Here is a 115,343-nt window from a genome sequence, read left to right on the forward strand (position 1 = left end):
CGCCGGGATTGGTGCCATAGGGACGGCTGAATTCATTGGCATAGCCGGCACGGCTTTGCGCATGGGCTGGCATAGCAGCAAGCATCGCAGCGACGCTCAAAGTTGCAGCCGACAATCCAAAAGCGGCGCGGGCAAAGCGAGAGCGATCAAGCTTCACGTCAAGCTTCACGTCAAGCTTCACTGGGCTAGTTGGATGAGCTTCCTTCATTTTCTTCGCTCCTTTAGGACGAACACTGCAATCGGGTTTGCAATCACGGCGCCAACCAAAACTGGCCTTCGCCCCCTCGATTCCGGTCCATTCTCGTGTTTGGCGAACCATTTCGCCTCAAACGGGCTTTCCCCTCTCAGGCGATAATTCGTCATTGTTTCATTTTGAGCCGGTTTCTCTTCGTAACCTGCCTGTGCTGAGATGCCCCTTACAAGTTCAACTTAACCAATAAATCGTGGACAATTCATGAATAATGAAATGTGTTGACTTGTATTTTTGCCGACAACGCCAGTTGATCAATTTATGGACTTGTTGCCAGTCATTCTGCTTTGCTTGACTAAGACTGGGTTGACCGACAAAATTTATGATCGGCCACTTCAAGGTTTCAAGCACAGCGACAGAAGGTTTGAGAGACAAAAGGCCAGGAACCGAATACGGATCCTGACCTCTGAGCTGGTTGTTAGCCTTGACGTTTAGCGATTGCCAACGCTGAACACGTTGCCGAGCGAGGTCGACGAACCAATCACCGAACCGCCAACATTGTTTGCGCTGATAAAGGTGGTGGTGTTGATCGGAGCAACCATGGTTTGCTGACCAACGATGTTCATGTTGCCGCCAGCCGACAAGGTCATCGAGTTACCAAAGCCGCGGGTGATGCCGGTCACGTCGCCTGTGATGTTCTGTGCGGTGAGGTTCACACTGCCATTCATGGCTGCGCCACCATATTGTTGCGCCGAGACGTTGAACGTCGCTGCGTTTGGTGCGGCAGCGTTCAGGACGTTGCCATTGGCTTGGGCCGTTGCGCTGACATTGCCGCCGATATTGAAGACATTGGCAGTGGTATAGGCAGTTGGGTCGATCCAGTTTTGCTGGACGCTATTGATGCTGACTTCATGTGCACCGGCGAACGAGCCCGTAGCATTGTTTGCAAAGGCAGCGGAGTCCAAAGCGACATTGCCACCGATGTTACCGACCTGACCAACGGTGATTGCTGTGGCATCGCCACGGAATCGTTGGTCATTGTTCCAAGAGACGCTGGAAGCAGTGCCGGTGACTTCAGCTAAGTTTGCGCCTGCAAGAGCCGAGAAGCCCACGTTGCAGCAAACGTCATGGGCAATACCCACGGTGGTTGCTGAAATGTTGCTGTTCATGAACTGAGAAACGTTGATGGCTTGTTGGGCAAATGCTTGACCGCCGATCGAGGTGACCAGTGCGATTGCCGAGATGATTGCTGCCTTCTTCATAATGTACTCCCACTGAATTGAAGCTCAAACCCTGTGTGGCTTCTGAGGATAGGGGAGCAATCTAGGGGCCAATTCATGATGTGGGCGAAATAAGGCAAAATAAGGCACAAGTAACTGATCGGAAATCCTTGAATTTTCAGATCAGTTCAAGAATGTTTATTTAATATTATATTCATCAAAACTATTATTGCCCTGTTATCGACAAATTAGTTAATGAAGAATTTTGCAATTATTTCGCTTTTCGTCTCAATTCAAGACAAGTTGTCGGTGTTTTCGGGGAGGTGGTTTGTTTGTGCTGTTCGAGCGGCGCGGCACGGCAACTGCGGCCCTCGTCAAGCTTAGCCGTTCGAGGGCCGAGGCTTTCGGGGGCTTAATTGTTGCGTTCTTTGCCTCTATTCAAATGTTTCTCATGGCGAGGGAAAACTGATAAGTAGCATTGGACTTGCACCATCAAGTTTTGAGAAAAAAGGTAAACACGAAATCATTTTCAGGTAGCGTATAAAAACTCAGAGAATTTCCAAAATATCTTGTAAGAACAGTATTTCATCACTCTGGTTATTGCTTGATGCCTTTTTACTGACAAATACCACAGATAATCATATTTTTGTGTGACTCTCAGGTAATATTAACCATGTTTTTCAATGAACCATTCAGAACTCAACGGTAATGTTACTGGGCGTTCACAGCGAGCGCGCCCCGCTCGTAGTGGGGGAGTACCTAGTAGGAAAAGGGCTAGAAATGCTCAGCGTTAACACCAATCAAGGTGCCATGGTGGCACTGCAAACATTGAATAAAACCAATTCAGACCTGGCGAAAACACAGAATGCGATTTCGACTGGCTTAAAGGTCGCGTCAGCCAAAGATAATGGCGCGATTTGGGCAATTGCCAATAAAATGACCTCCGATGTTGGCGCTTACGACCGGGTGCGTGAATCGACCGACCGGGCAGCTTCCATTCTTGATACTGGCATTGCAGCCGGCGAAAGCATCATGGAACTGCTCAATGAAATGAAGGGTAAGGCGCTTGCAGCCTCGCAAGCAGGCCTTTCGGCTTCCGCTCAAGCAGCTTTGGCTGCAGACTTTGCGCAATTACGCGACCAAGTCACCAGCATTGTTGCCAATGCTTCGTTTGACGGGGCCAATATGATCGGCGGCACACCAAACAACGCGGTGGCCTTGGGCGATTCTGCCGGTGGCAACACCATTACAGTCAACGGCGCAAGCTTAGCTTTGGGTGGTGCAACGGTTACCGTGACTGCTACCTCCGTTGTCGACAGTGCAACCAATGCGGCCACCGCTTTGGGTCTCGTCAATGCGTCTATCACCAATTTGGGCACCCAATTGGCGACTTGGGGTGCAGGCGCAAAGCGCTTGGAAGTGCACAAGACCTTCATCGGTAAGCTGCAGGATGCTCTGAACAATGGCATCGGTTCCATTGCTGACGCCGACCTCTCAAAGGAAAGCGCGAAGCTGCAAGCCTTGCAAACCAAGCAACAATTAGGCGTGCAGGCTTTGTCGATTGCCAATACTTCTTCGCAATCGGCGTTGTCGCTGTTCCGCTAAAACAAACCAAGAAGTCAACGTGCGTACCAACTTGGCCCAGGCAGAGATGCTTGGGCCATTTTCTTTATGAAGTGGGGCGCCAGATGGTCGGCCCACCAGAGCGCTCGTAAGGCCTCTGGTCTGGTTAGTCTGGAGGGGCTAAGGTTAGGCCATGATTACGCGACGCAAAACCATCTTTGTTCCCGTATTGGCTTTACCCGCCTTGGCAGCTGCCTGCAGCGATCAGCGCTTGGAATTACCCGGGCCGCAACGGGCGGCTGTGGCCGTTGAGCGGGCCACCCCAATGGTTACCGCACGCCTTAGGGCCCTAGGTGCCAGCCTAGGCGACCCCGTTTTCATCCGGGCGTTTAAGCAAGAAAAGCGATTGCACCTTTATGTGCAGCCGGGCGGCGCGGGCAGGTTTGTCGAATTCGCCAATTGGCCAATTTGTGCCGCCTCAGGTGTATTGGGCCCCAAAAAGGCCGAAGGCGACAAACAAGTCCCTGAGGGCGTCTATGGTGTGACCCCTGAGGCGATGAATAATGCCTCCTCCTATCATCTCTCCATGAATGTGGGTTATCCTAACGCGTTCGATCAGGCCGTTGGTCGAACCGGTAGCTTTATTATGATCCATGGACGCTGCGAGAGTGTTGGCTGTTTGGCGATGACTGACCCTGTTATCGAGGACATTTGGACACTGGTAAGTGCCGCCCATCGGGCCGGACAAACAAAGGTAGACGTGCATATCTTCCCATTTGTGTTGAGCGCCAAGGCCCTCGAAAGCCACACACAGAGTGAACATCTGGCGTTCTGGACCGACCTTATGGCGATCCAAAACGCATTTGATACAATTGGGCTGCCCCCCACAATTGCGATCCATGCGGGCCGCTATGGTGTCGCTGGTTGATACACGAGGCAATTGCGTCACCGCAATTGTAACTCACCAATGTCTTTGATTTAATGGTGGGCGCGACAGGGATTGAACCTGTGACCCCTACGATGTCAACGTATCCAGACGGTTTTTCAGGGCTTTTCAGAGCTTGTCATAGTTAGTATTTTCCAAATAAATACAGATAGTTGATCAAATTTTAGCTTGCAATGGTTCGCAAGATTATGCCATGATTTTCTCCCTGCCACGGACCATACACGGACCCAAAATGGCCTCTAAAGGTATGAAGATATGACGGAACTTGCCGAAACTCGTCTCACAAAACGTGTCATTGATGCCATTTTGCCCGTTTCAAGTCGAGCTTTTGTTGTTCGAGACGGTCGATTGGAAGGTCTCCGCCTGCGCGTCCGCTCAACAGGTCGCAAGACATTTGAGTATCGCTATCGTTTCGAAGGAAGGGACAAACTTTACGTCATCGGCGATTATGGCACCCTTACAACCGATGAAGCTTTAGAATTCGCTACCATTTTGGCTGGAGACGTGGCACGGGGTCTCGACCCCCAAACGCGAAAATCAGGGCAACGGGAAGAGGACAAAGCGGCACTCACATTTAAGGAGGCAGTCGTGCTCTATCTGGCTGAGGGCCCGAGAGAAAAGCCAGACAAGCGCGAGTCTTCATGGAAGTTGGACCGAGGGAACTTGGAGCGTCACGCAATCCCGCTCCTAGGGAGCAAATTGCTGAGAGCAATTACCGCTGACGACATATCAGAGTGGCAACAAGCCGTGATGGCCGGGAGGACCGCTACAACCGAGAAAACGCGTACACGAGGCTTGGCAAGGGTTCGTGGTGGGCGAGGGGCGGCTGCCCGCTCAACCGAGACGTTGGCGGCAATGCTCGCTTGGAGTGTTCGCCGCGGATTGCGCGCAGATAATCCTGCAACGCGCGTCCGACGTCTCCAATTGGCTGGGAAAGAGCGATACTTGGACGAACGTGAGGCTGGGGCGATCTGGAATGCAATAACTGCCCTCGAAGAAGCCGATGGCATAAGTAGCCAAGCAGCAAATTGCTTTCGGTTGCTTGCCTTAACTGGTGCACGTCGCAGCGAAATCGTCGAGTTAAAGTGGCGCGAAGTAGACCTATCTCGAGGGATCTTATTGCTTCCGCCTTTGCGGCACAAAAGTGGTGGCGGATCCCGCTCTAAAGCCATCCCATTACCCGGAGCTGGCGCTGAGATTTTGCGTCACATTGAGAAGCGTTGTGCTTGGGTTTTCCCAAAGGCAGACCTGTCCGGACCTATGGAGCCGCCCAAGCGTGCTTGGAATAGGGTGGTCGCCCATGCTGGGGTCCGCGACGCATCGTTGCACACATTGCGGCACACACTCGCCTCTTGGGCCGTGGCAGATGGTGCAAGCCTCGCGATAATCGGTAAGCTTCTTGGGCACACAAAACCTCAAACAACCGAGCGCTATGCACACTTGCGGCTTGATGCGGGCACAGACGTCGTCGAGGCGGTAGCCAAGCGCTATCTGTTATCCCGCGAGGCAAGCCTGTCCTGACTTGAGTCAGTGGTGCTAGAATTTGAGCGCCGACGGCGGAGTGCCTCTTATGCTAGGTCTGCTTTGCGCCAAACCTGGCCAATAACGGCCAACTCAACTGAACCCGAAAGCGGACATCGCTGACTCAGGTCCCTAGACCGAAGCGAAATCTAGGTCCGCAGCAGAAAAACACCTTTGAATCTCGGTGCCTTTAGGCCAACATAGGTCTCATGGCCCATACGCATAAAGACCCAGCCGCACTGCTTACCCGCCTTCGCCGTATTGAAGGGCAGGTGCGTGGCATACAGAAAATGTTGGAAGAAGATCGTGACTGTATGGATGTGGTCACCCAAGTCCAAGCAGCGCGTGCGGCGCTGACGAAGGTGGAAGCGGAAGTTCTGAAGCGACATATGGAAAGTTGCATCGAAGGCGCGATTGCAGCTGGCGACGCTGATGCACAACGCAAACTTTTGGGCGACCTCATGCAAGCGCTGACGAAATCGATCGACTAGGGAAAATTCGAGGCTTGCCATATACCCCCCTCCGGTATATTTATGTGACATGCAGCTGACTCGCGCCCTGTTTGCTTTTTTCCTCGCGTTGACGATGGCCTTTGCGCCAGTCGCGACGAGTGCGGCTAGTTGGCGGGCGACCTGCGAGAGCAATCCTCCCTGCTCTTCAGTGGAAGTCGATCACGTGAGCGCTACTGTTGAGGCCGCAGACTTCTGCGAGAAGATGCCGAAGCCAACCGAAGAAAAGTCGCAAAGCGGTCATTGTGGTGGCTGCTGCTTGGCCCATTCCAATGCGACACTGAGCGCTGCCGACACGCAAATTTCAAAGGTTGAGCTTTGGGTTGTTTCACTAAAGCCTGACGCCGAAGCACCCTTTGATTTGCCTCATCGCCTTTACGGCCTGAAACGACCGCCGCGAGCCTGATCCATCCGACTATTGCCTAGCAGACATCTTGTCCGCTGGGTCCACGGATCGTGATCAGGAGACCCATTTAATGAATTCCCAAAACTATGAGCGCCGACGGCGGAAGTCTGTCTTTGCGCCCTTGTCTCTCGCCTTTGCAGTTATGACGCCCCTTGCGGTGACAGGTGCCGCACAAGCACAAGAAATCAGTGGCGCGAATGAAGCCATGCCAACGCGCTGGTCAACGCTTCTTGATGCGGCTGTCGCACGTCGCGCGGCAGATGCGGACGCTGTTGCGCTGCGTGGATCAGCCGATGCGCGCCGCGCTCTCTCGGCCCGTCGGTTTGCTGGGCCGCCAGAAGCTGATGCAAGTGCACGGCAAGATCAAATTGGTTCCGGCACAGGTTATTTTGAAGTTGAGGGCGGGATCAGTGCCGCTCTGTGGCGACGGGGCGAGCGCGAAGCATTGCGCGGTGAGGCGGATGCCTTGGCAGCCCGTGCTGGGGCCGAACTTGACGTGGCTCGCCTCGAACTAGCTGGTGAATTGCGCACGGCTTGGTGGGAGTTGGCCGGAGCGGTTGCTGACGTTCGCGTTGGCCTCGAGCAAGTAGAATTTGCCCAAACTTTAGTTGCTAATACCAAGCGCTTGGAAGCCGCAGGGGAGCAGGCACGTCTTGATCTTCTGCAAGCCGAGGCAGCACTGGCAATGAGCGAGCAAGATTTGGCACAGGCCATGGGTCGGGAAAGGCAGGCCCGCGCTCAGATGACTGGCTTGGTAGGCTTTGTTCCAGCCCAACTGACTGCAGAGACTGTGGGCGCGGCGCAAATCGATGATCACCCGCTCGTGCGGGTGGCTTTGGCAGAAGCTGACCAACTTGCCCGCCAAGCCCGCTTTGCCCGGCTAAAGGCTGAGCCAGCTTGGCGCGTGGGGCTTGATTTGCGGTCTGAGCGCGATGGGCGCGGCTTGGACACACGGACTTCAACTGGCCTAAAGCTTTCACGAGCTTTAGGACGCGACCCGTCGGCAGGGGCAGAAGCAGCCAGTCTTGAAGCCGAAGCAACTGCGGCGCGTTCAAAGGCCGCAGCGGTCCGTTTCTCGCTTGAAACCTTGCAGGAGCAAGCAATTGCCAATCTCACAGCCGCGCGCGCGAGCCTTAAGGCCCAAGAAGCACGCCGGGCTATCAGTATCGAAGCCCTAGCCCTTACCGAGCGTGGCTGGCGCGAAGGCGAACTCCCCTTCTTAGAGCTCTTACGTGCCCGGGCTGCGGCTTCAGAAGCTTCACTTGCTGCCGCGCAAGCTCGTGTGGCCGTAGAGGCCGCAATCTCCTCTTTCAATCAGGCGCAAGGCCTGCTCCCTCAGGACCAAACATCATGATCAACCCAAGAAGCCTTAAAAGCCGCTTGTCTGCCCTCGGGCTAATGACAGCGATCACCTTGCCTGTCCCGCTATGGGCAGGTCCGGGCCATGACCATGGCACCGAAGCGGCCACAGCATCGGTTGCGGCACCGACTTCCCCTCGCTTTGAGGCGGTCTCGGACCGATTTGAAGTCGTTGGACGCCTTGATGGGGAAAACTTGCGTCTTTGGGTCGATGACTGGGCGACCAATGCACCGATCGAAGGTCCATCGGTAAATCTAACGATTGGGCCCCGTAAAGCTCTCGCAAAAGCTGACGTCGATGGCACCTATGTGCTTCCTTTCCCAGAGCATGACACGCCAGGCACTTATCCTGTGACAATCTCATTGCGCGGTGCGGGGGAGCCTGCACTTTTGGGCGCATCCCTAGTAATCGATGATAGTGCAGGGCACGCTCATGCTGAGGAAGGCCTGCCGCTTGGCCTGATGTTCGGCGGTGCAGCACTTCTTTTGGGTGTTGCGGGCGGTGCTTTATTTTTGGTGCGCCGCAAACGAGCGGGGTTGGCCCTTGTTGCCTTTGGATTGCTGGCTGGCAGCTGGACATTAGTGACTGGAACGCCGAGCGAGGTCGTAGCTGGTCCTGGTCATGGTGATGAAGGCCATACCGACGTGGCAGGTGATGTGCCGGATAATCGAGCCATGCGTCTTGCAGATGGCGATATCGTCGCGCCGAAACCGATGCAGCGCTTGATCGGGCTTCGAACCATTCTGGCTGGAAATTCGGCAGAGGGTTCTGCATTGCAATTAAACGGGGTGGTGATTGCAGACCCGAATGGCTCTGGTGTGGTGCAAGCGAGCAGTGTCGGCCGTGTCTCAGGCCAATTGCCAGCCCTTGGCCAAAGAGTTGTGAAGGGACAAGTTCTTGCCCTTGTCAGCCCTGCATTGGATGCGGATGTCTCCTTGATTACGGCACGTGGCGCGGCTGAAACAGCACTCGCCGAAGCAGAGCTCTCCGCCGGCCCAAGCGGGTTTGCGGCAGAAGCCGCCGAACTGGCCCAAGCGCGCAGTCGTTTGGATCGCTTAACCCGGCTTGAAGGGGTTGTACCTAACCGCGAGATTGCTGAAGCCAGAACGGCAGTGGATGCCGCTGCCGCGCGGCTAAATCTCGCAAAAGCCCAAGCCGCTGCCCGTCTGCGCACGGCACGCACTGAGGCGAGCCGCCTACGCCAAGCGGGCTCAAATGCGGAGGTGCTTCGTGCGCCGGTCTCTGGCGTGATCAGCGCTGTCTCTGTCGCGCAGGGCCAAGTGATCAATCCCGGCCAAACCGTCTTCACCATCACCAACCCAGACCAATTGCTCGTGGAGGCACGTGCACCATCAGGCAAGTCTATTCCCTTGGCGGCAACAGGCTCCGCCCGCACCAGTGACGGACGAAGTCTTCTGCTCCTCCGCCAAGGCGAAGGCTTGGCGATGGTCGATGGTGCTGCTCCGCTCCGCTTCAGAATAGATGGCCCAAGCAATCTGCGGGTGGGTGAGCCTGTGATGGTGTTCATAGCAGGAAGCGAACAAACCGCAGGTGTGGCTCTGCCGCGTGATGCTGTGGTGAAGGGTACGAATGGCCAGACCATGGTCTTTTTGAAACAAGCCGCAGAGCAGTTTCAGCCAACCCCGGTTACGGTGACTGACTTGGATGCAGACCGGGTCGTCGCCACATCCGGCATAAAGGCCGGCACACGCGTTGCGACCACGGGCGCGCCACTGCTTGAACAGGTGCGGTGAGCCATGTTTGATTTCCTTGTCGCTACCTCACTCCGCAATCGCGTGCTGGTGCTGTTCGCATCGCTCGCACTTATCCTATTTGGCATCCTCGCCACCATGCGACTGCCGGTCGACGTCTTGCCCGATCTCAACAAGCCAACGGTTACGATTATGACCGAAGCAGGCGGGATGGCCCCGCCCGAAGTCGAAGCCCAAATTACCCAGCCACTGGAGAACGCTATGAGTGGCATTCCAGGTGTGTCTCGCGTGAGATCGGTGACCGGTGTTGGCCTCTCGATGGTTTATGTTGAGTTTGGCTGGGATGCAGAAATTTTCCGGGCGCGCCAGCAGGTTTCCGAGCGGCTTGCCTTAGCAAAAGAAACAATGGCGGATCTCGATCATGCCCCGCAAATGGGCCCGGTTACCTCCATCATGGGCGAGATTTTGCTGGTAGCCATTCCTTATGGCGACGCTGACCCCATGGCCGCTCGCGAAGTGGCAGACTTCCAGATCCGACCACGCTTACTGACCATTCCAGGTGTCGCCCAAGTGATCCCAATTGGCGGGCAAGTGCGACAATTCCGTATTTCGCCTAACGCAGCCCGTATGGGTCAATTGGGTGTCAGTTTGGATGCGATCGAACGCGCCGCGCAGGGTTTTGCCTCAAATGCAGGTGGCGGCTTTATTGATCAGGGCGGGCGCGAATTTGTCGTGCGCGCATTATCGCGTACCACACGGGTTGAGGACCTCGGCTCCATTGCGGTTACTACGCGCAGTGGCGGGGTGGTTCGACTGGACCAAGTGGCTGAAGTTGAGTTTGCGGCGCGGTTCCGGAGGGGTGATGCGGGCTTTGCTGGCAAGCCTGCCGTTATCATCGGCATTCAAAAGCAACCAGGTGCCGATACCGTGGTCGTCACCAAGAGCGTCGAGGCGGCGCTGACTGAGTTAAACAAGACCCTGCCCAAGGGGGTGACCGCAACACAGGTTCAAATGCGTCAGGCGGACTTCATCGAAGCCTCGTTGGGTACTTTGCAGAAGGTGATCATTGAAGCCGGTCTCGTGGTTGCGGTGATCTTGTTTTTATTCCTACTCAATGTTCGCACAACAGCGATCAGTCTAGCGGCGCTGCCGATGTCGATCCTGATCACGGCCTTGGTGTTTTCTGCCTTCGGGCTGTCTATCAACACCATGACCTTGGGGGGCTTAGCCATCGCGGTCGGTGAACTGGTTGATGATGCCGTCGTGGGGGTAGAAAATGTCTACCGGCGCCTCAAAGAAAACCGCGCCCTGCCACAACCTTTACCAACAATGACCGTTATCGCGCGTGCTACGGGGGAGGTCCGCTCGGGCATTGTTTATGCGACGATCATCATCATTCTGGTGTTTTTGCCTTTATTCTTCTTGTCGGGAATTGAGGGGCGGCTGTTTCAACCCTTGGGCATGGCATATGTGGTTTCGATCCTTGCGAGCTTGCTGGTGTCGATCACACTTACACCCGTTTTGTGCTACTATTTGTTGCCAAAAGTGAAGGCGTTGCCTGCGGAGCATGATAGCTGGCTGGTTGTGCGTCTAAAGCGTGCCAATCAAAGCCTGCTCGAATGGGGGTTCCAGCATGTAAGGCCTATCCTAGTTGGGGCGACATTGGCCGGGCTTGTTGCCATTGGCGGCGCATTGATGTTGCCGCGTGCTTTCCTGCCAACCTTCAATGAGAACACCCTTCTTGTTGGTTTGACCTTACAGCCCGGCATTAGCCTTGCCGATAGTGCCCGCATGGGTGCAACGGCAGAGCGACTGATCAAGGAAATCGATGGGGTGAAAAGTGTTAGTCGCAGGACGGGCCGGGCTGAGTTGGATGAGCATACAGATGGCATTCATTCTAATGAAATTGACGTTCGCTTGAACCCTGGGCTATCAGCCAAAGAACGTGATGAAGTTGCAGCCAGAATCCGTAAAGCGCTTGCACCCTTGCCGGGAAGCTTTGGCGTGGGTGGGCCGTTGGCACACCGGATTGATCATATGCTGTCCGGCGTCAACGCGCCCATCGCGGTCAAAGTCTATGGCGAAGACATGGATGCAGCCCGCAATGCCGCAGACGCCTTGCAGGCGCGGATGGTTGGCATTGAAGGCTTGGTTGATGTCCGGGTCGAGAAGATCGTGCGTGTGCCGCAGCTTGAAGTGATCGTCGATTATCAACGCGCTGCCCTTTATGGGGCCAACCCCGCTGAAGTGACGCGCGCTGTAGAAGCTTTGTCGGGCGGTCAAACGGTCTCTAGGATCATTGATGGGGTACGCCGTTTTGACGTTGTGATCCGCTTGCCAGAAGGTGCTCGCACAACCCAAGCCTTGTCAGAGCTTTTGATCGAGACGCCGAGCGGGGCAATTCCGCTCTCCCAAATCGCGACGGTGCGTGAAACCGATGGTCCGAACCAGATCAATCGGGAAAACGGCAAGCGGCGGATCGTCGTGCAAGCCAATCTGGCACCAGGTGCGAATCTTTCGGCAATAACAAAAGAGATCCGTGCCACAATGGAGGCTGTGCCTGCGCCAACGGGTGGCTTTTACGCACTTGAAGGGCAGTTTGAGGCACAAGCTGAAGCCACCGCGACCATCGGGGGGCTGACACTGGTGTCCTTCACCCTCATCTTCGCCTTGTTATACAGCCGATACCGGTCGATCGCGCTGGCCATGATTGTGATGGGGGGTGTGCCAATGGCGATGATCGGCTCGGTCATCGCGCTTTGGCTCTTTGGCCTACCGCTCTCTGTTGCAAGTCTCATCGGCTTTGTTGCGCTAACCGGGATTGCCGCGCGCAATGGCATCCTCAAGATTAGCCATTATCTCAATCTGGTTGTCTATGAGGGCGAGACATTTGGCGATGCCATGATAATCCGCGGCACGTTAGAGCGCCTGACGCCTGTTCTCATGACGGCCCTATCCGCAGGCCTCGCTCTCATCCCGCTTATAATTGGGGCAGGCGAACCCGGAAAAGAGATCTTGCATCCTGTAGCAGTAACCATCTTCGGAGGGCTTATTTCTGCAACCCTGCTGGATGCGCTTGTCACACCCATTTTGTTCAAATTGTTCGGGAAAAAGCCGCTTGAACAATTGGTCTTGGCCCAAAAAGATGGGCAACTAAAGGAGACGTTCTAATGAAACAGACAGTAAAACTAACCGCTGGAATCTGTGCTTTGGCATTGCTGGCTGCTTGTGGCGGCGGCGGAGCAGACAAAGCAGAGCCCAAGCCTGATGTCTTGGCAGCGGCGAGCTCCGTAAGTGAAACCAAGGGTCAGCCAACCATGTCTGTTGCGGCGGCTTCAACTCCCGTACCGGGCCAGGCTGTGCGCCTGACTTTGACCCTAACAGGCGCGGATGGCAAACCCCTAGGCCCCGATGCCATCGCGACCCAGCACGAGCACAAAGTCCATGTCATGATCGTGGATAGCGCACTTGAAGATTATACCCATGTCCATGGTGAGCCAGGAGCGCAGCCCGGACAGTGGACGTTCAGCTTTACCCCGAAATATGCCCGTCAATATCGCGTTTGGGCGGATTTTAAGCCCGCAGGCAAAGAGCAAGCCGGGCACGCCCATGATCACGGCAAAAGTGGCCATGGTGATGAAGGCCACAGTCATGACAAAGCAGGCAAAGATCATGATGAAGGAGGCCATAACGATGCAGATGCTCATAACCAAACGCCTTCAGTCACCCTCAATGTAGGCGCAGAAAAAGGTCCAGAGGTTGCAGCGATCCAAACACTTTCCACCAAGGTCGACGGCTATAACCTAACCCTGTCGCTTGGCGGCGCGCTCACGGCTGACGCACACACGCCAGCCACTCTGACAGTTGCGGACGGAACCGGGGCTCCGCTTGCCTCGTTAGAGCCGCTCATGGGGGCCTATGCCCATTTGGTTGGCTTCTCGGCCGATGGCACGACGATGGTGCATGGTCATCCTGAAGGCGCAGAACCCAAGGATGCGACGGCACGCGGCGGGCCTGCCTTAGCTTTTGAATTGCACCCAAGCGTTGCCGGACCGCACCGTGTGTTCGTGCAAGTAAAGATCGGCGGCAAGGTGATTACCGCGCCGTTTACGTTGGTGGTCGCGAACTAGTTCGTACTTTTAATTCTGGTCGCAGGCGGCACAAAAAGGAATGAAATATGAGTAAGATCGAAGTAACTACTCAAACGTCCTCATTCGGGAAGGTGCCCGCTGTAACTTTCGGATTTTGGGTGATCAAGATACTTGCAACGACGCTTGGCGAAACCGGCGGCGATACAGCGAGTATGACACTTGGCCTCGGCTATTTGTCTGCGACTTTTGGCTTTCTTGTTCTCTTTGTCACCCTTGCCAGCGCTCAAATCAAGTCACGACGTTTTCTGCCTTGGCTGTACTGGGGCACGATCATCGCATCGACCATGGTTGGCACAACTTTGGCAGATTTCGCCACCCGTTCAATCGGGATTGGTTATCCAGGAGGCAGTCTTGTACTGGCGGCTATGGTAATTGCTAGTCTTACTGTTTGGCGCTTTGTTATGGGCAGCGTTAACGTCGATCACGTCCATGAACCGCGTGGCGAGACTTTCTATTGGATTACCATTACCGCCAGCCAGACCTTGGGAACCGCATTAGGCGATTGGACTGCTGATACGGCGGGACTTGGTTATGGCGGAGCAGCACTTGTGTTCTCTGCTTTACTTGCGTTTCTCGTCGGCCTGCACCTTTTCACAAACGCCAACAAAGTGGTCTTGTTCTGGGCAGCCTTCATTCTGACTCGCCCGCTTGGCGCAGCGGTAGGCGACTTGCTTGATAAGCCCATAGCGCAGGGTGGCTTCGACTTTAGTCGTCCAATGGCGTCGATTTTCCTTGGCGTGGCTATTTTGATCTTGATTGCGGTGCTGCCGCAGCGCGCGATCCAAGCGCGTGAACAGCCTAAGGAGCTATAGCATGATGTTTGGCCTCAAAATTATCGTTTCGGCATTGTTGATTGCGAGCATATCCGAGCTTGGACGACGCAACACATTGGCGGCGGCATTCTTCGCCTCTTTACCACTTATCTCAATCTTATCTGCTTGCTGGGTATATTGGGAAACGCGCGACAGTGCCCTAGTAGGTCGACAACTGGATACGACCTTCTGGCTTGTTCTGCCTTCGCTGCCCATGTTTTTGTCGGTGCCAGCAGCGATCCGTGCCGGTTTCAGTTTCCCTCTCGCTCTTTCTGGCGGCGTGGCCATGACAGCGATGCTTTACGGCATCTCGATCTGGCTTCTCGCTAGAATGGGTGCAGGCGCATGATCTGCCACGAGTATAAGAGTTCTTGCCCATGATGACCGATTCAGTCTTGACGATAGCATTAGCCTTAACATGGGCTTATCTCCTGACTTTTTTAGCTCTGACAATGAGGGGAACTCAGGTCGCGGGACGCGGCGTTGACTATTTTTCTAGGCCAGCGGGATCCCAACGTTGGACAGCACTTTTATTCAAGTTCGGCTTTATCGGAAGCGGTGCTTGGGGTCTTGTTGGGGTCCTTTATCCAAATTTGTGGCTACACTGGCCTAATAGCCTAGGATGGATTCCATGGTTAGGTCTGGGCTTCATGTTGGTTGGTGCTTTCATCGCCGTGGGAACTCAGCTCCAAATGGCTGGATCTTGGCGGATTGGTGCTGTCGAAGCAACACTTGCAGCCCTCGTAATCGGCGGATTTTTCGCGCTATCGCGCAATCCTGTGTTTGTCGGGCAAATGATCCTCTTTCTTGGACTTTCAATGTTTCAGCTGGACACGGTGCAGGTCATCTTATCCGCTTGTGTTTGGATCGCCGCGATTTGGCAGGTGCGCATTGAAGAACCTGTTTTGGTGAAAAGCCTTAGCCAAGCTTATCAAGCTTACGCTACCCGAATTCCGCGATGGCTCGGCTTTGTAAAGGGATCAAGGCGATGAGGGACGATCACAGCCATGAAAGTCATGCTGGTCACAATCACGGTGCGCATGGCCATGCCCATGGTCCTGCCAACTACGATGGGGCCTTCGCGTTTGGGATTGGCCTCAATGTCTGCTTCGTCTTGGTCGAGCTTGGCGTAGGAGTTTCGATTAATTCCCTCGCGCTCATTGCAGATGCTGGCCATAATGCGACCGATGTCTTGGGCCTCTTGCTGGCATGGGGCGCAACAGCGCTGGGACGACTGCCGCCGAAGGGACGTTTTACGTTCGGCTTTGGTCAGGCCACCATTCTGGCGTCTCTTGCCAACGCCTTGCTCATTTTGATTGCGGCGGGCGTCATTGGTTGGGAGGCGGTTCAACGGTTTGCTAATCCAATCCCACCTAACGGTGTCTTGGTGATGGCGGTCGCGGCCATTGGGGTAGTCATCAATCTCGGCACGGCCTGGCTGTTTGCGCGGGGCAGAAAGACCGACATCAATATTGAGGGTGCCTTCCTCCACATGTTGTGGGACGGTCTCGTCTCCTTATCAGTTATATTCGCCGGCGGGGCTATTTTGCTCACTGGACAGGCTTGGATCGATCCAGCGATCAGTCTTGTCATAGTCGCTGTCATGGTTGCGGGGACATGGCATTTGCTTTTGGCCTCATCCAGCCTCTCGCTGGGGGCAAGCCCTGCGGGCGTAGATCTAACGAAGGTAAAGGATTGGCTTGTGGCGCGCCCAGGGGTGGCCTCGGTTCATGATCTGCATGTCTGGCCACTTTCAACCACGCAAGCAGCTCTCTCGGCCCATCTTGTCATGCCTGAAGGTCACCCTGGGGATCTAACACTTGCCACTTTCGCGCAAGAACTCGACGAGAAATTCGGTCTTAGCCATGTCACCCTGCAAATCGAAATAGGCGACGGAACGAATTGTTCGCAGGCTTCCCATGGCCAATAAAAAGAAACAGGAACTCGATATTCCATGTGCCCTCGCGCTTCGGGCACCGCTGTGGCTGGAACAAACCAGTTTGGCGAGTTTCAATTTGCTTCTGCGAAAAACAAAAGGAGCTGTGCTCTTGTCTGCTTTCACACACGAAGGGAAAATCAAAATGTCAAAAATCCTCGTTTATAGTGCTATTTGGGCAATGCTGTTGGGACCACTTTCAGCTTGGGCAAGTCCACTTACTTCACCAAAGACAGATGAGACCATTGTGTCTGCGTCACAGGCTTCAGATCTTGCCAGTCAATGTCGAATTGAAGCCCGACAAAGGCACAATGTGGGTGTCTTCCCTCGGAAGCTATCAAGAAATAGTGCTGTTGTTCGACGGCACTCAATTGCACTAATTGAGTTTTGTGATGCCTTTGAAGGTAAGCCCAGCACTGAATTTTGGATAGTAATCTCAAGATCTAGCGCCCCAAGTGATCGCCAAAGTGAATTTTTAAGCGCTTGTCTATCGGAGGCGAATGGGGGGCGGCGGACTGTGTTTAAGCCGAGCCGACGACATGTTGAGGGTATGGCAGCTATTTGTAGAGAAATGTCAGAAAAACTGCCAAGTGAATGACTTGCGCCTCAGATTTGAATTGCGAGCGTAGAGCGAGCGATTGACGTCAGATTTTGCAGCCAATCAACTGAGCAGGGCGCTGGGTCACAGTTGCGCCACTATCATCCACGAATGGATGCGTTAGGGACGCTGTTGAAACTGTTTCGCTCTTTGCAACAGTCTCTTGTTTACAGAAGTGTGTTGGTCTGACCTCAGGTCAGCCTTCAAGTCTTGTTGCTAGTTCCTTTGCAAAATCATTGACCCTTGGGCCGTATCGTGGCTTACATTGAGGTCAATTTGGGGGGTGTATCGTTAGCAATTTCACGATACATGTTACGAATGGCATCAGCACAGCAACTCATAGGCCTAGTAAAAAGCCACGCAGAGGGAGACTCCGATCGCTTCTTCGATTTGGCAATGCAACTTTCTGCTGCAGAGGAGCAGAAGGGACATATCCGCTTGGCTGAGCAATTGCGTCAGTGGGCAAACGCTGGGCAGCTACCAAAGCGGGATAATTCGAGAACGCCGAGCCTGACAGCCATTGCCACCCCTCGGGGAGATCTGGCTCAGTTTTTGTTCGCATCTTATCCCAGCGAGCGGTTGAACAGCGTCATATTGCCTTCCTCCATTGTAGACGAGCTATCTCAAATAGTAGTTGAGACAAGGATGAGGGAGAAGCTGGAGGAAAAGGGTCTGACGCCTCGTAGGCGGGTTTTGTTGTCCGGTCCGCCTGGTACTGGCAAAACGATGACGGCTCACTGTCTCGCAGGCGAGCTGCAATTTCCACTCTTTTCGGTTATGCTACATGGCCTCATTACAAAATTTATGGGTGAAACCGCGCAGAAGTTGAAGTTGGTTTTTGATGCCATAAAGACAACTCGCGGGGTTTATCTGTTCGATGAGATTGACGCTTTGGCTGCGGCTAGAGGTGAGGGGAATGACGTAGGCGAAGCACGCCGGGTGCTAAACTCATTCTTGCAATTTTTAGACGAAGATACCGGTCCATCCATTGTAATTGCCACGACAAATCTCGCCGAAATACTTGATCGGGCTGTGTTAAGGCGGTTTGACCTAGTTCTTTCGTACGAACTCCCTGATGCAGCATCGATCCGGCAGGCTATCGAACGTCGCCTAATTGGGTTCTCTCATGGGAACCTGTCTTGGGCGAACGTGACAAATTGCGCCGTCGGCTTATCGACTGCGGATGTTGTGGCTGCCGCCGAGGACGCAGCGCGGCGAGCTGTTCTCGGCGACAGGGACAACATTACGACTCTTGATTTGATAAATTCATTAGAGCGCCGGCGGTCGCTGCAGGGAATAGGTAGAGGTGTGAATGCGAAGGAATTTAAAGCACTTTCTGCTAAACGATCTAGGAAGCGCGCAACCGTTTAAGGCTAAAAGCGGCGGCGGAGGCAAGTCACCTAGTGATGTGCTGGATCGTACAGGGCATGCACGATCACTTTTGCATGCACTAGACCAACTTCCCCCGATTGTGGCCCAAGAGTTACCTGGTGTTTACCTTCAGGTTAATGGTCGCCCAAATGAGCCTCTTGCTAAGGAGAGTCTTGGTTCAAGCGGCATTGAATTGTTGCGAGCAGACATTGAGACCCAAGCAGGCGTGAGAATTGAAAGGGCTACATTGTTTGCTACCGCCACTGGTGTTGAAAACCTGCGGAGGAAAGTTGAACAATTTGAGTCTGAGAACACCCCGGACCGCGTCAAAGACGGCCGAGTTATTCAGGGTCGCCCCAAAAATGCTAACCTAATTCAGAGTATAGCGGAGATTACTGAGGCGGGATTGAGGGCGCTTTGGCGCAGTCCGCAGGATAAGTTTCCAGTGGGCGAGGGCAAGATCAGCTGGGAAGTCTGGCTGGATCCGGAAGCGTCGGAGCAGTTTTTCGCCAATGCTATTGATTATGGTGTGGCAATTGGTCCTGATCGGCTCGAATTCCCCGAAGACATAGTTGTGATTTGTGATGCGACACATGATGAGATTGCTCTGGCAGTTAGAAGGCTGGGTGGCGTACGGGCACTCGCAACTCCGGCTTCCGCCGTCGATTTCTTCGATTCCATGGACGTTGTTGAGCAAACTGATTGGGTTCAGGACCTAGTCCAGCGGACTGAATATGTTGACGAGCCTGATGGAGGGTACATCACACTTCTGGATACTGGCGTTTCTCGTGCCCATCCACTAATTGCACCAGCTTTAGCTATTAGCGATCGACATGCAGCCGACCCTGCTTGGTCGTTGAACGACGTTAAAGGACACGGAACCGAACTTGCAGGCCTCGCTCTTTTTGGAGACTTAAGTGTTCCATTGCAATCAATGCAGGCTGTCAGAGTTGGGCATCGATTAGAGTCAGTAAAATTGTTGCCAGACGCTGGCTTTAACCCTCATTTTTTGCTCGGCATCAGGACGCGGCAGGCCGTAGATGTAGTTGAAACAACCGAGCGGAGACGCGTTTTCGCGATGGCTGTTACTACTTCCGATGATACGCCCCATGACGGCGCACCCACTTCTTGGTCCTCCGAGCTTGATCAGCTCGCTTGTGGCGCTTCCGGCGAGAATAGCAATTCTAGACTGTTTTTGGTATCTGCCGGTAACACGGATAATTTCAAGTTCGGCGCTGGCAATTACCTAGACATCTGTGACAGTCGGGACAGTGAACTAGAATCTCCTGCTCAGGCGTGGAACGTCATTAGCGTTGGTGCATTCACGCAGAAGACAGCCCTTCCAACCGGTCAAGGGCTAGTTGCTGCCGCTCCGTTGGGCGATTTGTCACCAAATTCTAGAACAGCGTCATGGTCGTCCACTTGGCCAATAAAGCCAGACATAGTTTTGGAGGGCGGGAATTGGGCTGTAGGCAACGCGCCTCCACCAATGGAGCACCATTGGCTCTCGTTGCTCACGACCCGTCATTCATATCCATTGCTGTCGTTTAGTCTCACAAACGCTACGAGTGCCGCAACCGCTTTGGCGGCGAAGCAGATTTCGGAATTATGGTCTGACTATCCATCGCTCTGGCCTGAAACGATTAGGGCGCTGTATGTTTCATCAGCCCGTTGGACACCTCAAATGCGGAGCCATCTTCCAGCAAATCCAACTAAGGCGAGCTATACACCACTCTTCAATCGCTATGGCTTTGGTGTGCCAAATCTGGATAGAGCACGGCGCAGTGCGTCCAACGCAGTTTCTCTGGTCATACAGGACACGATCATTCCCTATGGTTTGTCGGAAGCTGACAATGATGTCCATAAGGAAATGAAGATTTTTCAACTGCCTTGGCCAACTGAGACACTTCGTGGCCTAGGTAATTCAAACGTAACTCTCAGGGTTGCCCTCAGCTCCTTTATATCGCCAAATCCTGCAGAAGCCTCGCGCGGGTCGCGATATCGCTATGCTTCCCATAATCTTCGCTTCAAGTTGAACAGGGCTGGGGAAAATGAGCGACAATTCGTGTCGCGTATTGGTAGAGCCTTTGACCACGGGGATCCAATTGTCGAGGAAGATGATAATTGGGAATTTGGAAGTGTTCGCCGGGATGTTGGATCACTTCATATAGACCAGCTTACATGCAGAGCATCTGATTTGGCTCGGCGCAATTTCTTGGCAGTTCACCCAGTTGCTGGGTGGTGGAAGTCGAAGGCGAAACTAAATTTGGGCGAGCCCGTCGTCCGGTTTGCACTCATCGTGGAGATTGATACTCAAGATATTGAGGTTGATCTTTATGCCGAAGTGGAAGCGGCCGTTGTCAAAATCAACGCTCTGCAAGCGGTCGCCACATAAAGCCACAAGATATGTCCCGTTGCCCTTAGGCTTTTATGTTTGCGGTGCAATGGGGCGTATAGAGCGATTGTAGTGACCTCCGATACAATGTAAACGGCACGGCAGGAAGTTTGCCCTTGTGTGGAACTTGTCAGAATAGTCGCATTGACCTTGGTTGGGTGAATGGCGTCTGGTCCTCAGGCTTTTGATCAAGCGCCACCACCCAACTTACTATCAGATCAAACCTGAAGTTTGAGCAAATAGCCAAAGACCAATTGCCAAGAAGAGCGCAGCAGCAATTGACCTAACGATTTTGAGCGGAACACGCGCGAGCAATTCATGGCCCAAATAGACGGCGGGTACATTCGCGATCATCATGCCAAGCGTAGTGCCTATGGTAACTGGGATAACTTCATGAAAGCGAGCCCCCAACGCCACAGTCGCGATTTGTGTTTTATCACCCATTTCAACTAGGAAGAAGGCAATCATTGCTGTTGCGAAAGCACCAAAACGCGAAGGCTTATCTTCTAGGTCATCAATCTTATCAGGAACTAGCGTCCATACAGCCATGGCCACAAAAGAAGCTGCAATTGCATATCGAAACCATGGACCTTCAAGGAATGAGGCGACTTCGGATCCTAGCAACGCGGCGAGAAAGTGATTTGCGATCGTCGCGAAAAATATGCCCGCGATAATTGGCAACGGCTGCTTGAAGCGGGTGGCGAGGAGAATTGCTAGTAATTGGGTCTTATCGCCAATCTCGGCGAGCGCAACGACAGCAGTAGATGTTAAGAGGGCTTCCATGACATTCCTTGGGGCCAGGCGGCAAAGATTCCAACGACATCGCACCCCTCCGCCCGGCGAAAACGGAAGTGCAATGTCATTGGTCTCGCCCGAACGAAATTCGTCCCCTTTGCACCATGATCAGATGACCAAGTATGTTGACGCAAAGGCCCGCTTGTCAGGGCGGCTGGCTACTCCCCAAGTGACACTTTTCAGATAGCAGCCTGGGCGCAGGTCTACAATATTTGTTTGCACAGATCGAAGCGTGGGCGCGTAGGCTAATCCTCCAAACGGGCCCTGCAGAAGTTGATGTGATCCCTAGTTACTCGGCCAGAGAAAGCTTTAGATTTTCGCTCAAATCAATGTCTGCATGCTTTGTTTTTGAATACAAACCAGACCATCCGCTTTCGGCCAACTATTACCAAAATCAGACTGTCTTGAATTGGCATAGCGTCGTTGATTTTTGAGAGTTCAACCCAACAAGAACACCCTCATGACGCCTTTGGGGTGCAATCGCCAGCCAACTCATCTTGCAATCAGCAAGCGATTTGTTTGCACGACGTATGTATGTCTCATGTGAACATACTCCCTGGCTGTCTTGCCGGGACACTTGGCACTGCTGGCCAAGCAGATTGGCCATTTGCTTACACCGCTCTCTGTCCCAAGCAGACCATTCTCATGCCCATTAACAATTATCGGCCTCGACGGAGATTTTTTTAGCATCGGCGAATCGAAGGTCACCGAAGTTACCAGTCTTTATATTGTAGGCCACTAGCTTACTTAGGCCGACTCTGTTCTGTTCCCTCTGACAAAATATCGATTTTGTCAGAGGGAACAGAACAGAGTCCAAAGTGGGCACGCTATTTTTATGAGAGTCGTGTTTGTTGTGCACTACTACCCAACGATGGGTAGCAGTGCAGCGCCTACGAATTGGACACCCGATCCGGTGAGCGGGAACAGAGCTGTGGCAACTACCTTTGCCAATAGGGTGCTATTAGGCCGATGCGGCTGAAAGTCTGGTATGCGTCTTACTGAAGCGCAGACACGGGGCAAAGAGGCAGCTCGGCGTTGCCTACGTTGGTGCGTTGAGATCTTGCACCAAACTCTACCGATTACCCTTTGCTCTATTGTGAGTGACGCAGAGCATCTCACAATTTTCGGCAGTCGTGGCACCACCCTTGCTCCATGCTTGAACATGGTCGGCATCCATTTCGCTAAACGCCCAAATTTTCACTTTGTTCGGGGAATTGCCAATCGCGCAAAGAGGACAATTGGACACACCGTCCGCTACTGCCTTATTGGTCTGCTTGGCGTAAGCGGCTTGAGCCGTTGCCTTCTCGAACACGCGGATATCAAGAAGCTTGGTATCTTGCTGCCCACCGAGGATGAACTCGAAGATGCCCTTTCGGTTCTTCACACAGGGGTCACCGTAGAGCATCTTTAGGTCAGCAGAGATTTTCGCAGGATCGTAGGGGGTGTTGCGATGAGCCTCATAGAGCCTGCCCCACTCGATACCGGCCATCTCCTTTTCAACGTCCCGGAACACGGTAGTCACCCAGTCAACAACTGAATTAAAGTAGTTTTTGAGTTCGACGATACTGGCACTCTGGCGATGGCTGCTCATGTAATCGCCGATGTTGCCCTTGCTCACCCAGTCGAGAGCACACTCGAGGAAATCCTGCCGATTGGCACTGCCTTTGATAAACGCGCTCCACTTGGCGATGTTAGCGTTCTGACTGTTACTGAACTCTGCCTTCGCAGCGGTCACGAAGGGACCCGAGTAAATCGCATTGAGCAATTCCTGCTCATTCAGGGGGATGCCCGAAATGTTGATTGTTTGGAACCATTGTTTAATCTCAGTTTCCGTTCCCTCGCACTCATAGATGAGCAGAGGGGTCCGGAGGATCAAGTTTTGCTGATCCCTGGGCAGGCTATCAAAGTATTTGGGGTTTCCGCCGTCCATAATGGCGAACTTGTTTGTCACAAACCTACCAACGCTGGTGATGCGCTGCTGCCCATCTAGGACCTCGAATTTCTCCTCTGTTACCTTGTTGAAGTAGATGAGGCCAAGAGGGTATGACTTCAAAATTGAGGCGATCACTGCCTGCTCGGGCTTGCCCCCTTTTTCAGCATAGATGTAATTGCGCTGGTATTCAGGTTGGATCGTCAGCTTGCCAGACAAGCCATGAAGTCCTTTGCCCTCAAACTGATTAAAGACAAACCCATCGCAGACCTGCCCAATGGTAATGTCGGTTCGGAGACTCGTCTTCATTTTTATGTGCCCACACCTTGTTTCCTACGAATGAGAACTCGCTTAAACTTCTTGACGCCGTTTATGACACCTGAGGCATTCAGATCATAGACTCCGGGCTTTCCAAACCGCTCCAAATACGCAGCACGACATTCTGCCGATGAATACCATCGAGTGCGGTAAGGGTTGTGAGGGTTATTGGATTCTGTGGTCCCGACAATTTCGAACTGCTCAGGATTATGGTAGTCGAGAAAGGTGATAGGGACACCCATCACCCCATCATAATCGCTTGGGATCGCCTTGTAGGCCGGAACGTCAATGGCATCGTAGTTGTCGTATCGGGCGTAAGCCTCAGCGCCTTTTGCATCGGAGTTGAATCTCCGATTGTCTTCCATGGTCATGAGGTTGAGCGGCTCGTGGCGTCGGCCATGGTCAAGGTTGGTATACCACCTCACACCTTTGACCCGAATGAAGCGATTGCCATCTACATCCACTCTGAAGCCAGCGGCTTCCAAGGGGTAGTTGCCAGGAACCCGAAACTCACGGTCGCCACTGTGGATGCTTTCCCCCAACCAAATGCGGTTGGACATGATGTAGGGAAAGACCTCTTTGTAAGTCACCGCGTTGAAATTGCCGATGATGAGGAATTTCTTATTGTACTCAATCAGCTGTGCCATGTATTCCCGGAACAGGGAAAACGGCGGGTTGGTGACTACGATGTCAGCCTGCTTGAGAAGCTCCACACACTCAGGGCTTCTGAAGTCCCCGCTGCCCTTTAGGCGAAGCCGCTTATGGGGATTCGCCTCAAGGAAGAGCATTACATCCTGGATGTCGGTTGCCCCGTCATTGTTGAGGTCGGTGACCTCTTCAATCTCGATCGCGATAGTCTCAGCTTTGTGGGCAAACTTGTCTTGATCTTCAAAGGTCAGCTGTTGGCCCGCAATAGGCGAGCCATCATAGCTCGTAGAGATAAGCTTCTTCAGACCAAGGCGATTAAAGTTGGCAGCAAAGAATTTGAAGAAATTGCTCTCGAAGGGGTCATCACAGTTGCAGTAGACGATTTTCTCGCGAAACGTATCGGCATCATACTCCAGATACGCCTCAACTTCCTTCTGAATGTCGATATATTGAGTGTAGAACTCGTCCTTTTTGCCTGACTTTGCTGCACTTAGGCCTTCGTTCATTGATTTGCTCATTTTTCCGGCCAGTTCTTGCGCCAACCCGAGACTGGCTCGCACCGTGTGGTAACAGGAGTTTGGCTAGCAGCGTTCGGGAATGGGGCCAAGGGGTAGTGATAAGAGTGCGACGGGCCAGTGACGATAAAAAGCATCAGAGATGTCGCCAATTGGAAGAGATCCCCCATCTCGACAGATCCCTTCGCACCGTCAGATGTTTGCTCTAACTTGGACTTAATAAACGCGATGACCATCTCTAGCTTATGAGATAGCAGTGAGACCTTCGTGGCTCAAAGACCAATCGATATTTGCGTGTCCGGCCGTTCCAGGTTGGAAGGGCGCCCGGCAGACCTTTCTCATGAACTTCCAGCGGCAACCGACCAAAATTCGCCTTTAAGCGGGCGCGGCGTCAACGTCTGGGTGTGCCAGAACCGGTCTCTCGCAGAACGCCTTGCGGGAAGGTAGACGCCCCGCAATTTTGATGCAATGGGAGGAACGCCGAGTGGCATCCGGCATCGCTCCGGCGGTGACTCACTCGATCTATTGGGCGTATGGACCTTCAGGCTTCACGCCATTGGCGCGGGCGGCGATCACCATGTCCCTAATTTGTTTGACCGTAAACTCGGGCGCCTTCCCTGCAAGAAAGGTAGGTATGAAGCGCTGGATGAGCGCTTCATTCACTTTGATCAGGTTGTCTGCACTTTTGCGCAATCTCCTAAGATTTTGCCGGCTACGCGGAACACCATCATTGAAAGCCCGCGTCACCAACTCTTCCTTGCGCCTCTGCCGCTGCGGACCGAGTCCGAAATTGTTAATATATTTCGCCAGCACTATCGCCAGCATTTTCTCACAGTGGAAGAGGCGCAGGACCCCCGGAAACCAGCGCTCGTATGCCGTGACGACATCCTCCCTGTCGAGCACGTCACGATAAAAGCTGACGATGTTGGCCTCGATGTCACCGGCTGCAATCTCTTGCTCTGGCGCTAGGAGAATAAAGAAGGGGGATGTGTTGTTGATGTCGAGCTCACTCACCACTTGAAAGCTGAAGCAAGCGCCTGAGACGACGCATAGATTATTGCCTGTAATTCGGTTGATAATGCGGAGCTTCTCTGCAATCGCAGCCCAGCCGACATTCTCCCCTGACTGAACAATATGGATACCATCGTCCGACGAGCCGTGCGTGTCGAAATGGATGATGGGTAACATGCCGTGGCATGCTTGCACCGCGATTGCGTCGAGGGCGGCCAAGAGTTCGGGGGCGGTTGTCGGAGTGAATTGCTCGAAGGGGAGGTGCTGAGATTCGCAAAGTGGCTCGAGGTCATCAAGCACGCGGCGGGTTACACCGACCTCATTGGCCCGCAGCGACGTAATCCAGAAAAGCGAGTTTATCTTGGCAAGAGACGGGAACTGCATGCGCGTGGTCATAGCTATATCTCTAACCCTTGCCTCAGCCAGCGTTGACCTGACCGGTGTAGATTCTTAGTCAAGTGCGAAGTTCCGGCCCCTACCATCAGACAATCGCAAAACTTGGTCAAGAAGCGCTCTCGACCGTTAAAAGTCGAAAGCACTTTGATGGTCGCGATGTATCCCAAACACTTTTGGAGCGTGGGGTTCATTTTGTCAGCAATGGCATGGAACAGAGCATCGGTGACGGTCGCAAGATCAGTTTCGCGCGGTAAAAATCGCAGCATAGCACCATTGGTGTCCTCGTTAGTCCCCTTACGCTAGGCGGTTTGGTGGTTGCAAAAATACCCTTCAGCGCCAATCTGTCGCTCGCTCATGCTTACTACCGTCATAACGATCCCCCACGGCCTAATCGCCAAGGGGAGACGTGCAATCAGTGTGACATTTTAAATGAGCCAAACTGAGACATCTCCAATGGGCTGTAACAACAGAGATTCGCATAATGTTAATTATGGGACAAATTATGAAATCTTAGTAAGAGTTGGTGGCTTGTTGATACGGTCCGAACACTTCCGCTCCGTCACTTCGGAAAAACTAGAAACAAGCTACTAAGCGCCTAGACAATTCAACAAGATTTTAAACATGCATGGGCGAACCATCGCACGGCCAAGTGTGGTTTTGATGTCGAGCCGCTCAAGATCTAAGCACGGATGACCAACTTGATCCTGATACTGACACTGTCACGATTTCGAAAGCTGCACCATATTTCAATTCATGCCATGCGAGAAATAGGTTACAGTCCAGGTCAAACCGGGAGTAATCGAAGTGACTGATATAGCAGAATACAACGCTGTCACTCTCCTCATAGGCATTTGCGTCTGGACAATAGGACTGATGGTCGCGACCATTTGGGCTGCCATTAGCTCGAGGGAATAGGTCTTCATACAAACAAGAAGGACCACTATTCGGGTGGTCTTTTTTATGCCAAGTTGTCAATGGAGAGCCGAAGTATCTCACTCATTTTGTTGAGTGATCGAGCGCTCCCAGCGATTTTTGCGATGGCTGTTCGCCATTAAAGCGCTGGCTGCCTGCCAGCAAAACGCTGGCTGTCTGCTGGCACAATGCTGGCTGTCTGCTGGCACAATGCTGGCTGCTCGCCATCACATTGCTGGCTGTGTGCCAGCGATGCGCTGGCTGTCTGCCAGCTTCGGATATTTTTGGCGACCGGTATAAGAAACCTTTATTCCTTTCAGATACCTGCAAGGCCCTGCATGGAGTGCGTTAGGTACGACCACGAAGCCCAAAGGGCGCAGGGATTCTTATAGGGTGTCGACCCGACAAATTGGGTTTTTGCTGAGAAGATTTTTGGTCTCGTTACTGCTTTCTCGCTTTTCCATAACCTGCATCAACTTGTTCAAGTGCTTCTTGGCGAGTGCAATGGTTGGCATTGGCAAGATAATACTCCTCTCTATGGCTCCATTCGGATCCGGCAGGATGACGCAGTAACTTCTCCAGCTGGTAGATTATCGCCTTTGGAAGCCGATCCAGTCTTTAATGGAGCCCCCTGCCCGCTTGCATGGACCAGCTCGCGGGCGAGAGAGGCCCGGACAGAGCCGCCGTCACCTTTGAGGCGGCTTGGCAAGCGAGCCTGCGCCTCGGCCCCATGGCTTGCGAGGCGCAGGCTCAAGCGCTCCTGAAGCGTGAAAGCCTGCTCTGATCTGCTACCTCGATCACCCTGATCCTGACTGCCATACGCCATGGTCGGAACTCCCAGATGGCGGTCTGAATTGCCTACTAGACCAGCCATAGACACAGTAATTCATGGCAATTCAGGAAGGGCAACCAGATTCACCTATTTTGCGAACAATATCAGTAGGATAATGCAACAAATTCCTCCCTTTATCTTGCCTATCCCTCTCTCATATCTCCTCCGTTCCCCTTGTGGCCCCACTTAGAAACATATCGCCATAAACCGAAACAAATATAGGCCTTGAAAGCCTCATAATTCAGGTATGGGCACTCGAACGGCCTTTTGTCCTTTGGTGGACCAGACTGATTCAAGAAACCGACTAAGGCCCCTGCAATAAATCCAAGTCCGAGGGCCAGCATTGTTCCAAAAATTAGCGGGTGCTCAAAGAACCGAGCACTGATCGCCGATGCTGCTAATGTGGCCCGGACGGAGGCAAGGTTTATGGTGGTGACGGATGGAAAGCGCATTCGGCATTGGGCGCAGTGTTCTGAGGGCTGATCATTCAAGATTGCTAGAATGTGTCGGGTAGCTCAACTCTAGTGCTGCCGCTTGTTGGGTGGGTTTTGCCAAGAGCCCCCTGCCCGCGTCACTGTCCAAACTTCGAGGCCCAATCAAAACTGCGCCGCCAAAGGCGATTAGCGCCCGCCTCAATGCCCTTGCCGTTCTAATGGCTTCGGCTTTAGCCTTAGACTAAATAACGTTTCAGAGGTCATTTATGGGGCGCCGATTGCCTATGCGCGAGCCTACATTGCCAATAACTGCCTGAGCTATGGGCGCAGCTGATCATGCCAAACAACCGCGCTTGTATAGGTCTCCCCTCACTTGCTGGCCTTACTGGCTTTGTTTGAGAATAGGGCTGGCTTGATAATGGCGAGCCTTGAATGAGGCCCGAGGAATGTAAGTCGTTTTTTGCGTTGGGGGCAAGATAAAAGGACCCAAGTCGTCGGTTGGCTTATCCTATTGATTATATGTGATTTTAGGCAAGTTATCTTACACCCCCTATGACTTGCTTTAAGTCGTTCGTTTTCAAGCGAAGTAAGTCGTCGTAATTCGTCGGTTTAGAGGCCCGAACGGGGCATTTTTTGCTGGCTTTATGGCTAGCTCGGCGATGCTTTGCTGATCAGGAAACTTGCTGTTGTTTTGGCCGGGTTTGGCCGATTGCGGTTGGTCTGCTTTGGGCTTGGCGCTGTCGGTATGCTGCCATTTAATTGGGGTCTTGTACCATTTAAAACTCATCACGTCGAAACTGAACCGCTACAAGTCGACGCAAGACGGAGGCTTAAGAAGTAGACCATGGAAGGACCTAGGCCATAGACATGGCTAGCAGTTGCCAAGGCGGCGGATCACGTGCCCTTTGGCAAGAATTGCATTTACGATTGGCTGGCAAAAGGCGAGCTTGACAGGACCATGGTCGGCAATTGTTGAGTGATTAAACGGGCTAGGTTGGACGACTTGCTCCGGTCAAAGGCACAAAACACCCCAAGAAAATTGGGTAAGCCGATCGACTTAAAAGGCCAGAACAAATAGCTATAAACGGCAGTAGTATTGTAGAAAGCGATTTGGCCGTAGCTATCCAATATGGACTGGCACGCTTTGCAGCTAATCAAACGGCAACCGGAATGACTGGCTTGATTGCGACGCGATTCAGAACCTGAGTGTAGACCTCCATATCCCCTGGCATTTCAATCGTAGTCACGATGGCGAAATTGGCGGGCATGTCGCCATCGTCGGCTTCGCGCTGGACGTCGATGTCGAAGTACCCTGTCGCACCAATCGCTGCAGCTCTTTTGCCGTCCCATCGCCGATGGACAACAGTGCCTTTATGCGCCTGCTTCGGGTCCGGCTGAATGCCACTGGCCTTGATGCCCGCCTCTCCGAGTTGGGTGGGCTCGATTATCTTCATCCGAACGGCACGATAGGAGACCGCGCCGGGGCGCGGCGGTGAGAACCAAGCTATCGTCGCTGATAAGCCGTGCGGCTGCGCTTTGGCCGACATCGTCGCCGGCCAAGGAACACGGAAGCGTTGCCCCTGATCGGCGGCGAGCGACCCGACCGCCCAGAGTGTCGCGCGGTCATCGGCACAGTTGATGATACGCTCCGGGTCGTAAACACCGAACCCGAGATAGCGGCGGACATTATCCTTTTGGCGGTAGCTATATTTACCTTCGGGCGGCCCTAACACCTCGACCAATAGGTCACGAGCATCGGTCCAGCGAGCGCCATGAACAAGCAGCGCCTTGAGCAGACATGCCCGCTGTGCGCTCGGGATTGCCCCGAAATCAGGATAAGCCGCCTCTAAAGCCTCATGCGCGCGTGCTGCGACGCCTGTAGCGAGTGCAGCCGCTACGCTTGTGCCGATCGACCTTGCGATTACGTTGGGACCGAGTGAAGTAGCCGTTTGCGGTGCGGCAACTGCAATGCCGCCAAAGGCAGCGGCGTTCGTTGTCAGCGGCACTAGGCGATGATCATAGCCCTGTGGCTGGAGCCGGACGTGATGACGCCCTCCCGGGACAAGGATTTCAGGTTTGGTCGCGCCATTGTGCCCCGGACCTATGGCGCTCGAAACGCTGCAGAGGCCTGTATGCTCCCAGATGTTGTAATAATCTGCTGGCAACGCGAGTGGATAGGTGAACTGGTCAGCATGCAGGGCACCTACAGTAATCGCGTTCATGGATTCGGCCGGCGCCAGAATGCGCCGCATGGCCATTTGCGCGGCGCTGGCCTTCAGTGCCACTCGCACCTTCTCCGGGGGAAGCAGCGCTTCAAATTGCCCGGCAGTCATCGCGGCGGTCTCGAGCGGCGCATGATGATTGCCAGCACTGATGATAAAAAGAATGCCGTAGGTGCTGGCGAGGTGGTCGATAACACGCGCCCAGCCTGAAAGGCGGCCTGCGAAAGGCTTATTTGGATCGCCAAGCGACGCATTTATAATGATGACGTGGCGGGCGGTCGGGGCATTGCCCGCGCGCATTGCTAGAACCGCGCGCTCGAACATATCGGCAGGTAGCAAGTCGGGGAAACGCTCGGGTTGGTCAGCGTTGGCAGTCGCATAGAGCATGTTGACGAAATGAACGCGGCGCTCCAACGGACGATCCCAAACTCCATTAATGTCGCCGTGTATCACTGCAGAGGCCATAGCCGTCCCGTGTTTACGCGCTCCGACGGCAAGGCCGTCCAGATCGAAGATATCATCTATAGTTAGCGTGCCAGCGAGCTTGGGGTGTGCGGACAAGGGCACTGCGTCAAAGATCGCCGCGATAGGCTCACCGACTAAGGTCGGCGCACCGCCGCCCGGCAGGCCTGCAACCTCCTCAGAAGGTGTTATCTGGAAGATGCTCTGTGGCCGGATTTGGAGGATCGATTCAAGTCCGGCTAAGCCCGTCGGGCTGCGCTCTACGACAGCTTGCAAAGCTTTTGCGGGAATATCAACAAGCAACGCGTGATAACCGGCATCGGCGATGCGCGAACGTGAGACGATGACACCGCCAGCCTCAAGAATGCCTGCCTGCGCCTCAGCCTCGACAGGGTCGCCATTGCGTCGAAAGACCAGCTCGACCTCGACGCGCGTAGTTGGCGCGCCAACGCCAAGCTCGCCAGTCAACACTTCGAGATCCTCTTTGGTGACGCGATCCTGCGGCCCCCAAGGCCGGATATCGCGAAGCTGTGACAGCATTGACTTCCACACACTGAACCGTGGCGGAACGTTGCCCGTATTCTGCCAGCCCCGCCATAGCGTCACGATGCCTCGAAGAGCCGCCTCGCTAGGAACCATCAGATAGACCGCGGGGCTTTCGTCGTGCTCATCCTCCTCGAGATCCTCGGCACCAAGAAACTCTAGCCCAGGCACGAGGCGGACCGCTTCGGTGAACTTCATCACCCCGCCGGTTAATTCAAACACGAGCAGCCGCTCCGGGGCCAATGCAGCTGGATCGGCGCGGAGCTGAAGCAGTGGTGTGTTGGCATCCAGTTGGGCGGCAAGCCCCGTAAGTCTCTGGCCAGCAGCGGTTCGGGCCTGATCTCCCGGTTCGAATTTACGTGAGCGTCCGAATCCGCTTCCTGGCCTTCGTGGTATCACTCTGGGGGCGTCTATGCGCAGGAGGGGTTGTTTCGGGGGAAGTGCCATCGTTTTCCGATCTAATGCGAGTTTTCCAAAGACGAAGCTCTTGGGCAAGGACGCCCCTTAATGTCTCGGATCCTTGGGATAAAATGTGTCGTCGTCGAATATTCTGACAAAATTCATAAATGTCGGCGAAGCTTGATGGACCCATTTGGGTGGCAACCGCGGTAGCAGTCATCCCCGACGGCTCCGGCCACATCTCGAAAAACCGCTCGATCAGGACCGCAGCGGAATCTCGCGACGGCAGCGGCATGTCAATCCGCAATTGGAAGCGCCTCCATACGGCTCGGTCGAGCAGCTCCGCATGATTGGTCGCGGCGACCACTACGACATAGCTTGGTAACTGGTCGAGTTGCATGAGTAGAAACGAGACGACGCGTTTTATCTCACCGGTCTCGTGGATGTCGCCGCGCTCCTTGCCGACCGCGTCGAACTCATCGAAGAACAGCACGCAGGGCGTTGCCCGCACATATTCAAACAGCCGGGCGAGCCGCGCATTAGTCTCACCGAGATAGGCACCGACCAGCGCATCATAGCGGACTGTTAGCAAAGGCACCGCGATCGCCTCTGCCACCGCCTCGGCGAGTGAAGTCTTGCCGTTCCCGGGAGGACCCGAGAGCAGGATTCGATTGCGTGGTTGCATGCCTTGCGCGCGCAACAGGTCAGCGCGGTGCTGCTCCTCGATCAACTGACGGGTAAGCCGCTCGGCTGGGAGCGTTAGGATAAGGTTACTGAGTGTGACGCGCGGCTCTGATTCGATGACGAAGTCGCGCCCAGAGGCACCGGTGCGCCTCAGTTCGCTCGAAGCGGTGACAGGCACCGAAGCCAAGGCGCGATGAAGTCTATCCGCTAGGATATGGTGGCTTTTGGCGCGTTCGTCGGCGACAATAGCCTCGACAGTCGTAGTTAATGTGGAACGGTCACCAGAAGCTCCAGCCTTCACCAACGAAACAAGGAGATCACTTCTCGCCATTAGCTTACCACGCCACCCTTTCGCCTGAAGCCGAAATAGTAGCATGTTCTCGGCGGTCTGTGAATCCCCGCTGAACTCGAACTCGTGCTGAACAGTTAAGGGACATGGAATCGGGCTGCGTTGATTTATCCAATTGAATTATAGGATTTTTATGATTCGCTAGGCTGGAGCTCGCATATTCGCCGTTAACATGCTGTCATAAGCCTTATAGTGACGAGTCTTTTACCATGAAAAGCGGCCACCTCCAGCCCGTGTGTTCGTCACTTGTGCCAGTTGGCCGGTCACTAAATCTTTCACACAAATTACGATCACACTTGCCTTGAACTAATACTTTGGAGGTCGCCTGCTTATGGCAATAGCTGACCGAGAGCGGAATGGCGGGTTTCGATCACAAACCTCCGCTAAAATATCTCTGGCACAGGAGCGGAAGGCAAACGCTTGTGCACTAAATGAATACTGCTAAATCCTGCACTTCCAGTCCACCTCTGAATGCATGGCTTTACCTTATGGACGCATACGAAGGCACTTACAAAAGATTGGCAAAGAACAATCTCTCTGATCAAGAATTAGATGGACTATTAAATACTGCACAGATTGATTTTGATGCGGCTAGGCCTGAGCCATTGATTGAACTGCTCAGTAATCAAGATCGTTCGGTCAGACGTTTGGGGCTCAGCATATACGGGCGGCTAAGTGCGAAATCTTTTCCTGCCCTAAATGCTGCACTTGCGTTAATAGATGACGAGTCGGATTGGTCGAGGGGTTACATCCTAGATGGGGCGCTATGTTACCCAAAGGAACTAAGTTCAAAGCAAATTTCAATTGTACTGTCGATAGCTGCTGACCCCTCAATCGTTGTACGCCATAAGGTAGCGGTTGTAATTGGTTGTATTGATTGTGAGGCGCTTGAACCGGCAATCTCTTTGCTGTCCGCTCTCCCAAACTGGTCCGAGTATGAAAGAGGGCTTACACTAAACCGACTTGGTCCCGACTGGCTTTCTCTTTTGCTCAAGACTGCTTTCGCTGACAACGGTGTATCATCTACATTCGCATTAGGCGCGATCGACAGATTAGCTAGGTCTGGGCAAATCGACCAGCTACCAGTTTATGAAGATGAGAGCCTGCATGCGGACTTGCTGCTCGGGAACGCAAATCGCTTAATCAATCGAAGGAAACTGGTTAGACGGCCTGGCGCTCTGTCTTGATTAGCAATTCAGCTTTACAAGATCTGGACGCGCCCCACGCTCACGCTGCCACAGCATACAAGCAGCTGATTTACAGTCAAAACACTATCATTTTTCATGGTAGCAATGTCCGCTTAGAAGAAAGCTCTAGGCGACACGCAACGGCAACCTATGGCGCAAAGCAAACCACGGCCAATCTAAAAAATTGATGTTTGCAGATATGATGAGGTTTTCGGCGGTGTGAGATGTCGGCTGCGAACCGAGGGTGTAAGCAGGGTACATTTTTAAAAGATAGGGTTGGTTTTCTGGATCAGCCTATCGCCGCCAAAGCGCCAAACTGACCGCCTTTTGGCAATCGATGCGATAGTTGGTACCATATGACAATTGTGATGAATGGCAGAATAGTCTGGTGTTCGAAGCTGACGTCCCTCCCGCTGCCACCAAGTCAAGCTTTCGACTAGGGCTTAGAACGGTTTGCGGGTTACCTAGCCTGTTATCAGCAACCAAATAGTTCCTGATCTTCGTCTATTTATCAATTTTTATAAAATCGGTCATCGTTTAAATTTTAGGGTGGTGTTATATAAGTTAAGCGCTGTAAATGCACCATAAGATATTGTTTATTAGATAATAATTGTTTTCGAGGGTTCCTGTTGTGTCGTGAAATTGTTCGCGAAGTGTCGGCACTTTTGTTCTCGAAGGATCGCGTGATTGTTCCTGAAGTGTCGTTGGTCGGATCTATTCGTTCCTAAAGTGTCGACGGGTTGGGTGTGGGCTGGGTATTTTGAACGAGTTTGGGAGTCTGATTCGCATAATCCCTTCAAACGGGATGTTTGGACGCTTCGTTGAGTCGGTCGACACACTCTTGGTTCACGGCAAGTCGTCACTTCGAGAACGCGACAGCTATCTGCGTCCCAAGTATTCTCAAATTAAAGTGTGAACCGATTGCGTTGGTGGTATCGTTTCACATATCCGATGAAAGCCTTTTGGTAATTGGCCGGGGTTCGTGCCTCATCGTCTTTCAGCCAGGTCCTGAAGTCCTCGTGCAGGGCATGGAAGTCCCAGCCACGAAAATGGGCGCGAACATATGCAAGCGTTTCGTCCGTTATGTATCCCGCAGCTTCGCGATCTGTCATACCCTGTGAGAAGGGTTTTGGTTTCGTGTTAGCTTTGGCGTCTGTCGTCTTAGGGTCTGTTTTCAGCTGTATGCCCTGCGAGTCTGGCGTTGCTTGAGGCCGCTTGTCGACGATCCGTGTCATGCGGAGTAGTGGCTCTTTAGCATTCGCAGCATTCTCAAGAGCCAAGTTATAGCCGGGGATCTCATTGCGTTTAGCGATCACCGTAATTTCAAACTTGAAACGTCGATACGGCCCTTCCGCACCAGACTTCTCGAATAAAGTTGGCAGAGCTATTGCAAACCCCCCCTCCCCTGCTCCTCCAGCGTGCTTGCGCGCAACTTTATAAAGCCAGCGCTCGCGACCACCCGTGATATTGAAGTATGCACGGTCGATGGCAAGAACACCGCCATTCATCAGAACGCCATCATAGAACCAGCTAGAAAGAGCTAGTTGCATACCACGTGAGCGCTCGGTTCTTTCATCAACCAATTGGCTCCAGCTATCGAGCCAAGAAAATGTAGCTTCACGTCGTTGGTCAGCGCGGATATTGGTTTTGACAGTCGTTGATTGAAGGCGATCAAGAGACCCCGCCAGCAATTCGTATGCCCTTCCAGTGGTGGGTCTGCCGATAGCGCGCAACAAGTCATAAGGCATGATGTTTATGACGCGAGGAATATCATTAACTCCCCTGCCCTTCATGTCGTTTAACATACTCGCGCAGTATATTAGAATGTCAGCATCCCAGATTGTCGCCATTCCATAATCGGGGTTGGCTGAAACGTGTACCCAGATTTTGCCGTCTGGTGACGTGTAATCGATGGGCTTGATCCGCTTTGATTTGGCAAGACTAAAGAAGGGGCGTTCCATCATTTCGCGCTGATCGCGCAATGAAAGGTCTGACAAATACGGAAGAAATAGGTCGATTTGCTCTGGTGCCGCCGCGGGCTTTGCGCGTATCATTGGTAAGGCCCCAAAAGTATAGACGTGAAAGATTTCCCCGGGGAAAGACTGGTGTGGTCCCAGTTTCCACTAAGCTCTAATCGAACGATAATTTCCCCGGGGAAATTTTTTGTTCTGCCCATGTCTTCTATCTCACATTCATCGCCCAAGGCCCCTGCCCTTAGCTTCCAAGGCGGTAAGCGCCGCCTTCACCAAATCCAACACTTCGGCTTCACCTGCTCCCGATCCGCTATGCAGACGCAGCGTGATTCCGTTGCGATTGGAGGACAACACCGACAGCGCTTTTCGACCGTGCTTCGAGTCGGCCTCAAACAGCAATTCGCCTTGTTCAGCACCCTGCCCTGCAGACATCAGCGTCTTCACGACGTCGCTAGCTCCTATTGGCGGAAGGCCTCGCTCAACACGACTGGCTTGTTCTGCGCGAATTTCCCCAGCTGAAGCCCTAACTTTGGAAAGGTCACTTGTATCGCCTTGCTTATCCAACAGGTCCAGAAACTGGGCCAAAGGGTAAACAGTCTTTAGCTGGATATCCCCACGCCCAGAAAAGGCCGCTACAGCCCATTCAGGCAATGTTGCAACTTTCAACATTTTCGAGAGCCAGCCTTCAGAAACGCGCAATCGCTCAGCCATGCGCTTCTGCTTTCCGCCATAATAGCCAGAAAGTGCCTGAAGATAATTCTTTGCGCGTTCAAAATCTGACACATCCCGGCGCGCGCGGTTTTCGACGTCGGCAAGTCGAAACGCGCTCTCGTCATCGAGAACATGGACCTGCGCGAGGAACATCATATCCGGCCAAGAATTTCTACGAAGCCAAGAAATCGCCCAATGCCGCCGGGTGCCGGCGATCACCTCGTAGTCGTAGGTAGAATCTCCTTCGACACGGCGAACAATCGCTGGAACTTTCTGGCCGCCCTCTGATAAAATCGCGTCGATCAGATCCCGGCAATTTGCTTCATTGAGCCCCGCTTGATACCTCGCATTTCCAGACCACACCCGTACTCTGCATGGATCAAGCAACAGTTGCGTAATCTGGCGCACATCTCCAGAAGCGATTTTGGCCAGCGCGTTATCACGAGACAACAGAGTGCTGCCACGCTTGGCGCGCGGATGCTCAGGCGCCTCATCGACCGGTGCGTGTTCTAAATCAATGGGAGTACCATCCGCTGGCGTGCTTAGAAGCTCGTTGAGATAGTCAAGCTGACGTTTTGACATAGCGCTTATCCAAGTCTGAATTTAGGGGGGGAGGGGAGGCGGAAAGACAGGAACATTCCTTCGGCTAAAGGGCCCCTGTCTGATAAGGCTGAGCCATACCAACCACTACTACAGCCACTGGCACACGGCATGGTCCGGTAAAGCGAAGTAGTACAAAGTACGTCCATTATACTACCCCCATTAGTAGGGTAGGATTGCCTGCAGAAACGCGGCCCCAACGTCGCCTAATTAGCTGCTCAACTTGAGCAAATGCTTCATCCAGATTCTGGCGACATCGTTTGTGGGTCTTTGGCGTCCCGACCGGTCTTTCAAGTTCATAAACTGTCATCATCCGTAACGCAGCATGGCTAATTTCTGCCGATTCCAGTAAGGAAACCGGGAGTAGGGCAGGGCCAAACGCTTGCTCCATGACTTTTTGCACCATTGAATGGCTAGGGTCATTGGCATCAAACTTCGAACACATCAGGCGCACAAAATCATAATCAACTTCGATGCCGGCACCACTTAATTGCTCTAGGACTTGATCCATCATCGATAAAAACTGGACAGTAGAGCAAAAGTCGGGCGTGGTTGCCGCTAATGGTACCAGAAGCGCATTGGCTGCTTGCATAACCGCCAACGAAATCGTCCCGAGGGCAGGGGGTGGGTCAAGGATCACCACATCGTAGTTCCGCGCTAATTTAGCCAACCCTTCGCGCAGCTTGCGAAACCGGGCAGGTAGCACGCTACCACCACGGGATCCTGCAGCCGCGAGCTCATATTCAACGTCGAACAACTGCAGATTTGAGGGAATGAGATCAACATTAGGCCAGACAGTCCCTTTCACTGCATAGGCCAAATCATCCTCTGTCGGCTCCAATGCCAGATAAGGGTAGAGAGTTTCCTCTTGGCGGATCGCGAAATGGGGATTGAAGCCAAAAAGAGTGGTCGTTGTAGCTTGACTGTCACAATCCACAACCAACACTCGATAGCCTGCAATACCCAAGTAATGCGCCAAGTGGGTCGTTAGGGTGGACTTTCCAACACCGCCTTTAAAGTTTTGGACTGCGATGATTGCAGGTGGGTCCTGCTCGCGCCTACGTGGGGACGCACCTAAAACCTCGCGCATATTCAATAGTGCCGAAATATCATATCCCAATCTTCGCCCGGTCTCGCTTTCAGGTGCTGGCGGAAGTCGGCCATCCTGCTCAGCCATCCGGATACGATTTGTAGAACAACCCAAAAGTTCAGCCGCTTCGGCTATCCCAAAGCGAACTTGCAAGCCTTTCCTTGCGCCTGGAAGAAAGGCGGTACGCCGGAGCCGTTCAACCATTTCCTCGCCCGCTTGGGCTAATGCGCCGATCCGACTCGCTTCAGAGCCATAGTTATTCTGTACCACGTTTTCATCCTTTCGCAGTCGGCGAAGGTCAATTGAAGGAGTTTCAGCATATCTATGCTATGTTTCGTTCAATCTTGCAATTTTGCTTAACAAATCCTTAAATTTGGTGAGCAAAAAAGACTTCAAACACAAAAGTCCTTGAAAAATCCAAGCCTGAGGGTCCACACCCTATATTATGCACTGCGCCCCTTGGGCTTCGTGGTCGTACCTAACGCACTCCATGCAGGACCTTGCAGGCACCTGAAAAAACTCAAGTTTTAAGAGAGAAAGTTGCAAAACTATCGCCGCGCGCCACACCGTCGCTCAATTCGCGTCATACCGCCGCCTACATTGCATCATACCGCCGCCAATCTAGCGGCACACCGTCGTCACTTTCGCATCATACCGTCGGCAGGTTTGCGCCACATCGTGATCGCAAAAATCGATAGGAGCGTTCGACCACTCGACAAAATGGGTGGGATACTTCGGTACATCATGGGCAACTTGGCACAAAGATGGCGGCTTTAATGGTGGTCCTTCATGATAGGATGAACACCTATTCCCTCGAGCCAATAGCAGCCCAAATGGTCGCGACCATTAGTCCTATTGTCCAGACGCAAATGCCTACGAGGAGGGTGACCGCGTTGTAATCAGCTATACTAGTCACTTCGATTGCTCCCAGTTCCCCTACTTTCATAGCCCATTTCTCGCATGACATGAGTTGAAATATGGCGCATCTCTCCTGACCAAAAGGCGATAAACTGATACTCGACAGACTTTGGTGAGCTCACGCGGGATCCATCTGAGAACCTAACAGATCGCCTGAATGCAGGTCAGCGATTTTTGCCCCCAAAATGATTGCTGGCTCTTGTCTGAGGCGCGGCCTCGCCCTCGAAATCACGCTTCTGAGTGGGGCAGGACTCTTTCAAAACGGGTAGCTTGTGGTAGCGTGCGTTAGGGATCGCCACCCGAAGGGCCGAGACGGCGCAGCTGGCTCGGTGAGCGCCTCTGGCGCGAATAGAGCCCGACCCGGCTTTGACCGGGGACGCCCGCAAGAGCCCATGCGTAAGGCTAGATTTGGCTCAACGCATCTGGATTCTGCGAGCTTTATTGGACGATTCAGAGGCCAGAATGGCCTTGGGACTATTGGAGGATAGATTATTGGCTGAGCAAAAGTGGGTAATTGAGCGACTAGAGCGTGAATTCAATAAGTTCAACGAGCAACTTGCCCAGAGGGATCAAGCAGATTTAGCCTTACCCTTGGCCCCGATTTTACCCCAAAGCATGGCGGCGATCGCACAAAACTTTCCAACGATAGGGGAATTTTCAAGGCAAAAGGGCGAGGAGGTTTTCCAGTCGGAGATCTATCAACGCGTCGGCGGAGCCCGACTTGCGGGCTTGCCCAGATGGCTGCTGGAGCAGGTTCAAAACAAAACCTTTGGCCAGAGTATCTACAAGTTAAGACGCGGAAACGAGCCTGGCGAATGGCGGCCCAGAGACATGGAGTTTGCGTGGCACAGAGCCTGCGACGAGATTTTAAAAGAAGACGGCGTTCATAAATGGCTCGATGTACCGGTTCGTGCTTTTCGGATGAGTGAGCGGGCCAACAGGGCGTTTCAGGGGCATATCGAAGGCTTGATTACGCTGAGACAGATCCTTGGGATTTCCTACAGAGATCTGAAGAATGGAAGGGCAGTGGGGGCAGGCTGTCGAGGGGAGTTTTTGGAAGTTGTTCAGGCGTGCCGGGAAGTTTCACACCAGGCAAATGATTTTTGCCAGTGGCGTCATCCTTTAGTGCGGCCTGTATCGACGCACGTGGCGGTCATACAGGCGGTTTTGATGCGCCGGGAATATTGGGTACGCCAAACAATGTTCCGCAATCACATAGAGACGCTGTTTGAGTGGACATGTCGGGATCTTCAACACAATCACGGTCACTGGATCTACCAGCTCGAGCTGGTAAACGCTGCTAAGGAATTCAAACCCCTGTTTGACTTCTCGGACTTGTTTGAAGCAACCGGCAATCTCGGCGAGCTGACGCGCCAGAGCAATTATCAGGATAAGAAATTTGAGGGGGTTGGCCCTGCAGCTTTGCTTGATCTTACCGAGTTTTTGATCTGGTGCCGGGATACGCGCCAGCCGAGTACGGTAGCCTGCGCGGCCTAAAGCCTTCAGATAGGACGGGCGAGGGCTTCAAAACGTGGATGGCTATCGACAAGATCGGGCGCCCAGAGGAACCAGGTGCAATCCATGGCGGGATTTCGGCGCCCTCTAAAATCAAGACGAAATGACACGGGCAGAGTGTGAGTGGGCCGCGTTAGAGGGTTGCCACTCAGTTTCACGCCCGCGCGATTATGGAAGAATTGGGCTTTGAGCAGGAGCGCCATGAAGCGCGGTTGGTGCACAAGGAGACTATGCTCAATGAAGGCGGACGCCTGATCCCAAGGGGGATTGGTGATGATGGCGAGGGGCGAGAAGGGGGCCTCGGCCGCCGACGACGCCAGATAATCCGAGACGACATGATCGCCGCGATCGATCAGATCGTTTTCAAAGACCTCGCAGCCGTGGGCACGCAGGACGTTGGTGATATGATGATTTCCACAAGCGATTTCCCAGACCTGAGTGGGCAGGGCAGGGCCTAGCCAATTAACGAGCGCCAAGGTGGCCAGAGGCGGGGTTTCATAGAGATCATGATCGCTTCGGCCTTGGCTTGGATTGCCGCCGGCCATCGCGGCTCCGAGATGGGTTTCAGACATAGACTTGCTCCACACGAATGACGCCAACTAGTACAGCCTAATCCTTGGGATTCATGCCCAGTAACACCCCTTTCGGCGATTGAGACATTTTTCTTCGAAATCGCTTTAGCCGATGCTTTCAAAATCCACGGTTGATAGATATTTGGCCGTTTTGAGCGGCTGGCATTGCGGGTGGTTCTTTTTGTGAGTCGATCTTGTGTTGATGACTGCAATTGTCAGCATGTTATACAATCGGTTTTCATTTTAGCCGGAGCCGAAAAGATGCGGATTAAAGGGTTGGATAAACTTAAGCGATCGCTGGAGGACCTGGCAAGGGCTCTGTCCTCCTTAGACGGTGAGCTAGGTAAAGTGAGCTTTGACCCAAACGACCCGCAAAGCATAGAGTTAGCAATTCAGAATATGGAATCACTTGTTGATGAGCGTGTAGGCAGCTTTGGAAACAATGAAGCAGTTCAGAATCTTGTGGACACCTTCAAGGAAGCTAATCGTAGGGCCATCCTGGATTTCGCAGCTGAAGCACGCACGAATTTGGACGTCGAAGAGTGAGCATCGAGGCGGCGCTACGCGCGATAAAAGACGCGGTTCTTGATCTTCAAGCTGCTGATTACAACACTTATCAAAGACCTTTGGAACGCCTCTCTCTGGCTTTGGATAGGCCAGAACTGAGGGAAGTCGTTACTAAGCTACGGGCTGGCGCAGATTTTGAAGCCTTTTTGGCCGCGGCGGACCGCAACGAAGGTAGCCTGGGCAGCGGCCAGTTGAAGTGGCCGTCTGATGTCGAGCAGGAATTTGGCTTAGTTGTGCATTTGATAGATCGTGCGGCTCAAGATCCAAATTGGTTCCTCGATTTCGCGCATACATTTTTCTATAGTGGGCGAAAGATTGTTGGTGACATCAGAGCGATTACGAAGGCTGTCATTGTCCCGTTTAATCGCGACTTTGCTGCATACATTGAGGATTTAGCCCCGGTGATAGTAAGGTTGGATGAAAGCGGAGCCACTTCCATCGAGAATGATAAGGAAGAATTGCTCATGGCTCTTTTTAGGTTGAGTGGAGCTGATTTTCGGCGTGCTTCTGTCCACAGTGCCCATAGAAAGCTTTTGCCCGAGTGGGATGAAAATCGCCGTGATCGGGCAATGCAAGGCTTGTTAGATGCTGGCGACATTGTGAATGTAAGAGGGGCTACTTGTTATGTCGACATTTCGTCTGCTGCGCGAAGGCGCTTGGAGTACAAAGAAGCTAATTCTCAGAGTGGACCTGTCTTTAACATTGGCAATTTGACCAATTCGCCGCTGCAGGTGGTCGGTTCAGGAGGCCATGCAACGCAATCAACCACTTATTCAAATCAGAACCTCAGAGAACTTGTAACATTTTACCGCTCTAATATCGACGAACTCCAGCTTGATGGAAATTCGAGACGAAAGGCGGATGTTCAAATTGCCACGATCGAGGCCCAGTTGATGGATGAGCCAGATCCGACGATTATCAAGGCCGCCGGCAAGTCTTTGAAAACAATATTTGAGGGCGCTATTGGTGGCGCTTTGGGAACCGCGATCTCTACTGCACCAATGTGGACTTCCCTCTTCGCGGGCTTCTAATCAGTTATTGGTCGATTTCCTTTAAGAGGTTCAGAGACTACGCTTATTGTGGTTGACCGCCAGTTTGCGTGATTTATCACGCACGCAAACTGCGGCTTCGTTAAGAATGTTAGATTCATGTTAGAGAGTTAGCGGCGCTTAAAAGTCAGCATTATTTCAACTGTTTCAACTTGTTAAGCGAATGTGTTAGTGTGCGATATACCGATAAAGCGTGTGTGATCTACCGATCATAATGTGGGCGTTATACCGATATTTTGTGGGCGTTCTACCGATAAGAATGTGCGCGATATACCGTACAGGATTGCGCATTCTCACTTATTGTCGTGTGCGATATACCGTATCAGGGATGTATAATTTTCGTCTTTCTGACGAGATCGAGCCTCAGTTGATGCCATTGTGGGGCAGGGGGCCATTAGGTGCCTTTTTGGGGTCGTTAGTTGGAAGCAAAGGCGATAGTTATAGGCACATTGCGTGTGCGATATACCGATAAGAAAAAGGGCGTTTTCCTCGAACCTAGTCTTCGTTGTCTGCCTTAGCTTTTCGTGCCCTTTTCGGCTTGCCTATGCCAATTGGTTTACCGTCGCCTTGGTGCGAGGTCTCGAATTTCGGGGTAACGACCACCAAAATTCTGTCGTTTTTAAGATCGCTCATATCGATCCCTTGTTCTGCCATCGCAGCTTCAAGTTCGCCGTTTGGATCGCGCGTCATCGTGAAGGTGTAATCTGGGACACCGTCTTTGGCGATTATTGCCTTCAGGTCTCGCTTGAAGAAGCGCAGATCTTGAGCTGTTCCAACCTTTTCGGCCAAACGAACTAGGCCAATGCTCCAATTGGGCTGTCGGCCGCAATGTTTGCGGGCGAGTTGATAGAGGCGCCTTGCCAAGCCACTATGAAGGCGAAAATACTGAGGATTGATCGAAAGAACTCGCCGATCTTGCACAATCGCGCGGTACATCCAGTCACAGAGTTCGACTTCAACGCCTCTCATTCGGCGTGTGCCATCTGGTCGAGTATCTTCGATGACCCGCCAAGCCGAGATCCAAGTAAAGCCGCGTCTTTCTGTTGAGTCGCCTGCAGCGATCGTAGTTTTGACTGAGGTCGTGTTTAGCCTCTCTAAGGCATCTAGAAATAGGGTGTAGGCCTGAAGTCCTTTGCCACGACCAGTCAATTTGAGAAAGTCGTGAGCGGCAAACCGAATTTTGCGGTCCAGAGGCAGGCCACGTCCAAGCCGGTCGTTTAGGATGCTGGCGCAATAAATTAGAACGTCTCGATCCCATATTGTCGCAATCCCACGAGGTCCAGGGCTGACTTGGATCGAAATCGCACCGTGATCATAGATCATCGGCTCGCGCTGTGGGCGTTTGGTGAGACTAAAGAAGGGATGCTCGAGTGTGGCTTGCTCGTCGCGGAGAGGTGCATCGATCATGCTGTCCAAGAACAGGTCGATTTGCTCTGAGGCAGCCATGCTTTGTGTCCGATCTACCGAATCGTCGTTAGGGCTAGTGTGTGCGATATACCGTGCCCGTGTGCGATATACCGTGTCAACCGATTCTGCCGTATAGTTCACACAGATCAAAGGTATCGTTGGCCGCCACTTGATAGGCTATGCCAATTCGTGTTGGCGCCCGGGCCCGCTCTTTCAGCCATTGGCTGATTAGTTTCAAGCCTCTTTCTTTGGACGATACGATCAGCTCCTGATATTGTCCTTGGGTCCCAATTCGACCCCAATAGCGCCGTAAGACCCATGCGCCAAATAAGTCTTGCCCGAATTCAATTGCATATGCGCGGGCAATGTTTTGGTCGTTATCAATCGCTTGCAAGTCGACGATGCACGACATCATTGGGAGGGTGTCCTTTGTCTTTTGAATGCTCGAATTTCAAGGTGATCGTTGCACGATACTACGTCTGTTTCGGACGCAGACTCTGCTTTTTCGGGCACGCGATAGAGCTTTTACGACTGCCTGAGAATCAGATTGTCGTGATTGTCGAAAAATAGCTTGCAATAGTAACGTACCTATAATATTTATGGGTTATGAGTGATCCATTGCCAATGCGGCTGAACGACGCAAATGCAAGACGGCTGTTGCGAGAAATCGCGCAAGATAGCTCTAATGTGATCTTTACGGCACACGCTCGTAAGCGAATGAAAGAGAGAAAAATTACCAGCATGCAGGTTTTGGCTTGCTTGCAGGGGGGTGTCGTAACCGAGCCTGTGGCTTTGGACATTCACCAGTGCTGGAAACTGACCCTGACGCACCGCGTTGCGGGCAACAACATGGAGGTAGCGGTGGCGATAGATTTGCCGAAAAGAGCAATCATCATCACCGTGATTTAGGAGAAATATATGTATCATTATCAAGAGTGCGGGCTGCGGAATGTGTGGCTCGTAAACGGCTATGATATGCACACAACGCCGTACGGCGATGGTGTCTCAATACATGATATTGAGGGCCTACATCGTGCGATTGCTCGTGGCCTGGTCAATAAAGCGGCTAAGCTGACTGGCTCTGAGCTGCGCTTTTTGCGCAAGGAAATGGGTCTCAGCCAGGCTAAGCTGGCCTTGATACTTGGCAATGAGGATCAAACCGTTGCTCTGTGGGAAAAGCGAGGCACCCAACCCAAAATAGCTGATCGCTTTGTTCGTGCGCTTTATCGTGAGTTTGACGAAGGAAATGCGCACATTAGGGATATGATTGATTTGCTTGTGGATGCTGATCGCGAAGAACGAGAAGAGCGGATAAACTTTGTTCAGGGCAGTCAGGGTTGGAAGGTGGCCGCTTAAGCCCCTATCAGTGCCAAAAGTTCTGACGGCTGACCCCAATTCCCCCCCAATGGCGTCTTACTATCTATGTGCTGTACAAATCCTGCCTCGCGTACGCGCGCGCTTTATTTCGGTCGCCGTCGTTGGCCTGTAGGGAGACTATGTACAACTTTATCTGGAGTCCATCCTCTGCCCTCTGGGCGTTCAAACCTGGGCCGATGATTACACAGGCCTATGTATGTTTTGGGCGCAGGGTAGGATTTCTAGAAAATATCGTGTTGTTTCGCCTCTCTGGTCCGTCCTGCCGTAATCGTGCGAAAAAGATGGATTGTTCTCCGCAAATTTGAGCCTTGAAAAAACACCATTATGGTGGTATCGGGATTAATGTCTGAGAAGCGTAAGCCCACTTATGACATTGAAGCGGTCAAAGCTACGTTTTCGGCGGTTGATCGTCTAAACGTCACCGGTTCAGCGCTTAGAGGAGCTACATTACTTGGTTTTGTCAGAGCAGACATGGTTGCTATTATTCAGACGATTGAACGGCGTCACTTTTATAAGTCTATGACTTCACATCGCGATCATAGAGTATGGCAAGATGTGTATCATGTTCCGTCCCGTGAGGGGACATTGTACGTCAAGTTTACGGCTGATGCTGTGGCCGAGTTTTTGCTTTTGTCGTTCAAGGAGAAGGTCGATGAGTAACCCTACCTGTCCCGAAACGGGCTCTGTTATGTATCGTGACGTTCGGCCGATGACGATTATGTATAAGGGCCAACAAGTCGAGATACAGATGCCTGGCTGGTATTGTGATGAAAGTGACGAAAGTATTCATACCGGTGAGGATCTGAAGGTCTCAGACCGTGCTCTCAATAGGTTAAAGGCCGAAGTAGAAAATTTGTTAGTGCCCGAGAACGTGCGCCGTATCAGAAAGCGCTTGCGATTAACTCAAAAGGATGCTGGCCGATTAATTGGTGGTGGGCCTAACGCCTTTCAAAAATATGAGAGCGGTGAGGTTCTAGTCAGCCATGGGGTTACAAGTGCGCTATTGTTGCTTGAACGGGACCCGTCTGGGCTCACAGTTTTAAAAAAGCAGAAGCAGCGTGAGAACGCCGCATAGAGCAAGTTCTTTGGAATATCATCCACGGCCTCATCGATTTGGTATTTGATTTCTGTCGCTGCAGGAATGTTCATAAATTGACTAGGTGACAGTGCTATGGGGGCCTTCGTGCCCATAGGTGCCCATGATAAACTGCCCCCTGCCAATTGGAATTAATTGATTAAAATACGCGTCGAAGGTTGAGACTTGCAGATTTCTCTTGGCTTCCAATTGACCGCTCATAAGGTGTTCTAGCGCGCCAGGCCGCATTGGCTCGGACTGCTGAGGGAATTTGGCGCATCGCACAACTTGATGAAGGCTGAAGCTTATTTTGCTGCCAAGAATGTCGCCGATCTAGTCGGCATTAGGCGTGGCTTCGACGGTGATGGTAACTCATGTCTAGGCATACTAAAGGAGGCGGGTAATTATCTAGGATTAAAACAAAAGTTGATGTCCAAGTTTCTGCAGAGTCGGGCCTTTGAAATAATGCCTCTTTAGGTCAACATGAAACACATGGCACACGAACACAAAGACCCTGCCGCGCTTTTGACCCGCCTTCGCCGCATTGAAGGGCAGGTGCGAGGTATCCAGAAAATGTTGGAGGAGGACCGCGACTGTATGGATGTGGTAACTCAAATCCAAGCTGCACGTGCGGCTCTTGCAAAGGTGGAAACCGAAGTCTTGCGAAGGCACATGGAAAGTTGCATTGAGGGCGCGATTTCGGCTGGCGATGCCGATGCGCAACGAAAGCTCGTTACCGAGTTAATGACGGCCCTTACCAAATCAATTTAAGCTCTTGGTTATTCTATCTTGACACATACCCCCTGCTGGTATATGCATCGGCTAATGAAGGTAATTCACGCGTTCTTGGCTGGCCTCTTGTTAGTGAGTTTGGTTTTTATGCCACTCGCTGCGAGCGCAGTTTATTTGCCAAACGCGTGCGAAGAGATGCGCCCATGTGCTAGTGTTCAAACTGATCAAGCAAAGCTTGCTGTGGTTAACCTAGACCAATGCGATACAGTATCCGATTCCAAGCAAAAGAAATCACAAGAGGGCCATTGTGGTGCGTGTTGTCTGTCGCACACGGGCGTGAATATTGCTGAGAGTGACCAGTTCCTAACTAACATCGAAAACTGGGCAGTTTTGACAACGCCGCAAGCTGATGCGCCGATGGTTGTTACAACCAGAATTTACGGCCTGAAACGACCGCCGCGAGCCTGATCCATCCGACTATTGCCTGGCTGACATCCTGTCTGCTGGGTCCACGGATTGTGATCAGGAGACCTCTTCTATGAATTCCCTAAATTGTGTGCGTCGATGGCCTCGAGCTATTTTTGCACCTCTGTCTGTCGCCTTGGTGGCGCTGACGCCCCTTGCCGTGACGGGCACCGCTCAAGCGCAAGAAATGACAAGCACGGCCGAAACGTTGCAAACGCGCTGGTCGACGCTTCTCGATGCGGCCATTGAACGTCGCGCGGCGGATGCGGGAGCCGTCGCGCAGCGCGGAACAGCTGATGCACGTCGTGCCCTTGCAGCGCAGAGGTTTGCTGGCCCTCTAGAAGCCGATGTAAGTGTGCGCCAAGATCAAATCGGATCGGGCACGGGCTATCAAGAAGTCGAAGGCGGGATCAGCGCCCCCCTCTGGCGACGGGGGGAACGCGCGGCGCTACGCGGGGAGGCCGATGCGTTGGCAGCCCGTGCTGAGGCCGAACTTGCGCTTGTGCGCCTCGAATTAGCTGGTGAATTGCGCACAGCTTGGTGGGCACTAGCCAGTGCGGTCGCAGATGTGAGGGTTGCCCGCGAGCAAGTTGAATTTGCCCAAGCCTTGGTTGCCAATACCAAACGCCTAGAAGCAGCAGGCGAGCAGGCGCGACTTGATCTTCTACAAGCCGAGGCCGCACTGGCATTAAGCGAACATGAATTGGCGCAAGCCATTGGGCGCGAGGGGCAAGCCCGTGCTGAGGTGGTTGGACTGGTTGGATTTGCCCCAGCCCAGTTGGCTGCAGAGACTGTGCGCGCTGCGCAGATCGATGACCATCCTCTCGTGCGGGTAGCCTTGGCGGAAGCCGATCAGCTTGCTCGTCAATCACGACTTGCCCGTCTCAAAGCTCAGCCTGCTTGGCGTGTCGGACTCGATCTACGCTCCGAGCGCGACGGGCGCGACATAGATGCCCGGACCTCGACTGGCGTGCGCCTTTCGCGGGCACTCGGGCGCGACCCGTCGGCGGGTACGGAGGCTGCAAGCCTTGAAGCGCAAGGAATTGCGGTGCTCAAAAAGGCCGCGGCAATCCGTCTCTCGCTTGAAACCGCGCAAGCCCAATCGGTTGCTAGCCTTGCCGCCGCGCGCGCGGGCTTAAAGGCACAAGAAGTGCGTCTGGCTATCAGCATTGAAGCACTTACGCTTACCGAGCGCGGCTGGCGCGAGGGCGAACTTCCGTTCCTAGAACTTTTGCGCGCCCGGGCTGCGACTTCAGAAGCTGCCCGCGCGGCGGTCCAAGCTCGTGTGGCTGTAGATGCCGCAATCTCCTCTTTCAATCAGGCGCAAGGCCTGCTCCTTCAGGACCAAACATCATGATCAACCCAAGAACCCTCAAGAAGCGCTTTTGTGCATTTGGACTGCTGGTGGCAATGGCCATGCCCGTTTCGCTGCGGGCTGGACCCGGCCATGACCATGGTACAGAAGCGGCCGAAGCTACGGTTGCGGCACCCGCGTCACCGCGCTTTGAAGCGGTATCAGACCGGTTTGAAGTAGTCGGACGCCTTGACGGGGAGAACCTGCGCCTTTGGGTCGATGATTGGGCGACCAATGCGCCCATCGAAAATGCGTCGGTAAATGTAACGATTGGGCCTCGTAAAGCTCTCGCAAAAGCTGAAGCCAACGGCACCTATGTGCTTCCTTTCCCAGAGCATGACACGCCAGGCACCTATCCTGTGACAATCTCATTGCGTGGCGTGGGTGAGCCTGCGCTTTTGGGCGGATCGTTGGTAGTCGATGAAAGTGCAGTTCACGCTCATGCTGAAGAAGGCCTACCGCTTGGCCTGATGTTCGGTGGTTTAGCCCTTCTTTTAGGGGTTGCGGGCGGTGCTTTACTCTTGGTGCGCCGCAAACGAACCGGGCTGGCTCTTATCGCCTTTGGATTGTTGGCTGGCAGTTGGACCTTGGCGACTGGAACGCCGAGCGAAGTCGCAGCTGGACCTGGTCATGGTGATGAAGGCCATGCCGACGTAGCAGGTGGTGTCCCTGACAATCAAGCCAAGCGTTTAGCAGATGGCGATATCGTCGCGCCCAAACCGATGCAGCGCTTGATTGGGCTCAGAACAATTCTGGCAGGCAATTCGGCAGAGGGCTCGGCCTTGCAATTGAATGGGGTCGTCATTGCTGACCCAAATGCATCTGGTGTCGTCCAAGCCAGCTCTATTGGCCGGGTCTCGGGCCAATTGCCAGCACTTGGCCAACGGGTCGTAAAAGGACAAGTGTTGGCACTTGTCAGCCCCGCTCTAGATGCGGACGTATCCGTGATTACCGCGCGCGGCGCGGCTGAAACGGCGCTCGCCGAAGCAGAGCTCTCCGCAAGCTCAAGCGGGTTTGCAGCTGAGGCAGCCGAACTCACACAAGCACGTAGCCGCTTAGACAGATTGGCCCGGCTTGAAGGGGTTGTACCAAACCGCGAGATTGCTGAAGCCAGAACAGCGGTAGACGCCGCTGCGGCGCGACTAAATCTCGCAAAAGCCCAAGCAGCCGGCCGTCTGCGTGCTGCACGCACAGAAGCGAGCCGTCTACGCCAAGCAGGCTCAAGCGCCGAGGTCCTTCGCGCGCCTGTCTCCGGCGTAATTAGCGCTGTTTCAGTATCACAAGGCCAGGTGATCAATCCCGGCCAAACCGTTTTCACCATCACCAACCCAGACCAATTGCTCGTGGAGGCGCGTGCACCATCAGGCAAGTCTATTCCCTTGGCGGCAACAGGCTCCGCCCGCACCAGTGACGGACGAAGTCTTCTGCTCCTCCGCCAAGGCGAAGGCTTGGCGATGGTCGATGGTGCTGCTCCGCTCCGCTTCAGAATAGATGGCCCAAGCAATCTGCGGGTGGGTGAGCCTGTGATGGTGTTCATAGCAGGAAGCGAACAAACCGCAGGTGTGGCTCTGCCGCGTGATGCTGTGGTGAAGGGTACGAATGGCCAGACCATGGTCTTTTTGAAACAAGCCGCAGAGCAGTTTCAGCCAACCCCGGTTACGGTGACTGACTTGGATGCAGACCGGGTCGTCGCCACATCCGGCATAAAGGCCGGCACACGCGTTGCGACCACGGGCGCGCCACTGCTTGAACAGGTGCGGTGAGCCATGTTTGATTTCCTTGTCGCTACCTCACTCCGCAATCGCGTGCTGGTGCTGTTCGCATCGCTCGCACTTATCCTATTTGGCATCCTCGCCACCATGCGACTGCCGGTCGACGTCTTGCCCGATCTCAACAAGCCAACGGTTACGATTATGACCGAAGCAGGCGGGATGGCCCCGCCCGAAGTCGAAGCCCAAATTACCCAGCCACTGGAGAACGCTATGAGTGGCATTCCAGGTGTGTCTCGCGTGAGATCGGTGACCGGTGTTGGCCTCTCGATGGTTTATGTTGAGTTTGGCTGGGATGCAGAAATTTTCCGGGCGCGCCAGCAGGTTTCCGAGCGGCTTGCCTTAGCAAAAGAAACAATGGCGGATCTCGATCATGCCCCGCAAATGGGCCCGGTTACCTCCATCATGGGCGAGATTTTGCTGGTAGCCATTCCTTATGGCGACGCTGACCCCATGGCCGCTCGCGAAGTGGCAGACTTCCAGATCCGACCACGCTTACTGACCATTCCAGGTGTCGCCCAAGTGATCCCAATTGGCGGGCAAGTGCGACAATTCCGTATTTCGCCTAACGCAGCCCGTATGGGTCAATTGGGTGTCAGTTTGGATGCGATCGAACGCGCCGCGCAGGGTTTTGCCTCAAATGCAGGTGGCGGCTTTATTGATCAGGGCGGGCGCGAATTTGTCGTGCGCGCATTATCGCGTACCACACGGGTTGAGGACCTCGGCTCCATTGCGGTTACTACGCGCAGTGGCGGGGTGGTTCGACTGGACCAAGTGGCTGAAGTTGAGTTTGCGGCGCGGTTCCGGAGGGGTGATGCGGGCTTTGCTGGCAAGCCTGCCGTTATCATCGGCATTCAAAAGCAACCAGGTGCCGATACCGTGGTCGTCACCAAGAGCGTCGAGGCGGCGCTGACTGAGTTAAACAAGACCCTGCCCAAGGGGGTGACCGCAACACAGGTTCAAATGCGTCAGGCGGACTTCATCGAAGCCTCGTTGGGTACTTTGCAGAAGGTGATCATTGAAGCCGGTCTCGTGGTTGCGGTGATCTTGTTTTTATTCCTACTCAATGTTCGCACAACAGCGATCAGTCTAGCGGCGCTGCCGATGTCGATCCTGATCACGGCCTTGGTGTTTTCTGCCTTCGGGCTGTCTATCAACACCATGACCTTGGGGGGCTTAGCCATCGCGGTCGGTGAACTGGTTGATGATGCCGTCGTGGGGGTAGAAAATGTCTACCGGCGCCTCAAAGAAAACCGCGCCCTGCCACAACCTTTACCAACAATGACCGTTATCGCGCGTGCTACGGGGGAGGTCCGCTCGGGCATTGTTTATGCGACGATCATCATCATTCTGGTGTTTTTGCCTTTATTCTTCTTGTCGGGAATTGAGGGGCGGCTGTTTCAACCCTTGGGCATGGCATATGTGGTTTCGATCCTTGCGAGCTTGCTGGTGTCGATCACACTTACACCCGTTTTGTGCTACTATTTGTTGCCAAAAGTGAAGGCGTTGCCTGCGGAGCATGATAGCTGGCTGGTTGTGCGTCTAAAGCGTGCCAATCAAAGCCTGCTCGAATGGGGGTTCCAGCATGTAAGGCCTATCCTAGTTGGGGCGACATTGGCCGGGCTTGTTGCCATTGGCGGCGCATTGATGTTGCCGCGTGCTTTCCTGCCAACCTTCAATGAGAACACCCTTCTTGTTGGTTTGACCTTACAGCCCGGCATTAGCCTTGCCGATAGTGCCCGCATGGGTGCAACGGCAGAGCGACTGATCAAGGAAATCGATGGGGTGAAAAGTGTTAGTCGCAGGACGGGCCGGGCTGAGTTGGATGAGCATACAGATGGCATTCATTCTAATGAAATTGACGTTCGCTTGAACCCTGGGCTATCAGCCAAAGAACGTGATGAAGTTGCAGCCAGAATCCGTAAAGCGCTTGCACCCTTGCCGGGAAGCTTTGGCGTGGGTGGGCCGTTGGCACACCGGATTGATCATATGCTGTCCGGCGTCAACGCGCCCATCGCGGTCAAAGTCTATGGCGAAGACATGGATGCAGCCCGCAATGCCGCAGACGCCTTGCAGGCGCGGATGGTTGGCATTGAAGGCTTGGTTGATGTCCGGGTCGAGAAGATCGTGCGTGTGCCGCAGCTTGAAGTGATCGTCGATTATCAACGCGCTGCCCTTTATGGGGCCAACCCCGCTGAAGTGACGCGCGCTGTAGAAGCTTTGTCGGGCGGTCAAACGGTCTCTAGGATCATTGATGGGGTACGCCGTTTTGACGTTGTGATCCGCTTGCCAGAAGGTGCTCGCACAACCCAAGCCTTGTCAGAGCTTTTGATCGAGACGCCGAGCGGGGCAATTCCGCTCTCCCAAATCGCGACGGTGCGTGAAACCGATGGTCCGAACCAGATCAATCGGGAAAACGGCAAGCGGCGGATCGTCGTGCAAGCCAATCTGGCACCAGGTGCGAATCTTTCGGCAATAACAAAAGAGATCCGTGCCACAATGGAGGCTGTGCCTGCGCCAACGGGTGGCTTTTACGCACTTGAAGGGCAGTTTGAGGCACAAGCTGAAGCCACCGCGACCATCGGGGGGCTGACACTGGTGTCCTTCACCCTCATCTTCGCCTTGTTATACAGCCGATACCGGTCGATCGCGCTGGCCATGATTGTGATGGGGGGTGTGCCAATGGCGATGATCGGCTCGGTCATCGCGCTTTGGCTCTTTGGCCTACCGCTCTCTGTTGCAAGTCTCATCGGCTTTGTTGCGCTAACCGGGATTGCCGCGCGCAATGGCATCCTCAAGATTAGCCATTATCTCAATCTGGTTGTCTATGAGGGCGAGACATTTGGCGATGCCATGATAATCCGCGGCACGTTAGAGCGCCTGACGCCTGTTCTCATGACGGCCCTATCCGCAGGCCTCGCTCTCATCCCGCTTATAATTGGGGCAGGCGAACCCGGAAAAGAGATCTTGCATCCTGTAGCAGTAACCATCTTCGGGGGGCTTATTTCTGCAACCCTGCTGGATGCGCTTGTCACACCGATTTTGTTCAAATTGTTCGGGCAAAAGCCACTCGAACAATTGGTCTTGGCCCAAAAAGATGGGCAATTAAAGGAGGCGTTCTAATGAAACAGACAGTAAAACTAACCGCTGGAATCTGTGCTTTGGCCTTGCTGGCTGCTTGTGGCGGCGGCGGGGCAGACAAAGCTGAGTCCAAGTCTGATGTCTCTGCGACAGCGAGCTCTGTAAGTGAAACCAAGGGTCAGCCAACCATGTCTGTTGCGGCGGCTGCGACCCCTGTACCGGGCCAGGCAGTTCGCCTAACTTTGACCCTAACAGGCGCGGATGGCAAACCCCTCGGCCCCGATGACATCGCAACTCAGCACGAGCACAAGGTCCATGTCATGATCGTGGATAGCGCGCTGGAGGATTACACCCATGTCCATGGTGAGCCAGGCGCGCAGCCCGGACAGTGGACGGTCAGCTTTACCCCGAAATATCCCCGTCAATATCGCGTTTGGGCGGACTTTAAGCCCGCAGGCAAAGAGCAAGACGGGCACGCTCATGACCATGGCAAAAGTGACCATGGTGATGAAGGTCACAGTCATGACAAAGCAGGCCATGATCATGGTGAAGGAAGCCATGGCCAAGAAGATGCAGACGCCCATAACCTTACGCCTTCCGTCACCCTAAACGTGGGCGCAGACAAAGGTCCCGAGGTTGCAGCGACCCAAACACTTTCCACCAAGGTCGACGGCTATACCCTGACCCTGTCGCTTGGCGGCGCGCTCACGGCTGACGCACACACGCCAGCTACGCTGACAGTTGCCGATGGAACCGGGGCTCCGCTTGACTCGTTAGAACCGCTTATGGGGGCCTATGCCCATTTGGTTGGCTTCTCGGCCGATGGCACGACGATGGTGCATGGTCATCCTGAGGGTGCAGAACCAAAGGATGCGACGGCACGCGGCGGGCCTGCATTAGCTTTTGAATTGCACCCAAGCGTAGCCGGACCGCACCGAGTATTCGTGCAAGTAAAGATCGGCGGCAAGGTAATCACTGCGCCGTTTACGTTGGTGGTGGCAGACTGACATGGATTTACCGACGTCGATAACAACAGCCCTATTGTACGCCTATTTGGTTGGGTTTGTATTGCTTAGCAGACAAGCGAAAGAGTCTGCTGGACGCAATATTGACTCCTTCGCTAAGCCGGAGGGTACCCAAATTTGGACGGCACTCTTGTTCAAGATTGGATTTGTCGGCGCTGCCGCTTGGGGTCTATTCCGAGCAACTTTTCCAACTTGGGTGCCTCAATGGCCACCTATGTTCGATTGGCTTGTTTGGCCGGGATTCGTTGCTGTCTTCGTCGGGGCTTGCGTGGCTCTCGGGGCGCAATCGCAAATGGCGGGATCTTGGCGGATTGGTGCTGTAGAGGGCACTCTTGGAACACTCGTGACGCGGGGCTTTTTCGCCTTTTCGCGAAATCCGGTGTTCGTTGGCCAGCTGGCCCTTTTTGCCGGGCTTGCCCTTGTCAAACCTGATTTCGTCCAAGTGATCCTTTCGGCCTGTGTTTGGATTGCTGCTGTCTGGCAAGTCCGCATTGAAGAACCGATTTTGGCCAAAAGTCTTGGGCAAGGCTACCGCGACTATGCTGCCCGAACCCCGCGCTGGCTGGGCTTTTCAAAGGAATGAAATAGTGGGTCACGATCATGGCGACCATCAAGACAGCGGCCACAATCATGGTGCCCATGCCCATGTGCACGGTCCTTCCAGCTATGATGGGGCTTTCGCGCTTGGAATTAGTCTCAATGTCAGCTTTGTTCTGGTTGAGCTTGGAGTGGGGTGGTCAATCAATTCCCTCGCGCTCATCGCAGATGCGGGCCATAATGCAACCGATGTGCTAGGTCTCTTGCTTGCTTGGGGTGCAACGGCACTCGGGCGACTTCAGCCCCGAGGGCGGTTTACATTTGGATTTGGCCAAGCTTCCATTCTGGCGTCTCTTGCGAACGCCTTACTCATCCTCTTGGCCGCCGGAGTTATCGGTTGGGAGGCGATCCGCCGTTTTGCAAACCCCAGCCCGCCGGATGGCGCTTTGGTTATGGCGGTTGCAGCCGTTGGGGTGGTCATAAATCTTGGTACGGCGTGGTTGTTCTCGCGCGGCCGAAAGTCGGACATCAATATTGAAGGTGCCTTCCTCCATATGCTGTGGGATGGCCTTGTCTCTCTTTCAGTCATCTTGGCGGGTGCTGCCATCTTGCTGACCGGGCAGGCTTGGATTGATCCGGCGATCAGTCTTGTTGTCGTTGCCGTCATGGTTGCAGGGACGTGGCACTTACTTTTGGCCTCATCCAGACTGTCGCTGGGTGCAAGTCCTGCGGGCGTTGACTTGCCTTCTTTAAAGGAGTGGCTTGCAGCGCGCCCAGGCGTGGCGTCGGTGCATGACCTTCACGTTTGGCCCCTATCCACCACACAAGCCGCTTTGTCTGCCCACCTAGTCATGCCCGAAGGTCATCCCGGTGATGTAGTACTTGCCACTCTCGCGCATCAACTCGACGAGAAATACGGCCTCAGCCATGTCACGCTCCAGATCGAACTTGGCGATGGACCCACGTGTTCCCAGCATAGCCATGGACAGGTCATCACTAATGGCAAATAGATGATTTCCTAGCTCAACAAGATTTGAGGCGAGGCGCTAATTTATGAATGTTTCAGCGATACCAACCCATTTCCTTATCTATAGCCTCGCAGCTCTTTCCGAGATTGGGGGCTGCTATGCGGTCTGGGCGGTTCTCCGCAATGGGGCACCAAAGCCTTGGCTTTTGGTCGGTGTTTGCCTGCTTGTGATTTTTGCCTGGCTTTTGACGCTGATCCCCTCAGCCTCGGCAGGACGGGCATTTGCCGCCTATGGCGGCATTTATATTGTGGCCTCACTCGGGGCAATGTGGTTTGTTGAGCGGCACAATGCCCGCTGCTTGGGATATCAGCGGTGGTTTGGTTTGTTTGGCGGGGGCCGCCCTCATCCTTTTTGCGCCGCGGACAGCCTAGGGACAAATCAAATAGGCCTTCCGCTTCCAAACATTGGGACTCTTGGATGACTCATGAATCCCTAAGGTTATCAATGCTTCTTGAATGAAGAGATACTCAACTTTCGCCCTTACTAGGTTTACAAGCAAATTTTAGGTTTTCGGACAACCCTGACCTTAGAGAAAATGACTCGAGGCCTATTTGATCCGCTTCATGACAGGAGTACGCAAAAAAGTGGCGTACTCCTTAGTTGTCTTGCCAATAGTAACGGGAATTGACCTTTAGAATAAACGTCCGCTTTGGCCGCGCAGACTACGCAAACCAGACGTTCCGCTACCGGCCAATGCCCGCCGAAATGCCGTTGGTCACAAGTGCGCCAAGGTTGGCTGTTTGAGTGTCATGACAGGGTGCTCATAACCGGACATTTTGCAATTGTATCACTCCGGTTTCGACGCCAGAAATGCAGGGTATCGCTCCCCTTGAAAGGCGTCGACCGGCAGAGCTTCGGCAATAAGCTCTAGGTCAGTCATACTCAGGGCGAGCGTCGTCGAACCGATATTTTCTTCAAGCCGCTTAAGGGATCTAGTGCCAGGGATGGCGGCCATATGTGGCGCGCGATGCAACACCCAACTTATCGCGACTTGAGCTGAACTCGCACCTTTGCTGGCTGCAATTTTTCCAAGAGCATCCACCAAGGTTAGATTTGCTATTAGAGCGACCTCTTCAAAGCGGGGGAGCACAAAGCGGAAATCTAAACCTATGAGGTCTGCCTTACTTCGGTATGCGCCAGTCAGAAGCCCACGACTGAGGGGCGAGTAAGCAACAAATGCAGCCCCAATCTCACCGCAAAGGTCAATAACTGCTTCGACCTCACCACCCCGTGTTGCCAAGGAATACTCGCTTTGGACCGCAGAAACAGGAAACACTTCATGCGCCCTAAGCAAGCTTTTTGGGCTGACCTCCGACAAACCAACGGCGCGGATTTTACCGGCTTCATGAAGTCGCGATAGCTCTCCCATGCTGTCTTCAATCGGTGTAACGCCATCAAGACGATGCAGGTAGTAGAGGTCAATTGTATCGACTTTCAGGCGGCGCAAGGATGCTTCACAAGCCGCACGAATATAATTTGGCGACGTGTCACGTGACTGCTGGGCTGGTGTCTCACCCCGTACCAGACCGCATTTAGTTGCCAGAATGACTTGAGCGCGGTGGTTCTTGAGATACTGCGAGAGCAATTCTTCATTGCTGCCCCGTCCATACATATCGGCGGTATCGAGCAAATTCGCACCGAGTTCGACGCTGCGAGCCATAACGGACAATGACAACTCATCGTCGGTCGGTCCATAAAACTCCGACATGCCCATGCAGCCGAGCCCGATTGCTGGAAGGTCGAACGCTGCGTGCCTAAGCGCGATACGATTCATTGATCTATCCCCTTTGTGTCATCGATAAGATAGAGGTCTCCACGCTCGACCCCGCCCAATCCAGCTGGAGTGATGTAAAGACGGCCGTCGCGTTCTATTGCTGTACTCAAGGAGGGCATGTCTTTTGGGCCTTGGATACGGAAGGATTGGACCAACATCCCCGTGCTTGTCTCTGTCAGGCGGATGAGACAGTGAAACGGCGTTGGTTTCGGTCGCACGCTCTCTGGCAGCCAAACCAATAATCGTCTAGCCATGGGATTGCCTGCTAGCCTGTCAACCAAGCCATTGCGCGGTGACAACAATGTAAGCCAGTAACGCCCAGACTTATCAGACCGCCTTATATTTCCTGGGAAGCCCGGTAGGTTGCTAGCAACTTCTCCCTCCTTACCGCCATTAAATCCGAACCGACTGACTCGGTAGGCAGAGGATTCCGCAACCAAAACGGCATTGCCATCATGGCTCAGCGCAACTCCATTGGTCATTTCCAAAGCACTTTGTAGAGATTTAGTAGTCTGATCTTCCAAGTTTAGACGAATTAGAAGCCCCGAACCACTATGCTCCAATACTTCCTGATAAAACTCATCCAAGTTGCGCCGTTGCGAGGAGGTGGTCACAAAAAGTGTCCCATCTGGCGTGACGGCAACATCGTTTGTCCATTGAAGCGGCTTACCATTTAAAGAAGAAAGGATCTTCTGCCCTGAAATGGGCTTGGGCGCTATATTGGTCGGAGCCGATGGTGCAAAGGCATAGACGGCACCTCCAACTTCGTCAGTTGCATAGACAGTTCCGTCGCCACCTATGGATAAACCAGTTAACCGCGCACGTGGCACCGTGCCGAACTGAGTGAACAGGCCGGTCTGTGGATCGATGGCGACGACTTTACCAGTGCTCAATGCCGCGTAAAGCTTGCCGTCTTTTCCAAAGTCTAGACCATCGGGTGTGCCAGCTAGCTTGCTGGTCAACAGGCTCGCGTGAAGAACAGGTCCATTCTCACACCTGCTTGGACTCTGCTTTGCGTCAGGTGGTGACCACGATACTGGGTTGATCGGAGCGAATGCAACTAGCCCCCCCAAACCGAGAGCCACCAAGAATACAAACCCCGCTCCAAACTTCAACATGGATCGTAGCATCGTCAACGATCCCCAATCACTGTTGGTCCTAGCCCAATGTCCAACATCAATGCTAAGCGGTCGAAATAGATGCGTTGCTTGATGATCTTCCCCTCGCGGAAATGCAGTAGCACCGCGTAGTCGCCGTTTATCCTGCGGCCGGTCGGCGGAATCGTCATCTCGCCTGTCAGGAATGGGCCAGTATGGGTGCCCGTCATGGTGCTTTCCATCAGGACAAAGTCCTGACCAACAAAGTGACTGCGGACGTGGATGTGTGCATCTGGGAACGCATCAAACCAGACCTGCTCTGCCAGTCGTCGGGCGTCCTTGCCAATCAGGGAAGCACCTGGCGCAACGTAATCAATTTCGTCATCCCAATAGGTCGCAATGCCTTCGATGTCTCGGGCATGAAACGCCCGATCTATTGTTTGCGCGATATCCCAAAGATCGTAGCTCATGTTAGTATCCCTTCTGCGCTTCAGGGGATGTCGATACAAACCCATTGGCCTTAAACCATGCGATCTCATCGCGCAGCGTGTCTTCGATTGGTCGAAACTCAAGACCCAATTCCCGTCTTGACTTGTTATGATCAAACCGAGTTCGCTCTGCTTCCCGAAGCATCAGCTTGACGGTCGCCTGACTTAAAAGAACCGGCTTTTTGCTGACCCTCGCGCCAAGCTCGCTGAAACTGGCGACGATCTGAAGCAGCCAAGTTGGAAGTTTTGCCTTTGGCGCTGGAACGCCGGAAACATGCTCATAGATGGCAAAGAGATCTGCCATCGCCATATGACGGCCTGCCGCAAGATATCGCTCACCCCGCCGACCCCTTGTTGCAGCCGAAATCGCCGCCTCGGCGACATCGCGGGCATCCACGACCGAAAAGGTCCCAGGGGTTATGCCGGGTAGTTTTTGATGCAGGAAATCAAGCGTGACTTGTCCCGCAGACGTCGGGCCCCGATCGCCCGGGCCATGCATCCAGCCAGGTAGGACGAGGCTGGCATGAAAGTCCGGTTTGGATTCTAAAAACGCCAGAACGACCTCATCAGTATCAATTTTGCTACTGTAATAGGGATCCGCATTTTTACGGGCGCGCACCATAGTCTCGTCAATCCACGCCCCTCTTGGCCCGTCAAGGACAGCGATAGAGCTGATGTGAACCATCTTACGAATACCGGCTTTATAGGCTGCCTCCAACAAATTCTTTGTACCAGTAACGTTTGTATCGTGAAGCGCACTGGCGTGATCGCCACCGCCGTAGGAGTCACGAAAATAGGCCGCAGTATGGAACAAGATGTCGCTTCCGGCGAGCTTGTCTGCAAAGCCGGCAGTGTCTGCCATGTCACCGGAAACGATTTCGACCTCAGCAACGTCGCCAAGCTGAAGGCGCGCCTTCTCGGCCGAGCGCACAAGGGCGCGCACGGCAACACCTTTTGCGGCCAGTGAGCGCACTAAATTATTGCCGAGCAAGCCAGTCGCACCAGTTACGAATGCGGTTTGCACATCGATTCTCCATTTAGCATAGCAATTCCTATTCAGATATCATACGCTATTTAAAATGATCTCTTCTCATTTCAAATGTCAAGTGCTATCTGAATTGGATGATGGAAAAGCCAGTAAGAACCCGCCTGACGAGAGGTGAATCACAAGCCCAGACGCGCCTCCGGTTACTAGAGGCTGCTCGTCACGAGGTTGCGCGGCAGGGCGCTAGCGCTTCGGTGCGCGATATCGCTGAGACCGCTGGTTTCACCCAAGGTGCCCTCTACGCGCATTTTGATAGCAAAGAACTGCTTTTGTTAGAGATATTGCGCGAGCATATGAGCTCGGAGATTGAGGCACTTGAAACACTTCTGATCACAAGTAGAGAACAGGCTGGTGGAATTCGAGCCGCCCTAAATCTGTGGCTTGATGCACTGAACTCCGATGAGGATTGGGCGCTTCTGGCTGTCGAGCTTCAAATGCATGCTCGACGAGATGCCAGCTTTGCCCATCACTATGATCAGCTATTTGACGGTCATAATCAGGCACTTGGAAAACTGGTAGAGCGCCTAGCAATCGAAGTTGGGGCTACACTCTCTATGCCAGCAAGAGATATAGCGGCAATTTTGACCGCACTTGCGCATGGCATGGCCATCCAAAGACGACCCACAAAGCGTGGAACACCTGATCCGGCCGGTTCCATGATCAAAGTCGTACTAAACCGGCTTCTAGAACTACCTGACGAGTGAATTGGGAGCCGATTTGCGGTTGGTCGCAAGCCGCACGGTCCAACCAAAACTAGCCGCGCCCCTATTCGGAAAACATCGGCGCGTTGGCGATAAGATCAGTAAAGCCAAGACGGCTGTTCATGAATGCAATTCGGCAACACGGTCGCTGCGCCTCTTCGAGACCTAAGACTGGTACGATTGATGTTTTGAAATTTAGGCGTGGGTGCTTCGTGCAAACTGCGTTGATCTGATCTTGCTCCAGAACATCGAGACCTAATCCGGCAACATCGCCACCTGAGCCTGCCCGAACCATTTCGGCTTCGCGCCCATGCTTTGGATCGACAATCACGTTCAGGTGCAACGTAATTGCATTAGCGGCTAGGGCCGTGCGTCGATCGTTCCATTGATGCTTCGCGCCAAGCTCTTCGGCCATGCGTGCGCCGACGACAGTGAAGCATTGCTCGTCAGACCCCTGAAGTCGGTGTGCATCAGTCAGGCCCATGTCGTGTAACATGATTGCAGTGAAGACTGCCTCGTCGTCGAAGGGTTTTGATCCATCATCGAGAAGTCGCGCCCAGAAATAAGCACGAAGGCTGTGGTTAAACAGGAAGGGCGCACTCGCCGCTTCACACATCGCCATCGCTTCGCGGGCAATGGCGCTGTCAGGCGGTAGGATGTCGTCGACCTCACGGTGCCGGAACTTGACACTTGCCCCCATGCGTTTGCGCGTCGCGGCTCTTGCTTTGACCCCCTGCGCAACTAGTGCCAGCTTGTCGCGCAGTCCAAGCCGACCATGCGTTTGTTCGAGCCATTGCAGAGTACCCAGTTGTTTCATTGCAATCCCCGTCATCCTGCTTGTGCGAACAATGCGCGTACGCGTGCCTCAAGCTCTGGTCCCGCTCCCTCTGGCGATCCGGCGCCGAAAGGTGGGGAGGGATTGTATTCGACGAAAAGCTGGATCTCCTTTGCTACGTCTTCTCCAGCCAATTCTGCAGCCATGGTCAGACCAAAATCAATTCCCGCAGTAACCCCACCCCCCGACAAGCGATTGCGGTCGCGCACGACCCGCTCGGCTACAGGTTCGGCACCAAACATCGGCAATGCCTCGCGGAAGGCCCAGTGACATGCGGAGCGATATCCCGTCAGCAAGCCTGCTGCGCCTAACAACAGTGAGCCGCTGCAAACCGACGTCACATAACGCGCCTGCTCACCTTGTCGCTTTAAAAAGGCCAAGACATCGGTATCGCTCATCAACGGCCGTTGTCCGATGCCACCTGGCACGCAAATGACGTCGAGGTCCGGGCAGTTTGTAAAGTCATCTGTGGGATTGATCGAAAACCCAGCATCTGTTGGCACGGGGTCGCACGTCTTCCAGATCATATGGATCACCGCGCCGGGAACGCGACTGAGGATTTGCGCGGGGCCAGTCGCATCAAGTTGAGTGACGCCTGGGTATATGAGGAACCCAATATGGATAGGTTTGGTCATTGCTGTTCTCCTGCCACATTGATATCAAGAATGTGCTTGGCATAAATGACAATAATCAGCTAAATCATGCCATGATCGAGTTCCGCAGCATTATCTTCGTGACGTATGCCGGTGCAGAATTGCTGGACCTTGCCGGGCCGTCCGCGGTTTTCTCGACCGCCAATCGGGTTGCGGGCAAAACACTTTACAAAATTGTCGTGGCAACTCCCAGAAGCGGCCAAGTCTCGCATAGCTGTGGCATCGCGCTCTCTGCCGTGCCCTTTGGCGAAATTGACTTGGGGGCTCATGACACAGTTCTGATCGTCGGCGCTGACGCGAGGCCCCTAGCAGTTGCAATGGCAGACGCCGAGCTCAGAAGCTTTCTAAGGTCCGCAATCCTCAAAGCCGAACGTTTGGGTTCGATCTGTACAGGGGCCTTTATCCTTGCGGCAGCAGGCCTTCTAGATGGTAAGACCGTTGCGACACATTGGTCTGCCACCGCGCAGCTTGGCGAGATGTTTCCAAGCGTCCATTGTGATGTTGACGCATTATACGTGTCTGACGGACAGCTTTGGACATCAGCGGGTGTGTCAACCGGAATCGATATGGCGCTTGCAATAGTTGGGTCCGATCATGGGTCAGCACTCAAGGCGGAGGTTGCGCGTCAGTTGGTCGTCTATTCACATCGGCCGGGCCATCAATCACAATTTAGCAACTTGCTAGCCGCCCAAGCTAAGGAGGACGAGCGATTTGTTGGTTTAACGACTTGGCTGCGTGAATCGACCGAAAGTCTCATTTCTGTCGAACAGATGGCCGATCATGTCGGCATGTCCCCGCGCACATTCCACCGACGCTTTGTGGAAAGCTTCAAGCAGACACCCGCAAAATTCTTCGAAGCGGTTCGGCTCGATGCTGCACGTAATCTGTTAGAGGCACGGCAGTCGGTAGCAAACGTCGCAAGAAAAGCTGGATTTCAATCAGAGTCAGCTTTTCGTGCCTCGTTCAAAGCGCGCTTTGGCGTAACTCCGCAGCTTTATCGCGAAACATGGCATCGACGATAAAGCTGCACACCAAGAAAAACTGCTCCGAGATGGTAACACTTAGTCTCAAAGCTGTGCCAACAACGACTTGGCTTGGAGTTCCTTGCACTGGACCAAAGAATGAAGGTCTATTTGAAACCAAATCCCAAAGCCGCCAGTCCGTTTTCGGCCAACATCAGTCGTTTAAGCGCGTTCTTTGGAGCGACTTTGGCTCGCTGCCCGCCGCTCACAATAGCTGGCCTAAAACTTGCTCCGTTCCCAATCCGAACGCGGAGATGTCTAATGGGAAGACGGCTCAGAGCAGATGTGGATCAGCGCCAGCTTGGTTTGTTTGGCGAGAGTTTGGCGCTCGGCCAGAAGCCAAGGGCGGTGAAAGCGTTGCCCGCTGCGGCTGCCCAGCTTTCCAAATCTGATGACTCATCGAAGCATCCTCCCGCGCCGGTCAAAGTAGAACCGCCGCCGCGCAAGAGCCTCGGGACCCTTCCCCCTGAAGTCGTGCGGCCAGTCGAAGCCGCGTCGCTATTGTCGGTCTCACTCAGCCTTTTGAAAAAATGGCGTATGCGCGGAGATGGGCCACGATTTGTGCGATTAGGCGGCAGAGCCATTGGCTATAGAAGGACCGATCTGTCTGAATGGATTGCTGAAAGAATAACTTAGGTAGCTCGATTGATTAAGACAGTTCCGTTTCATGCGGGAATAGACGGGCTATGATTCCGGATTAGACGCACTTTCATTCCGTATTGGACGGTAGTATAGACTTGTCCCTTCAAGAATCAGCGCACTCTAGCGACCGCCCTGGACATCAAGCTTATGACAAGCCAACTTCTCTCTCGCCACGCTGCCAACCTAGTGGACCTCGCGCTTTCTGATACACGTGTTGTCGCACTTGTGGGGCCACGACAATCGGGCAAAACAACACTAGCTAAGGCGATAGCCAAACGCGAAGGTCTGGAGTTTCTGACCCTCGACGATAACCAAACCCGCGCATTTGCGAACTCAGACCCAACCGGCTTTATCCGTCGCCTAGATCGGGCCGTGATCGACGAAATTCAACGAGCTCCCGATTTAGTTTTGGCAATCAAACAAACGGTTGATGAAGATCAGCGCTTCGGCAGGTTTCTGATCACGGGATCGGCCGATCTATTTGGCTCAAGCGTTACGCCTGACTCGTTGGCTGGCCGAGTCGAGACCATTGAACTGTTGCCGTTGTCGCAGAGCGAGCTTGCCCAATCAGGACCATCTCAGTTTCTGGATAATGCCTTTGAAGGACTCATCACGCGTCAAACTCCGAAGTTCGCCACTAGCAATCTAGCCGAGATTGTCCTTGCCGGAGGTTATCCAGAGGCGCTTGCTCGCGCCAATGCCAAGCGTCGTTCAGACTGGCTCTTGTCGTATGCTCAATCACTTGCTTTGCGGGATGTGGGCGAGTTGGCGCTTATCACGAAGCCCGATCAGATGTTGGCACTGGTCAACAATCTGGCTGTGCGAGCAAGCCAATTGCTAAACCTTTCAGCATTGGGGAGTACTATTGGGGTAGACGCAAAATCTATCGAAAGATGGCTTGGCCTATTGGAGCGCCTTTTCCTGATAACTCGAGTTCCAGCATGGCATTCTAATGCCCTGAAGCGGCTTGTGCGCGCGCCCAAGGTACACTTCTTCGATTCTGGTTTGGTTGCAGCGTTGCAAAATATTGATCATGCGAAACTTGAACGCGACAGACAGCTCTTTGGCCCATTGTTGGAGACCTTCGTCTTTGGTGAATTGCGCAAAGCTGCGAGCTTAACTGCCCGCCACACCTCTATCAGTCATTATCGGGACAAGGACCAAGTGGAAGTGGACTTTGTACTAGAGCGGTCTCCAGGCCATCTGATTGGGATTGAAGTCAAAGCGAGCGCAACAATCAGACCTGCAGACATCAGAGGTCTGACAAAACTACGCGATACAGCTCAAAACCATTTTAAGCTTGGCATTGTTCTTCATGACGGTGATTGCGTCCAAGAGGTAAGCGAACGTATTTTCACAGCACCCGTCAGCATTTTATGGTCCTAGCCAAGCTTTTTTGCAGTCAGACCGTCGAAATATTACTTCTGACGCCTCTAATCTAGCCCGTTGCACCCCCAATTTCCCCTCTGAGGCGTATTGTGGCTATGGGGCATGGAGGGTCACAATTGGCTAAGCTGGTACGTGCTGGAACCCTTCGAAACAGATCGATCCATCTGTGGATATCAGGTGGATAAGTCCTCTTTTTGGGCTTCCCGATTTTGGTGAACATGCTGGATTAGTATGGTTTTTCTGAGTTCTCTTAGTCTTGCGAGATCGCTGTTCCGCGATGCTTGTCGAGCCTGATAGAGGATGAGACCCATGAATACCGACACACTTCTGACCGTTGAAGATGCCGCCGCCCATTTGAAGATTTCCAAGCACACGCTGAACCGCTGGCGCGTCACCGGTGAAGGCCCTCCCTTCATCAAATATGGCCCCCGCTTGGTTCGTTATCTCGTAACCACGCTTGATGTGTGGGCGCAGGAGCGCATGTTCGCCAATACCAGCCAATATGGGCGGTAAGCTCTTACATTGCCAATCTTCACCAAATGCCAGAGCGTTCAGGCGCGTCAAGGTAACCTTCTTGAAGGGGGCTCTGCCCACCTTGACCCGCCTATCACGCTCTGGCGCACTTCCAAGTGTCGGGACGCGGGGCGCGTCCCGTCATCACCCCCTCGACCTCGCCTCTGGCAGGTCGAACACGGGGCTTGGACTAAAGGAATTTGGGATTTCTGTTTTATCGGCAAAATATGAGATTTGCCGATAATGCCAGTTTTGGCGACAGTTCCGATTGCTCTGCAGACGCTTTGCGCGGAGTTACTCTGCTAAGGCAGCGAAAACAGAAGCAACTCCAGTCTCTTCGGCATGGCTACGCAGATTATCTAAGGCAGTTCGCAATTTGATGTCGTAGGTGGAGACACCTGACTGTATGGATGTCATGCGCCCGCCTAGAAAGTGCACCAAGCGGATAGCCGCCCGGTTCTCGGACAGTACCTGAACTTCAAGGATTTTGATCCCGTGGCGCGCGCACTCAACCAAGGCTGCAGCCAACAACATTCTCACAAGCCCCAACCCATGACAGGCATCGGCGATCACGAACGATAGCTCGCCTGAGCTGCCTTCAGTTTTGTCCCTGAACACATGTACCGAGCCAATGGCCGGGCTGCCGTGTTCATTCGCCAATGTAGCACCCCATGCAATGTGCTTGTGACCGTCGACAGCCAGCAACTGGTGTATCACCGTGTCCGGCGGCACCGGCATGGACGAGAAAAACCGCCAGTAGCGTGACTGGGGCGAAAGCGCATCAATGGCTTCGCGCATCAGGGTTTCATCGTCTGGACTGATAGGTCTGATCCAGATTGGTGTTCCATCCAGTAATGCGGCTTCGATTAGCACGGAGATCGTGCTGCTTCCGCTTCCAAGGCCAAGATCGTGTTGTCTTCGACCTGCAGGACCTTTCCCAAAGGCACTTGGGTGAAGTGTTCAACCGTGGTTCGTTGCTTGCGCTTGCAAGCGGGCCCATCGATGGAGCCTTCGGTGAGATATATGTGAGGAAGGGAATGCGGCATCACATTGCAACGATTGTTGAATAAGGTGGTTCCATCTCACAGTAAGACCGAGCGTCAATGAATTGACCGCCACGCTAGGTCAGAGCGAGGGCCTAAGACAAGGGCACGAGCTCAATGGAACAGTGACCCACCCGCTAACAATCCAACCGAGGGTTTGCTGGATATTCAGAGGCGCATGGCACAATATCCCGCACCGTAAATGTCCGCGTTCGGGGATCGCTAGATTGCTCTCAATTGACCACCTTTGGCCCAAAGCAGACACGTCGCTTTGGTTTAGAATGGGCGGCTGATGCATTCTGTTCGCTGAAAACGACTTACTCCTTTGGATCTAGAGTCAGGCAAGTCGGCTAAGTCAGAGTGCGCCAGAGTGAGTTGGATTTGGGGCGGAATTGCAAGATATAAGAGGGCGACTTGCCGATGCTTACAGCACTATGTTTTAATTGATGTTTTCGTAAGTCATCTTGAAGGGGCCATGACTTGCAGTGTGTCGTGGCATGTAAGTCGTCGTAAGTCGCCGGTTTAGAGGCCCGAACGGGGGGTTTTTTGGTAGCTCTATAGTTGGCCTGGTTTGGCCGAGAGCAGACTAATGGGTTTCGTGGGCTTCGACCAAGAGAGCCGACATTGTTTAGCTCAACAGGGCTCTAATCAAGATTATGGGAATCACGGGAGCTAAGGTCAGACGGACCAGGTATCCGTGTCTTTTGTTGCTAGGTAACTGAGTGGTCGTGCGTTGGGCGTCGCGCTGCAAGTCCAACATTGAACTCGCGCAAGATATCTAGGTATTCTTCTATGTTGATGCCGCCTTTCTCCGCTGCGCGATAGCGATAGCTCCAGTAAGAGACAATATGAGAGACCATGCCCATCATGTGGCCCAATTCGACAAACAAAAGTGGCGCGTCAAGAAGAAATTTTCTGAATGCGGCCGTATGGCCTCGATGAACAAGATCCCGAAATGCATCATCGTAAAGGGCTAAAACCCGAGAGCAGTTAAGGGCTGTCGTGCGAATATTGTCTCTAATTGATTTCTTCAAAACAGCCGCCAATTCCTTGCTGGTTCGATCCGGCCGCCCCTTCAGTTTAATCGTCTCCATCTCCAAGCCAATCTTACTCAGCGAGCTCATGCTCTCACTGAACTGCCACTTATAGAAGATAAACCCCTTCCAACTAAATATCCCGTCACGGAATTGAGCCCCCTCTAGACCCAGCGTTAGGCGTAAAGGATCGAGACGCGCATCCGCATTGGTTGACAAAAGTGCGTTCGCTAGACGTCCAACCAGATCTGGGTTGATGTCAGAGTTTCCCTCCGCGAAAGCAAGTTTAATCAATGGGAACATTTCCACCTCTGTGAAGGTCAGCATCCTTGCCGTATCAGCAGCCGAGATTGAGAAATAACAATCTGCAGGCGTTCGATGGTGCCTTCGTAATTGCTCTCGGATCAAGAATGGATCAAGCGAAGGAAGCGAATTGAGAAGCCTTAGAGTCTCAAGATCATAGTCAAAATCAATTCCTTTGTTTCCAATGATAACAGCCAAAGAATCTTTGTAGCCCACCTCATTCACAAAGATGTAGCGGCCGCCAACTCGAAGGTCGCTTCGATCCAAGGGGAAGATGATTTTCGTTCCAACTGGACCGCCATTTGGCACCAAGTAGGATTCGTCACTTCGGAAACGATGCTTCACTACCACTGCTTGATTGAGCACGCTGTCTCGAAAGAATGGGTCTTGGTTATACTCTGGGTCGTCCCCATACTCCTCGGCGACATTATGGAGATTCAGAACCCGACTGGTTGATGCAGAAGCGCGTAGCGCGGAGAGACTGCGAACCCCTGACATGCAACCCTCGTGTAGATGCGGTTCTGCGGCCGCAACCTAAATTTTTGGCTCGCCTTTCGGTCCAATTTGACCGGGTCGAGCATTTTCACGCTTTCGCGCTCCCAAGCCAGCGCCATAAGAAGATGGCGCTGGCGCGTTTGCTTCGATACCTAAGTTTATAGGGGAAGCTTATTCCTTTGGTGCGGTCATCGAGGCCGCCCGCTTGAGCAACGGCTCGTAAATAGCGGTCATAGTTGTGAACATGGCTTGAGACATCTTGGCCATTTCTGCCATGCCAATTGCAAACTCGCCCATCGCATAGTCGCGCTGAAACACCAGAAAATCGGACACCGATTGAACTTGCGTCATGGCTTGGGCAGCTGCGGCTGCACGTTGCAGGCTATTTTTGGAATATTCCGCGGTTTCTTGAGTCATGGTTTGGAAAGCAGCAGAGGCGATCTTCGTCGATTCCAGCATGGCTTCGACATTGCCTTTTGAAACCTCTGTCAACGTGTCAACCGTCTTCAGGTTTCGCTCCATCGCTTCGCGAGAATGCACTGCCATTTTCTCAAGGTTGGATTTGGTCATGGCAATCATTTGTTCTGTTTGGGCCGTCATGGTGGTTCCCAAGGCGGTCGCCGCATCACCTAGGGCATTGGCTGTCTTCTTGGCTTTCTCTGTCATAATGTTGCTCCTTCTACTGATGGACCCCACACATTAGGGGTTGGTCTGGATTGAGAATTGGCTGAATCAATAGCGGCTTAAGCCGCTGGCACGTCGAGGATTTGGCCACCGAGAGCTTCGTGTAGAACAAAACCTTCCAGTGGATCGGAAGGTGCCCGCCAAGGGGCTTGCTCCAACATTTGAACGGTATGGGAGTACCCAGCCTCCCAGCGCTCACGAATTCCGCGGGGGCTGAAGTCGATGTCCTTGGTGTGATCTTCATGATCTAGTTGCGGTGCCAAAAGCCGGACAACATGGATTTTGGTCTCGCAACCGTAACTTCTAAGATTGGCTAGGTTTTCTGGCGTTGATGCGCCGTCTGGCACCAGCATCGACAATTGCTGTACGACGTGCCGCAATCGGTGCAGCTGGCGCTGACGTTTGATATGGGCGTGCGCGCGACTGGAGTATTGAATATCCTTCTGGCGGTTAGCGACCTCCCAGATTGACTTGGGCTCCGCACCATGTGGGTTCCAAAGATGCACAGCAAACACCATCGAGTTTTGGCGTGGGCTATCGTCAAACACCGCCTCAACAGGGGTATTGGAAACGATGCCGCCATCCCAATAGAGTTCACCATCAATGCGCACAGCCGGGAAGGCGGGCGGCAAGGCACCAGATGCCAAAATGTGGCGCACGTCCAATTCGGTTTGCTGCGAGTCAAAATAAACCATTTCACTGGTTCGGACATTTGCCGCCCCGACGGTGAGGCGCATATCGCCCTGCTGGATGCGACCAAAATCAGTTAGCTCCATCAAGGTTCGACGGAGCGGATCGACCGAGTAATAGCCTGCGGCCTCTGGACCAAGTGGAACCTTCTGACCCATAAATGCCAAAGGATTGGGAGCAAAAAAGGAAGGGATGCCATTCATGATTGCGCTCATGGTGCGCATTGGGCTCAGCAGATGACCTAAGGGCCCCTCAAAAATTTTGCCATGCTCCACCCGCCCCCAGAATTCCGATAGCTTTTCCAGACGTTGCTCGGCAGGATTACCTGCTATCAAGGCGGCATTAATGGCACCGATGGACGTTCCAATCACCCAATCGGGTTCAACGCCAAATTCATGTAGGGCTTGATAAACACCCACTTGATAGGCCCCAAGGGCACCGCCTCCTTGGAAAACCAGCACGATCTGGCCAAGGCTCTTCAGTTCGCTCTTGAGGGTGGATTTCATGATAGCATCCTTATGATTGAATCGGTTTTGCAGGGCGGGTCTATATTGTGAGGGAAAGATGCCACCCCCTCGCTAGTGGTTTCCCCTGTGATCAGACGTGCACTTCGCGTGAAGGTCAGATAGCTCCAGAGCCAGTTCGCACCGACCGTGATCCGATTGCGATGTCCGGTAAGAAACCAGATGTGAATGACGCACCACATCAGCCAGGCGAGATGGCCAGAAATCTTGAGCTTTCCGAAATCGGCAACGGCTCGATTGCGGCCAATGGTGGCTAAGTTGCCGTAATTTCGATAGGCAAAAGGCTTGGCCGCTGTCAGTTCGAACGGCCTTGATTCAAGACCAGACAAGATCATCCGTGCCACATAAGCGCCCTGTTGCTTCGCAACTGGTGCAACCCCTGGCAAGGGTAAACCTTCCTCGTCGAGGCAACAGGCCGTATCGCCAATTACAAAAACAGCTGGATCACCAGCAATGCGCAGGTCCGGACCAACCGGCACCCGGCCTGTTCTATCCGGTGTAATCTTCAGCCAACGCGAAGCGCCTGATGCCTGCACTCCGGCCGCCCAAACAGTTGTGTAAGCTCGGATATAGCCTGTCTTGGTTGCAACGCCATCGCTTTGAATGGCCTCAACCTGTGTGCCCAACTGCACCTCCACGCCCAATTGCTCAAGAGAGACCTTGGCCTTGAGTGAGAGATCTTCAGGAAAGCTTTGTAGAAGCCGAGGCCCGGCCTCAATCAAAATCACACGGGAGCAATGTGGCGTAATCGACCGGAAATCGCGTCTCACAGAGCATCTGGCAAGCTCAGCGATCGCGCCAGCCATTTCGACACCCGTTGGACCGCCGCCAACCACAACATAGGTCAATAACGCTTTGCGCTGTTGTGGATCAGTGGCAATTTCGGCACGTTCTAACGACAGCAGGACTTTGCGGCGCAGCGCCGTGGCGTCGTCAATCGTTTTGAGCCCTGGTGCAAAAGCCGCCCACTCATCATGTCCGAAATAGCTGTGACGCGCACCAGTAGCGATTACGAGATAATCGTATTTGACGGTATGTCCGGACTGCAGCACCACATACTTGGCATCTTGATCTACCCCTGACACGCGATCGAGCATGACGCGGACATTTGGGAAGTGCCGAACGATGGATCGGATCGGCGCTGCAATGTCAGCCGGAGATAACCCAGCCGTTGCCACTTGGTATAAGAGGGGTTGGAAAAGATGGTGGTTTTGTCGATCTATCAAAGTGACATCGACGTCGCGTTTGCCAAGCCCTTTAGCAACCGCAAGGCCACCAAAGCCCGCTCCTACAATAACGATATGGTGACGCTTCGACATCCCTATTGACCCGTCCACCCGCCGTCGACAGGTATGGCGGTGCCGGTGATGGAACGAGCACCTTCTGTACACAGAAAGGCGACTAGCGCTCCAAGCTCCTCCACAGTGACAAAGCGCTTGCTAGGTTGAGCCGCAAGCAGGACCGTTTCAATAACTTCTTCGCGGCTGATGCCTCTAGCCTTGGCCGTATCGGCGATCTGGCCTTCGACTAATGGTGTCCAGACATAGCCTGGGCAAACAGCGTTACAGGTTACGCCATATTGCGCGCCTTCTAACGCGACCGTCTTGGTCAAGCCGATCAGGCCATGCTTGGCTGCCACATAAGCGCTCTTAAAGGGGGAGGCGATCAGACCATGAACACTCGCCAAATTGATAATGCGGCCCCAGCCAGCCTCTTTCATGGCGGCAAATGCAGGTCGGATCGTAAAAAAGCTGGCAGAGAGGTTGAGCTCTTGGATCGTGCGCCATTTGTCGTCCGGAAAGCTTTCAATCGGGCTGACAAATTGAACCCCAGCATTATTTACGAGGATATCAACTTTGCCGAAGGCTGCGATGGTGTCTGTAACCAGCGCCGCCGCCTCTCGCGCATCGAGTAAATTGGCACCGTGGTAAGTAATTCTGGTGCCAGCTGATTGGGCGAGCTCATCGCGCGTCGCTTCGATTTCTGCACGGTTGCCAAGCCCATTCAGCACCACATCGGCACCCAACATGGCAAGCGCACGGGCGATGCCAAGTCCAATGCCACTCGTCGAGCCTGTGACGACGGCCGTGCGACCATTCAAGCGCCCGCTTTGACCAATGGGAAGCTGTTCTTGTGCTGTGTTCATCTCATCCTCGCCAACTAGTCCCTCACCATGGGACTTTCTAATCGCGAACGAAAATGCCGTTTCTGCATTGAAATCATGCCGAAATTGAAATGGAGGAGCTGCTGCTGCCTGCTTAGTGCTGGCGTGCCGGCGATAGCTTTGGTGTCAAACAGCCAATCTGGTCTGTGACCAAAGGTGCGCCAGCGGAGGTTGCTAATCCGATGTGGATCGGGAGGAGTTTAGGATGAATAAGACTATGATTGCCATCACTGCCTTGGCTTGTGCCACTGTCAGTGCACCTGCTTTTGCGGGCACCTGCCCAGCTGGTAAAGCAGGCGCGAATCCCTTGGCGAATGCCGCGACAATGCCCAGCGCCGTGACCGATACGGTTGTTGGTGCTGTTGATCTGGGCCCCTATATCAATGTTCCAAACCGCAGCCTGCGTTTGCGTCGTTTGGTCATTCAGCCAGGCGGCATCGTCCCCTTGCATAGCCATTCTGACCGTCCAGCCGTCATCATGGTCGCCAGTGGCGAAGTCACGGAATACTCGTCAATCTGCATGGTGCCCATCGTACATCGCGCAGGGGAAACCATTCCTGAAGAGAAGACGGTCAGCCACTGGTGGAAGAATACAGGCCGTCAGGTCGCGATTTTGTACTCGTCTGACGTGCACAACGATTCCAAGTGATCCAATCGTTGCGGCCGTCGATTCCCACTTGATGTCCGCAACGATTGGAAAAAGGGCGGAAAAAGGATCCCGACGCCCTAAGCTTGGAAGGTACCTCGTTTCTCCAAACAGGTACCAAGCACCCTGCGCTCACTGGGCGCGGGGTGCTTTTTTGCGTAATGATTGGAGGAGTTATAACGCGACAGAGATGGATGGTCAGCGACCTTTAAGTCGGAAGCAGAGCCAAATCGTTGAACACATCGCTGCCATCGCCACCCATGCATGGGGAAGAAAGAATGGCATTCCGATCAAAATCAGGCCATCGTTGCTGCCGGGAATGAGAAGGCTGCCCCAGCCCATCAGCATCCCACCCAAGAAACAACGTCCGAGCAATAAGGGCTCGGGTCGGTGCCAACGCAATCGACCGATGCTCGCCCCTCCAGCCGTTGCCCCTAGGATCAAGGCAAGAAACAAAAAGCCTTTCCAGCCAGAACCTTGGGCCATTGCGCGCGCGGTTTGTTCAAGAAATTCGGTGTAGCTCCAAGAGCCAACCACGATGAGCATCAGGGTAAAAGTCACACCGATTACGAGGGTAGCCTGATGTGGTCCCCATAGAGTTTGGCGATCCCAACGCGCTTCCACAGCGAGCAAGATCAGGCCGAAGACCCGAGTGACAAGATAGAGCGTTGCCACCACCATAAGCCAGCGCAAGAGCTCAGGATTGGCTACAAGGAGGGTATTCTGCGTCGGCATCATGGCTCGAAGTGCCGCAGGAAAGGTGAGCGCGCCCACAAAATAACCCACAGGCGTCAAAGCATAAGCCCAGTTCCCGGACCCTAAATTCGCGATCGCACCAAAGACGCAAGCGCGGTTCACATAGGCACCAAGCCCTAAAACGGCACCGCCAAAGACGGTCCAGACCGTAACATCATAGCCTTTAGGCAAAGCAGGAAAGAAGCCGAGGCTTTGGGCCAACAAGATGCCGCTAGATACCCAAAACGCGGCTTCAGCCAAAGCTACAAGCTTGGTGTATTTTCCCGATTGCGCGATTTCGCCAACTGCGGCAACGGCGCAAGTCGCGCCGCGTTGAATGGCAAACCCCATCAACGCGGCGCAAACCGTCGCTACCGCGAAGGCTAAACCGAAGATTTCGACAGTCACTGGGTCGTCGACGAAGCAATCGATGCAGCAACTGCACTCGCCATCGCAAACTGAGCGCTGCGATCCGTGATTTGGTAGCGATTGGCGAGATAGGCAAAATCAGTCCAAGCCACGCTAATGCTGCCATCCGCCTCTTCCAAAATCAGCATACGAACAGGCCAATCTAGTCCTGAATATGGATTTGAACTCAAAAATTGAACGCCCAGCGGCGGATTGCCAAACAAGATTAAGCGCGAAGGCCGAATAGGGATATTGGCCGCTGCACCCAAATGAGACTGGTCAATTTCGGTAAAAAACTGAATGCCCTTTGAGGCTATGTCCGCGCGCAGACGGCGAACCGTTTCGTCCATGCCGTAACGGCTCTTGACCCGCACGACGCCAGCGGCTGGTGCAGTTGGAGCCAATGTAGCAGCCCCAGCAGAGTTAACGTCAGCGGCTGAAGCAGCCATCGGTGCGACAGAAAGAGCAAAGCAAAGTGCAGTAAGTAAGGTTTTCATAGTCGGTTCCTGCTTCCGGCCCAATGGCCAAGTAGCCCCACAAAGACGGGGCATGGCAGCAAGGATTGACATGTAGAGGAGCAAGGCTGAAGTTGTTTTCAGGCATGAAAATCATAACGTTATGGCATTTTGGTTTAATGCGGACCTGTGGTGGTTTGTGGCGATTGGGTTGTGAGCCTTGATCACCTCGAACCCCGTTTGATTTGATTTTTAAGAGAGGTCGCCGCCATGGATCAGTCGATGAGCGCGGTAATGGGACAGCTCGTGGAAACGGCTAGTTCGCTTCAGGGGTCACTTGCAGAGCAATTGGCCTATATTGCTGATCAAATCCGCGCCATGAACCCGAGTTTCAGCGATGCTGTTGACGCATTTGTTGATCGACTGGCGCATGCTCAGGCGGGGGAACAGGCACCAAATGTTGGCGATGCAATGCCCAGTTTTCTTTTGCCAGACGATCGGGGCCGATTGGTTAGCCTGGCTAAGTTGTTAGAAACGGCACCTGTTGTGGTCGCTTTTCACCGCGGTCATTGGTGTCCATATTGCCGAACGAATATGATCGGTTTAGCGACCTTAGACGCAGAGGTGAAACCCGTCCAAATCGTTGCAATTTCGGCAGAAGTCCAAGCCTATAGTCGCCGATTAAAAGCCGAATCCAAAGCAAATTTCCCGTTCCTGACCGACATCGGCAACGGCTATGCTTTATCGCTCAACCTTGCGATCTGGGTCGATGACGAGATGGCCGCTTTGATTCAGGCCGCAGATAATGACATCCCTAAATTTCAGGGCCAAGACGGATGGCTCTTGCCGATCCCATCGGTCTTTGTCGTAGGCCAAGATGGCTTGATCAAAGCACGCCATATTGACCCGGACTATCGACGGAGGCTCGAGTTCGCTGATCTCAAGGCGTTTGCCCTTGAAGCCCTGGCTAAGCAATAGGACCCTAAAGTTTCGGGAAGCGAGTTTAGGCCGGTATCTGCTCGTCCAGATCGACAGTCTCAGATGCCTCCCAATCCTTCATCCGTAGCAAGCTTAACAGCGCACTGGCTTCTGGAATGCGGTGCCTTCCTGATACGACGCAGACCGCCACGGCTTGCTTGAGCTGAAGCGACGGAATGCTGAGATGTTGCACATTGGGTTCTTGCAACACATGGGCTGGGGCAAGTGCTAGCCCGATGCCCGCGGTTAGCAGCGACTTCATATCTTCAATGGATGCCACTTCATGTGCGCTGGCCAGATTAATGCCAACCGATCGCAGATTTTCCTGTTCCTGCGTGGTCAATTCCAAGCCGCTCATAATTGTGAATTGGTTGTCCCGCACGGCTTGAATTGCAAGTTCAGGTGACATGGTTTCAGCCAACTCGTGGTCTGCCCAAACGATAACTTCAAACGGCTCGTTAAAAAGCGGCCATATTTCGAGCCGATCCCAACTTAGCGCCAGTGGGCTTGAGATAGCTACATCGGCCTTCCCGGCCTTTAGCAGCTCACCAAGCTCGCCGGCAGGCCCGCGCTTGAGTTTGATTTGGATCCCCGGGAAAGCTGAGCGCAATTCTCGCAGAGCATCAATGAATAGAGACAAGTCCACGCTGTGGGAAACTGCGACAACCAAGGTCGACAGCTCGCCCTTTCGCACGGCGGTTGCCAATGTTTTAGCCGCCAACGCGGCTTCATGGCACCGGCAGAGAATAGGCAACATTTTATTGCCCAATTCGGTCAAATGCGTGTTGCGCCCTTCTCGTCGGATTAGATCCCCGCCTAACTCTTGCTCCAAAAGTTTAATTGCGCGCGTTAAAGCTGGCTGGGTAACGTTGCACTCTTCTGCCGCCCTCGTGAAATTCAGCCATTTGGCAACCGAGATAAAATACCGAACTTGCTGCATTTCCATTGTATCCCCCTATCTTTGTTTTTCGAAGGCGTTCATCCGCCCCCTGACGGATAACCACCTGGACGGCGCACCCTTGGACAATGCCTATGCGCTGCGATTGCTCTTTAGTGCCTCCAGACTTGCTCACGCGCTTGAGCGATCTGGTAAAGCCCCAATCGTAATCTTACTTAGGCAATAACCGACTTCCTTTCGGGCGACGCTGTGCTACCCAACCTCATTACTGGGATACGACACTCGATATGCTTGGGTTACTCATCAAGTGTAAGTCGAACATTTGGGATGCAGCAATCAAGGCCTTTGCGATAAAGCATAAGAGCCTCAACTCCTTTGAGATCTTTCGGATCAATGGCACCAAACCTAGCCCTCCAGGGATCACGCCGCAGCGCGATTAGAACGCCCAACCCCCAGATTAAAAGGCAGCCTGGCTCTTGTATTCCAGCGTGTAGAATAAGGCTCCATTCTGGAGCAAGGCAGCGAACTCAAACGAAGCTTTCGCTCCTCGCTGCTGTGCAAGGGCAAGCTGAAGTATCCTGTCGCCGTTTGCTGTTCTTTGTGCCAGCCCATGCGGATTATTCAATGCAACTTAGATGGAAATGCGGCGTGCCGAACCCGAACTTGCCAAGAATCTCCATAAATGGCGATGAGACTTCCGTATTGGCGGAGCTCATAAAACTATCCACAACTCGCTACAGCTTGCCGTAAATTGTCTGTTTTCCACGGACCATACACGGACCCAAAACCAAAATTGCTCCGTATTCGGAGCAAAAAATCAGCTAAATCTTTGATTTAATGGTGGGCGCGACAGGGATTGAACCTGTGACCCCTACGATGTCAACGTAGTGCTCTCCCGCTGAGCTACGCGCCCGCCGTTATGGCGTTCAGACCACTTTGGGGAGCGGTCCGTCAGGAAGGCGGGTTCATAGCGGACGGGTGGCGGGCCTGCAAGGGGCAGCGGCAGGCGCGTTGCAGGGGCAAGGCTGCTTGGCGCCAAGGCTCGGTTCGGTTCATATGTCGGGCTGGCAGGTTGCGCGGTGACAGAGGGCCCAAGAGATGATTTCTGCGTTAGATATTTTCCGCATCGGCATCGGCCCCTCCAGTTCGCACACGGTCGGCCCGATGCGGATCGCCGCCCGCTTTCTAGCTGATCTAGATCGAGTAGGCGTGTTAGGCCAAGTCGCGCGTCTGTCGGTTTCCTTGCAAGGATCGCTAGCCTTTACAGGCACCGGCCATCGGACGCCGGAAGCTGTTTATTTGGGGCTTCTGGGATTTAAGCCTGAGACAACAGACCCTGAAGAGGCTGAGGTGGCCTTGAAAGCTTTACTTGCGACCTCTGAATTACGGCTCTCCTCCGGCCAAAGCATCGCCTTTGATCCAGTCGTGGACTTGATCTTTGATTATGAGACGCCACCGAAACTGCATCCAAATGGTATGGCGTTGCGGGCCTTTAATGGTGCGGGCCAGCTTCTTTCCGACCAAACCTATTACTCAACTGGCGGTGGCTTTATCGCCAGCCAACGGCAATTGGAAACACCTTTAGCCAATGATCTGGTCGGCGGTGGCCCGGAAGGGCCGTTTGCCTTTACGTCAGCGGCACAGCTTTTGGAATTATGCGAAGAACACGGCCTATCCGTTGCAGAAGTCCTGCTTGCCTGTGAGGATCGCAAGCGTGATCGAGGCGAGACCTTGGCCGCCCTCGACGCGATTGCGGAAGCCATGGCGGCGTGCATCGCGCGTGGCTTGTTCCAAAAAGGTATTTTGCCAGGTGGCCTGCAGGTGCGCCGCAGAGCACCTGATCTCTATGAGAAGCTGACAAGCTCACCTCAGTCCAATGAGCGCGAAGCCTTGTTCGACTGGCTCAATGTCTATGCCATGGCGGTGAATGAGGAAAATGCGGCGGGTGGCCGGGTGGTGACGGCCCCAACGAATGGTGCTGCCGGGATTATTCCAGCGATCTTGCGCTTTTACTTGCTCGACGCAAAGGCCCCACCTTCTGCGGTCCATACCTATTTATTGACGGCGGCAGCTATCGGCATCCTTTATAAACAACGCGCCTCTATCTCGGGGGCAGAGATGGGCTGTCAGGGTGAGGTGGGGGTGGCTTGCTCGATGGCGGCAGGTGGGCTGGCTGCTCTGTGGGGCGGCAGTCCATCGCAAGTGGCCAACGCCGCTGAAATCGGGATGGAACATAATCTGGGTCTAACCTGTGACCCGGTAGGCGGCTTGGTGCAAATTCCCTGTATCGAGCGCAATGCGCTTGCAGCCGTGAAAGCCGCCAACGCTGCCCGTCTAGCGCTGCAGACAGATCAACCGGCGCGCGTCACCTTGGATCAGGTGATTGAGACGATGCGACAAACCGGACTGGATATGTCCTCGAAATACAAAGAGACCAGTCTGGGTGGGCTTGCCGTGAATGTCGTTGAATGTTGACTTGCTGCTCTGGTCGGGCCTGAGTAGCGGGAAAACGACAGGCAGGACAACGCAATGAATTTGGATCTACCAGACGGCATGAAGCGGGCAGAGGCTGCGGATTGGCAGCAATTAGGTGCCATCACGGCTGAAGCTTTTTATGAAGACCCGGTCAATCGCTGGATATTTGGAACACCAAAGACCTTAGACGCCGTTTTTCCACTCTTGGCGCGAAACCATTATCTTAAGCATGGCTTTTGTCACATGATTGGGGACGGTGGAGCCGCGATGTGGTTGCCGTCGGGCGCGCCGTCAGAACTGTCTGTCTCGGCCATTGTTCAGGTTGCTTGGGCCTTGTTGGCGACAGGATCGCCCGGCGCAATTGCCCGCGCTTTGGATGCCGGAGACCGCATGCAGGCCCATCACCCTAAAGAGCCACATCTTTACCTATTTACTTTGGGCACGCGGCTCGCCAATCGCGGCAAAGGCCTTGGTAAGGCACTATTTGCGCCGGTTTTGGCCGAATGTGATCGGACGGGGACGGCTGTTTATTTGGAGAATTCTAATCCGAATAATGAGGGCTTTTATCGATCTCATGGCTTTGAGTCACAAGGATATTTTCCGTGCGGCCAAGATCGAGGCGGCCAAAAGGCACCCCTCTTACAAATGATGTGGCGGGCACCGCGCACGCCCTCAGCTTGAGGAAACCGGTGGCAGTGACGTTTTGACTCTGAAGGGCGCTTACCGGTCGGAAGCGTTAACGCTTTTGTGATCAAAACGTTTGGCAAGATATATCATTTTAATTTGAAACGGGCGGGATTTCTGTCAAAAGCAACCTAACGGCGTCGGGTGCTGCTCTGCGGTAGCACACCCACGATTAAGCGCCTTTGCACGGCCCCATTAGGGGCCGTTTTCGTGAGAAACGGGGGTATTCGAGTACATGCTTAGAAATAATCACAAACTAGCCCTTGCCGTAACGGCAAGCACCATCGCGTTGATCATTGGTGCGCCAAGCTTGGCCTTTGCGCAGACGCCAGCCACTGCGACGGATGAAGCCCCCCGGGTTGAAACCATCATCGTAACTGGGTCGCGCATCCAGACGGCTGCAAACCGGGCCATTTCCCCTGTTCGCGTGATTGATTCAGAATCGATCCGTGCGACCGGTCTGATCGATATCGATGAAGTATTGAAGCAACAGAACCAATTCTTGCCGTCAAACGGTGCGACCACCAACCCAACCCTGTTGGAATCCCATGGCGCCTCCACACTCGACATGCGTGGTTTGGGCCAAAACCGCACGCTCGTGTTGGTCAATGGTCAACGCGTGACGCCAAATGGCTTCCGTAACTCTGCAGACGTCAACTCCATTCCTTCGGCTTTGATCTCGCGCATTGAAACCCTGACGGGCGGCGCAGCTGCCGTTTACGGCGCAGACGCGGTTGCGGGTGTGACAAATTATATTCTGCGCGACAATTATGAAGGCCTTGAAGTCGCCCTGAATGGCGGCATCTCTGAGCAAGGTGACGCAGAGAGCTATAGCATTGGCATCACCGGCGGGATGAACTTCTTTGAAGATCGCGCCAATATCGTCTTGCACGCCAGCTATGCCGATCGTGGTGACTTGAAGCGCGAAGATCGTGCTTGGGCGCTGCCCGAACTGAATGACGCAGGTCAGTTCATCCAGACATTCCCGACCGCAGGCGGCGCGTTCACGCGTTGGACTAACGCCACCACCGCGCCAGCCGGGACCGCTGCCCCGACGTTTGCTTATGCGGCAGATGGCACCTTGGGCACCACGGCTGGCACCCAAGCCTTCTCGCAATTTGAAGCGTTCCAGAACCCAAATGACCGCACCAATGCGGCCATCTTCGGCACATTCAAGTTGGCCAAATGGGCTGAATTCTATGGCCGTGGCACCTATTCGCTGATCAATAACACCAGCCAACAAGTTCCCGTCCGCTCGAACGGCAACACGGCAGGTGTCCTGCCTGCAGTGGCTGGTGGCGCCAACATCGTCACGCAAGGCGATGTGTTGATCCAACGCACCAACCCATTCCTGACCCCGCAGATCCTATCGATCCTGAACCCAGCTGGCGGTACGTCATTGTTCAATTTGAACGCGGCTGGCACGGGTCCAGGAACTGACGCCGCCCGCTTCCGCGTGTCGAAGACTTTGTTGGAACTCGGACCGCTGATTGATGAGACAGAGCGGACCAGCCACCAAGTCGTCGTCGGCGTCCGCGGTGAGCTGACCGACAATATCAAATACGACCTGTCCTATGTGACCGGCAAAAGCATTGAAGAAGTCCAGCGCATTGGCTGGGGTTCGTGGAGCCGATTCCAACAAGCAACCAATGTCACCAGCGTTGGCGGCCAAGCGGCTTGCGTCAATTCAGCTAATGGCTGCGTGCCCTACAATCTGTTTGGCCCATCGGCTGCTAGCGCTGCGGCGGTGGCTTGGATCAATGGCGACACCAGCGAATTGTTCAACAAACGCAACCGTCACCAAGACATTCTGTCCTTGAACATTTCAGGTGACACCACCGGCTTGTTCAGCTTGCCCGGCGGCCCTGTCGGCTGGGCTTTGGGTGCAGAGCGTCGCGAAGAGTTTGGTAACTCCGTCTTCGGACCACGCGCCTTCACCCGCGACACATTGCATGGTCAAGGCGCGCGCGCCAATTTGATCGCTGACTTTGAACTCACCGAATATTACGGCGAATTGCGTCTGCCACTTCTGGCCGACAAGCCCTATTTCAAGCAGTTCGACGTCGAAGCCGCCGGCCGCTGGAGCGACCATTCCCGTTCGGGTGACTATGACACCTGGAAGCTGGGTGTGAACTGGGCCGTTAATGACACCATCCGTCTGCGCGGTTCGAAGCAAACGGTTGTGCGTGGTCCAAACATTGGTGAATTCTTCGGTGCCGCCGTGGAAGCGCCAATCACGGGTACTGGTCGCCCAACTGATTATTGCTCTGATCCCGTGCGCTTCAATGTGCCCGCGGCTCTTTGTACCGCGCTCGGCGCACCCTCGACCCCGGGCTATATCCCCGTCGTCGGCACCGCTTTGCCATTGATCGACAATGCGGTAGCGGTTCAAGGTGGTGGTGAGGCCATTAAGCCAGAGTCCGGTGAGACTTTCACCTATGGCTTTGTGTTCACGCCACAATTCATCCCAGGCCTCTCGGTCGTGGTTGATTATTACAACATCCAAATTGACGATGCGATCGGTGGGATCCTGCCAATCCAATTGATGGATAGCTGCTATTTGGTGCTGCAAGACCCTAATAGCGCGCTGTGTAAGAAGATTACCCGCGATTCCAGCGGTCGGGTTGTGAAATTCGACCAACGTGACACCAACTTGACCTTGCTCAAAACCTCTGGGGTCGACTTCTCCATCTATTACAATGCGAAACTGCCAGAAGCTTTGCCGGGCGACCGGATCAACATCAGCTTCCAAGGCGGTACCGTGGACAGCTTCATCCGTCTCTTGTTCCCATCCGACAATCTGTTTGATTGCGCGGGCGACTTTGGCGGTGGGGCATGCTCTGATGCCGGTACCGGTATCCGCGCCATCCCAGCCTTCCGCTCCAACCTTGCAGTCGCATGGATGGATGGTCCTTTGACCATTCGCGGTGCTTGGCGCTACCAAGGTCAGGTCGATGCTTTGATCAAGCGGGTACCAGAGCCACAGTGGCGCAACGTGGCGGCCAACTTGAACAATGTCCAGCACATTGACGCCTGGGACTATTTCGACTTGGGCTTCTCTTACAAGATCAACGACAATCTGCGCGTTGGCGGCACGATCAGCAATCTGTTCGATAAAGAACCACCAATTTTGGGCTCGGCACAGCAAGACGCCAACACGCTTCCAAACCAATATGACATCATTGGTCGTCGCTATGCGATCAATCTGGTCTGGAAAATGTAGTCCAGTCGCAGGAGACACGCGCGAAATGCGGCCCGCCCTTGTGGCGGGCCGTTGACGTTTAAGGGGCGTGGATGCCAAACAAACGACAGACAAAAGGAATGATGATGAGACGGCTCGGAACCTATGCATTGCGCGGCTTTCTGGCCGTCGCGCTCGTTTTGGCCTTGGCGATTGGCTGGTCGAGTTGGTTGGGCAAGCAGCGCGCAGGCTGGACGGAGACGACTTGGCAGCTACCGGCAAAGGACATGGACCTTGGCTCGTCGCTGCAAGCCGAACTCAATCGCGAAACAAAGGCCAATCCCAATATTCCCGGCCAATTACTGTATGTCAGGGCACCCAGTCTCGGGCTCGATCAAACCTTTGCTTCTGGTCCTGACCTGCGGACAGATGACGATGTTCGTGTGGCTTCCAATACCAAGACCTTTGTCTCCGCCATGGCTTTGCAATTGGTTGAGGCAGGGAAGCTGCAAGTGGATGGCCCGATTGGCCCGGCACTGTCCCCAGCCGTTAGAACAATGATGGAGAAGAATGGCTATCAACTTGATACCATCACTCTGCGCCATTTGCTTAACCACACCTCGGGTATCCCGGATTATGTCTCCGTGCCTGCATTTCGGATCCTCGCGCTGGGACCAACTGCTTATGGTTGGTCCCCGCATTGGACTGCTGAGTCAGAGATTTGGTTCGCCGTGACTTTCGGCCGACGAGATGCCGTCGGCGGCGACTTCAACTACACCGATACGAATTATTTGATTGCTGCAGATATGATCAAGCAAGCAACAAAGTCGGCCACCATCGGGGCCGCTGCTCGGCAGATGTTGGATTGGCCTAAGCTGGGGGCTGACGAAACCTATTGGGAAGCGATGGAGCCCACGCCGGCAGGCACACGCCGCGTTGCCCAATATCGTGGAGCCATTCGCGATTCCGAACTGGACGTCTCTTTCGATCAATATGGCGGTGGCGGATTGGTCATGAGCATGGACGACCTGGGACGCGCCACGCGGGCGGTAGTCCGTGGCGAGGTCTTCGCCAATCCAGTTGCGACCCGTATCCTCATGCAAACATCTGGTCCGGATGGGGCTGGGGAAGGATATGCGCTTGGCATTGAACCAACCAAGCTGAATGGCGAGGTCTGCTGGGGCCATGGTGGCTTCTGGGGCACCTCGGCATTTCATTGTCCAAGGCTGGATATCACCGTGGCCCGCTCCACAGGCCAGTCTAATAGCATGCAAGGCTACCGAGAGGGCTTCGGGCCATTGTCAGCCTTAATCCTTGCGGCTCAGGCGGCAGAACGTGATCGCGCTAAAGCCACAAGCGACTGAAGTGCTTTCTCAGTTTCCCTGTGATTGCCGCACCGCAGAACTAAGCCGCCTTGTTCCTTGATCTGCTCGCTTAAGGCAACATAGCGGGGGCGGCGCGCATGATGGGTAGCTAAAGCCCAGCGGATTGGGTGCTCAGCCTCCAGCAGTCTGGGCCAATCCTCGCGGCAACCCGGAAAGACATCGGCTCCTGAGCTTGCGCGCTGCAACGACCGGCGGATCACTTGCGTCATTACTTGCCACAAAGGCAGGTCCAGCCAGACCATATGGGTCAGGCGAGGCAAAACAGTTGGACGCGTCATCGCATAATTTCCAGCAAGCACCCAATTCGAGGCAGAGGTCGCCGCGGCCACATCGGCTAAGAAAGCCTCTGGTTCTTCAATCGAGCGGTCATACCAGCCGGGCCGCCAATTCATCTGATCAAGCTCAAGATGGTCGATGCGCGCTGCCCGTGCGAGCTTCTCCGCAAAGGTCGATTTGCCCGAGCCACTGGTACCGACCACAAGGACGCGGAGACCAGGGAGGAGTTGGGTGGATGCGGTCATTTTTAGTTTATTGGCTTGGGGAAAAGAGTGGGATTTGCGGCTTAGCCCAAAAGCCAAAGGATTACACCTGCGTGAGTGGCCAAATTGCCGATCCTGAAAAAACTTCACACTTGTGTGATCGCATTTTCACAAAACTGACGCCTGAACGACGTCAGTCTGTCACGCCGCGGCTTTAATCGCCGCCGCGGAAACGGGTGCTGTGTGCCCGAACAGGGGATTCCTATGACAGTTCACGTAACGCGAGCCGCCTTGATGGGCGCTGTTGGTTCTTTTGCTTTGCTGATCGCTACCGATGCTGCAGCCCAAAATGCCGCAGCCAGCACCGAGTCTGCGCCTCAGGCCGCTGAGACTATTGTTGTGCGCGGCAGCCGCCCAATTTTTGAGTCAGACCGCGCCGCTTTGCAGGTCCAGCGCAACGCCCCTGCTCTCGTCAGCGTTCTGTCTGCCGATGAAGCCGGCCGCTTGGCCGACCAAAACATTGCGGATGCCGTCAGCCGTCTTCCCGGTGTCGCCGTCGAGAAGGATCAGGGTCAAAGCCGCTATGTGAATTTGCGTGGCCAGCCGCGTCGTTGGGTGACGTATTCGATCGACGGCATGAGCGTGGTATCCCCAGAAGGGCGCGATACGCGCTTTGATAACGTCCCTACCGCGATCGCCAGCCAGGTTTCGGTCAATAAGGCCATCACGCCAGATATGTCGGGCGATACGGTTGCAGGCAATATCAATATCCGCACCCGCTCTGCCTTTGATTATCGTGGGCGTCGGATCACGGGCGGTCTTTCGCTCGGCCAAGTTGAGTTGGGCGGTGGACGCGAAATTGATGCGTCGCTGGTAGTTGCTGATCGCTTCTTCGACGGCAAGCTAGGACTTTTGGCGCAGGCCTCCTTCTATGAGCGTGAAATGGTCACCGATAATTGGGAGACCGACCCTTACTTGCGCCCCGGCAGCACCACATCCGGGATTGATCGTCGTCCGGGTTCTGAGACTCGCCGTTGGGCCCGCGAATATGAAAACAAACCTTACCGCCTAACCCGCGGCAATATTTCCGGCTCGGTCCGCGCTGATTGGCGACCGACAGAGCAAGATAGTTTCTTCGCTCAATCCGTATACAGCCAGTTTACCGATATTGAGCTGCGCAACAATTACATTTTCCGGTTCGACAATGGCGCAACCAATACACCCAATACAGCCTGCTCAGGCACTGTAACCCCCATTACAACCAGCGCTGCCAATGATTTTTGTGCCGGCAACTTGCCCAATAAGGGGACAGTTTATGGCGTGCAGATGAACTGGAACTTCCGCACGGGTGACATCAAAGAATACATTTTCACCAATACGATCGGCGGAAAGCATGCGCGCTTTGGCTGGGATATCGATTGGCGTTTGAACTTCACTGAGACCGAGGATGGACAAGACCTAACCGGGACACCGACATTTCAGAGTCCGACGACAGTCACATCGCGCCCAACCGTCGATTATGATTTTACTGATGTTCGCAACAATACGGTGCGATTGTTCAACACAGTCTTGACGGGCACAACCCGCTCGAAAGGAGCCGCGGTCAGCAGCGTTGAGGCCTTCCCCATGCTGTTTACCGACATCATTGATGCCGAGGGTGGCGATCTGACTGCGGCGTGGACGGGTAAGTTCGATGCGAGCCGCGACATTAGTCTGTTTGGTGCGGAAGCGACATTGAAGCTTGGTGGTCTGTATACGACGCGCGACAAGAAGCGTCGCTTGACTCAATATCGCGCCCGGCCGGCTGACTTTACGGCTGCAGGCGTTGCCTTGCCGACTTATAATGATTTTGCCATCGATACGGCATTCAAAGGCGAATACGCGCTTGGCTACACATTCCGCTACTACTCCGGCGATAAGGTTAGGGACTTTGTCCAAAGCTTGAAAGATCGCCGTATTGGCTCTTATCAGGATGGCTCCGGCGAATATTTTGAAGTGACCGAAGATATCGCTGCAGCCTATGCGATGGCGACCGTCAAGCAGGACTGGGGCAGTGTCATTTTCGGCGGCCGTGTCGAACGCACCGAAAATACGTCAAAGGCCCTGCCAATCATCGGCGGCGTGCGCGTTCTCACCCAGCTCAAAAGCGATGACACGCTCTTTTATCCCAGCGTCCATGTGAATTATGACCTGAATGAAGAGATGAAGGTCCGCCTCAGCCTGAATAGTGGTGCTGCGCGTCCTGACTTTGACGATTTGGCTGCCAACTTCTCCATTGATGATGCGCCAGGCACCATCACGGGCGGCAATCCTGAGGCTAAGCCTGAAAAGTCGGTTGGCTTTGACGCTTATTTCGAATGGTATATGAAGTCACAGGGCTATTTCCAAATCGGCTTCTATTACAAGGATATCAAGGATGCCTTGTTCACCCAAAGCGGCACATTTGGCAGTACCATCCTGAATACGCCTGACCGCGATCGTTCTGGCTACAATTTCACCACCGTGCGCAACGGCGGCGATGGCAAGCTGATGGGCGTTGAAGTCGCTTTCAACCATACGATTGAAGAATTGGTTGAATCCATGAACGGGCCGGATTGGCTCGAAGGGTTTGGCATTCGCCTGTCCGCCAATTTCAATGATAGCGAGATTAATGTGCCAGCCGTTGGCACGGCACCTTTGCGGGTTGTTGATCTGCCAGGGGCGTCAGACGTCGTGACCAATGTCGGCCTGACCTATGAAAAGTATGGCTTGTCGGCCCGCATCGCTTATCAATATCGCACCAAATGGCTGCAATCGGTTGGCGGTTATACAACGGTCAATGGCGTCTTGGTGCCCGATGGCAATGGCGACATTTACTGGAACGATTCTGAAAGCTTGTCGGTCTCGGCACGCTATGAGTTGAACGACAACATTGAGTTGACGTTCGACGGCGTGAATTTAGCCGACAGCCCAGGCCGCCGCTTTGCTGACAGCGAACTTAATCCGATTGAGTATGAGACCTTCGGCCCTCGCTACATGGTCGGGGTTCGCTTTAAGTACTAAGCCCCAGCGCCCGCTCTATGAGACGCACATAGGGCGGGTCTGCCGTTTCCCGAGTTTGAAAACGCCGATCCGCCCCTGACTTGGTGAGAATAGGCATCTGATTGTTAGGACTGTCGTTCGTTGGGGGGCCTGCCGGTTTGATCCGGCAGGCCCCTTTCTTTTTGATAATTGCACGAAGGCAAAGGCAATTAGGCTCACACAAATCGGCTGTAGGTTGGGTTGGTGGCGTTTCCTTTCGTCGCGCCACTGACATGATTTTCAGGCATGAAGGCCGGATAGATCGTGGGGGTAAAGCAGGTGCAGAAATCAACCTGGCTCAAATCGCTTTGCTTCGTGCTTTGTCTGTCAGGGCTTTCCGCCTGTGGCTCTGACAAGCCCGACACCAAACTCACGGGCTGGCAGAAAGAAGTTGGCCAATTGCGTATTGGTGCAACAGCAGGCGAGGATAGCCCTACGACTTTGGCCCGTTGGACGGCCTATCAAGAATATCTCAACCGCATCACTGGGTTGAAAGTCGAAGTCTTCCAGGCCGCAGACTATAATGGCATTATTCAAGCAATGGCCTCAGGCCAGCTTGAGCTCGCCCAAATGGGGGGTGCAGCCTATGCGAATGCCCGCGAGCAGATGGGCGAGAAGGTAACACCCTTCTTGGCATCCCGAACGGCTGAAGGTTTTTCGGGCTATTATTCAGCGCTTATCGTGAAAGCAGACAGCCCGTATCGAACGATAGAGGACTTGCGCGGAAAGTCCTTGGGCTATGTCGATTTCAATTCGACTTCTGGCTATTTGTTCCCGCGCTGGGCGATGCGCCAGCAAGGAAAAAATCCTGACACTTTCTTCGGCAAGACCGCCATGAGCGGTGGCCACACGCAGTCGGTTTTGGCTCTGGCGAACGGTCAATTTGACGCAATCTTTCTGATCGCTAGTGGCGGCACGCCAGAGACCGGCTTTACCACAGGCTCACTCTACACCTTGGCTCGGAAGGGCGCGGTGAAGATATCGGACTATCGCATCATCTGGACGGCAGGTCCGATGCCTAACTCGCCCTATGTGATCCGCACAGACCGCCCGCAAGCCTTTCAAGACGTCACCCGCGGGGCGATGGCCGCGCTGGCTTACGAGGATCCACAATTATGGGTGGATATCGGGCTTCAAGAGGGATCCGATATGCAACCCATGACGGCTGCTGACTATCAGGCCGTGGTCGAAATGCGACGCGCAGAGATCGCCGAACGCCGTGCTGCCCCGGCTCAGAAACCATCCACTGGGAGCGCTAAGCCATGATCCGCGCTTTAGGTTTCTTCCTTATTCTGCTCGCCTTGATGCAGCCTGCTACGGCGCAGACACCGCCAGCTGGCTTTCGGGTTGGGATAGCGGGCCTGGCAGAAACAGGTTGCGCCGCCGCGCCAAGTGACGGGGCAGCTGCAGCTTATCGGAAACATCTTGAAGGACGACTAGGAAAGCCGGTGGTTCTCTGTGGCTACGAAGACGGCAAAGCCGTGGCAACAGCCTTGCAAGATGGTCAGTTAGACTTGGCCGTTTTGGATCAGCCATCTTTTGAGGCTGTCAGCAAGATCGCCCGCCCAATTCTGGCACCGCGGGCTGACGCCATTACCGGTCGCGTTCTCGCCGTGGCGTTAGCTTTAAAGTCGTCTGGACGAGATACGCCAGCCAAGCTTGCTGGTAGTCGGCCGATCTTCATTTCTAAGCTGGCAGCTAGCCATAGCGTGCCCTTGCAGGGCTTGGCGGATTATGGCGCAGATACCAAGAGCTTTAAGCCAGAACAATTTGTCTTGGACGAGCATGCTGGTCTTGCAGCCTTGCGCGCCGGACAGGGCGATGCGTTGATTATCACAGCAGGTGCGCGCCAAAGGCTCTGCCGTGGCGATGACCCCAAAATCGTGTTGTGTGGCGATGTGGTTGAGGCTTGGCGCGGCCGCCCCACGGCGCAGACGGGTCTTGTCGTCAGAAATGACCTGCCGGAGGCGGATCGCTATCAATTGGTTGGCATCCATGTGGCTCTGCATCAAGAGCGCCCCGAAGCCATGACCTTTTTGGCGACCAAGCTAGGCGGTGGGATCGCCCTAGATCCAACTGAGGCGACTGCTATGCAAAAGGGTGCTCGCTAACGTGCCCCAGCAAGAAGCGATTAAGGCGCAAGTTATTCGGGAATTTGAAGCGCAGCGGCGAGTGACCCTGCTGCGCCAGCGCACCCAGCAAGTAGTCGTTTTGATTGGCTTCAGTGCGCTGATTGCCGTGTGCTTCCATGTCAGTGGGTTCTTCTCTGGCAGCCAAGGTAGCGACCCTTGGGGGCGGATTGCCAATCTCCTCAACATCATGATCCCAGACCTCAAGCCAGAGGCGCTGTTTGAGGATCGTGGGACTGCTGGCTCGCTCTCCTCTTGGTTTTATGACATGCCAACCTGGCTGAGCCTGTTGTGGGAAACAGTTCAGATCGCCGTCGTTGCGACATTGTTTGGCATTTTCTGCGGGTTTTGGGCCTCACTCTTGGCATCAAAAAATCTTTCGCCCTCGCCCGTCATTTATTGGTTCACCCGGCGCTTGCTCGAAGTGATCCGTACACTGCCAGATCTGATCGTCGCGCTCATTCTGGTTGCAGCCTTTGGCGTTGGTCCATTGCCGGGTGTGATCGCTATTGCTCTGGGGACCATGGCCAGCCTCGGAAAGCTCTATTCTGAAGCCAATGAAGCGGCAGATATGCGGCCGGTGGAGGCGGTGAGGGCGGTTGGTGGCTCTTGGTGGGCGCAGGTGCGCTTTGGCGTGCTGCCACAAGTCCTGCCCCATTATGCGTCCTACGGATTACTGCGCTTGGAGATCAATGTTGGTGCCGCCGCCGCTTTAGGCGTTGTCGGGGCTGGTGGGATTGGGATCGAGCTTTCTCGCGCCATCACCTACACCGAGTTTGACACCTATTTCGCACTTTTAATCCTGATCATTGGTCTGATCATCCTGATCGATCTCGTGTCAGAAGCAATCCGCCACCGCCTAATCGGCTTGGAGGCATCCGCATGACCACAAGCGCTACCCTAGCCGCACCGCCTCAGGTCACCGCCCATCAGATGCAAGTGGCGCGCGCGATTGCGCCGCATCTGGTGGACACGCCTTTGGCTGTCCAAATACGCCGTCTTGCCCTTTGGATTGGATTGAGTGTGATTTTTGTTGCCCTGTGTATCGGGGTTGATATGACGCCTGCTACATTTGCTAAGGGCCTTTCCAAGCTGGCCGACTTCATGGCCAATATGTTTCCCCCGAACGCGGCTGGCGGGGAAGTTCGGATCTTGCAAGCTTTGGCTGCGACGTTTGCTATGGCGGTAGCGGGCACTTTCTTGGGTGTTCTGGGTGCCTTACTTTTGGGGCTAGTCGGGGCGAAAACCTTTGTCGCGAACCCCGCACTCCATTTCCTCATCCGGCGCAGCTTCGACGTGTTTCGCGCCATTCCCGCCCTTGTCTGGGCGCTCATTCTCATTGTTGCCTTCGGGCTTGGACCTTTTGGGGGCGTGATCGCCTTGGCACTGACCGACATCCCGCGCTTGGCCAAACTCTATGCCGAAGCGATTGAGAATTGTGATCCTCGCCCGCAAGAGGGCATTCGCGCGACGGGTGGACAGCGCCGAGCCGCCATTCGCTTTGGCCTGTTGCCAGAGGTTTTGCCGGTGATGGCCAGCCAGTCGCTCTATATGTTGGAGTCCAATTTCCGCAACGCCGCCATCTTAGGCATCGTAGGGGCAGGCGGCATCGGTTTTGAGTTGGAAGAGCGCATCCGCATTTTCGCCTTTGATCAGGTCGCTTGGATCGTCATTGCCTATGTGCTCTGCGTCATGGCGCTGGACCTCGTGTCTGAGAAGATTCGCTCAAGACTGGTCCATGGCTGAGAAATCAACCGCGGATCCAACAAATCAGCGCCCTAAACGGAAGAGTCGGGTCAGATCGTCACATAGGTTTCACGCGCTCGCTTTAGCCTCACCCCAGCGATAGGAGGCATACGTGCTCGAACTCAAGTCCGTGACAAAGCGCTTTGGCTCCACCCAAGCAGTGCATGATGTTTCCCTTCAAATCCCAGCCGGCTCGATGGTCGGCATTATCGGACGGTCCGGTGCTGGTAAGTCCACATTGCTGCGCTTGATCAATCGCCTTTGCGACACCAATGAAGGCGCGATCACGTGGCATGGTAAGCCAGTGACCGAATTGCGCGGCAAAGCGCTCAGCCAGTGGCGCGCCACCTGCGGCATGGTTTTTCAGCAGTTTAATCTCTCGCCACGTCTCGATGTCTTGACCAATGTTCTAATCGGTAGTCTGGCCCGACAACGTGGGGTGGCCCCCATGCTCAAGCTATTTCCAGCAGAAGAGCGGGCGCGCGCGATATTGGAATTGCATGCTTTGGGCATGTCGCACACCGCGTTGCAGCGGTGCTGCACCTTGTCCGGTGGCCAGCAACAACGTGTCGCTATTGCACGGACTCTGATGCAATTGCCTGAAATCATATTAGCGGACGAGCCCATCGCTTCCCTCGATCCAGCCAATGCCCAGACAGTTATGGAGACTCTGTCCACGATTAATCGAGAGCGGAACATTACCGTTCTGGTCAATCTGCATGCGCTCGATATTGCTCGCCGCTTCTGTCCACGGATCATCGGTATGGCGGATGGCCAGATTGTCTTTGATGGCACACCCGATGACCTCAACGCCTCGGTGGTCGACGCGATCTATGGCCGTCATGTCATCGAAGGGTCAGGTGCGCGCGATGAAGCCCAAGAGCTTCTGGATGCGGTTGCGTGACCGGCAAGCTATCAGGGCGCATCTTGCCGCCAGACTATCGCTATTTTGAGCATTGGAGGCACGATCCAACGGCGGAACAGCCTGCAGAATCTGAGCCGGGAATCTCACCTGAGGCTCATGTCCGCGACAGTATCCTAGGTCCTTGGACCCGGGTTGGTGCCCGTACATCTTTGATGGAAACAGAGATGGGTGCTTATAGCTACATTGTGACGGATTCCAGCGCTGCCTACTCAACGATTGGCAAATTCTGTTCGATTGCGCGCGACACCCGGCTTAATCCCGGCAACCACCCCACTTGGAAGGCAGCCCTACACCACTTCACCTATCGCTCAGTTTCTTATCAATTGAGTGATCAAGACGACGACGCTTTTTTTGACTGGCGACGCGCCGATCATGTGACCATCGGACATGATGTCTGGATTGGGCATGGCGCAACCATCCTTGCAGGCGTCAGTGTTGGAACCGGTGCTGTTGTCGGCGCTGGGGCAGTTGTGTCAAAAGACGTAGCCCCTTTTTCGATTGTCGGCGGGGTACCATCGAAGCCCATCCGCGAGCGGTTTCCCAAGGCAGTTCAAGATGGGCTTCTCGCCCTAGCTTGGTGGGATTGGCAACATGATAAGTTGGCTGAAGCGCTGCAGGATTTTAGAGATTTGGATGCCGATGCCTTTGTTGAGAAACATTCCTAAGCTGCGTCGCTCGCTATGACCGGAACCTTGTTCTTAATCGTTGGCCCGTCAGGTGTCGGCAAGGATTCGCTGATTGAAGGCGCCAAAGCCCAATTGTCGGCCGTTCCCACCTATTATTTTCCTCAACGCTTTATCACCCGGCCACAGGACGCCGGTGGGGAAGATCATTTTGCCGTTGAGCCTTCTGAATTTGAAACAAAGCGCGAGAGAGGTGATTTTGCGCTTTTCTGGAATGCCCACGGTCTATCGTACGGCGTACCGGCGGACATCTCGGCCCGGCTCAAGCGGGGTCAACATGTGGTGGTCAATGTCTCGCGCGCGATTTTGGACGAGGCGCGTCAGAGGTTTTCGCCATTGGTCGTTGTTTCGATTACTGCGCCCAGCAAGGTCATTGAGCAGCGCTTGACGGCCCGTGGCCGTGAAACAGCCCCCGAGATTGCTGACCGCATCGCGCGTGCCGCCGCTTATGATGTGACGGGCCCAGGCGTTATTTTCTTGAACAATGATGCGAGTTTGGATGCTGGTGTTTCAAAGTTGGTTGAAATCCTGGAGGCGTCATAATGGGTGTGTTTGAAGCATTTCTGGAAGACCCTGTTCAAGACGCAGGTCTCTACCTGTTCCCAGTCGCCCCCGACACGTGGGAGCAAAAGATTACGGGCGTCACATTTGAAGGCGCAGAACCGCAGGCGATAGTGCAAGACATACAAGGACGGATTGCTGCTTATCAATTCGCTTTGAAAGTTGGCGATCAACCCATGGTCAAAATAGCCTTTGACGAGCCCGGCCCCGGGTTAAGCGACGAGGCTTTCATTCCCGGTCTCAACGCCTTTGAGAGACCGTCGCAGGCTTTGACGGATCAAATCGCGGAAGAAGTGGCGGAGGCACCTATACAAATCCGTGTGCCCGCCCTCATCCAATATGTTGGGGACCACTTTACCTATGGTGCACGCGACACGCATCTGGGGACGGGTGAAGACGCCATGCCCGCGTTAGAATGCGGTCTGACACCCGGCACCTGTGTGGATATGCATACGTTAGCTGTGGCGGCTTTGCGGGCGATTGGGGTACCCGCAGCCTACATTATGGGTGTGCACATTGCCGAAGCGCGTGAGCAGTGGTCCACTGGTCATTGTTGGCTTAATCTGAAGTGCGAAGGCGTGCCACATCATTGGGATATCTCGCATCACGTCCAATATGGCGTGCGAGAAATAACGCCAAAACTCAATCCAAAGCCTGGGCGACGCTTCGCGCTCAGCATTGGGCGTGGACTCGAATTTGATGGGCCAGACGGCAAAGTCACCTACCCATCCTTGTCGGGCTTTCATGCTTTGACTGGGCCAAGTGCCGGCCAAAAGCTGCGCACATTGGCCCGAATTCGGGACTAAAACCGACCCTTAGCCAATCAAGTGCTCTTCTGCGTGGACGGCATGGAGGCGGGCATAAGCACCTTCTGGGATAGCCAAGAGGGCTTGGTGATGGCCTTGCTCGATGATCTTGCCGCGCTCAAACACCAAAATCCGATCCACATCCTTGATGGTCGAGAGGCGGTGCGCCACGATGATTGTGGTGCGATCAACCATGAGATCAGCCATAGCCGCTTGGATCAATCGCTCGGTCACGGTGTCGAGGCTGGAGGTTGCTTCGTCGAAGATAACAATGTTGGCGTCGACCAAAAAGGCGCGGGCTATGGCAACCCGCTGACGCTCACCGCCAGAAAGCTTCACGCCGCGCTCTCCGACCAAGGTCTGATAGCCCTCTGGCAAAGCTACAATGAAGTCATGGGCGTAAGCGCGCTTGGCCGCCGCCACAATGGCTTCCATCGGCGCGTCGGGGTGCGCATAGGCGATATTGTCGGCGAGGCTGCGATGAAACAGGATCGGCTCTTGCGGCACAATCGAAATTGCTCGCCGCAAGCTGGCTTGTCGGACTTGGGCAATGTCTTGGGCGTCGATCCAAATGGTTCCGGACTTCAGGTCATAGAGGCGTTGGATCAGCTTAACGAAGGTAGATTTGCCAGAGCCAGATGGGCCGACAAGCGCAATCTTTTCACCCGGCGCGATCCGAAGGTCCAAATTCTGGTAGAGGGACGCTTTGCCGGTCTCCGTGCCGGGATACTTGAATTGCACTTGGTCGAAGATGATCTCGCCCAAACCGGGCTGAAAGTCTGGGGCTTGATCGACATCTTCAACGCCAAGCGGTGCACGGTCAAATTCGATGATATCGGCCAGCTCTGCGCTCGCACGTTGCAGCATCCGGATATGATCGCCGACTTTGCGTAGGCTGCCGCCCAATTGGAAATTGGCGGTAATGACAAAGGCGACGTCACCCGGCGTGGCCTGCCCTCGCGTGGAGAGGCCGATCAACAAAACCAACATGGCGGCCTGCAAGGTCAGCCACAAGAAGTGTTGAACTAGGCCCATGTCCAAGGCCTTGCGCCACGAGACGACGGCGAGGGATCGCCACTTGCCAGTGACCTTTTCAAAGCGCTCGGTTTCGCGCACTTCTGCTCCAAACGCTTTGACAGCATTGTTGTTAGAGACGGCGTCGGCGACCGCAGCGCCAATGCGTGAGTCTGCTGCTGCGGCTAAAACATTGGCTGGGCGCACATAGTGGATGGCGATCACGAATGAGGCCACCACATAGATTGCCACCATCACGAGAAACACGATCCCCACGACGGGAAAGCGAACCAACATTACGCCAGCAAGACCCAAGATCACCAAGCCTAGGGGCAGAAATTGTTGCCACAGAATGTCGGAAATATGCTCGTATGACCAGCGGCCGCGCGTGAGCTTGTGGACAGTCGCGCCGGCAAAGGTATTCGCGTGCCAATCTGAAGAGAAGTGCTGAATTCGCGCGAACCCGTCTTCAATGACTTTGGCCATACAGCGTGCGGCAGCCCGATGATAAACGCGGGTCGAAACATTGCCCAGCACATAATAGAGGGCGGAAATCCCGGTCATAATCGCGACAGCTCTGAGTGCGGCGTGCCCAGCGTTTTGGTCGGTCAGTCCTCCCGCAGCAGCCTTGGTGAGCGTGTCAACTAAATGGCCAGCGGAGAGGGGGATACAAACTTCTGCAACCACCATCGCGAGGGTTAGCACGATGACAACCGATAACAATGGTCTCTCTTGCCGCCAATATCGGGCACAGAATCCAATGGTTTCGCGCCATGAGTGGCGCGCCTGATTATTTTGTTGGGACATGGGGCTTGCTTATGGGGCTTGCGCGACACGCCCATGACATGACCAAGTAAAATCACTCCCTAACCGAGGGATTTGTGGCAGAGCTTTTTTAGGGCGACGGGTGCGAAACTGTATCAGCCGACCCGCACACCCCCGGTCCAGACACCGCGCACAAGGGCGTGGCCATCTACCACTTTCACTCGGACGACATCGGCACGTTTTCCGACTTCCAGTGTTCCGCGGTCATTTAGGCCAACGGCTCGGGCAGGCAGTCCGGTTACCGTATCTACCGCTCGTTCGATCGGCCATTGCCACGGGCCAGCTGCCAAGGCAAAAGCGCATTCAATTAAGCTTCGGGGAACATAATCAGAGGCAAAACCAATCGGCAGACCTGCGGCGATCAAGTCTTTGGCGGGCACATTGCCGGAGTAAGAGCCACCCCGGATCAGATTGGGCCCGCCCATCACAATATGCATCCCACGGGCTTGGGCCGCTTGAGCGGCTTCCATCGTTACGGGGAATTCTGCAATGGTCGCGCCAAGATCTGCCGCCTCATCAATATGGGCCACCGATTCATCGTCATGGCTGGCGATCGGTACGCCACGAGCTTTGGCGACTTCTACCACAAGACGCCGGTTCGCGGCATCATGACGGGCGACATTAGCCCGACGCTCGGCCAACCTGTCTTCGATCGCAGCTTCGGTTAGCCCTTCACGTCGCCACATATCCAGGAATTTATCGATGTTGCGATATTGGCGCTGGCCCGGTGTGTGATCCATCAAGGAGAACAAGCCGGTCAAAGGGGCATCGGCAAAGTCAGGAAGCCATTCAGCCATCACATCTGATGGCGCTTCACAGCGCCAATGCAGGCGGTGGGTTGCTTTCAAAAGTCGTTTGTCATGCGCTTCATGTAACGCATCAGTCAGGCGGATCAAATTGTCGGGCGTACGGGCTGACCCAGCGCCAAAAGAGCCTATCGATAGGGAATCAAAAACGGTCGTCACGCCGACGCTAATGCATAGGCCGTCGTGGACCACAGCGGCGGAAACTGGGTTCCAATCAATGTTGGCCCGCGGGAAGAAGTGACGCTCCAAATTGTCGGTATGAATATCAATAATGCCAGGAATCAACCAATCCCCATCACAATCCTCGCCATGCTGGCTTGGACCTTCCACGATGTCTGCGATTTCCGTGCCTTTAAAAGAAAGGCTTCCTTGGACTACCCCAGTGGGCGTTACGATTTTGGCTTGAGAAAGTTGGATGGTCACAGTCAGCTCACTACAGTTAGGGGTGGGGGAGGAAATTTGTGAGTGTTTAGTCGAAGGCAGGGAGCCGTTCGTTTTCGATGGTGATTTCAACCCGATCAGAGGCCATTCTGGCTTCGCCATATTCGAGAGGGCGGCCCAGACCATCTACATTCCAAGCATGGGTCACCAGCAATGGAATGTGTCGCGGAACATTGAGGAGCTGGGTTTCTTGCGTGGTCGGTAAGCGCGAACTGATCTTGGTGCGCAGGCGCGTATAATCGGGCACACCGCAATCAATCAGGGTTTGCGTAATCGACTTTGATCGCGCGTAAAACACTGCAAATGTCGGGAAGCGTTCAAAGGCGAACCAATGTCTGGCGACCGAAATGACTTGCCCATTGGCAAACCCTACACGTTCAAGAAAGATCGTCGGTGAGCCACCTTTAAGTCCAAGTGCTGCTGCAACATGGGGTTCGGCTGGGCGAGTGTCCAAGGTCAATGTCTTGGTTTCTGGGTTGGCGGCTTGTTCTTGCAATCCTGCAGAAAAACGCGTTCGCTTTCCGATTCCGTAGATCAAAGTTGGTCGCCGTACAAAACTTCCTCGCCCTTGGGTCGATTCGACCAAGCCTTTCGATTGCAGATGCGCCAGCGCGCGTCGAGTCGTGTGACGATTTGTCGAAAACCGTTCACAAATCTGCAGCTCAGTTGGCAATTTGTCGCCCGGCACCAACCGACGCTCGGAAATTTCTACTTCGAGCCATTGGACAATTGCACGCCAATTTGTTGTCGTTTGGCCCTTTTCATCAATAACAATTGACATTTTACTGCCTTTTTACATTGAGTACAACAAATTTATATTACGTCACAGCAATGACACAATAAATCTGTTGAATTTATACTAGTATAACGATAGCATAATGCAAGTCCTAATTCAATCAATTCAAAAGTTGTTCGCTATGACCCAATCGTACACAGACGAATTTGTTGACAATTCCCAGTTGGCCGGCACGCCCCGTCAAGGCTGGTTGTCGACTTTGGCAAAGGCCCCAGCGTCAGAGGTTTTAAGGCTTTGGGAGGGCTTGGTTGCGCCAGAAAGCCAAATTCTTCGCCCCGCTGAAACCGGCATGGTGATGGTGCGTGGTCGCACAGGCGGCGCAGGCAATCCGTTTAACCTTGGCGAGATGACGGTCACGCGCTGTGCGATCCGTTTGGCTACCGGGGAAACCGGCATCGGCTATGTGGCCGGTCGAGATAAGGCGCATGCCTATGTCGCAGCCGTTGCTGACGCGATGATGCAATCCTCCGTCTGGCACGACCAAGTTCGCGACGGTCTGATTGAACCCTTGCAGCAGGCCTCTGATGCACGACGCGATGTCCTAAGCCGGAAGGCAAAGGCCACGCAGGTTGAGTTTTTCACCATGGTTCGAGACCGGAAGGCCTAGATATGAATGCCCCTCTAAATCTTGCTGAATTGCGCCCCGGCTTTTTTGAGCCCGTCCGTGACAGCCAAAGTGTTTTTCGTGCGCTCCTGACCGCCACAGCCCAACCCGGGACCCAGGTAGAGCTTGGCAAAGCTTTGACGCCACCGGTCGGTCTCAATCAGACAGCGGCAGCCGTGCTGTTAACTTTGGCGGATCAAGATACCTTGGTTTGGCTAGAGCCAAGCTTGCGCGGTGGTGCGGTCGAGAGTTGGCTTCGGTTCCACGCATCTTGTCCATTGACCGAGCGAGCAGAAGAAGCTGCTTTTGCCGTCGTGTCTGATACAGCGCTTGCGCCGCAACTTCTGTCAGCTTTCAATCAAGGCGACGCCAAATATCCAGACTTGGCGACCACAGTGCTTGTGATGGTCCAAAATCTTGAGACAGGCGGGAAATTGGTTCTCGAGGGACCCGGGATTGAGACGGTCGCAGAAATCGCCCCGCAAGGCGTCCCAGATTTCTTTTGGTCAGAGCGCGCCGAATTAGTGGCTCACTTTCAATTTGGGATCGACGTGATGCTGTGTGCTGAGGCTACGCTTGTATCGATCCCGCGTACCACCCGCATTCAGATTAAAGGGGAATAAGCATGGCTTATGTGGCTGTTAAGGGCGGCGAGCGCGCGATCACCAACGCGCACGCCTGGCTGGGCGAAGTGCGTCGTGGCGATGTCGCTGTTCCTGAGTTGAGCGTCGCACAAATTCGCGAACAAATGGGTTTGGCGGTTGATCGTGTGATGGCCGAAGGCTCTTGCTACGATCCTGATCTGGCCGCTTTGGCCATCAAGCAAGCGCGCGGCGATCTCCCGGAAGCTATTTTCTTGCTGCGGGCTTATCGCACAACTCTGCCACGTTTTGGCGCGTCGACCCCGATTGAGACGGCGGACATGGCCGTGCAGCGCCGGGTATCTGCGGCATTCAAGGACATTCCAGGTGGGCAGGTCCTAGGGCCAACGTTTGATTATACCCACCGTCTGTTGGACTTTAAGCTGGCGGCTGATGGCGGCCATGACGTCCCGCCGGCACAAGTTGCCGAAGAGCTCATGCCAACGCAATTGGCGACAATTGCGCAAGTCTTTGCGCATGAAGGCCTGTTAGAGGCCGATCCAGTCGCGGAGACCGACACGCCGCCCTATGATCTGACCCGCGAGCCGATGGCCTTTCCAGCCGAACGCGATCAACGCCTGCAGGCCCTTGCACGCGGCGATGAAGGTTTCCTCTTGAGCCTTGCTTACTCCAGCCAACGTGGCTGGGGTTCAACCCACCCCCTGTGCGGCGAGATCCGGATGGGTGAAGTCAGTGTCGGCTTTACGCCTGATGAGCTGGGCTTTGAAATTGAGCTGGCCGATTTGCCGATGACGGAGTGCATCATGCTGTCAGGGTTTGCAGGCTCTGCCGAGCAAGCACCGCAATACACGCGCGGCTATGGTCTCACTTTTGGCCACAACGAACGCAAAGCGATGAGCATGTCGATTGTCGACCGCGCGCTTCGCGGCCGTGAGTTGGGCGAAGAGGGCCAAGCGCCCTGTCAGGATGAAGAGTTTGTGCTCTATCACTCCGACGTGGTGGAAGCTTCGGGCTTTGTTCAACACCTCAAGCTGCCACATTACGTCGACTTCCAGGCTGACCTTCAATTCCTGCGTCGTCTACGTCGGGAGTTCTTTGACGCCAAAGCAAAGGCTTTGGCAGAGCAGGCAGAGCACATGAAGGAGGCCGCAGAATGACCGCCACCGAAGCATATTCGCTCCCCAACGCGGCACCAGAAGACCGCTATTACACCTATGCTTATCTGGATGAGCAGACCAAGCGGATGATCCGCCGTGCCATCTTGAAGGCCTTGGCAATCCCTGGCTATCAAGTCCCCTTCGGCTCGCGCGAGATGCCCGTCCCCTACGGTTGGGGTACGGGCGGCATTCAGCTGACTGCAGCCATTATTGGCCCAGAAGACGTTTATAAGTGCATCGACCAAGGGGCTGATGATACCACCAATGCGGTCTCTATTCGTCGGTTCTTTGCCACTGTGGCCGATGTTGCCACAACCGAAGACACCCGCGAAGCGACGATCATTCAGTCGCGCCACCGGATTCCCGAGCAGCCCTTGGCCGAAGGCCAAATCATGGTGTTCCAAGTTCCCCAGCCAGAGCCTCTGCGCGGCCTAGAACCACGAGAAACCGAGACGCGCGCCATGCATGCCTATGGTGAGTATGGCCTGCAATATGTCTCACTCTATGAGAATATATCCGCCTACGGACGGATTGCTGCAACGGCAGGTTATCCTGTGATGATTGATGAGCGCTATTTGATGAGCCCTTCACCCATTCCCAAGTTTGACAATCCCAAAATGCACATGAACCCAGCGATCCTATTGTTTGGCGCGGGTCGTGAGAAGCGGATTTACGCGGTCCCACCATTCACACGGGTGCGCAGTTTGGACTTTGAAGATTATCCGTTTGAGACACAAAGTTGGGACGAAGTTTGTGCCCTATGCGGCGCCAATGATTCCTATCTGGACGAGGTGGTTCTCGACGATCAGGGACAGCACATGTTCGTCTGTTCCGACAGCCACTATTGCGCAGACCGCCGTGCCAAAGGCCATGCAGGTCCCATGGCAGGACACGCGCTTGCCCACATTGAGACCGAAATCGCGGCAGAGGAAGCATAGCCATGACTGACATCTTGGATCGGCCCGCTTCTACAAATTCTGATGGTCGTGCAGAGCCTCTGCTGCGCGTCTCTCATTTGACCAAATATTATGGTCATGTCGCTGGGTGCCTCGACATTAGCTTTGAGATGAGACCTGGGGAAGTTCTTGGCATTGTTGGCGAGAGCGGTTCGGGTAAAACGACTCTTCTCAATTGCATATCCGGCAAGCTGGCCCCCACTTCAGGGTCCATTGCCTTCAACTCGCGTCGTCATGGCTTGGTGGACATCTATGATTTGTCAGAGCCAGATCGACGCCGCATGCAGCGCGAAGATTGGGGCTTTGTGCACCAGAATCCTCGTGACGGCCTCAGAATGCGTGTTTCGGGTGGTGCCAATGTCGCTGAGCCATTGATGAACCTCGGTCGCCGCCATTATGGCGACATGCGGCAAGCAACCATGGACTGGTTGAGCCGCGTTGAACTTGATTTGGGTCGCGTTGACGATAAGCCGCGGAACTTTTCTGGCGGCATGCAACAACGCATTCAGATTGCCCGCAATCTAATTCATAACCCCCGCCTTGTGTTTATGGATGAGCCGACCGGCGGGCTAGATGTTTCCGTTCAGGCGCGTTTGCTTGATCTATTGCGCGAGTTGGTGCGGGACCTTGGACTGGCTGCCATCATTGTGACGCATGATATGGCCGTTGCCCGCCTCATGGCAGATCGCTTGATGGTGATGAAAGGCGGTCATGTCGTGGAGACTGGCCTAGCCGATCAAGTGCTCGACGACCCGCAGCATCCCTATACCCAATTATTGGTCTCAAGCGTGCTGCAAATCTAAAGCACCCTTGTTCCATCCTCTTTAGCCTTTGTTTGAAGCGATCCTCCCATGACCCAAGAAGCAGCTATCCGCGTCGATGATCTCAGCAAGATTTTCACCCTGCACAATCAAGGTGCGACGTCGATTGGCGTCTTTGAGGCGCTCAAGCTGGAAGTGATGCCTGGCGAATGTGTTGTCTTGGCGGGTGAATCCGGCGTCGGGAAGTCGACCCTAATGCGAACCATTTATGGCAATTACTTGCCAACCTCGGGCGGGGTTTACGTAAGCCATGACGGCGTGCCCGTGGATATCACCAAGGCACCGCCGCATCAGGTGCTGGAGATCAGACGGCGGACTTTAGGCTATGTCAGTCAGTTCCTACGCGTGATCCCGCGTGTTTCAACGCTGGATCTCGTCGTTGAGCCGTTGCTTGAAAATGGTGTCGAACTGGAAGAAGCACGCGAGCGGGCGATCACCCTTCTGCAGGCTTTACGTTTGCCAGAAGCACATTGGGAACTGCCGCCGTCAACTTTCTCTGGTGGAGAGCAACAGCGCGTCAATATCGCACGCAGCTTCATCCGCGAATATCCGGTCCTTCTGTTGGATGAGCCAACGGCTTCCTTGGATGCTGCCAATCGCGCCATCGTCGTAGAACTGATCAATGCGGCTTTGGCTAAAGGTGCCGCCATGGTCGGGATTTTCCATGATCATGATGTCCGTGATGCGGTAGCCACGCGCTTGTTCAATGTCTCAGAATATAAGGCTGCAGCTTAGGTCTCTTTGACGCTATAGTTTTAGGTGGAGGCTTTTATGCGTACCAGCTTGTTCTCGAAACGCGTCGTTGCACACGAAGGAGTCGTGGCCGCTCAGGTTGAAATTGAGGATGGTCACATTGTCGCGATTGTCCCAAGCGAAACGCGTTCTTCGTCGGACGCGCACGATTTAGGCGATGACTTTCTCATCCCTGGTCTGGTCGACATTCATACGGACAATCTGGAAAAGCATTATCAGCCGCGCCCGGGTGCGCATTGGGATAGTCTCGGGGCGGCTTTAGCCCATGATGGCCAATGCATCATGGCGGGTATTACGACCGTCTTTGACAGTCTCAGTCTGCATGGCCGCAAGGACGGCCTCGACCGCAAAGAGGCTTTGGCCCCGATGATTGCGGCAATGGATCAAGCGGGCGCGGAGGGTCTGCTGCGCGCGGAGCATTTGTTGCATTTGCGCTGTGAGATCACGAACCCTGAGCTGTTGAGTTTCGTGGAACCCCATCTCGACAATCCCCGGCTCAAGCTGCTTTCGGTTATGGATCATACCCCCGGCCAACGCCAGACGGCTGACCTCAATCGCTTTAAGGAGCGGATGGAGAAAGCCGGTACTGGGCGTCAAGAACTGGACGCTATGTTGGCCGAACAGACGGATTGGCGTGATCAGACAGTGGCTCCCAAAAACCGCGAGACCATTGTGGCCTTGGCCCGTGAGTTCGGCATTGCCCTAATGAGCCATGATGATGCAACGATAGAACATGTTGAGGAAAGCCATCAGGATGGCTGTGTCGCGGCCGAGTTCCCGGTGAGCCTTGTTGCTGCCCAACGCGCGCGCGAGCTTGGCCTACTGAATGTGATGGGTGGCCCAAATTTTGTGCGCGGTGCTTCCCATTCGGGTAATTTGAGTGCGCAAGCCTGTGCGGCGGCCGGTCTATTGGATATTCTGTCATCAGACTATGTGCCATTGTCGATGATCCGTGCGGCCTTTATGTTGGTAGAGGCTCCCTTCAATTGGCCGATCCAGCGCGCCATCGACACGGTCGCTAAGAATCCCGCCCATGTGTGTGGTCTGACCGATCGCGGCGAGATTAAAGTGGGGCAACGAGCTGATATGGTTCGGGTCTATCTTTCGCCAACGGGTTGGCCCATTGTCCGCGCGGTTTGGCGTGAAGGACAAGCAGTGGGATGATCCCCCGTTACGCGATTTATTATGCGCCGCGAGAGGTGCACCCTTTGAGCCAGATGGCGTCTGCTTGGCTTGGGCGTGATGCGTTCACCAACCAATCCTTTGAGCGCCCGGTTCTCCCCGGATTGGAAGGGATCAACCTCGACCAATTGACGCAAGACGCGCGTCAATATGGCTTCCACGCGACGCTGAAAGCCCCTTTTGAATTGCACCCTGAGCAAGACGAGGTGGGCCTTTTGTTAGCCTTTAAAGCGCTCACCACCCGCCATGCACCCTTTCAAGCGGATATACAGGTCGCGGCTCTGGGGCCATTTTTGGCCTTTGTGCTGGCAATGGACTCGCCGCAGATGCAGGCGCTGCACACGGATTGTGTGGTCGCGCTTGATGGCTTCCGCGCACCATTGAGCGACTTTGACCTTAATCGACGTCTGCATGCGGGCATAAGTCCGCGTCATGAGAGCCAGTTACGGGAATTTGGCTATCCCTATATTTTTGATGACTTTCGCTTTCACATGACCTTGACCGAGCGCATTCCCGATCAAGCGCGACGAGTACAGGTCTTGGCGGTCTTACAAGACCATTTCCAAGCCTTTGCTGGCCCACATAAGTTCGAAACCTTGGCAGTCTTCAAGCAAGGGGCGCGCGATGAGCCATTCACCATCTTGGATCTGCAAAGCCTTACAGGACCCAGCCTTTAGCCGCCCATGACTTTGGTGCGAATGTTCAATTGACCGGCAAGGCCTGCCATCCGATGGACTTCGATGGCTTGATAGTCGGGCGATTGCACCATCGCCAACATGGCTGCGCGGGAGGGATATTCGGCAATCGCCACCATGTCCCAAAGCTCTTCCACTTGGCCCAACATCAGATCGGTGACCATGCCCGAAAAGCGCGTTTTGCCGCCAACGGCTTCGACGCACGCCACAACGGCCATACCATAGCGCATATAGGCTTCACGGCCTGTCAATTCAGGCTCTGACCCGTCTGGATAGGTCGCCTTCTCCTTGAACTTCAACAGATTGACCATGCAGAATGGCCCATCTTCCTCACCACCAAAAAAGGCTGTTGCGCGTTCTGGGCTTGGAAAAACTTCATTGGTCACATTCATCGGGTCACTACTTTCATAATCGAGGCTACAAAACCTTGCGGGTCATCTTCTTGGATAAAGTGGCCCCCATGCAAGGTCGTATGGGGTTGATTGGCAGTGCCGGGGACGCGGCCAACGAACAATCGCTGCCCGCCGCGTGTAACTGGATCGCCGTCGCTAAAACAGCAGAGGAAGGGCTTTTCCCAGGTGTCCAAAACCTTCCAAGCTTTCAGTTGGTCTGGCACCGCAACATTGTCGCCAATGGGCACAAAGGACGGGAAGATGCGCGCGCCTGCCTTATAGCGTGCGTTCGGGAATGGAGCGTCATAAGCCGCGATCTCGGCAGGCGACAGCCTCCGTTTGGTGCCCCCCTGAACAATTTTGCCGATCGGGAAGACTGGGCTGAATTGTGAGAAGGCGCGCCATATCTTGAAGGCAGCGGGGCCACTTTGACCAGCAGGAAGACCACCGTTCGACAGCACCACAGCGGAAAAGCGATCTGGCATCTCGGCCAATAGTCGAAGGCCGATCAAAGACCCCCAGTCCTGACAGACCAAGGTAATGTTCTTCAGATCCAAGGCCTCAAGCCACAGGCGCATCCAAGCGACATGTTTGGCATAGCTATAATCCTGTTTCGAAGCCAGCTTATCTGAGCGGCCAAAGCCAATCAGGTCTGGTGCTACAGCCCGAAGGCCTTCGGCCACGACAGGCCCGATCATGTGGCGATACAAATAGCTCCATGTTGGCTCGCCATGCAGCATCAGAACGACCGGGGCGTCGCGCGGACCTTCATCGACATAATGGACGCGCATGGGCGTCTGGGTTTCTGGGTCCTTGATGGTCAAATAGCGGGGCAAGAAGTCAAACCCCTCAACCGCCTCAAATGCCGCATCTGGCGTACGTAAAACCTTCAAGCTCACTCTCCCCTGGCCCCTCTCAATTATTGACACTTAACGTGTCATATTTCAACCGAGGGGTCAATCAAGTTGTTGATTGTCGGACAGGGCCTTTAGCAAAGAAGCGAACGACTACGGACCAGCCCCCCGCCAAAAAGGCGACGCCAAGTGCCAGTGCCAGGTCTGCGCCGCCCAATGGGGCCATCTTAAAGATTTTGGCCAACCACGGCACATAAAGGATGGCTGCCAACGTCGCGGAAACAAGCCCGGCCACGATCCATAATAATCTGTGACGACGGTCAAACGGACTGATTGAAGGCTCATAGCCATCCACGAGTGCCAAGGTCACATTGCCTGTCACCAAGCAGACATAGCCCATCGAGCGTGCGGTCGTTTCTGGGATTCCCGTCTCAATCGCCCAGAAATAGAGGCCCAAAACGCCGCCCAGGAGGATTAGGCCTTGAAACCCAGCCCACGCCATTTGGGACAATCCAAACAGAGGTTCACTCAAGGCGCGCGGTGGCTGAACCATGGCCGAAGCTTCGCTCGGCTCGGCTTCGAAAACGAGCGAGGAAATGGGATCAATCATCAACTCCATCACCACAATATGCATGGGGAACAACATCGGGGGCAGTCCCAATAGGATGGGTAGCAAAGCGAGGCCTGCGATGGGGATATGGATCGCCAGCACATAACCAAGGGCCTTTCGCAAATTGGCAAAAATGCGCCGCCCAAGTCGCACGCCAGAGATGATGGAGGCGAAGCTGTCGTCGAGCAAAACCAAGTCAGCCGCCTCGCGCGCCACATCGGTGCCGCGCTGGCCCATCGCGATCCCGACATGAGCGGCTTCTAGGGCTGGTGCGTCATTGACCCCATCGCCCGTCATGGCAACGACATGACCCAAGGCTTGAAAGGCCAAGATCAGCTTAAGCTTTGCCTCGGGCCGGACCCGCGCGAAGATCCGTACATGGGCTAGGCGGGCTTGAAGCGCTTCAGGCGATAAATCCTCAATCTCTTGGCCGGTCAGGACGCCCGCGCCAGCATCGAGTCCGGCTGCCTTCGCAATGGCCAAGGCGGTGGCGGTTAAGTCGCCTGTGATCATGGCGATCTGAATGCCCGCTTGGCGGGCTTCAGCTAAGGCCGCTGGCACATCCTCTCGCAAGGGGTCGATGAAGCCCAGCAGACCGACGAATTCAAACGCAACATCTTCAATCTTCAGATCGGTCTTCATGTCTGTCCGGGCCTGAGCGCAGGCCAAAACCCGCAGGCCAGAAGAGGCCATGGCCTCCAATTCAGCTTCGATGCGTGCCCGGGCCTCTGGTGGTAGATCGGGGCACAGATGCAGCACGGCCTCTGGAGCGCCTTTCGTTGCCCAGATGCGCTGCCCTTCATGCTGCCAGTTTTGGATGACTGCTAATCTTTGCGGGGCGAGTGGGCTGACACTCTTGAGCGCAAAATCATTGAGCTCTACTGCCCCAGACGTTTGGGCATTGGCTGCTGCGTGGATGGCTTTATCCATCGGATCGATCGGGTGAACCGCACTGGCCAAGGTGCCAACCTGCAGGACCTCAGCATGATTGGTTTCATCAAGGGACCAGACACGATCAACTCGCATTTGGTTCTGGGTCAGCGTTCCGGTCTTGTCGACGCACAACAGCGTAATGGCACCCAAAGTCTCGACCACCGCTGCGCGACGTACGAGCACGTGGTGTTGCGCCAGACGTTGCGAGCCCATCGCCAAAAACACTGCGAGCACGAGCGGAAACTCTTCGGGCAAGAGGGCGATGGCCGCGGTGAGGCCCGCCAGTCCGCCAGCCAACCAGTCGCCACGCAAAAGTCCGTAAGCTGCGACAATGGCGAGGCAAACGACGAGCGCGCCTAAGCTCAGCCAAATCACCAAACGGCCTGTGCTGACTTGAAGGGGTGTTTGCTCAATCTCGCCTGAAAGTGCTGTCCCGATCATGCCGATCTGGGTGTTGCCGCCGGTCTGGGTTACAACGGCTAACCCTTCGCCGCTGACGACCAAGGAACCGGCAAAAAGCGAGACATCCTGCCCCAAGGTTTTGCTGGCAGGCGCTGATTCTCCGGTCAGGACGGCTTCATCCATCATCAGCAAATGGTCTGAGACGAGGTCCGCATCGGCTGGGAAGCGTTCTCCGGCATTGGGGATGATCAAATCACCGGGCACCAATTGATCGGCTGGCAGCAGGCGTGTTTGACCGTCGCGGATCACATGCGCATGGGGTGCCGCCAAGTCGCGCAAGGCATGTAGCGCGCGCTCGGACCGCGCATCTTGAAAGACGACAAGGCCCATAGAGACGCTCGCCGCAAGGACCAGAAACGCCCCTTCGGCTAGGTCGCCAACCATGAGATAGAGTGCTGCAGCCGACAGCATGAACAGAAACATCGGTTCTTTAAGGGTGCCAAAAATAATCCGCAGGACAGAGCGATCCTTGACGACAGCCAGACTATTGGGCCCGAATTCCTCTAGCTTCTGGTCGGCTTCTGCTTGGGTTAGGCCTTTAGTCATCGTCTCGCCCTTCGCCTTTTTCACCGGCATGGCCGCCACGATGGCACGACGTGCATTTTGCCGTCATGACGATGCCTTCTTCGGCATGTTTCTGCTTAAGGCGCGCGGGCTCATGCGCGTGGCAGGTGGTGCAATTGTATTGGCGATAGTCTTGCGCAACCACGTGGCACGTGGCGCAGGCGACATCATGTGGGCCGGTTAAGGCAAAGAAGCGGCCATGGTCAAAATGGGCAGGCTTCCAGCTTTCTTGGGTATGGCATGAGCTGCAATTGCTCTTCATGGCTTGATGAAAAGCAGCCCTTGGTGGCGTGTGGCAACTGACGCAATTGGCCTGAGCGGGCTGGCCGATTAAGGCGTGTGAAAAATGCGGCTGCACGCTAACCGGTATGATCCTGCCCTTATGTTCGGTATGACAGGTGAGGCAGTCTTGTGTTGTGAGGCGCTTGTGAAAGGACAGCGGGTTGGCCCCAGTTTGGCCTTTAGTCCGGCCAATGTTGGCGACGGCGTGGCAGGTCACACATCGCTCTGCGACGGCACCTTGGAACGGTGCATGGCAGGAGACGCATTGATTATCCAATTTGGCGTGCGCTTGGGTCAGCTTTCCTGGACTGATCATCGCATCTGGCTGGAAATAAATCAGCGTTAAGACAACTGAAAAGGCCAACAGTCCTGCAATCATCAGCCAGATCCGGGTCACTGAAAGCCCCAATACCAAGCTTCGACGGCAATGTGGGTCAGGGCGAGTAAGGCGAAAGCGCTGGCGATGGGGATATGGACCTGATGCCATTTCCGGATGACGTTTAGGGCCAAACTGGCGGCATGGGTTTGTGTTTCAATGCTGGCTTCAGGGACCAGCTCTTCCCGCAGTCGTGCTTGGGTGGCTGAGAAGCGCTTGCGAACCCGCTGCAGCAGATATTTGCCGGTCAGGCCGCTGCAAACATTGATCAGCATGGCCCAAACGGCAAGCCAAGCCAGCCAAGCATTAAAATGGATGCCCGCATGCACCAAGATGAAAAGGGAACCAGCCCAAGCCATGATTTCGTGCACGTGGAGCAGTTCCACGGGCTGGCCAACCGAGATCAGCTTTCGCTTACGTAAAGAATAGCCAAAGGAAAAGATGATCAGCAAGACGCCTGGGATGCCCAATAGCTTCCCGATCCAAACAAGATTTCCAAAGTGGAGTGCAGCATCAAGCGCCAGCGCACTCGCACCCAACAGAGCCAAGGATGCTGCAAACGGCAGGACATCGAAGAAGAAAACATTATCCTTGGCTTGCGCTGACATGGTCTTGGCTAGCCAGCAGACGCAGCTGCAAGATCAAATGTCCGGCGGGCTGGCATCCTAGGGGAGAATGCAAGACTTGATGGGCTAGGTACGTGCCGGCTAGTCGCCAAACTGCCCGTCAGCGCGAGAGATTGTAAGACTGCAGCGCGTTGGATTTTGAACTTGCGCAAGCCCAAAAGATCAATGATCTTCAGGTCCCGCAACTTCGTCATTTCGCGGCTGACCGTTTCAAAGGTCATGCCAAGGTGGTCGGCAATGTCGGCCCGCATCATCGGTAAATCGACGAGGAGCTCTCCGCCGACCGATTGGCCCAAGCGTTGACCTAAGCTGGCCAAAAACCACGCAAGCTTTTGTTCGGCGGGGGCAAAGCTGATCATGACGACATGCTCGCTGCCAGGCTCTTGTCCGCCATAGGCGGCGTCAATCACCTTCATGGCCCGTGTAGGCTCTGATTGCAGCATGCGCTGAAGGCCCAAATGCCCCAGCCGCGACACGCGCGACGCACAGGCTGCTTCCGCATCAACCTGTTCTGGCCCATGCGTCCCTAAGCCGAACACGTCGCCCGGATAACAAAAGGACAACACACACCGCCTGCCACCCTCCGTCATCTTTTGCAGGCGGATACAGCCGCTCTCAACTTGATAGATTGCGCCGCTGGGGTCGCCCTCCGAAAAGAAGGGGCGGTTTCGCGGTCGGCTCATGAAGAGATCAAGATCGCTTGTTTGGAGTAGGGGTTTGGCCATGCAGTGAGCCTCCATCAAATCTGTTGAGTGCCCCGGAGAGACGCGCGGCTGCCACAGTTTTGGTTCAACCTTTCTGGCTGCAAGCGGTTCCGTCCGTACATGACGTTTCTTGTGTGTTGGGCCCAAGCTGGAGCATAGAAAACGCGGCGCTTCACGCTTTTTCGCCGTGGCGATTTGATGGCGATCAATTCGAAGGATGGGCTATCAGGAAAAGAATGACGCTAAATTCCTATATCGAGGTAAGCGCATGACCCATATTTGCATCATTCAAGGCCATCCAGATTCACGAGGCGGGCACTTATGCCACGGCCTAGCGGCTGCCTATCGTCAGGGTGCGGTAGACGCCGGACATCGCGTTTCTGATATCGACATTGGTGGCCTTACCGTTGATTTTATTCGTAATGCGGATGCAATGGCCCTGCCGCCGAATGAGACGATCCAAGAAGCGCAGCAGACGATTCTAGAGGCAGAGCATTTGATGATCATCTATCCGTTATGGCTTGGCACCATGCCGGCCTTGGTGAAGGCCTTTTTTGAGCAAGCCGCGTGCGGAGATTTCTTTCTCGAAAAGACAGAAAAGGCTTGGCCAGTTGGCAAGCTGAAGGGACGCAGCGCGCGCCTTGTGGTTACCATGGGCATGCCAGCAGCTGCCTATCGCTTATTGATGGGCAGCCATGGCGTGAAGGGGTTTGAGAGTGGGATATTGGGGATTGCCGGCATCGGCCCAATCCGCGAAACCCTGTATGGCAATGTGGAGGGCAGTCAACGTACCCGGACAAAATGGCTGGCAAAGATGCGAGACCTTGGTGCCCGGGCGCGCTGATCAAGCAGGCATAGAGTCCTTTTTGGGCGATGGGCTGGCAGGGCCAGGACCGCTGCGGACAATTTCGACCCGCACTTTGGTGACATAGGAAGCCAAAGCCCCCAAAATCGCCAACATCGGTGCTGCCAGTACGACCGCACCGCCGGCAATAGCTCCGAGCGTCAGCGGCATATCGACCACAATGTCACCATCGGGCTCAACGATCCGGATACGGCGCACTTTGCCTTCCGCGGCCAATTTCTTGACCGAGGCAATCAACTCATCACCAACCAGTTCGACATTCTCAGTCCAGGTCGTTTTCTTCTCGTCTTTATCATGCTCCGCATGGGCTTCGTCGTCTTTATGATGGCTCATGGTCTGCTCCTCGGTTTTGTGGGTAAGTGGGGAGCGTACGGGCAAACGCCGTGACAGGCTTGATGCCGGTCAAACCGCCAGCAGCAATCATCGGCTTAGTGGGCGTATGATGAGACGGTACGCGCCCACACAATGGAACAGACCAAGGGTCGGCGCTCTATTTGTGTTGACCGCGTTTACTTTGGCAGCATGCGCTACGCCGCAACCCTATGAGCCTTCAAACAGCCGTACCGATGTGCCTGCCGTCTGGTCCGCCCCGCAGCCCACGGTGCCAGCGACGGATTTAACCCAGTGGTGGGAGAAATTTCACGACCCGATTCTAAGCCGACTGATCGACGACGCCTTGGTCGCAAATCCCACTTTGGAGGGGGCCGCAGCAAGCCTGCAACAAGCCCGTGCGCTGCGCGACGTTGCCGAAGCTGGACTTTGGCCCCAGGGCCAAGGCACGGGGTCCGCGCGCAGGTCAACGCAAGGCACTGCCGCCAGTAATCGCGCCGCTTCCACCTTGGTTTCGCTGGGCATTGAAGAGAGTTGGACCTTGGATGTGTTCGGGGGCAAGCGCAGCGCGCTCGCAGCCCAGCAAGCGGCCGTCTGGTCGCGCATGGCTAATCTAGGCGATTACCGCGTCCAAATCTCCGCAGAGCTTGCGACGACCTATATCAATCTGCGGGCCGCGCAGGCACGTTTGGCCTTGGCGCAGCAAACCCTGTCCAGCCAGTCGCACACCCGGCAATTGGTAGGATGGCGTCGTCAGGCAGGCTTGGTTAGCGCGCTCGATAGCGATCAGGCCGACTTTGCCTTTGCGTCCACTCAAGCAAGCCTGCCCGCTCTTCAAAACGCGATCACCCAGTCAAGTCATGCCCTCAGCGTCCTAACCGGCAGGCCGCCACTGGAGTTGGTAGGTCTGTTGGAAGAGGTGCGCGCAGTGCCCGTGGTTGAGACCAGCCTTGTCCTAAACCTTCCCGCAGAGACCCTGCGTCGGCGCGCGGATGTTCGGGCTGGCGAGTTTGCGGTGCTGGAAGCCTTAGGGCGATTGGGGCAGGCCGAAGCGGCGACTAAGCCAAGTTTCACTTTAGGCGGCTCTATCGGCCTTTCGGCAGCAGGTCTCGGCACGTTGCTCAACGGCTCCTCGCTGCTCACGGCCCTATCGGCATCGGTTCTGGTTCCCATTGGGCCTGGCCCGGCAGC

The 115,343-nt window shown here is 54.3% G+C and carries 101 protein-coding genes, 1 tRNA gene, 1 pseudogene and 1 riboswitch (1 of these 104 running past the window's edge); of the genes and pseudogenes, 62 read left to right on the forward strand and 41 right to left on the reverse strand.

The features are described from left to right. Positions 1 to 208: hypothetical protein (locus CFE35_RS18440; RefSeq protein WP_292932862.1), on the reverse strand; the 208-nt coding region annotated here is incomplete at its 3' end. 473 nt (positions 209 to 681) lie between these two features. After that, positions 682 to 1,452: a hypothetical protein gene (locus CFE35_RS18445; protein WP_292932864.1), complete on the reverse strand. Its 771-nt coding sequence runs from the start codon at positions 1,450 to 1,452 to the stop codon at positions 682 to 684. 738 nt (positions 1,453 to 2,190) lie between these two features. On the opposite strand from CFE35_RS18445, the gene CFE35_RS18450 reads away from it, so the two are divergent. The 16 genes from CFE35_RS18450 (at position 2,191) to CFE35_RS18525 (ending at position 20,690) form a co-directional block, all read left to right on the forward strand. Further along, on the forward strand, positions 2,191 to 3,015 hold the full coding sequence (locus CFE35_RS18450) for a flagellin (RefSeq protein ID WP_292932866.1): 825 nt from the start codon (positions 2,191 to 2,193) through the stop codon (positions 3,013 to 3,015). A gap of 151 nt (positions 3,016 to 3,166) precedes the next feature. After that, positions 3,167 to 3,901: a L,D-transpeptidase family protein gene (locus tag CFE35_RS18455; protein WP_292932868.1), complete on the forward strand. Its 735-nt coding sequence runs from the start codon at positions 3,167 to 3,169 to the stop codon at positions 3,899 to 3,901. Positions 3,902 to 4,174: 273 nt separating this feature from the next. Next, complete coding sequence (locus CFE35_RS18460) at positions 4,175 to 5,440, forward strand: site-specific integrase (protein ID WP_292932870.1); 1,266 nt, start codon at positions 4,175 to 4,177, stop codon at positions 5,438 to 5,440. A gap of 209 nt (positions 5,441 to 5,649) precedes the next feature. Then, a complete protein-coding gene (locus tag CFE35_RS18465; RefSeq protein ID WP_292932872.1) occupies positions 5,650 to 5,931 on the forward strand; it encodes a metal-sensitive transcriptional regulator in 282 nt (93 codons plus the stop codon). A gap of 49 nt (positions 5,932 to 5,980) precedes the next feature. Then, complete coding sequence (locus CFE35_RS18470; protein WP_292932874.1) at positions 5,981 to 6,355, forward strand: hypothetical protein; 375 nt, start codon at positions 5,981 to 5,983, stop codon at positions 6,353 to 6,355. 70 nt (positions 6,356 to 6,425) lie between these two features. After that, positions 6,426 to 7,709, forward strand: a complete 1,284-nt coding sequence (locus CFE35_RS18475; RefSeq protein WP_292932876.1) for a TolC family protein — start codon at positions 6,426 to 6,428, stop codon at positions 7,707 to 7,709. Between the two features lie 44 nt (positions 7,710 to 7,753). Continuing rightward, entirely contained in the window at positions 7,754 to 9,469 is a 1,716-nt protein-coding gene (locus CFE35_RS18480; protein WP_292932878.1) for an HlyD family efflux transporter periplasmic adaptor subunit, read from the forward strand. Between the two features lie 3 nt (positions 9,470 to 9,472). Beyond that, positions 9,473 to 12,598, forward strand: a complete 3,126-nt coding sequence (locus CFE35_RS18485) for an efflux RND transporter permease subunit (RefSeq protein ID WP_292932880.1) — start codon at positions 9,473 to 9,475, stop codon at positions 12,596 to 12,598. Then, positions 12,598 to 13,557, forward strand: coding sequence for a hypothetical protein (locus CFE35_RS18490; protein ID WP_292932882.1), 960 nt, complete (start codon positions 12,598 to 12,600; stop codon positions 13,555 to 13,557). Before CFE35_RS18485 ends, CFE35_RS18490 begins: the two co-directional genes overlap by 1 nt. 47 nt (positions 13,558 to 13,604) lie before the next feature. After that, positions 13,605 to 14,390 (forward strand): hypothetical protein, encoded by a 786-nt coding sequence (locus tag CFE35_RS18495; RefSeq protein WP_292932884.1) that lies wholly within the window; start codon positions 13,605 to 13,607, stop codon positions 14,388 to 14,390. 1 nt (position 14,391) lies between these two features. Next, a complete protein-coding gene (locus CFE35_RS18500; protein ID WP_292932886.1) occupies positions 14,392 to 14,739 on the forward strand; it encodes a DUF3147 family protein in 348 nt (115 codons plus the stop codon). A gap of 31 nt (positions 14,740 to 14,770) precedes the next feature. Then, positions 14,771 to 15,382 (forward strand): methyltransferase, encoded by a 612-nt coding sequence (locus tag CFE35_RS18505; protein WP_292932888.1) that lies wholly within the window; start codon positions 14,771 to 14,773, stop codon positions 15,380 to 15,382. After that, positions 15,379 to 16,320, forward strand: coding sequence for a cation diffusion facilitator family transporter (locus CFE35_RS18510; protein WP_292932889.1), 942 nt, complete (start codon positions 15,379 to 15,381; stop codon positions 16,318 to 16,320). Before CFE35_RS18505 ends, CFE35_RS18510 begins: the two co-directional genes overlap by 4 nt. Beyond that, a complete protein-coding gene (locus CFE35_RS18515) occupies positions 16,310 to 16,924 on the forward strand; it encodes a hypothetical protein (protein WP_292932891.1) in 615 nt (204 codons plus the stop codon). The genes CFE35_RS18510 and CFE35_RS18515 overlap by 11 nt, the downstream gene beginning before the upstream one ends. 243 nt (positions 16,925 to 17,167) lie before the next feature. Continuing rightward, entirely contained in the window at positions 17,168 to 18,295 is a 1,128-nt protein-coding gene (locus tag CFE35_RS18520; RefSeq protein WP_292932893.1) for an ATP-binding protein, read from the forward strand. A gap of 100 nt (positions 18,296 to 18,395) precedes the next feature. After that, positions 18,396 to 20,690 (forward strand): S8 family peptidase, encoded by a 2,295-nt coding sequence (locus tag CFE35_RS18525; protein WP_292932895.1) that lies wholly within the window; start codon positions 18,396 to 18,398, stop codon positions 20,688 to 20,690. 213 nt (positions 20,691 to 20,903) lie between these two features. Here the strand turns inward: CFE35_RS18525 and CFE35_RS18530 are convergent, their stop codons facing one another. From CFE35_RS18530 to CFE35_RS18555, 6 genes are all read right to left on the reverse strand, one after another. Next, complete coding sequence (locus tag CFE35_RS18530) at positions 20,904 to 21,473, reverse strand: TMEM165/GDT1 family protein (RefSeq protein WP_292932896.1); 570 nt, start codon at positions 21,471 to 21,473, stop codon at positions 20,904 to 20,906. A gap of 10 nt (positions 21,474 to 21,483) precedes the next feature. Then, positions 21,484 to 21,665, reverse strand: a riboswitch (yybP-ykoY riboswitch). A gap of 892 nt (positions 21,666 to 22,557) precedes the next feature. Further along, positions 22,558 to 23,724 (reverse strand): DUF262 domain-containing protein, encoded by a 1,167-nt coding sequence (locus tag CFE35_RS18535; protein WP_292932898.1) that lies wholly within the window; start codon positions 23,722 to 23,724, stop codon positions 22,558 to 22,560. A gap of 2 nt (positions 23,725 to 23,726) precedes the next feature. Further along, complete coding sequence (locus CFE35_RS18540; RefSeq protein ID WP_292932900.1) at positions 23,727 to 24,887, reverse strand: adenine-specific methyltransferase EcoRI family protein; 1,161 nt, start codon at positions 24,885 to 24,887, stop codon at positions 23,727 to 23,729. Between the two features lie 531 nt (positions 24,888 to 25,418). Further along, positions 25,419 to 26,303 (reverse strand): hypothetical protein, encoded by an 885-nt coding sequence (locus tag CFE35_RS18545; protein WP_292932902.1) that lies wholly within the window; start codon positions 26,301 to 26,303, stop codon positions 25,419 to 25,421. A 3,332-nt stretch (positions 26,304 to 29,635) separates the two neighbouring features. After that, entirely contained in the window at positions 29,636 to 31,906 is a 2,271-nt protein-coding gene (locus CFE35_RS18550; protein ID WP_292932904.1) for a S8 family peptidase, read from the reverse strand. A 157-nt stretch (positions 31,907 to 32,063) separates the two neighbouring features. Beyond that, entirely contained in the window at positions 32,064 to 33,122 is a 1,059-nt protein-coding gene (locus CFE35_RS18555; RefSeq protein WP_292932906.1) for an ATP-binding protein, read from the reverse strand. Between the two features lie 449 nt (positions 33,123 to 33,571). Between CFE35_RS18555 and CFE35_RS18560 the strand changes: the two genes are divergently transcribed. Continuing rightward, a complete protein-coding gene (locus CFE35_RS18560; RefSeq protein ID WP_292932908.1) occupies positions 33,572 to 34,327 on the forward strand; it encodes a hypothetical protein in 756 nt (251 codons plus the stop codon). A 905-nt stretch (positions 34,328 to 35,232) separates the two neighbouring features. On the opposite strand, the gene CFE35_RS18565 is transcribed toward CFE35_RS18560, so the two are convergent. The 3 genes from CFE35_RS18565 to CFE35_RS18575 all read right to left on the reverse strand — a co-directional run bounded on the left by CFE35_RS18565 (position 35,233) and on the right by CFE35_RS18575 (position 38,905). Then, positions 35,233 to 36,381, reverse strand: a complete 1,149-nt coding sequence (locus CFE35_RS18565) for a replication initiator protein A (RefSeq protein ID WP_292932910.1) — start codon at positions 36,379 to 36,381, stop codon at positions 35,233 to 35,235. A gap of 138 nt (positions 36,382 to 36,519) precedes the next feature. Continuing rightward, positions 36,520 to 37,593, reverse strand: coding sequence for a ParB/RepB/Spo0J family partition protein (locus CFE35_RS18570; RefSeq protein WP_292932911.1), 1,074 nt, complete (start codon positions 37,591 to 37,593; stop codon positions 36,520 to 36,522). A 166-nt stretch (positions 37,594 to 37,759) separates the two neighbouring features. Next, on the reverse strand, positions 37,760 to 38,905 hold the full coding sequence (locus tag CFE35_RS18575) for an AAA family ATPase (RefSeq protein ID WP_292933054.1): 1,146 nt from the start codon (positions 38,903 to 38,905) through the stop codon (positions 37,760 to 37,762). A gap of 1,206 nt (positions 38,906 to 40,111) precedes the next feature. On the opposite strand from CFE35_RS18575, the gene CFE35_RS18580 reads away from it, so the two are divergent. Beyond that, a complete protein-coding gene (locus tag CFE35_RS18580) occupies positions 40,112 to 41,116 on the forward strand; it encodes a hypothetical protein (RefSeq protein WP_292932913.1) in 1,005 nt (334 codons plus the stop codon). 5 nt (positions 41,117 to 41,121) lie between these two features. On the opposite strand, the gene CFE35_RS18585 is transcribed toward CFE35_RS18580, so the two are convergent. Then, positions 41,122 to 41,706: a hypothetical protein gene (locus CFE35_RS18585; RefSeq protein ID WP_292932915.1), complete on the reverse strand. Its 585-nt coding sequence runs from the start codon at positions 41,704 to 41,706 to the stop codon at positions 41,122 to 41,124. A gap of 261 nt (positions 41,707 to 41,967) precedes the next feature. Between CFE35_RS18585 and CFE35_RS18590 the strand changes: the two genes are divergently transcribed. Next, entirely contained in the window at positions 41,968 to 42,252 is a 285-nt protein-coding gene (locus tag CFE35_RS18590; protein WP_292932917.1) for a hypothetical protein, read from the forward strand. Beyond that, positions 42,249 to 43,304 (forward strand): hypothetical protein, encoded by a 1,056-nt coding sequence (locus tag CFE35_RS18595; RefSeq protein ID WP_292932919.1) that lies wholly within the window; start codon positions 42,249 to 42,251, stop codon positions 43,302 to 43,304. The genes CFE35_RS18590 and CFE35_RS18595 overlap by 4 nt, the downstream gene beginning before the upstream one ends. A gap of 513 nt (positions 43,305 to 43,817) precedes the next feature. Here CFE35_RS18595 and CFE35_RS18600 read toward each other — a convergent pair. Further along, positions 43,818 to 44,768, reverse strand: a complete 951-nt coding sequence (locus CFE35_RS18600; RefSeq protein WP_108986017.1) for a replication initiator protein A — start codon at positions 44,766 to 44,768, stop codon at positions 43,818 to 43,820. Between the two features lie 76 nt (positions 44,769 to 44,844). Further along, positions 44,845 to 45,144: a WGR domain-containing protein gene (locus CFE35_RS18605; RefSeq protein WP_292932927.1), complete on the reverse strand. Its 300-nt coding sequence runs from the start codon at positions 45,142 to 45,144 to the stop codon at positions 44,845 to 44,847. A 191-nt stretch (positions 45,145 to 45,335) separates the two neighbouring features. Between CFE35_RS18605 and CFE35_RS18610 the strand changes: the two genes are divergently transcribed. From CFE35_RS18610 to CFE35_RS18670, 13 genes and pseudogenes are all read left to right on the forward strand, one after another. Then, a complete protein-coding gene (locus tag CFE35_RS18610; protein WP_085339929.1) occupies positions 45,336 to 45,638 on the forward strand; it encodes a DUF4258 domain-containing protein in 303 nt (100 codons plus the stop codon). 9 nt (positions 45,639 to 45,647) lie between these two features. Then, on the forward strand, positions 45,648 to 46,085 hold the full coding sequence (locus tag CFE35_RS18615; protein ID WP_292932930.1) for a hypothetical protein: 438 nt from the start codon (positions 45,648 to 45,650) through the stop codon (positions 46,083 to 46,085). A 363-nt stretch (positions 46,086 to 46,448) separates the two neighbouring features. Further along, the gene (locus CFE35_RS18620; RefSeq protein ID WP_292932931.1) at positions 46,449 to 46,766 is read left to right on the forward strand and encodes a type II toxin-antitoxin system MqsR family toxin; all 318 of its coding nucleotides are present in this window, start codon (positions 46,449 to 46,451) and stop codon (positions 46,764 to 46,766) included. Next, positions 46,759 to 47,181, forward strand: coding sequence for a type II toxin-antitoxin system MqsA family antitoxin (locus CFE35_RS18625; RefSeq protein ID WP_292932932.1), 423 nt, complete (start codon positions 46,759 to 46,761; stop codon positions 47,179 to 47,181). Before CFE35_RS18620 ends, CFE35_RS18625 begins: the two co-directional genes overlap by 8 nt. Positions 47,182 to 47,673: 492 nt before the next feature. Then, the gene (locus tag CFE35_RS18630) at positions 47,674 to 47,952 is read left to right on the forward strand and encodes a metal-sensitive transcriptional regulator (protein ID WP_292932934.1); all 279 of its coding nucleotides are present in this window, start codon (positions 47,674 to 47,676) and stop codon (positions 47,950 to 47,952) included. A 54-nt stretch (positions 47,953 to 48,006) separates the two neighbouring features. After that, a complete protein-coding gene (locus CFE35_RS18635; protein ID WP_292932936.1) occupies positions 48,007 to 48,381 on the forward strand; it encodes a hypothetical protein in 375 nt (124 codons plus the stop codon). 184 nt (positions 48,382 to 48,565) lie between these two features. Further along, positions 48,566 to 49,735: a TolC family protein gene (locus CFE35_RS18640; protein ID WP_292932938.1), complete on the forward strand. Its 1,170-nt coding sequence runs from the start codon at positions 48,566 to 48,568 to the stop codon at positions 49,733 to 49,735. Next, entirely contained in the window at positions 49,732 to 51,495 is a 1,764-nt protein-coding gene (locus tag CFE35_RS18645; RefSeq protein WP_292932940.1) for an HlyD family efflux transporter periplasmic adaptor subunit, read from the forward strand. The genes CFE35_RS18640 and CFE35_RS18645 overlap by 4 nt, the downstream gene beginning before the upstream one ends. Before the next feature lie 3 nt (positions 51,496 to 51,498). Further along, complete coding sequence (locus tag CFE35_RS18650) at positions 51,499 to 54,624, forward strand: efflux RND transporter permease subunit (protein ID WP_292932942.1); 3,126 nt, start codon at positions 51,499 to 51,501, stop codon at positions 54,622 to 54,624. After that, positions 54,624 to 55,589, forward strand: coding sequence for a hypothetical protein (locus CFE35_RS18655; RefSeq protein ID WP_292932943.1), 966 nt, complete (start codon positions 54,624 to 54,626; stop codon positions 55,587 to 55,589). The genes CFE35_RS18650 and CFE35_RS18655 overlap by 1 nt, the downstream gene beginning before the upstream one ends. 1 nt (position 55,590) lies before the next feature. Continuing rightward, positions 55,591 to 56,190, forward strand: coding sequence for an isoprenylcysteine carboxylmethyltransferase family protein (locus CFE35_RS18660; protein WP_292932945.1), 600 nt, complete (start codon positions 55,591 to 55,593; stop codon positions 56,188 to 56,190). Positions 56,191 to 56,194: 4 nt separating this feature from the next. Continuing rightward, on the forward strand, positions 56,195 to 57,154 hold the full coding sequence (locus CFE35_RS18665; protein ID WP_292932946.1) for a cation diffusion facilitator family transporter: 960 nt from the start codon (positions 56,195 to 56,197) through the stop codon (positions 57,152 to 57,154). A gap of 43 nt (positions 57,155 to 57,197) precedes the next feature. Further along, positions 57,198 to 57,543 (forward strand): annotated as a pseudogene (locus CFE35_RS18670) (YnfA family protein). 416 nt (positions 57,544 to 57,959) lie between these two features. On the opposite strand, the gene CFE35_RS18675 reads toward CFE35_RS18670, so the two are convergent. The 4 genes from CFE35_RS18675 to CFE35_RS18690 all read right to left on the reverse strand — a co-directional run bounded on the left by CFE35_RS18675 (position 57,960) and on the right by CFE35_RS18690 (position 61,555). Then, the gene (locus CFE35_RS18675) at positions 57,960 to 58,946 is read right to left on the reverse strand and encodes an aldo/keto reductase (RefSeq protein WP_292932948.1); all 987 of its coding nucleotides are present in this window, start codon (positions 58,944 to 58,946) and stop codon (positions 57,960 to 57,962) included. Next, on the reverse strand, positions 58,943 to 59,908 hold the full coding sequence (locus CFE35_RS18680) for an SMP-30/gluconolactonase/LRE family protein (RefSeq protein ID WP_292932950.1): 966 nt from the start codon (positions 59,906 to 59,908) through the stop codon (positions 58,943 to 58,945). Before CFE35_RS18680 ends, CFE35_RS18675 begins: the two co-directional genes overlap by 4 nt. Before the next feature lie 170 nt (positions 59,909 to 60,078). Further along, a complete protein-coding gene (locus CFE35_RS18685) occupies positions 60,079 to 60,513 on the reverse strand; it encodes an ester cyclase (RefSeq protein ID WP_292932952.1) in 435 nt (144 codons plus the stop codon). A 1-nt stretch (position 60,514) separates the two neighbouring features. Beyond that, positions 60,515 to 61,555, reverse strand: a complete 1,041-nt coding sequence (locus CFE35_RS18690) for an SDR family oxidoreductase (protein ID WP_292932954.1) — start codon at positions 61,553 to 61,555, stop codon at positions 60,515 to 60,517. Between the two features lie 101 nt (positions 61,556 to 61,656). Here CFE35_RS18690 and CFE35_RS18695 point away from each other — a divergent pair, with 101 nt between their 5' ends. After that, positions 61,657 to 62,280 (forward strand): TetR/AcrR family transcriptional regulator, encoded by a 624-nt coding sequence (locus tag CFE35_RS18695; protein WP_292932956.1) that lies wholly within the window; start codon positions 61,657 to 61,659, stop codon positions 62,278 to 62,280. Positions 62,281 to 62,341: 61 nt separating this feature from the next. On the opposite strand, the gene CFE35_RS18700 is transcribed toward CFE35_RS18695, so the two are convergent. Both CFE35_RS18700 and CFE35_RS18705 read right to left on the reverse strand, forming a co-directional pair. Beyond that, positions 62,342 to 63,109: an HD domain-containing protein gene (locus tag CFE35_RS18700; RefSeq protein WP_292932958.1), complete on the reverse strand. Its 768-nt coding sequence runs from the start codon at positions 63,107 to 63,109 to the stop codon at positions 62,342 to 62,344. Beyond that, complete coding sequence (locus CFE35_RS18705) at positions 63,106 to 63,747, reverse strand: DJ-1/PfpI family protein (RefSeq protein ID WP_292932960.1); 642 nt, start codon at positions 63,745 to 63,747, stop codon at positions 63,106 to 63,108. The genes CFE35_RS18700 and CFE35_RS18705 overlap by 4 nt, the downstream gene beginning before the upstream one ends. A gap of 71 nt (positions 63,748 to 63,818) precedes the next feature. Between CFE35_RS18705 and CFE35_RS18710 the strand changes: the two genes are divergently transcribed. From CFE35_RS18710 to CFE35_RS18720, 3 genes are all read left to right on the forward strand, one after another. Further along, a complete protein-coding gene (locus CFE35_RS18710; protein WP_292932962.1) occupies positions 63,819 to 64,787 on the forward strand; it encodes a helix-turn-helix domain-containing protein in 969 nt (322 codons plus the stop codon). A gap of 789 nt (positions 64,788 to 65,576) precedes the next feature. Next, a complete protein-coding gene (locus tag CFE35_RS18715) occupies positions 65,577 to 66,815 on the forward strand; it encodes an ATP-binding protein (RefSeq protein ID WP_292932964.1) in 1,239 nt (412 codons plus the stop codon). Between the two features lie 312 nt (positions 66,816 to 67,127). Next, entirely contained in the window at positions 67,128 to 67,331 is a 204-nt protein-coding gene (locus CFE35_RS18720; protein ID WP_292932968.1) for a helix-turn-helix domain-containing protein, read from the forward strand. Positions 67,332 to 67,625: 294 nt separating this feature from the next. On the opposite strand, the gene CFE35_RS18725 is transcribed toward CFE35_RS18720, so the two are convergent. From CFE35_RS18725 to CFE35_RS18750, 6 genes are all read right to left on the reverse strand, one after another. Beyond that, positions 67,626 to 68,204 (reverse strand): GNAT family N-acetyltransferase, encoded by a 579-nt coding sequence (locus CFE35_RS18725; protein ID WP_292932970.1) that lies wholly within the window; start codon positions 68,202 to 68,204, stop codon positions 67,626 to 67,628. Between the two features lie 880 nt (positions 68,205 to 69,084). Continuing rightward, positions 69,085 to 70,209, reverse strand: a complete 1,125-nt coding sequence (locus CFE35_RS18730) for a hypothetical protein (RefSeq protein WP_292932972.1) — start codon at positions 70,207 to 70,209, stop codon at positions 69,085 to 69,087. Between the two features lie 168 nt (positions 70,210 to 70,377). Next, entirely contained in the window at positions 70,378 to 70,872 is a 495-nt protein-coding gene (locus CFE35_RS18735) for a phasin family protein (RefSeq protein ID WP_292932974.1), read from the reverse strand. A 77-nt stretch (positions 70,873 to 70,949) separates the two neighbouring features. Beyond that, positions 70,950 to 72,086, reverse strand: a complete 1,137-nt coding sequence (locus CFE35_RS18740) for a patatin-like phospholipase family protein (RefSeq protein WP_292932976.1) — start codon at positions 72,084 to 72,086, stop codon at positions 70,950 to 70,952. Next, the gene (locus tag CFE35_RS18745) at positions 72,083 to 73,423 is read right to left on the reverse strand and encodes an NAD(P)/FAD-dependent oxidoreductase (protein ID WP_292932978.1); all 1,341 of its coding nucleotides are present in this window, start codon (positions 73,421 to 73,423) and stop codon (positions 72,083 to 72,085) included. Before CFE35_RS18745 ends, CFE35_RS18740 begins: the two co-directional genes overlap by 4 nt. 2 nt (positions 73,424 to 73,425) lie before the next feature. Next, positions 73,426 to 74,250: a 3-hydroxybutyrate dehydrogenase gene (locus CFE35_RS18750; RefSeq protein WP_292932980.1), complete on the reverse strand. Its 825-nt coding sequence runs from the start codon at positions 74,248 to 74,250 to the stop codon at positions 73,426 to 73,428. A 223-nt stretch (positions 74,251 to 74,473) separates the two neighbouring features. Between CFE35_RS18750 and CFE35_RS18755 the strand changes: the two genes are divergently transcribed. Further along, positions 74,474 to 74,917, forward strand: coding sequence for a cupin domain-containing protein (locus tag CFE35_RS18755; protein ID WP_292932982.1), 444 nt, complete (start codon positions 74,474 to 74,476; stop codon positions 74,915 to 74,917). Between the two features lie 195 nt (positions 74,918 to 75,112). On the opposite strand, the gene CFE35_RS18760 is transcribed toward CFE35_RS18755, so the two are convergent. Together CFE35_RS18760 and CFE35_RS18765 are read right to left on the reverse strand one after the other, a co-directional pair. Then, positions 75,113 to 76,057 (reverse strand): YeeE/YedE thiosulfate transporter family protein, encoded by a 945-nt coding sequence (locus CFE35_RS18760; RefSeq protein ID WP_292932983.1) that lies wholly within the window; start codon positions 76,055 to 76,057, stop codon positions 75,113 to 75,115. Next, complete coding sequence (locus CFE35_RS18765) at positions 76,054 to 76,554, reverse strand: DUF302 domain-containing protein (protein ID WP_292932984.1); 501 nt, start codon at positions 76,552 to 76,554, stop codon at positions 76,054 to 76,056. Before CFE35_RS18765 ends, CFE35_RS18760 begins: the two co-directional genes overlap by 4 nt. A gap of 228 nt (positions 76,555 to 76,782) precedes the next feature. Here CFE35_RS18765 and CFE35_RS18770 point away from each other — a divergent pair, with 228 nt between their 5' ends. Beyond that, a complete protein-coding gene (locus CFE35_RS18770) occupies positions 76,783 to 77,490 on the forward strand; it encodes a peroxiredoxin-like family protein (protein WP_292932985.1) in 708 nt (235 codons plus the stop codon). 25 nt (positions 77,491 to 77,515) lie between these two features. On the opposite strand, the gene CFE35_RS18775 is transcribed toward CFE35_RS18770, so the two are convergent. Continuing rightward, on the reverse strand, positions 77,516 to 78,436 hold the full coding sequence (locus tag CFE35_RS18775) for a LysR family transcriptional regulator (RefSeq protein WP_292932986.1): 921 nt from the start codon (positions 78,434 to 78,436) through the stop codon (positions 77,516 to 77,518). Between the two features lie 790 nt (positions 78,437 to 79,226). Continuing rightward, positions 79,227 to 79,301, reverse strand: a tRNA-Val gene (locus CFE35_RS18780). 185 nt (positions 79,302 to 79,486) lie between these two features. Here CFE35_RS18780 and CFE35_RS18785 point away from each other — a divergent pair. The 4 genes from CFE35_RS18785 to CFE35_RS18800 all read left to right on the forward strand — a co-directional run bounded on the left by CFE35_RS18785 (position 79,487) and on the right by CFE35_RS18800 (position 86,092). After that, on the forward strand, positions 79,487 to 80,863 hold the full coding sequence (locus tag CFE35_RS18785; protein ID WP_292932987.1) for an L-serine ammonia-lyase: 1,377 nt from the start codon (positions 79,487 to 79,489) through the stop codon (positions 80,861 to 80,863). 54 nt (positions 80,864 to 80,917) lie between these two features. Then, positions 80,918 to 81,544 (forward strand): GNAT family N-acetyltransferase, encoded by a 627-nt coding sequence (locus tag CFE35_RS18790; protein ID WP_292932989.1) that lies wholly within the window; start codon positions 80,918 to 80,920, stop codon positions 81,542 to 81,544. Positions 81,545 to 81,836: 292 nt separating this feature from the next. Next, complete coding sequence (locus tag CFE35_RS18795) at positions 81,837 to 84,770, forward strand: TonB-dependent receptor (protein ID WP_292932991.1); 2,934 nt, start codon at positions 81,837 to 81,839, stop codon at positions 84,768 to 84,770. Positions 84,771 to 84,874: 104 nt separating this feature from the next. Continuing rightward, a complete protein-coding gene (locus CFE35_RS18800; protein WP_292932993.1) occupies positions 84,875 to 86,092 on the forward strand; it encodes a serine hydrolase domain-containing protein in 1,218 nt (405 codons plus the stop codon). Here the strand turns inward: CFE35_RS18800 and CFE35_RS18805 are convergent. Continuing rightward, positions 86,050 to 86,634: an AAA family ATPase gene (locus CFE35_RS18805; RefSeq protein WP_292932995.1), complete on the reverse strand. Its 585-nt coding sequence runs from the start codon at positions 86,632 to 86,634 to the stop codon at positions 86,050 to 86,052. The genes CFE35_RS18800 and CFE35_RS18805 overlap by 43 nt on opposite strands. A 222-nt stretch (positions 86,635 to 86,856) precedes the next feature. Between CFE35_RS18805 and CFE35_RS18810 the strand changes: the two genes are divergently transcribed. From CFE35_RS18810 to CFE35_RS18850, 9 genes are all read left to right on the forward strand, one after another. Then, positions 86,857 to 89,634: a TonB-dependent receptor gene (locus CFE35_RS18810; RefSeq protein WP_292932997.1), complete on the forward strand. Its 2,778-nt coding sequence runs from the start codon at positions 86,857 to 86,859 to the stop codon at positions 89,632 to 89,634. Positions 89,635 to 89,916: 282 nt separating this feature from the next. Next, entirely contained in the window at positions 89,917 to 90,918 is a 1,002-nt protein-coding gene (gene phnD / locus CFE35_RS18815; RefSeq protein ID WP_292932999.1) for a phosphate/phosphite/phosphonate ABC transporter substrate-binding protein, read from the forward strand. Next, positions 90,915 to 91,763 (forward strand): PhnD/SsuA/transferrin family substrate-binding protein, encoded by an 849-nt coding sequence (locus CFE35_RS18820; RefSeq protein WP_292933001.1) that lies wholly within the window; start codon positions 90,915 to 90,917, stop codon positions 91,761 to 91,763. Before phnD ends, CFE35_RS18820 begins: the two co-directional genes overlap by 4 nt. Before the next feature lies 1 nt (position 91,764). Further along, entirely contained in the window at positions 91,765 to 92,667 is a 903-nt protein-coding gene (phnE, locus tag CFE35_RS18825; RefSeq protein ID WP_292933003.1) for a phosphonate ABC transporter, permease protein PhnE, read from the forward strand. Beyond that, positions 92,664 to 93,527, forward strand: a complete 864-nt coding sequence (gene phnE, locus CFE35_RS18830) for a phosphonate ABC transporter, permease protein PhnE (RefSeq protein WP_292933005.1) — start codon at positions 92,664 to 92,666, stop codon at positions 93,525 to 93,527. Before phnE (CFE35_RS18825) ends, phnE (CFE35_RS18830) begins: the two co-directional genes overlap by 4 nt. Before the next feature lie 112 nt (positions 93,528 to 93,639). Further along, on the forward strand, positions 93,640 to 94,431 hold the full coding sequence (gene phnC, locus CFE35_RS18835; RefSeq protein ID WP_292933007.1) for a phosphonate ABC transporter ATP-binding protein: 792 nt from the start codon (positions 93,640 to 93,642) through the stop codon (positions 94,429 to 94,431). Further along, positions 94,428 to 95,117, forward strand: a complete 690-nt coding sequence (locus CFE35_RS18840) for a DapH/DapD/GlmU-related protein (RefSeq protein WP_292933009.1) — start codon at positions 94,428 to 94,430, stop codon at positions 95,115 to 95,117. The genes phnC and CFE35_RS18840 overlap by 4 nt, the downstream gene beginning before the upstream one ends. Before the next feature lie 15 nt (positions 95,118 to 95,132). Next, complete coding sequence (gene phnN / locus CFE35_RS18845; protein WP_292933011.1) at positions 95,133 to 95,678, forward strand: phosphonate metabolism protein/1,5-bisphosphokinase (PRPP-forming) PhnN; 546 nt, start codon at positions 95,133 to 95,135, stop codon at positions 95,676 to 95,678. Next, positions 95,678 to 96,502 (forward strand): transglutaminase-like domain-containing protein, encoded by an 825-nt coding sequence (locus tag CFE35_RS18850; RefSeq protein ID WP_292933013.1) that lies wholly within the window; start codon positions 95,678 to 95,680, stop codon positions 96,500 to 96,502. Before phnN ends, CFE35_RS18850 begins: the two co-directional genes overlap by 1 nt. A 9-nt stretch (positions 96,503 to 96,511) precedes the next feature. Here CFE35_RS18850 and CFE35_RS18855 read toward each other — a convergent pair whose 3' ends face one another. The 3 genes from CFE35_RS18855 to phnF all read right to left on the reverse strand — a co-directional run bounded on the left by CFE35_RS18855 (position 96,512) and on the right by phnF (position 100,369). After that, positions 96,512 to 98,323, reverse strand: coding sequence for an ABC transporter ATP-binding protein (locus CFE35_RS18855; protein ID WP_292933015.1), 1,812 nt, complete (start codon positions 98,321 to 98,323; stop codon positions 96,512 to 96,514). Positions 98,324 to 98,436: 113 nt separating this feature from the next. Next, the gene (locus CFE35_RS18860; protein WP_292933017.1) at positions 98,437 to 99,570 is read right to left on the reverse strand and encodes an alpha-D-ribose 1-methylphosphonate 5-triphosphate diphosphatase; all 1,134 of its coding nucleotides are present in this window, start codon (positions 99,568 to 99,570) and stop codon (positions 98,437 to 98,439) included. Between the two features lie 46 nt (positions 99,571 to 99,616). Beyond that, entirely contained in the window at positions 99,617 to 100,369 is a 753-nt protein-coding gene (gene phnF, locus CFE35_RS18865) for a phosphonate metabolism transcriptional regulator PhnF (protein WP_292933019.1), read from the reverse strand. A 136-nt stretch (positions 100,370 to 100,505) separates the two neighbouring features. Between phnF and phnG the strand changes: the two genes are divergently transcribed. The 8 genes from phnG to CFE35_RS18905 are packed head-to-tail and all read left to right on the forward strand — an operon-like array spanning position 100,506 to position 107,136. Next, positions 100,506 to 100,991: a phosphonate C-P lyase system protein PhnG gene (gene phnG, locus CFE35_RS18870; RefSeq protein WP_292933021.1), complete on the forward strand. Its 486-nt coding sequence runs from the start codon at positions 100,506 to 100,508 to the stop codon at positions 100,989 to 100,991. A 2-nt stretch (positions 100,992 to 100,993) separates the two neighbouring features. After that, a complete protein-coding gene (gene phnH, locus CFE35_RS18875; protein WP_292933023.1) occupies positions 100,994 to 101,611 on the forward strand; it encodes a phosphonate C-P lyase system protein PhnH in 618 nt (205 codons plus the stop codon). 2 nt (positions 101,612 to 101,613) lie between these two features. Continuing rightward, complete coding sequence (locus CFE35_RS18880; protein WP_292933025.1) at positions 101,614 to 102,747, forward strand: carbon-phosphorus lyase complex subunit PhnI; 1,134 nt, start codon at positions 101,614 to 101,616, stop codon at positions 102,745 to 102,747. Next, complete coding sequence (locus CFE35_RS18885) at positions 102,744 to 103,685, forward strand: alpha-D-ribose 1-methylphosphonate 5-phosphate C-P-lyase PhnJ (RefSeq protein WP_292933027.1); 942 nt, start codon at positions 102,744 to 102,746, stop codon at positions 103,683 to 103,685. The genes CFE35_RS18880 and CFE35_RS18885 overlap by 4 nt, the downstream gene beginning before the upstream one ends. A 2-nt stretch (positions 103,686 to 103,687) precedes the next feature. Continuing rightward, entirely contained in the window at positions 103,688 to 104,506 is an 819-nt protein-coding gene (gene phnK / locus CFE35_RS18890; protein ID WP_292933029.1) for a phosphonate C-P lyase system protein PhnK, read from the forward strand. Positions 104,507 to 104,554: 48 nt separating this feature from the next. Next, complete coding sequence (gene phnL / locus CFE35_RS18895; protein WP_292933031.1) at positions 104,555 to 105,259, forward strand: phosphonate C-P lyase system protein PhnL; 705 nt, start codon at positions 104,555 to 104,557, stop codon at positions 105,257 to 105,259. A gap of 36 nt (positions 105,260 to 105,295) precedes the next feature. Further along, the gene (locus CFE35_RS18900; RefSeq protein ID WP_292933033.1) at positions 105,296 to 106,441 is read left to right on the forward strand and encodes an alpha-D-ribose 1-methylphosphonate 5-triphosphate diphosphatase; all 1,146 of its coding nucleotides are present in this window, start codon (positions 105,296 to 105,298) and stop codon (positions 106,439 to 106,441) included. Next, on the forward strand, positions 106,438 to 107,136 hold the full coding sequence (locus tag CFE35_RS18905; protein ID WP_292933035.1) for a DUF1045 domain-containing protein: 699 nt from the start codon (positions 106,438 to 106,440) through the stop codon (positions 107,134 to 107,136). Before CFE35_RS18900 ends, CFE35_RS18905 begins: the two co-directional genes overlap by 4 nt. Here CFE35_RS18905 and CFE35_RS18910 read toward each other — a convergent pair. From CFE35_RS18910 to CFE35_RS18935, 6 genes are all read right to left on the reverse strand, one after another. Beyond that, positions 107,133 to 107,546 carry a DUF1330 domain-containing protein gene (locus CFE35_RS18910; protein WP_292933036.1) on the reverse strand — a complete coding sequence of 138 codons (414 nt, stop codon included), beginning with the start codon at positions 107,544 to 107,546 and terminating at the stop codon, positions 107,133 to 107,135. The two genes, CFE35_RS18905 and CFE35_RS18910, sit on opposite strands and share 4 nt — an antisense overlap. Next, positions 107,543 to 108,445: a haloalkane dehalogenase gene (locus CFE35_RS18915; protein ID WP_292933037.1), complete on the reverse strand. Its 903-nt coding sequence runs from the start codon at positions 108,443 to 108,445 to the stop codon at positions 107,543 to 107,545. The genes CFE35_RS18910 and CFE35_RS18915 overlap by 4 nt, the downstream gene beginning before the upstream one ends. Positions 108,446 to 108,506: 61 nt before the next feature. Next, a complete protein-coding gene (locus tag CFE35_RS18920) occupies positions 108,507 to 110,981 on the reverse strand; it encodes a cation-translocating P-type ATPase (RefSeq protein ID WP_292933038.1) in 2,475 nt (824 codons plus the stop codon). Then, positions 110,944 to 111,648: a cytochrome c3 family protein gene (locus CFE35_RS18925; protein WP_292933039.1), complete on the reverse strand. Its 705-nt coding sequence runs from the start codon at positions 111,646 to 111,648 to the stop codon at positions 110,944 to 110,946. Before CFE35_RS18925 ends, CFE35_RS18920 begins: the two co-directional genes overlap by 38 nt. Then, positions 111,645 to 112,235: a hypothetical protein gene (locus CFE35_RS18930; protein ID WP_292933040.1), complete on the reverse strand. Its 591-nt coding sequence runs from the start codon at positions 112,233 to 112,235 to the stop codon at positions 111,645 to 111,647. Before CFE35_RS18930 ends, CFE35_RS18925 begins: the two co-directional genes overlap by 4 nt. Before the next feature lie 8 nt (positions 112,236 to 112,243). After that, positions 112,244 to 112,978 carry a helix-turn-helix domain-containing protein gene (locus CFE35_RS18935; protein WP_292933041.1) on the reverse strand — a complete coding sequence of 245 codons (735 nt, stop codon included), beginning with the start codon at positions 112,976 to 112,978 and terminating at the stop codon, positions 112,244 to 112,246. Between the two features lie 196 nt (positions 112,979 to 113,174). On the opposite strand from CFE35_RS18935, the gene CFE35_RS18940 reads away from it, so the two are divergent. Further along, positions 113,175 to 113,801, forward strand: a complete 627-nt coding sequence (locus CFE35_RS18940) for an NAD(P)H-dependent oxidoreductase (RefSeq protein WP_292933042.1) — start codon at positions 113,175 to 113,177, stop codon at positions 113,799 to 113,801. Here CFE35_RS18940 and CFE35_RS18945 read toward each other — a convergent pair whose 3' ends face one another. After that, positions 113,802 to 114,155 (reverse strand): DUF4342 domain-containing protein, encoded by a 354-nt coding sequence (locus CFE35_RS18945; RefSeq protein WP_292933043.1) that lies wholly within the window; start codon positions 114,153 to 114,155, stop codon positions 113,802 to 113,804. It abuts the gene before it with no gap. Between the two features lie 166 nt (positions 114,156 to 114,321). Here CFE35_RS18945 and CFE35_RS18950 point away from each other — a divergent pair, with 166 nt between their 5' ends. Beyond that, a protein-coding gene (locus CFE35_RS18950; protein ID WP_292933044.1) for an efflux transporter outer membrane subunit crosses the window boundary here: on the forward strand, positions 114,322 to 115,343 show its 5' portion. The gene runs 352 nt beyond the window's last position; 1,022 of the gene's 1,374 nt are visible here — the first part of the coding sequence; its start codon is at positions 114,322 to 114,324; its stop codon lies beyond the right edge, outside the window.

Source organism: Novosphingobium sp. PASSN1, assembly GCF_002278815.1.

What these genes read in the sequence shown, in the direction of transcription:
- CFE35_RS18445 (WP_292932864.1), bottom strand. Translation starts at nt 1,452, where the DNA reads ATGAAGAAGGCAGCAATCATCTCGGCAATCGCACTGGTCACCTCGATC.
- CFE35_RS18450 (WP_292932866.1), top strand. Translation starts at nt 2,191, where the DNA reads ATGCTCAGCGTTAACACCAATCAAGGTGCCATGGTGGCACTGCAAACA.
- CFE35_RS18455 (WP_292932868.1), top strand. Translation starts at nt 3,167, where the DNA reads ATGATTACGCGACGCAAAACCATCTTTGTTCCCGTATTGGCTTTACCC.
- CFE35_RS18460 (WP_292932870.1), top strand. Translation starts at nt 4,175, where the DNA reads ATGACGGAACTTGCCGAAACTCGTCTCACAAAACGTGTCATTGATGCC.
- CFE35_RS18465 (WP_292932872.1), top strand. Translation starts at nt 5,650, where the DNA reads ATGGCCCATACGCATAAAGACCCAGCCGCACTGCTTACCCGCCTTCGC.
- CFE35_RS18470 (WP_292932874.1), top strand. Translation starts at nt 5,981, where the DNA reads ATGCAGCTGACTCGCGCCCTGTTTGCTTTTTTCCTCGCGTTGACGATG.
- CFE35_RS18475 (WP_292932876.1), top strand. Translation starts at nt 6,426, where the DNA reads ATGAATTCCCAAAACTATGAGCGCCGACGGCGGAAGTCTGTCTTTGCG.
- CFE35_RS18480 (WP_292932878.1), top strand. Translation starts at nt 7,754, where the DNA reads ATGACAGCGATCACCTTGCCTGTCCCGCTATGGGCAGGTCCGGGCCAT.
- CFE35_RS18485 (WP_292932880.1), top strand. Translation starts at nt 9,473, where the DNA reads ATGTTTGATTTCCTTGTCGCTACCTCACTCCGCAATCGCGTGCTGGTG.
- CFE35_RS18490 (WP_292932882.1), top strand. Translation starts at nt 12,598, where the DNA reads ATGAAACAGACAGTAAAACTAACCGCTGGAATCTGTGCTTTGGCATTG.
- CFE35_RS18495 (WP_292932884.1), top strand. Translation starts at nt 13,605, where the DNA reads ATGAGTAAGATCGAAGTAACTACTCAAACGTCCTCATTCGGGAAGGTG.
- CFE35_RS18500 (WP_292932886.1), top strand. Translation starts at nt 14,392, where the DNA reads ATGATGTTTGGCCTCAAAATTATCGTTTCGGCATTGTTGATTGCGAGC.
- CFE35_RS18505 (WP_292932888.1), top strand. Translation starts at nt 14,771, where the DNA reads ATGACCGATTCAGTCTTGACGATAGCATTAGCCTTAACATGGGCTTAT.
- CFE35_RS18510 (WP_292932889.1), top strand. Translation starts at nt 15,379, where the DNA reads ATGAGGGACGATCACAGCCATGAAAGTCATGCTGGTCACAATCACGGT.
- CFE35_RS18515 (WP_292932891.1), top strand. Translation starts at nt 16,310, where the DNA reads ATGGCCAATAAAAAGAAACAGGAACTCGATATTCCATGTGCCCTCGCG.
- CFE35_RS18530 (WP_292932896.1), bottom strand. Translation starts at nt 21,473, where the DNA reads ATGGAAGCCCTCTTAACATCTACTGCTGTCGTTGCGCTCGCCGAGATT.
- CFE35_RS18535 (WP_292932898.1), bottom strand. Translation starts at nt 23,724, where the DNA reads ATGAAGACGAGTCTCCGAACCGACATTACCATTGGGCAGGTCTGCGAT.
- CFE35_RS18540 (WP_292932900.1), bottom strand. Translation starts at nt 24,887, where the DNA reads ATGAACGAAGGCCTAAGTGCAGCAAAGTCAGGCAAAAAGGACGAGTTC.
- CFE35_RS18545 (WP_292932902.1), bottom strand. Translation starts at nt 26,303, where the DNA reads ATGACCACGCGCATGCAGTTCCCGTCTCTTGCCAAGATAAACTCGCTT.
- CFE35_RS18550 (WP_292932904.1), bottom strand. Translation starts at nt 31,906, where the DNA reads ATGAAGTTCACCGAAGCGGTCCGCCTCGTGCCTGGGCTAGAGTTTCTT.
- CFE35_RS18555 (WP_292932906.1), bottom strand. Translation starts at nt 33,122, where the DNA reads ATGGCGAGAAGTGATCTCCTTGTTTCGTTGGTGAAGGCTGGAGCTTCT.
- CFE35_RS18560 (WP_292932908.1), top strand. Translation starts at nt 33,572, where the DNA reads ATGAATACTGCTAAATCCTGCACTTCCAGTCCACCTCTGAATGCATGG.
- CFE35_RS18565 (WP_292932910.1), bottom strand. Translation starts at nt 36,381, where the DNA reads ATGATACGCGCAAAGCCCGCGGCGGCACCAGAGCAAATCGACCTATTT.
- CFE35_RS18570 (WP_292932911.1), bottom strand. Translation starts at nt 37,593, where the DNA reads ATGTCAAAACGTCAGCTTGACTATCTCAACGAGCTTCTAAGCACGCCA.
- CFE35_RS18575 (WP_292933054.1), bottom strand. Translation starts at nt 38,905, where the DNA reads ATGGTTGAACGGCTCCGGCGTACCGCCTTTCTTCCAGGCGCAAGGAAA.
- CFE35_RS18585 (WP_292932915.1), bottom strand. Translation starts at nt 41,706, where the DNA reads ATGTCTGAAACCCATCTCGGAGCCGCGATGGCCGGCGGCAATCCAAGC.
- CFE35_RS18590 (WP_292932917.1), top strand. Translation starts at nt 41,968, where the DNA reads ATGCGGATTAAAGGGTTGGATAAACTTAAGCGATCGCTGGAGGACCTG.
- CFE35_RS18600 (WP_108986017.1), bottom strand. Translation starts at nt 44,768, where the DNA reads ATGGCTGCCTCAGAGCAAATCGACCTGTTCTTGGACAGCATGATCGAT.
- CFE35_RS18605 (WP_292932927.1), bottom strand. Translation starts at nt 45,144, where the DNA reads ATGATGTCGTGCATCGTCGACTTGCAAGCGATTGATAACGACCAAAAC.
- CFE35_RS18610 (WP_085339929.1), top strand. Translation starts at nt 45,336, where the DNA reads ATGAGTGATCCATTGCCAATGCGGCTGAACGACGCAAATGCAAGACGG.
- CFE35_RS18615 (WP_292932930.1), top strand. Translation starts at nt 45,648, where the DNA reads ATGTATCATTATCAAGAGTGCGGGCTGCGGAATGTGTGGCTCGTAAAC.
- CFE35_RS18620 (WP_292932931.1), top strand. Translation starts at nt 46,449, where the DNA reads ATGTCTGAGAAGCGTAAGCCCACTTATGACATTGAAGCGGTCAAAGCT.
- CFE35_RS18625 (WP_292932932.1), top strand. Translation starts at nt 46,759, where the DNA reads ATGAGTAACCCTACCTGTCCCGAAACGGGCTCTGTTATGTATCGTGAC.
- CFE35_RS18630 (WP_292932934.1), top strand. Translation starts at nt 47,674, where the DNA reads ATGGCACACGAACACAAAGACCCTGCCGCGCTTTTGACCCGCCTTCGC.
- CFE35_RS18635 (WP_292932936.1), top strand. Translation starts at nt 48,007, where the DNA reads ATGAAGGTAATTCACGCGTTCTTGGCTGGCCTCTTGTTAGTGAGTTTG.
- CFE35_RS18640 (WP_292932938.1), top strand. Translation starts at nt 48,566, where the DNA reads ATGACAAGCACGGCCGAAACGTTGCAAACGCGCTGGTCGACGCTTCTC.
- CFE35_RS18645 (WP_292932940.1), top strand. Translation starts at nt 49,732, where the DNA reads ATGATCAACCCAAGAACCCTCAAGAAGCGCTTTTGTGCATTTGGACTG.
- CFE35_RS18650 (WP_292932942.1), top strand. Translation starts at nt 51,499, where the DNA reads ATGTTTGATTTCCTTGTCGCTACCTCACTCCGCAATCGCGTGCTGGTG.
- CFE35_RS18655 (WP_292932943.1), top strand. Translation starts at nt 54,624, where the DNA reads ATGAAACAGACAGTAAAACTAACCGCTGGAATCTGTGCTTTGGCCTTG.
- CFE35_RS18660 (WP_292932945.1), top strand. Translation starts at nt 55,591, where the DNA reads ATGGATTTACCGACGTCGATAACAACAGCCCTATTGTACGCCTATTTG.
- CFE35_RS18675 (WP_292932948.1), bottom strand. Translation starts at nt 58,946, where the DNA reads ATGAATCGTATCGCGCTTAGGCACGCAGCGTTCGACCTTCCAGCAATC.
- CFE35_RS18685 (WP_292932952.1), bottom strand. Translation starts at nt 60,513, where the DNA reads ATGAGCTACGATCTTTGGGATATCGCGCAAACAATAGATCGGGCGTTT.
- CFE35_RS18695 (WP_292932956.1), top strand. Translation starts at nt 61,657, where the DNA reads ATGGAAAAGCCAGTAAGAACCCGCCTGACGAGAGGTGAATCACAAGCC.
- CFE35_RS18700 (WP_292932958.1), bottom strand. Translation starts at nt 63,109, where the DNA reads ATGACGGGGATTGCAATGAAACAACTGGGTACTCTGCAATGGCTCGAA.
- CFE35_RS18705 (WP_292932960.1), bottom strand. Translation starts at nt 63,747, where the DNA reads ATGACCAAACCTATCCATATTGGGTTCCTCATATACCCAGGCGTCACT.
- CFE35_RS18710 (WP_292932962.1), top strand. Translation starts at nt 63,819, where the DNA reads ATGATCGAGTTCCGCAGCATTATCTTCGTGACGTATGCCGGTGCAGAA.
- CFE35_RS18715 (WP_292932964.1), top strand. Translation starts at nt 65,577, where the DNA reads ATGACAAGCCAACTTCTCTCTCGCCACGCTGCCAACCTAGTGGACCTC.
- CFE35_RS18720 (WP_292932968.1), top strand. Translation starts at nt 67,128, where the DNA reads ATGAATACCGACACACTTCTGACCGTTGAAGATGCCGCCGCCCATTTG.
- CFE35_RS18730 (WP_292932972.1), bottom strand. Translation starts at nt 70,209, where the DNA reads ATGTCAGGGGTTCGCAGTCTCTCCGCGCTACGCGCTTCTGCATCAACC.
- CFE35_RS18735 (WP_292932974.1), bottom strand. Translation starts at nt 70,872, where the DNA reads ATGACAGAGAAAGCCAAGAAGACAGCCAATGCCCTAGGTGATGCGGCG.
- CFE35_RS18740 (WP_292932976.1), bottom strand. Translation starts at nt 72,086, where the DNA reads ATGAAATCCACCCTCAAGAGCGAACTGAAGAGCCTTGGCCAGATCGTG.
- CFE35_RS18745 (WP_292932978.1), bottom strand. Translation starts at nt 73,423, where the DNA reads ATGTCGAAGCGTCACCATATCGTTATTGTAGGAGCGGGCTTTGGTGGC.
- CFE35_RS18750 (WP_292932980.1), bottom strand. Translation starts at nt 74,250, where the DNA reads ATGAACACAGCACAAGAACAGCTTCCCATTGGTCAAAGCGGGCGCTTG.
- CFE35_RS18755 (WP_292932982.1), top strand. Translation starts at nt 74,474, where the DNA reads ATGAATAAGACTATGATTGCCATCACTGCCTTGGCTTGTGCCACTGTC.
- CFE35_RS18765 (WP_292932984.1), bottom strand. Translation starts at nt 76,554, where the DNA reads ATGAAAACCTTACTTACTGCACTTTGCTTTGCTCTTTCTGTCGCACCG.
- CFE35_RS18770 (WP_292932985.1), top strand. Translation starts at nt 76,783, where the DNA reads ATGGATCAGTCGATGAGCGCGGTAATGGGACAGCTCGTGGAAACGGCT.
- CFE35_RS18775 (WP_292932986.1), bottom strand. Translation starts at nt 78,436, where the DNA reads ATGGAAATGCAGCAAGTTCGGTATTTTATCTCGGTTGCCAAATGGCTG.
- CFE35_RS18785 (WP_292932987.1), top strand. Translation starts at nt 79,487, where the DNA reads ATGATTTCTGCGTTAGATATTTTCCGCATCGGCATCGGCCCCTCCAGT.
- CFE35_RS18790 (WP_292932989.1), top strand. Translation starts at nt 80,918, where the DNA reads ATGAATTTGGATCTACCAGACGGCATGAAGCGGGCAGAGGCTGCGGAT.
- CFE35_RS18800 (WP_292932993.1), top strand. Translation starts at nt 84,875, where the DNA reads ATGAGACGGCTCGGAACCTATGCATTGCGCGGCTTTCTGGCCGTCGCG.
- CFE35_RS18805 (WP_292932995.1), bottom strand. Translation starts at nt 86,634, where the DNA reads ATGACCGCATCCACCCAACTCCTCCCTGGTCTCCGCGTCCTTGTGGTC.
- CFE35_RS18810 (WP_292932997.1), top strand. Translation starts at nt 86,857, where the DNA reads ATGACAGTTCACGTAACGCGAGCCGCCTTGATGGGCGCTGTTGGTTCT.
- CFE35_RS18820 (WP_292933001.1), top strand. Translation starts at nt 90,915, where the DNA reads ATGATCCGCGCTTTAGGTTTCTTCCTTATTCTGCTCGCCTTGATGCAG.
- phnE (WP_292933005.1), top strand. Translation starts at nt 92,664, where the DNA reads ATGACCACAAGCGCTACCCTAGCCGCACCGCCTCAGGTCACCGCCCAT.
- phnN (WP_292933011.1), top strand. Translation starts at nt 95,133, where the DNA reads ATGACCGGAACCTTGTTCTTAATCGTTGGCCCGTCAGGTGTCGGCAAG.
- CFE35_RS18850 (WP_292933013.1), top strand. Translation starts at nt 95,678, where the DNA reads ATGGGTGTGTTTGAAGCATTTCTGGAAGACCCTGTTCAAGACGCAGGT.
- CFE35_RS18855 (WP_292933015.1), bottom strand. Translation starts at nt 98,323, where the DNA reads ATGTCCCAACAAAATAATCAGGCGCGCCACTCATGGCGCGAAACCATT.
- phnF (WP_292933019.1), bottom strand. Translation starts at nt 100,369, where the DNA reads ATGTCAATTGTTATTGATGAAAAGGGCCAAACGACAACAAATTGGCGT.
- phnG (WP_292933021.1), top strand. Translation starts at nt 100,506, where the DNA reads ATGACCCAATCGTACACAGACGAATTTGTTGACAATTCCCAGTTGGCC.
- phnH (WP_292933023.1), top strand. Translation starts at nt 100,994, where the DNA reads ATGAATGCCCCTCTAAATCTTGCTGAATTGCGCCCCGGCTTTTTTGAG.
- CFE35_RS18880 (WP_292933025.1), top strand. Translation starts at nt 101,614, where the DNA reads ATGGCTTATGTGGCTGTTAAGGGCGGCGAGCGCGCGATCACCAACGCG.
- CFE35_RS18885 (WP_292933027.1), top strand. Translation starts at nt 102,744, where the DNA reads ATGACCGCCACCGAAGCATATTCGCTCCCCAACGCGGCACCAGAAGAC.
- phnK (WP_292933029.1), top strand. Translation starts at nt 103,688, where the DNA reads ATGACTGACATCTTGGATCGGCCCGCTTCTACAAATTCTGATGGTCGT.
- phnL (WP_292933031.1), top strand. Translation starts at nt 104,555, where the DNA reads ATGACCCAAGAAGCAGCTATCCGCGTCGATGATCTCAGCAAGATTTTC.
- CFE35_RS18900 (WP_292933033.1), top strand. Translation starts at nt 105,296, where the DNA reads ATGCGTACCAGCTTGTTCTCGAAACGCGTCGTTGCACACGAAGGAGTC.
- CFE35_RS18905 (WP_292933035.1), top strand. Translation starts at nt 106,438, where the DNA reads ATGATCCCCCGTTACGCGATTTATTATGCGCCGCGAGAGGTGCACCCT.
- CFE35_RS18910 (WP_292933036.1), bottom strand. Translation starts at nt 107,546, where the DNA reads ATGAATGTGACCAATGAAGTTTTTCCAAGCCCAGAACGCGCAACAGCC.
- CFE35_RS18920 (WP_292933038.1), bottom strand. Translation starts at nt 110,981, where the DNA reads ATGCCGGTGAAAAAGGCGAAGGGCGAGACGATGACTAAAGGCCTAACC.
- CFE35_RS18930 (WP_292933040.1), bottom strand. Translation starts at nt 112,235, where the DNA reads ATGTCAGCGCAAGCCAAGGATAATGTTTTCTTCTTCGATGTCCTGCCG.
- CFE35_RS18935 (WP_292933041.1), bottom strand. Translation starts at nt 112,978, where the DNA reads ATGGCCAAACCCCTACTCCAAACAAGCGATCTTGATCTCTTCATGAGC.
- CFE35_RS18940 (WP_292933042.1), top strand. Translation starts at nt 113,175, where the DNA reads ATGGGCTATCAGGAAAAGAATGACGCTAAATTCCTATATCGAGGTAAG.
- CFE35_RS18945 (WP_292933043.1), bottom strand. Translation starts at nt 114,155, where the DNA reads ATGAGCCATCATAAAGACGACGAAGCCCATGCGGAGCATGATAAAGAC.